At 70.8% G+C, this 115343-nt stretch carries 56 protein-coding genes (2 of these 56 running past the window's edge); 22 read left to right on the plus strand and 34 right to left on the minus strand.

Features of this window, described 5'->3' with window-relative positions:
• Positions 1 to 1059 carry the 3' portion of an acyltransferase gene (locus AB0J95_RS25760; RefSeq protein ID WP_364762681.1) on the plus strand. The gene continues 138 nt to the left of window position 1, outside the view, so 1059 of the gene's 1197 nt are visible here — the last part of the coding sequence; its start codon lies off the left edge, out of view; its stop codon occupies positions 1057 to 1059.
• Here AB0J95_RS25760 and AB0J95_RS25765 read toward each other — a convergent pair whose 3' ends face one another.
• From AB0J95_RS25765 to AB0J95_RS25775, 3 genes are read right to left on the minus strand one after another with little or no spacing between them, the layout of a single operon-like run.
• Positions 1060 to 1533, minus strand: a complete 474-nt coding sequence (locus tag AB0J95_RS25765; protein ID WP_364762683.1) for a hypothetical protein — start codon at positions 1531 to 1533, stop codon at positions 1060 to 1062.
• Positions 1530 to 2936, minus strand: coding sequence for a HAMP domain-containing sensor histidine kinase (locus AB0J95_RS25770; RefSeq protein ID WP_364762686.1), 1407 nt, complete (start codon positions 2934 to 2936; stop codon positions 1530 to 1532). The genes AB0J95_RS25765 and AB0J95_RS25770 overlap by 4 nt, the downstream gene beginning before the upstream one ends.
• Positions 2933 to 3607 (minus strand): response regulator transcription factor, encoded by a 675-nt coding sequence (locus AB0J95_RS25775; RefSeq protein WP_364762871.1) that lies wholly within the window; start codon positions 3605 to 3607, stop codon positions 2933 to 2935. The genes AB0J95_RS25770 and AB0J95_RS25775 overlap by 4 nt, the downstream gene beginning before the upstream one ends.
• Before the next feature lie 114 nt (positions 3608 to 3721).
• Between AB0J95_RS25775 and AB0J95_RS25780 the strand changes: the two genes are divergently transcribed.
• Positions 3722 to 4474 (plus strand): SGNH/GDSL hydrolase family protein, encoded by a 753-nt coding sequence (locus AB0J95_RS25780; RefSeq protein ID WP_364762689.1) that lies wholly within the window; start codon positions 3722 to 3724, stop codon positions 4472 to 4474.
• A gap of 469 nt (positions 4475 to 4943) precedes the next feature.
• Here the strand turns inward: AB0J95_RS25780 and AB0J95_RS25785 are convergent, their stop codons facing one another.
• Complete coding sequence (locus AB0J95_RS25785) at positions 4944 to 6398, minus strand: trypsin-like serine protease (RefSeq protein ID WP_364762692.1); 1455 nt, start codon at positions 6396 to 6398, stop codon at positions 4944 to 4946.
• A gap of 277 nt (positions 6399 to 6675) precedes the next feature.
• On the opposite strand from AB0J95_RS25785, the gene AB0J95_RS25790 reads away from it, so the two are divergent.
• A complete protein-coding gene (locus AB0J95_RS25790) occupies positions 6676 to 7575 on the plus strand; it encodes a nitroreductase/quinone reductase family protein (protein ID WP_364762695.1) in 900 nt (299 codons plus the stop codon).
• A 24-nt stretch (positions 7576 to 7599) separates the two neighbouring features.
• Here AB0J95_RS25790 and AB0J95_RS25795 read toward each other — a convergent pair whose 3' ends face one another.
• The gene (locus AB0J95_RS25795; protein ID WP_364762698.1) at positions 7600 to 8643 is read right to left on the minus strand and encodes a saccharopine dehydrogenase NADP-binding domain-containing protein; all 1044 of its coding nucleotides are present in this window, start codon (positions 8641 to 8643) and stop codon (positions 7600 to 7602) included.
• A gap of 101 nt (positions 8644 to 8744) precedes the next feature.
• On the opposite strand from AB0J95_RS25795, the gene AB0J95_RS25800 reads away from it, so the two are divergent.
• Entirely contained in the window at positions 8745 to 9692 is a 948-nt protein-coding gene (locus AB0J95_RS25800) for a helix-turn-helix domain-containing protein (RefSeq protein ID WP_364762701.1), read from the plus strand.
• A gap of 289 nt (positions 9693 to 9981) precedes the next feature.
• On the opposite strand, the gene AB0J95_RS25805 is transcribed toward AB0J95_RS25800, so the two are convergent.
• The gene (locus tag AB0J95_RS25805) at positions 9982 to 10587 is read right to left on the minus strand and encodes a hypothetical protein (RefSeq protein WP_364762704.1); all 606 of its coding nucleotides are present in this window, start codon (positions 10585 to 10587) and stop codon (positions 9982 to 9984) included.
• A gap of 263 nt (positions 10588 to 10850) precedes the next feature.
• Here AB0J95_RS25805 and AB0J95_RS25810 point away from each other — a divergent pair, with 263 nt between their 5' ends.
• The 4 genes from AB0J95_RS25810 to AB0J95_RS25825 all read left to right on the plus strand — a co-directional run bounded on the left by AB0J95_RS25810 (position 10851) and on the right by AB0J95_RS25825 (position 16316).
• Complete coding sequence (locus AB0J95_RS25810) at positions 10851 to 11900, plus strand: winged helix-turn-helix domain-containing protein (protein WP_364762707.1); 1050 nt, start codon at positions 10851 to 10853, stop codon at positions 11898 to 11900.
• 10 nt (positions 11901 to 11910) lie between these two features.
• The gene (locus AB0J95_RS25815; RefSeq protein WP_364762710.1) at positions 11911 to 13536 is read left to right on the plus strand and encodes an ABC transporter ATP-binding protein; all 1626 of its coding nucleotides are present in this window, start codon (positions 11911 to 11913) and stop codon (positions 13534 to 13536) included.
• Positions 13537 to 13625: 89 nt separating this feature from the next.
• Positions 13626 to 15275 (plus strand): ABC transporter ATP-binding protein, encoded by a 1650-nt coding sequence (locus AB0J95_RS25820; protein ID WP_364762873.1) that lies wholly within the window; start codon positions 13626 to 13628, stop codon positions 15273 to 15275.
• A gap of 225 nt (positions 15276 to 15500) precedes the next feature.
• Positions 15501 to 16316, plus strand: a complete 816-nt coding sequence (locus AB0J95_RS25825; protein WP_364762713.1) for a class I SAM-dependent methyltransferase — start codon at positions 15501 to 15503, stop codon at positions 16314 to 16316.
• A 415-nt stretch (positions 16317 to 16731) separates the two neighbouring features.
• Here the strand turns inward: AB0J95_RS25825 and AB0J95_RS25830 are convergent, their stop codons facing one another.
• Positions 16732 to 16887, minus strand: a complete 156-nt coding sequence (locus AB0J95_RS25830; RefSeq protein WP_364762876.1) for a DUF6653 family protein — start codon at positions 16885 to 16887, stop codon at positions 16732 to 16734.
• Between the two features lie 842 nt (positions 16888 to 17729).
• Positions 17730 to 18419 carry a class I SAM-dependent methyltransferase gene (locus tag AB0J95_RS25835; RefSeq protein WP_364762715.1) on the minus strand — a complete coding sequence of 230 codons (690 nt, stop codon included), beginning with the start codon at positions 18417 to 18419 and terminating at the stop codon, positions 17730 to 17732.
• 46 nt (positions 18420 to 18465) lie between these two features.
• On the opposite strand from AB0J95_RS25835, the gene AB0J95_RS25840 reads away from it, so the two are divergent.
• Positions 18466 to 18879 carry a MarR family transcriptional regulator gene (locus AB0J95_RS25840; protein ID WP_364762717.1) on the plus strand — a complete coding sequence of 138 codons (414 nt, stop codon included), beginning with the start codon at positions 18466 to 18468 and terminating at the stop codon, positions 18877 to 18879.
• 230 nt (positions 18880 to 19109) lie between these two features.
• On the opposite strand, the gene AB0J95_RS25845 is transcribed toward AB0J95_RS25840, so the two are convergent.
• Both AB0J95_RS25845 and AB0J95_RS25850 read right to left on the minus strand, forming a co-directional pair.
• Positions 19110 to 19256 carry a hypothetical protein gene (locus AB0J95_RS25845; protein WP_364762719.1) on the minus strand — a complete coding sequence of 49 codons (147 nt, stop codon included), beginning with the start codon at positions 19254 to 19256 and terminating at the stop codon, positions 19110 to 19112.
• A gap of 442 nt (positions 19257 to 19698) precedes the next feature.
• A complete protein-coding gene (locus AB0J95_RS25850) occupies positions 19699 to 20505 on the minus strand; it encodes a three-helix bundle dimerization domain-containing protein (RefSeq protein WP_364762721.1) in 807 nt (268 codons plus the stop codon).
• A gap of 472 nt (positions 20506 to 20977) precedes the next feature.
• Here AB0J95_RS25850 and AB0J95_RS25855 point away from each other — a divergent pair, with 472 nt between their 5' ends.
• The 3 genes from AB0J95_RS25855 (at position 20978) to AB0J95_RS25865 (ending at position 26035) form a co-directional block, all read left to right on the plus strand.
• Positions 20978 to 22483 (plus strand): MFS transporter, encoded by a 1506-nt coding sequence (locus AB0J95_RS25855; RefSeq protein WP_364762723.1) that lies wholly within the window; start codon positions 20978 to 20980, stop codon positions 22481 to 22483.
• Between the two features lie 225 nt (positions 22484 to 22708).
• Complete coding sequence (locus tag AB0J95_RS25860; protein WP_364762726.1) at positions 22709 to 22861, plus strand: hypothetical protein; 153 nt, start codon at positions 22709 to 22711, stop codon at positions 22859 to 22861.
• 96 nt (positions 22862 to 22957) lie between these two features.
• Positions 22958 to 26035 carry a hypothetical protein gene (locus tag AB0J95_RS25865; RefSeq protein WP_364762729.1) on the plus strand — a complete coding sequence of 1026 codons (3078 nt, stop codon included), beginning with the start codon at positions 22958 to 22960 and terminating at the stop codon, positions 26033 to 26035.
• A gap of 278 nt (positions 26036 to 26313) precedes the next feature.
• Here AB0J95_RS25865 and AB0J95_RS25870 read toward each other — a convergent pair whose 3' ends face one another.
• On the minus strand, positions 26314 to 26544 hold the full coding sequence (locus AB0J95_RS25870) for a hypothetical protein (protein WP_364762731.1): 231 nt from the start codon (positions 26542 to 26544) through the stop codon (positions 26314 to 26316).
• A 322-nt stretch (positions 26545 to 26866) separates the two neighbouring features.
• On the opposite strand from AB0J95_RS25870, the gene AB0J95_RS25875 reads away from it, so the two are divergent.
• Positions 26867 to 27649 carry a polysaccharide deacetylase family protein gene (locus AB0J95_RS25875; protein ID WP_364762734.1) on the plus strand — a complete coding sequence of 261 codons (783 nt, stop codon included), beginning with the start codon at positions 26867 to 26869 and terminating at the stop codon, positions 27647 to 27649.
• A 1-nt stretch (position 27650) separates the two neighbouring features.
• Positions 27651 to 28868: a beta-propeller fold lactonase family protein gene (locus tag AB0J95_RS25880; RefSeq protein WP_364762737.1), complete on the plus strand. Its 1218-nt coding sequence runs from the start codon at positions 27651 to 27653 to the stop codon at positions 28866 to 28868.
• A gap of 163 nt (positions 28869 to 29031) precedes the next feature.
• Here AB0J95_RS25880 and AB0J95_RS25885 read toward each other — a convergent pair whose 3' ends face one another.
• Positions 29032 to 29433: an Ig domain-containing protein gene (locus AB0J95_RS25885; protein WP_364762740.1), complete on the minus strand. Its 402-nt coding sequence runs from the start codon at positions 29431 to 29433 to the stop codon at positions 29032 to 29034.
• 352 nt (positions 29434 to 29785) lie between these two features.
• Here AB0J95_RS25885 and AB0J95_RS25890 point away from each other — a divergent pair, with 352 nt between their 5' ends.
• Entirely contained in the window at positions 29786 to 31036 is a 1251-nt protein-coding gene (locus AB0J95_RS25890; protein ID WP_364762743.1) for a PP2C family protein-serine/threonine phosphatase, read from the plus strand.
• 15 nt (positions 31037 to 31051) lie between these two features.
• On the opposite strand, the gene AB0J95_RS25895 is transcribed toward AB0J95_RS25890, so the two are convergent.
• Positions 31052 to 32008, minus strand: a complete 957-nt coding sequence (locus AB0J95_RS25895; RefSeq protein WP_364762746.1) for a PrsW family glutamic-type intramembrane protease — start codon at positions 32006 to 32008, stop codon at positions 31052 to 31054.
• A 147-nt stretch (positions 32009 to 32155) separates the two neighbouring features.
• Between AB0J95_RS25895 and ctaD the strand changes: the two genes are divergently transcribed.
• The gene (gene ctaD / locus AB0J95_RS25900) at positions 32156 to 33916 is read left to right on the plus strand and encodes a cytochrome c oxidase subunit I (RefSeq protein ID WP_364762749.1); all 1761 of its coding nucleotides are present in this window, start codon (positions 32156 to 32158) and stop codon (positions 33914 to 33916) included.
• A gap of 50 nt (positions 33917 to 33966) precedes the next feature.
• Here the strand turns inward: ctaD and AB0J95_RS25905 are convergent, their stop codons facing one another.
• The 5 genes from AB0J95_RS25905 to AB0J95_RS25925 all read right to left on the minus strand — a co-directional run bounded on the left by AB0J95_RS25905 (position 33967) and on the right by AB0J95_RS25925 (position 37880).
• Positions 33967 to 34221, minus strand: a complete 255-nt coding sequence (locus AB0J95_RS25905) for a hypothetical protein (RefSeq protein WP_364762752.1) — start codon at positions 34219 to 34221, stop codon at positions 33967 to 33969.
• 225 nt (positions 34222 to 34446) lie between these two features.
• Positions 34447 to 34926, minus strand: a complete 480-nt coding sequence (locus AB0J95_RS25910; RefSeq protein WP_364762755.1) for a hypothetical protein — start codon at positions 34924 to 34926, stop codon at positions 34447 to 34449.
• A gap of 625 nt (positions 34927 to 35551) precedes the next feature.
• A complete protein-coding gene (locus tag AB0J95_RS25915; protein WP_364762758.1) occupies positions 35552 to 35827 on the minus strand; it encodes a hypothetical protein in 276 nt (91 codons plus the stop codon).
• 115 nt (positions 35828 to 35942) lie between these two features.
• Complete coding sequence (locus AB0J95_RS25920; protein WP_364762761.1) at positions 35943 to 37160, minus strand: glycosyltransferase; 1218 nt, start codon at positions 37158 to 37160, stop codon at positions 35943 to 35945.
• Between the two features lie 288 nt (positions 37161 to 37448).
• Positions 37449 to 37880 (minus strand): helix-turn-helix domain-containing protein, encoded by a 432-nt coding sequence (locus AB0J95_RS25925; protein WP_364762764.1) that lies wholly within the window; start codon positions 37878 to 37880, stop codon positions 37449 to 37451.
• A gap of 178 nt (positions 37881 to 38058) precedes the next feature.
• Between AB0J95_RS25925 and AB0J95_RS25930 the strand changes: the two genes are divergently transcribed.
• On the plus strand, positions 38059 to 38343 hold the full coding sequence (locus AB0J95_RS25930) for a DUF3040 domain-containing protein (RefSeq protein WP_364762767.1): 285 nt from the start codon (positions 38059 to 38061) through the stop codon (positions 38341 to 38343).
• A gap of 354 nt (positions 38344 to 38697) precedes the next feature.
• On the plus strand, positions 38698 to 39003 hold the full coding sequence (locus AB0J95_RS25935; RefSeq protein ID WP_364762770.1) for a hypothetical protein: 306 nt from the start codon (positions 38698 to 38700) through the stop codon (positions 39001 to 39003).
• A gap of 114 nt (positions 39004 to 39117) precedes the next feature.
• Here AB0J95_RS25935 and AB0J95_RS25940 read toward each other — a convergent pair whose 3' ends face one another.
• Entirely contained in the window at positions 39118 to 39294 is a 177-nt protein-coding gene (locus AB0J95_RS25940) for a hypothetical protein (RefSeq protein WP_364762773.1), read from the minus strand.
• A gap of 127 nt (positions 39295 to 39421) precedes the next feature.
• On the opposite strand from AB0J95_RS25940, the gene AB0J95_RS25945 reads away from it, so the two are divergent.
• Both AB0J95_RS25945 and AB0J95_RS25950 read left to right on the plus strand, forming a co-directional pair.
• Positions 39422 to 39757: an STAS domain-containing protein gene (locus AB0J95_RS25945; protein WP_364762776.1), complete on the plus strand. Its 336-nt coding sequence runs from the start codon at positions 39422 to 39424 to the stop codon at positions 39755 to 39757.
• 255 nt (positions 39758 to 40012) lie between these two features.
• Positions 40013 to 40690: a hypothetical protein gene (locus AB0J95_RS25950; protein WP_364762779.1), complete on the plus strand. Its 678-nt coding sequence runs from the start codon at positions 40013 to 40015 to the stop codon at positions 40688 to 40690.
• 260 nt (positions 40691 to 40950) lie between these two features.
• Here the strand turns inward: AB0J95_RS25950 and AB0J95_RS25955 are convergent, their stop codons facing one another.
• Positions 40951 to 41517 carry a TetR/AcrR family transcriptional regulator gene (locus AB0J95_RS25955; RefSeq protein ID WP_364762782.1) on the minus strand — a complete coding sequence of 189 codons (567 nt, stop codon included), beginning with the start codon at positions 41515 to 41517 and terminating at the stop codon, positions 40951 to 40953.
• Positions 41518 to 41627: 110 nt separating this feature from the next.
• Between AB0J95_RS25955 and AB0J95_RS25960 the strand changes: the two genes are divergently transcribed.
• Positions 41628 to 42821 carry a cytochrome P450 gene (locus AB0J95_RS25960; protein ID WP_364762785.1) on the plus strand — a complete coding sequence of 398 codons (1194 nt, stop codon included), beginning with the start codon at positions 41628 to 41630 and terminating at the stop codon, positions 42819 to 42821.
• A 162-nt stretch (positions 42822 to 42983) separates the two neighbouring features.
• Positions 42984 to 46109 carry a S8 family serine peptidase gene (locus AB0J95_RS25965; RefSeq protein WP_364762788.1) on the plus strand — a complete coding sequence of 1042 codons (3126 nt, stop codon included), beginning with the start codon at positions 42984 to 42986 and terminating at the stop codon, positions 46107 to 46109.
• A gap of 62 nt (positions 46110 to 46171) precedes the next feature.
• On the opposite strand, the gene AB0J95_RS25970 is transcribed toward AB0J95_RS25965, so the two are convergent.
• The 14 genes in view from AB0J95_RS25970 to AB0J95_RS26035 are tightly spaced (at most 42 nt apart) and all read right to left on the minus strand, a layout consistent with a single transcriptional unit that may run on beyond the window.
• Positions 46172 to 46828, minus strand: coding sequence for a class I SAM-dependent methyltransferase (locus AB0J95_RS25970; RefSeq protein ID WP_364762791.1), 657 nt, complete (start codon positions 46826 to 46828; stop codon positions 46172 to 46174).
• 25 nt (positions 46829 to 46853) lie between these two features.
• The gene (locus tag AB0J95_RS25975) at positions 46854 to 47903 is read right to left on the minus strand and encodes an HAD-IIIC family phosphatase (RefSeq protein ID WP_364762879.1); all 1050 of its coding nucleotides are present in this window, start codon (positions 47901 to 47903) and stop codon (positions 46854 to 46856) included.
• 42 nt (positions 47904 to 47945) lie between these two features.
• Complete coding sequence (locus AB0J95_RS25980) at positions 47946 to 49064, minus strand: acyl-CoA dehydrogenase family protein (RefSeq protein ID WP_364762794.1); 1119 nt, start codon at positions 49062 to 49064, stop codon at positions 47946 to 47948.
• Positions 49061 to 49315, minus strand: a complete 255-nt coding sequence (locus tag AB0J95_RS25985) for an acyl carrier protein (protein ID WP_364762797.1) — start codon at positions 49313 to 49315, stop codon at positions 49061 to 49063. Before AB0J95_RS25985 ends, AB0J95_RS25980 begins: the two co-directional genes overlap by 4 nt.
• Entirely contained in the window at positions 49312 to 50175 is an 864-nt protein-coding gene (locus tag AB0J95_RS25990) for a 3-hydroxyacyl-CoA dehydrogenase family protein (protein WP_364762800.1), read from the minus strand. The genes AB0J95_RS25985 and AB0J95_RS25990 overlap by 4 nt, the downstream gene beginning before the upstream one ends.
• Positions 50176 to 50191: 16 nt before the next feature.
• A complete protein-coding gene (locus tag AB0J95_RS25995) occupies positions 50192 to 51904 on the minus strand; it encodes an acyltransferase domain-containing protein (RefSeq protein ID WP_364762803.1) in 1713 nt (570 codons plus the stop codon).
• Positions 51905 to 51918: 14 nt separating this feature from the next.
• Complete coding sequence (gene fabD, locus AB0J95_RS26000) at positions 51919 to 55110, minus strand: ACP S-malonyltransferase (protein WP_364762806.1); 3192 nt, start codon at positions 55108 to 55110, stop codon at positions 51919 to 51921.
• On the minus strand, positions 55107 to 61028 hold the full coding sequence (locus AB0J95_RS26005; RefSeq protein ID WP_364762808.1) for an amino acid adenylation domain-containing protein: 5922 nt from the start codon (positions 61026 to 61028) through the stop codon (positions 55107 to 55109). The genes fabD and AB0J95_RS26005 overlap by 4 nt, the downstream gene beginning before the upstream one ends.
• A gap of 26 nt (positions 61029 to 61054) precedes the next feature.
• A complete protein-coding gene (locus tag AB0J95_RS26010) occupies positions 61055 to 64588 on the minus strand; it encodes a beta-ketoacyl synthase N-terminal-like domain-containing protein (protein WP_364762811.1) in 3534 nt (1177 codons plus the stop codon).
• A 17-nt stretch (positions 64589 to 64605) separates the two neighbouring features.
• The gene (locus AB0J95_RS26015; RefSeq protein WP_364762814.1) at positions 64606 to 71802 is read right to left on the minus strand and encodes an SDR family NAD(P)-dependent oxidoreductase; all 7197 of its coding nucleotides are present in this window, start codon (positions 71800 to 71802) and stop codon (positions 64606 to 64608) included.
• Positions 71802 to 75704 (minus strand): beta-ketoacyl synthase N-terminal-like domain-containing protein, encoded by a 3903-nt coding sequence (locus AB0J95_RS26020; RefSeq protein ID WP_364762817.1) that lies wholly within the window; start codon positions 75702 to 75704, stop codon positions 71802 to 71804. Before AB0J95_RS26020 ends, AB0J95_RS26015 begins: the two co-directional genes overlap by 1 nt.
• Positions 75701 to 98992: an amino acid adenylation domain-containing protein gene (locus AB0J95_RS26025; RefSeq protein WP_364762819.1), complete on the minus strand. Its 23292-nt coding sequence runs from the start codon at positions 98990 to 98992 to the stop codon at positions 75701 to 75703. The genes AB0J95_RS26020 and AB0J95_RS26025 overlap by 4 nt, the downstream gene beginning before the upstream one ends.
• Entirely contained in the window at positions 98989 to 112959 is a 13971-nt protein-coding gene (locus AB0J95_RS26030) for an SDR family NAD(P)-dependent oxidoreductase (protein WP_364762822.1), read from the minus strand. Before AB0J95_RS26030 ends, AB0J95_RS26025 begins: the two co-directional genes overlap by 4 nt.
• Positions 112952 to 115343, minus strand: the final stretch of a protein-coding gene (locus AB0J95_RS26035; RefSeq protein ID WP_364762825.1) for an SDR family NAD(P)-dependent oxidoreductase. The gene runs 4664 nt beyond the window's last position; 2392 of the gene's 7056 nt are visible here — the last part of the coding sequence; its start codon lies off the right edge, out of view; it ends in the stop codon at positions 112952 to 112954. The genes AB0J95_RS26030 and AB0J95_RS26035 overlap by 8 nt, the downstream gene beginning before the upstream one ends.

The raw sequence follows: 115343 nt of genomic DNA on the forward strand, positions 1-115343 counted from the left end.
GGCGTGGACCTGTTCTTCGCCCTGTCCGGCTACCTGATCACCGAGCTGCTGCTGCGGGAGATCGCGGCGACCGGCGCGGTGTCGTTGACCGCGTTCTGGGGCAGGCGGATCCGCCGGCTGCTGCCCGCGCTGGCGACCACGCTCGCCGGTGTCAGTATCGCCGTCTGGGCCATCGGAACGCCGGATCTGGTCCGCACGACCCTCGCGGACGCCCCCTGGGTGCAGCTCAACGTCGTCAACTGGCACCTGCTCGCGGAGTCGGCCGGCTACTGGGACAGGTTCGGCTCGGCCAGGGTGTTCGAGCACCTGTGGAGCATCGCGGTGGAAGAGCAGTTCTACCTGGTGTGGCCGGTACTCCTCGCGGTCGTCGCCCGGTGCGGGCGGCGGGTGGACAGCCGCACCGGGGTGATCGCGGCCCTGGTCTCACTCGGCTCGCTGGTGCTGATGATCATGTTGGTGAGCCCGGCGGACCCGACCCGGGTGTACACCGGCACCGACACGCGGGCGTTCTCGTTGTTGCTGGGCGCCATGATCGCCACCCGCCCGGCGCGTGTCGCGTTGGCGCGCGTGGTCGGCCGACACGCGGGTGTCGTGGTGGCGTTGTTAGCGTTCGGACTCGGCATGGCGTGGTTGCTGGCCGACGGGGTGAACTCGGCGTGGCTGTTCACCGGCGGGCTCTTCGCGCACTCGCTGGCTTCGGCGTTGCTGATCGGGCTGTGTGTGCGGGCGCCGTCGACGGTGGTGGCGAAAGTCCTTGCCTGGCAGCCGATCCGGTGGGTGGGCCTGATCTCCTACAGTCTGTATTTGTGGCACTGGCCGGTGTTCGTGCTGCTTCCCCCGCGAGACGGCTGGCTCCAGGCCGCGGCCGCGTGGACCGTCTCGATCGGTGTGGCGGCTCTGTCGAAATACCTGATCGAGGACCCGATCCGGTTCCGCGCCCGGTGGGCCAGGGGCCGAAGCGGGCTGTTCGCGTTCGTGGCGCTGATGATCGGCCTCGCCCTGCTGTGGCTGGTGCTGCCCGCCCCGGCTCCGGCCACCATCGACATCACCAAGCTGTGATCACTTGATCAGCGGGCAGGACCGTTGCCTGTCCGACTCCGGGGTGGACTGGACGAAGCGGATCCGCACCTTCGTGCTCCTCGGCCCGCCGCCCTGCACATGGACGCCCAGAGCCGTGCACACGATCTGGTCGATGCCCAGCGGGGTCACGTCCTGGATCGTCAAGGGCACTATCAGCTCGATCAGCTCCGGGGCGGTGGTCACCACGACCCGCGCGGGCACGTTCGACGCGATCTGCGTGCGCAGGTTCGAGTCCTGCGGCCCGGTCAGCAGCAGCGACAGCGCCTCGGAGATGGTGCCCAGGCGGTCGGTTCGGCGCAGTTGCGGCCGCAGTTCGTTGTGTGCGCTGACGAAGTACAGCGTCACCCCGGGCGCCACGCCGGTGGGGGCGTCGCCGCCGTCGGTCACTCCGGAGGGCTCGACCCCACAGCCCGCGAGCAGGAAAACAGCCACCAGCAACCAGATCCGCTTCACACGACCTCCCTCGGCAGGCGCAGCACGAACCGTGCACCGCCGCCGTTGCCGTTGCCCGCGGTCAGGTCTCCACCGTGCAGGCGGGCGTTCTGCAGCGCGATCGCCAGCCCCAGCCCACTGCCGGGGCTGCGGGTGCGGGCGGCGTCGGCTTTGTAGAAGCGGTCGAACACATGGGGCAGCACGTGTTCCGGCAGACCAGGTCCGCTGTCGATGACCTCGATCCACGCCTGCTCGCGGGACACCGAGACGTGTACACCCACCGGCGGCCTGCCGTGCCGCAGTGCGTTGCCGACCAGGTTGGCCACGATGACGTCCAGCCGGCGCCGGTCCAGCCGCAGCACGATGTCGTCCGGTGCCACCAGGTCCACCCGGTCCAGCCAGCCCCGGGCGCGCAGGCAGTCCCGCACCGCGCCGGCCACGTCGACGTCCTCCACCCGGAGGTGGGCGGTGCCGGCGTCGAACCGGGACACCTCCATCAGGTCCTCGGCCAGCCGGACCAGCCGGTGGGTCTCGGTGATCGCCAGCTGCGCGGACTCCCGGGCGTCCGGTTGCATCCCGTCGGTCGTGGTCGCCAGCACCTCCATCACAGCCGTCAACGTGCTCAGCGGAGTCCGCAGCTCGTGGGACACATCGGCGGCGAACCTCCGGGCGTCGGCCTGCATCCGCTGCATCGCGGCCATCGAGGTCTGCACCGACTGGGCCATCTCGTTGATGGTGGCGGTCAGTTCGGCCAGCTCGTCGTTGCCCTGGGGTGCCGTCCGCGCATCGAGATCGCCTGCCGCCAACCGGCGTGCGGTGTCGCGAAGCTTGCGCACCGGGCGCAGCACGCTGCCCGCGGCCAACAGCGCCAGCAGCACAGCCAGCGGCAGCGCCACCGCGGCGGTGCCGAGCGCCGACCGGGTGAGGTCGTCGATCTGCCGCTCGACGCTGGTGAGGTCGTGCACGGAGTACACCTCGATGCCGGACTCGGTCCGTCCACCGTCCGGCGCTGTGATCATGATCGGCGTGCCTACCAGCAGCCAAGGTGTTCCGTTGGCGGTGATCCGTTGCGTCACCAACCGGTGTCGCCCACGGACCGCGGTGCGCAGCTCGTCAGTGACCAAATCCGTGCCGGTGCCGTCCGCGGACCGCAGGTCTTTGTACGTCACCAGCGTGTTCGGTCCGACGGCGGTCCGCAGCCGATCCAGCGCGTCCTGGTCCGGTGGATAGGTCAGCTGCGGGGCGATCGCGGCGATCTGACCGGTGACAGTCTGGGTGATGCGCTGCTGGGTCGAGGTGACCAGCGCGGTGCTCGCCGATCCGGCACTCGACCAGGCCGCGGCGGCGGCACCCAGCACCGTCACCGACGCGAAGGCGACCAGCAACCGGGCACGCAACCCGCGCGGCCGGAACCTTCTGGTCATACCGGCCCGAACCGGTAGCCGAAGCCACGTACCGTCTGCACGTACTCCGGCGTCGCCGGATCACCCTCGATCTTCGCCCGCAGCCGCTGCACGCAGTTGTCCACCAGCCGCGAGTCGCCGAGGTAGTCGTGTTCCCACACCTCCTCCAGCAGCTGCTGCCGGCTGAACACCCGGCCGGGAGCCCGCGACAAAGTGAGCAACAGCCGCAACTCGGTCGGCGTCAGCGGCACCGGCTTGCTGTGCAACGACACCGTCAACGCCGCAGTGTCGATCTCCAAGTCGCGGTGCACTCGCACACCGTCGGAGGTACTGGTGCTGCGACGCAGCACCGCACGAATACGCGCGTCGAGGACAGTGGGCTGCGCTGGCTTGACGACGTAGTCGTCCGCTCCGGCCGCCAGCCCGCCCACGACGTCGAAGTCGTCGCCGCGTGCGGTCAGCATGATCACGGGAACCTCGCCCGCCGCGCGGATGCGGCGGCACACCTCGAGTCCGTCGATACCCGGCAGCATCAGGTCGAGCACCACCAGGTCCGGTGTGGACGTGCGGAACTCACGCAACCCGTCCTCGCCGGTCTCGGCCGTGCGGATGTCGTGGCCGTGTCTGCCCAGCGCGAGCTGGAGTCCGCGCCGGACCAGGGGATCGTCCTCGATGAGCAGAATCGCCGCCACCCCGTCGAGTATGGACAAAACCCGCGCGGGGCCGCCGGTCGCGGCGTGGTCCTGCGACACAACCGCGACATGCCGGCGGAGGCGCCGCGACATGGCACCGGCACCGTCGAGGCCATGCTGAAGACACGAAGCCGAGCCATCTGCCTGACCGGGCTCACCCTGCTGGCGGCACTGGCCGGTGCCTGTTCCGGCGAGTCCACGGCCGTCGACGCGTCCGCCCGGCCGGGACTGGGCAAGGTCCTCTTCGTCGGCGACTCCATCGCGGTCGGCGAGGCGTTGCCGCTGGCCGCAGCGTTCCAGGCCAGCGGCGTGGGGTTCCAGTCGATCGCCGCCGAGGGCGGCGGGAACGTGGTCGGGCCGTTCTCCGACAAGAACTGGGAGACGCTGCCCGGGCAGATCACCTCCGCCAAACCGGCCGTGGTCGTGTACCAGATCACCACCTACGACTGGGGCAGCCAGCAAGAGCAGCAAGCCGCCTACAACAAGCTCCTGAGCACGGTGACCGGGGCGGGCGCGAAGCTGGTCTTCGTCACTGCGCCGCCGATCAAGGCCGATGACTTCTACCAGCCACACATGGCCGACCTGGACCGCTCCCCCAGCGTCGCGAAAGCCGTCGCCGCGAGTAACCCCAGCCAGGCCGGCGTGCTCGACGCCGGCGCCGTTTGGGGTACGACCTACCAGCAGGTCAAGGACGGCAAGCCCGACCGCAGCGCCGATGGCATCCACACCTGCCCACAAGGCGCCGCACGCTTCACCAACTGGCTGCTCACCGAACTCACGCGCCAGTACCCCGGCTTCACCCCAGCGGCCCCGCAGGCCTGGGCCAACGCGGGCTGGTCCGCCGACAACCACTTCAAGGGCTGCTGACTGGCCACAGCACTAGCCTGCTGGGGTGGGCGTGCGGGCGTTGATCTTCGGTTAAGGACTCGGACCGTGTCCGTCGGCTTCGCCAAGCCGCCACCGGTCCGGAACTACGGGGGCAAAAGAAAAAGCCGCCCTGATCGGTCACCCGATGGACGGCTTCCTGGCGTGACAGACCATGTCACGGTGGGAAGCCGCCAGCGATGTGCCGCCGCACAACAAGTTTCACGCCGACCATCACCGCTCCTCCACTCGATCCGACACCATCGACCATGCCCGCCGCCCCACCTACCGTCAACAGCTTTGGCCGCGGTGGTCAGTTTCGCGGTTCGCCGGTGTCCGTGCTCCGGCCCGGCAACGGCCGGAGCGGTCCACTGTCCTCAGTGGACTCCTGTCAGGACCAGGGCGCTCACCACCGCCGAACGGCGACGAGGTGCCGCCGCCGCGCTCCCGCATGGGCGGCGGCACCATGACGTCAGGGAGCCACGAGCTGGATCTCGCGGTGCAGTTGCCCGTCGACGTCCGGGTAGAGGCTGACCTCACCGTCGCTCCAGCGCACGATGATGGCGTTGCCGCGCCCGGCGGTGACGGTGGCGTGGGTCCAGAGGTCGTTCGGCGCCTGGACCTGGTGTTCCTGGCCGAGGCCGGCCGTGGCGACGTCGCCGTAGATGGTGAACTCGCCGTCGCTCCACCGCACCAGCAGGTCCCGGGTGCCGGAGCCCACCCAGTTGCCGCCGGAGATCGTCTGTGCGTGGGTCCATGTTCCGTTGGGTGCGGCCAGCTGACGTTCGGAGTGGATGCCGTTGGCGGCGATGCCTTGGTACAGGGTGGTTTCCCCGTCGCTCCACACCACGACAAGGTCGCCGCCGAGGCCGGCGATGAAGGACGCGTGGTCACGCCACAGGGCGTTGGGTGCGGCGAGCTGGACCTCACCGCCGAAGCCACTCCTGGTGACGGACCCGTAGTAGGTGACTTCCCCGTCGCTCCAGGTGACGACGACGCCGTTGTTGACGGTGGCGATGCCCTTGGCGTGGGTCCAGATGCTGCTGGGCGCGGCGAGCTGTGTTTCGCCGGCGAAGGGTTTCTGCGGGTCGGTGGTCGATCCGCCTTGGTAGAGGGTGACTTCGCCGTCGCTCCACTTGACGATCATGTCCGGCTGGGTACTGCCGGTGAAGGTGCCGTTGGTGATCAGATCCGCGTGTTTCCACAGCGGGCCGCTGCCGAGCGGGTAACCGAGGTTGCCGTCGCCGGGCGGGATGGGTGCGGCGACGGCCTTGTCGAACAACGCCTTGACGCGGCTGTCGAAGCGGACGCTGTAGTTGCGGGGGTCTGTGTCCGGCAGGTTCTGTCCCTTGCCGCCGATGACGCCGACCAGGTCCCTGCCGCCGCCCAGGATCCAGGGGCCGCCACTGAAGCCACCGGGAATCCCGGTGCACTGCAGGGTTTCCCAGTACTGGCCGTCCTTGGTGACAGTGCTGTCGCAAAGGTACGGCTTGTCCTTGTAGTTCGGGTTCCCGGACGACGGGTAACCGAAGACCTTCACGTCCGCGGGCAGAGTGGCGTCGGTCTTGAGGGTGAGCGAAGAACCCGTGACTTCGCCGACGTTCTTGCCGTTGCGGGGCTGCAGGACAACGAACGCGTAGTCGTAGGGCGAGCCGGCGCCGTTGATTTCGTGGCTGGTGGCCCAGCCGGGATCGATGTGGATCGCCGCGGACTGCCACGTGCCGTACGGCGCCTGACCGTCGTGGTAGCCGGGGGTGAAGAACACATTGCGTTTGCCCGCCACACAGTGCGCGGCGGTGACGATGACGTTGTTCTTGGGGCTCGCGACGATGCTCGCCGAGCAATGGTGGTCGGTGGGGCCGGAGCCGTCCGAGAGCGAGCCGATCTCCGGCCTCGGACTGGCGACGACGGTATGCGGGGTGCTCACAGCGGCGGCGGTACCTGGCAGCAATGCGACTACCAGAGCAACTGCCGCTCCCCAGCGGAGTCTCGACATGCATCGGAGACTACGTCTTGTCGATCATGGTCCGGCGCGGCTTCGCGGAAATCGGCGAACTCCCCACGAGCGGGCCGAATGAGGCCGCGATCCTGTTGTACCGCATGTGATCCGATCCATCTCGCCGACTCTTGACTCCCGGCGATTTGACGAGAGTTAGTTATGCGCATAACGTTATCCGCATAACTAATTCCGCCAGGGGGACACCGTGAACTCCGACCAAGCCGACGCCATCAACCAGGCCATCCGCCTGCTGAGCCTGCGCCACCGGGCCAGGGCCGCTGCCCTGCTGGCCCCGCTGGGCCTGCACCCCGGGCAGGAGGCGCTGCTGCTCGAACTCGCCAGGACCGGCCCGATGATCCAGGCCCAGCTCAGTGAGGCGCTGGGTTGCGAGCCGCCCAGCGTCACGCTGATGACCCGTAAACTCGACGCTTCCGGCCACATCAGCCGCTATCCCGACCCGACCGACAAGCGCGCCACCGTCGTCGAGCTCACTGACAGCGGGAAAGCACTGGCCGACCGGGTCAAGGACGTGTGGCGCGCGCTCGCGGAGGAGACCGTGACCGGCCTGCCCGCCAAAACGGTGGCGGAGCTCCCCGGCATCCTCAACACCCTGACCGCCAATGTGGACACCAGGCGCCCCGACAGCCGACGGCACGGCCTGAATGGTGAGTACAAACCGAGCGCGCTGGGGTTTGTGCGCGAGCATGTCGAGCAGATCATGCGCACTGGCACGACCGACGGCGTCACGATGAAGGGCCGGCCCCTGGTCCTGATGACCTACCGGGGTGCCAAGACCGGCGCGATACGCAAGACGCCGGTGATGCGCGTCGAACACGACGGCCACTACGCCGCAGTCGCATCCAACGGCGCCCAACCGGCCAATCCCCAGTGGTACCCGAGCCTGCTCGCCGAACCGGTTGTCGAACTTCAGGACCGCACCACGACTCGTCAATACCGCGCGCGGGAGGTGTTCGGGGACGAGAAGGCCCTTTGGTGGCGCCGGGCGGTCGACACGTTCCCGGACTACGCCGGCTACCAGCGCCAGATCGACCGCCAGATCCCGGTCTTCGTCCTCGAACCGATCAGTGACGCCAAAGGTCGCTAGTACTCCGCGCCCCGGGGTCGCCGGTCAGCCGCGTGTGTCCAGCGGGATATGCAGCGAGAGATGTGAGGACAGGGCGCGGAGGAAGTCCGGGGCGTCGAAAACCGCACCCGCGGAGACGACACCGGTGGCCCTGGTCCGGCCGGTGAGGATGCGGTCGACGGCTTCCACCGCGAGCGGCGCGCTGACGGCGTAGATGTCCTGACCGGCAACGACCACGTGGCGTTGCGTGCCGCCGGAGCGGACGAGGACGTCGACGAGGAAAGTCTGCGCTGAGCGGCCGCGATCATCGACGGCGGCCGGTGCCGGGGCGCCAGGAGCGGACAGGTCCGCAGCCGCCTTCGCGGTCATGTAGGTGCGCACCTCGGGGATGGCCAGGTGGCTGGGAACGGTGACGACGTCGGCCATCGTGAACTCCCCGATGACGCGCTGCGGGCCGAGCGGAGCCGGGAAGGGCCACTCCAGGGTCGACAGTGCGTCGTCGTGGTACTCCAGGTGTCCGCCGGTGTAGCGGACCCGGCGGCCACCTCGTCGCTGCCCCGAGATCGCGCCCGCGGCGAGCGTTCCGGCGGTCGGGTGCCAGCTGCTCAGGCCATAGGCGATGTGCGCCTCGTCCGCCGCCGTCCAGTCGCGCATCGCGGTGGTGACCAACAGGTCACCGAGGCCGCCGAAGAAAGCCATCGCCGGGACCACCACGGTGCCCGACGCGCGGGCGCGCTCCGCGAAGTGCGCGAACGTGTCCAGGTTCGCCTCGATCTCGGCCGCCACGTCGACATACGGGATGCCGGCGCGCAGTGCCGCATCGACCAGCGGGGCGGCGGTCGTGGCGAACGGCCCGGCGCAGTTGATCACGGCGGCCGCGCCGTTCAGCGCGCGGTCCAGCGAGGCCGGATCGTCCACCGATGCCTGCCGCGCCGCGAGCCCGGGCTGGGCCTGCGCCAGCGCCAGCAGCTTGTCCTGGTCGCGACCGAGGAGCAGCGGGACGTACCCGCGCTCGCGCAACTCCGCGACCACGAACCGCCCGGTGTGCCCGTAGGCGCCGAACACCGCCACGTTGGGACCCGATCCCATGCCTGCTCCCACCTGCCCGAAGTGATCCACTGCGGAGATCCTGTCCCGTTGGGCGCCCGGTGCCCAGTGTCCGGAACGACACGACCCATACAATTCCGGACATGAGCTCCGTCCCGCGTTCCGTCGCGGTCGCCGCCACCGACGGGATGCTGCACTTCGAACTGGCCCTGGCCTGCGAGGTCTTCGGCTCCGCCCCGGCCGGCCTGCCAGGGCCCTGGTACGACGTCAAGGTGTGCGGCACGCACGCGGTCCAGGCCGGCCGGTTCCAGGTGGAACCCGACTGCGGGCTCGACCGGCTGACGCACGCCGGCACCGTGATCGTGCCCGCCTTGGCGGACGTCGACGAGGACCCGCCGGCCGACCTCGTCGAGGCCGTGCGCGCGGCCCACGAGACCGGCGCGCGAGTGGTCTCCCTGTGCACGGGCGTGTTCGTGCTTGCCGCCGCTGGCGTGCTGGACGGGCTGTGCGCGACCACGCACTGGGCCCACACCGAGGCACTGGCCGTGCGCTATCCCCAGGTGAAGGTAGACCCGGACGTCCTCTACGTGGACAACGGCAGTGTGCTCACCTCCGCGGGCAAGGCCGCGGCGCTCGACCTGTGCCTGCATGTGGTCCGCCTGGACCACGGCTCGGCGGTCGCCAACCTGGTCGCCCGCCGGCTGGTCGTGCCGCCCCACCGGGCCGGGGGCCAAGCCCAGTTCGTCACCACACCGGTGCCCACCCAGGACGGCCATCCCCTGGCCGGACTGCTCCCCTGGGTGATGCGACGGCTGGACCAACCGCTCACCGTGGCGGACTTGGCCCGCCAGGCGAACATGAGCTCGCGCCACCTGACCCGCCACTTCCGCTCGGTAACCGGTACCACTCCCTTGCAGTGGCTGCTGACGCAGCGAATCCGCCGCGCGCAGGAGCTGCTGGAGACCACCGATGACAGCATCGACACCATCGCCTCGGCCGCGGGCATGGGCACCGCGACGACACTGCGCCGCCACCTCCACCGCACGATCGGCGTGTCGCCGGACGCCTACCGCCGCACGTTCCGGGCGTGAGGCCGCGGTCCTCGCCGTGACGGCTCTCGACCGTCGCAGCAGCCGAAGGGCCACCAGCTCTTCGCGGAGGCGGGAACCTGAGCGCTTGGCCTGCGGCAGGTGCCGATCAAAACCGATGACCGGCACCGAGACCGGTGCGCGACTGGGGACCTTCGGCCGTTCACTCCCAAGTTCCTTACCAGCCACCGATTCCGGCCGAGAAGAGGTGCGTCGCAGCCGGAGGCCGCAGCAAGCAGTGGCTGGCTGGGAACGTCGGCCAGAACACCCGGCCGGAGTTCAGCGCAAGCACTCAGTCCATGCAGTAGAGGGTTACCTTCGCCGTACCAACGACACCCGGCTGATATGCCGTGACGAACCGCTGCGCCTGCGACTGCTCGGTGAAGAAAATCCGCACCGCGGCGTAATTGCGCTGAGCATCAAGACGGAGCTGCTCACGCATGCCCTGCTCGCAGCCGACGTCGAAGGCACCGGCGTCCGGCTTGTATCCGATGTCGGCCAAGGATTTCGCGGCCGCGTCGAGTCGCTTTTGGTCGTCCGGCTTGATCTGCAGCTTGTCGTCCGTGCGCACGACCGAAACGTAGACACCCCAGTAGGTGCCGCCGTGCTGGAGCGCCGACGGGGCAACTGCCGCAGGGAAGTCCGGCTGCGCCGCAGCGGCCCGGGCGGAACTCGATGCGACCGATGTGGACGGTCCCGCCGATGCGGTGGATGCGTTGGTGGGATTGGCGTTACTGGTCTGCTGGTGGGTGGACGAGCTCGGTGTGGGTGCCGGTGACTGATCGGTCGAACCGGCACATCCCGACACGGCGAACAACGCACCGGTCACCATCGCGACGACGGTCCATGCGTTTCTTGACGTCCAATTGGGCTTCCTGACAACGGCTTTGTGGTACATGACTCCCCCCGGGTTTCATAAAAGGGTTTTCGTTCTGGCTGGTCGTGACCAGTTGCGGACACCGTGAAAGACGCGGACGCCCAGACGAGGTTGCGTCGATTTTGTGCGGGCGTGTCAGCAGGGCGTCGTGCCAATTGCCGCCACCGTACTGATAGCCCAAGGGCCGCAATGCCCTCGTCGCCGCTTCGACCTGGCACACGCCGGAACTCACTATCCGAGTGGGCGTCGGTCCGCTTGGTCCCCAGCGGTATTAGGCTCGTGTGGTGATCCGCATCCAGCTCGGTGAGTCGGCGGTCGACCGGACCCGGATCGCGATCAGCCCGCTCAGTGAGCTGGTGGCCGGGCTCGAACTCGTGCACCGGGAACGGGCGCGGCAGGCGCCCTGGCCATACACGGACTGGGCCGAGCACGCCCGTGAGGTGCTGCGCACGGTCCCGGAAACGGTGCCGTTGCGGGTATACGCCCACCTTTACGGCGCCGAGCATGCCCGTCCCACACCGGATCTGTTCACGCCGATCCCGCCCACGGCCCGGCCGTCGCTGGCCGAACAGGTGGAGCTGATGCGGCAGACCCCACACGCCGTGGTGGAGCAGCAGTTCGCCAAGCATTACCCCGACGGCCTGCCCGACTTCCTCGTGCCGTACCTGCACGACCGGGATCGCGCCTTCGGCAGGCTCGCCGACGCGCTGACAGCCTTCGGGGAGCTGGCGATCGCCCCGTACTGGCCGGTGATGCGGACCGTGCTGGACGAGGAGATGCTGCTGCGCGCCCGCACGCTGGCCGCCCACGGACCGGATGCCGTGCTGGCAAACCTGCGCGGGGATGCCGAGTGGGACCGGCCGGTGCTGTCCCTGCCGAAGCGGCGCGAGTCGGTCCTGGTCGCGCACGACCAGCGCCTGCTGCTGGTGCCGCTGATCCTCGCGCAGGACAAGCTGACCTGTTCCACGGATCACGCGGAGATCCAGATGGTGACCTACCAGGCGCGGGGTGCGGCGGTGCTCGCGCACAAGAAGACACCGTCGCGGCGCTCCCCCGACCGGCTGGCGCAGCTGATCGGGCCCGGTCGCGCGGCGGTCCTGAGGGCGTTGGGCGAACCGTCGACCACGACGGTGCTGGCCGCCTCATTGGGACTGTCGCCCAGCACGGTCTCCGAGCAGTTGACCTCCCTGCTGGAGACCGGCGCGGTGGATCGGTCCCGCACCGGCCGCCACGTCCTTTACGGACTCACACCGGCGGGTAGGGCGCTGATCACCCTCTTCCCCGAGGATTCGGTTTCGACCGAAACGGTGGAGCGCCAGGACCACGATTCCTAGCGTCCGGAGCATGCACTCCGTTCTCGCCGAGGTACTGCGCCGTCGCGCACGCCCGGTCACCGTGGCTTGCGTGTCGTCGGTCGGCCATCAGATCTGCGAAGCACTGGTACCGCTTGCCATCGGCCTGGCCGTCGACCACGCGGTGGACGGCGGCCCGCCCCTGGCGATCCTGGTGGCTGTCGGCGTCATCCTGGTGTTGTTCGTCGTGCTCGCGACCGGCGGCGGCACTACGTTCTGGACGTTGACCGCAGCCGCTGCCACCGAAGCCCACGACCTCCGGGTTCGCGCGGCACGCACGCTGCTTGCCGATGAGCGGGCCGGCACGTGCCGTCGTGCGGGCGAGCTGGCCAACGTCCTGGTCTCCGACGCCAAGGCCACCGCGGAAGTCATGCGGGCGATCGTCAACGTCGTCTCCGGCTGCGCGGGCATGCTCGTGACCGTGGTCGTGCTGGTGAGCATCGAGCCGTGGCTCGGCCTCGGTATCGCGATCGGCGTGCCGGCGCTCACCCTTGCCATCGACCGGGTCAGCCCCTGGCTGGAACACCGGATCACCGCGCGCCAGCAGACTTCTGGCCTGGCTGCAGCGCTCGCGGCCGAACTCGTCCACGCTTTGCGACGACTGCGGGGTTTCGGCGGTGTGCCGGAAGCCGCACGCCGTTACCGCCGGGCGAGCAGACAGTCGCTGACGGCGGCGCTGCGCGGCACGACTGCCTCGGCAGCGGTCGAAGGCGCCGGCCTTGTCGAGACCGGGCTGGCGTTGGTGGGCACCGCAGCAGCAGCGGGTGCCCTGACCACGTCAGGCGTCATCGGTGTGGGCGAGTTCCTCACCGTGGTAGCCACGGCATCCTTCGTCGGCGAGCCGGTCCAACGCATCACCGCGGGCATCAAGCAGGCAGCGATCTCCCGCGCGAGCGCCGCACGGATCGCGCCCTTGTTGGACTTCCAAGAGCCAAACCACACACCTTTCACACCACTCGGCCCGCTACGCCTTCGGGCAACTGGTGCCGACATCACCGTGCGTCCCGGCGAGATGCTCGGCATCGCCACGACCGATCCGGCCACCGCCGACGGGCTGATCAATCTGTTCACCGGGAACCCGGGCCGTTCCGGCCGCGCCCTCAGCGACTTTTCCGTTCTGCTGGGCGACGTCGCGTTGACAGCGCTCGACCGGCGCACGCTCTCCCGGCACGTGCTGACCGAGCCGCACGCGGTGCACCTGTTCGGACGGACGCTGCACGAAGCGCTCGATACCGGCCGGAGCGGTCCGACCGCCGCAGCCATCACCGCTGCCCATGCGGACGAGGTGAGTTCTTTGCTCATTGACGGAGGTCTGAACCTCTCCGGTGGTCAGCGGCAACGCGTGGCGCTTGCCCGCGCTTTGGCCGCTCGCCCGCCCGTGCTTGTACTGCACGACCCGCTCACCGCCGTCGACTCCGCCACCGAGGCCGCGGTCGCCGAAGGTTTGGCAGCTCTGCGCCGTGCGGAGGCGGGCACCACAGTGGTGGTCAGCACGTCGCCGGGGCTGCTGGCTCGCTGCGACCGCGTTGTGTTCCTTGCTCAGACGCAGCCTCCGACCGTGGCCACCCACGCGTTGCTCACCCAGGACGCGGAGTACGCCAAGGCGGTGCTGCGATGACGACCCTGCCGATCGCCACCGGCAAGCAGAGCCTCGCCGCACTGGCCAAGGCTTGCCGTGCCCACCGCGGCGCCGTCCTTGTCGCTCTGATGTGGACAGTGCTGGGCGCCGCCGCGACCGTCATCGCGCCGCTCCTGCTTGGGCGCCTGGTGGACGCGGTTCGCGTCAGTGGGCCGTACCCGACAGGCTTGATCGCGGGCACCGGCGGGACAGTCCTAATAGGAGCGTTCTGCACGGCATTGGCCTTGCGGGCGACCGAACACCTTGGCTGGCACGTCGTGGCTGACCTCCGCGAGCAGGTCGTGGACCGGACTCTCACACTGCGACCGGTGGTGCTGGAAGGCGCCGGGCGGGGCGAGGTGATGTCCCGGGTCACCGAGGATCTGGAGGATTTCATCACCGCGGTGCCGCTGGTAGTGGACGTCCTACGCGCGGGTGTCGTCATCGTCCTGTCGGCCGCGGGTTTCCTGGCGTTGGACTGGCGACTGGCCCTCGCCTTCCTGGTGGTATTCCCGATCTACGGCTTTAGCCTCCGGGTTTATCTGCCACGGTCGGCCCGGCTCTACGCCGAGGAACGGCGCCTGGCAGCCGAACGAGGAAGGGTGGTGCTCGAATCGCTGTACGGACGGTCCACTGTGCATGCCTACGACATGACAGATCTGCAAACCCGGCGACTGGCCCAGGCATCGCAAGACAATGTAACCGCAGGGCTACGGGCCGCGCGTACCTACCTCTGGTTCAGCAAGTCCATGAACGCCGCCGAGGCGGTCGGCCTGTCGGCGGTGCTGCTCACCGGGTACTGGCTGGTGCGGACCGACGCGGTCACCGTCGGCGCCGTGACCGCCGCCGCACTGCTGTTCCACCGTCTGTTCGCCCCGCTGGGCACGTTGCTGCTTTCATTCGACGACGTGCAACGCGCGCAAGCATCCTTGGCGCGAACGGTTGGCGTGCTTCTGGTGCCGCCACCGACCATCGGCATTCAACGCCGCCCCGCAGGATCGGTGACGATCACCGTCCACAATGTCCGGCATGCGTACCGCGACGGCCCGGAAGTGCTGAAGGGCATCGGTTTCATGGTTCCCGCGGGTACGTCGTTGGCCCTGGTCGGCGGCAGCGGAGCCGGAAAGACGACCCTGGCGAACATCGTGGCCGGTAGTTTTCCGGCGGTCAGCGGTCACGTCACCCTGGCCGATCCGCACGGTGCGGTGAACGTCGAGGACCTGGATCCCCAGGTGCTCCGTGACTGGGTCGGCGTTATCTCCCAGGAAACGCACGTCTTCACCGGATCACTGCGCGACGACCTCACCTACGCGGCACCCGGCAGCGACGACGAGCAGATCCTCACGGCACTGAAGGCCGTCAAAGCCGACCGGTGGGCGCAAACCCTGCCACACGGCTTGGACACCCAAGTTGGCCCTGGAGAACAACCCCTAACCGCCGCGCAGATCCAACAGCTGGCCCTGGCCCGCCTCATGTTGCGCGACCCCGCGGTGGTAGTGCTGGACGAAGCGACGGCGGAGGCGGGCAGCGTGGGGGCACGCGATCTCGAGGAAGCCGCAGCCGCCCTGATCGCCGGCCGCACGGCCATCGTGGTGGCACACCGGTTGACCCAGGCCCGCGCCTGCGACCGCATCGCAGTGCTGGACGACGGCCACATCGCCGAATCCGGCACCCACAACGAACTGCTCGCCCAAGGCGGCCGCTATGCCACGCTGTGGAAGGCTTGGCCACTGTCCTGATCGGACTCGAAAACGCGGGGTGAGGCGAACGGGGCGGGCAGGATGTGACCTCGGTGCCCAGCGAGATCGTGCCGTCGCGTGGCGAAGTTCCCATCGGGTTGGGTGTTGTTGTGAGCCATCGTCACACGCGAGATCCGGCCCGCTCGTCCCCGCGCAGAGGGGCCGAAAGTCCCTCCCCATTTCACAAGGTTCACGAAATCGTGAAATGAGTGTAGTGTCGCCGATGTGACTGATCCCGGACTTGTTGGTGTGCAGAAGACGCTCAGCCCGGTGCTCAGGGCCAAGGCGCTGGACAACCGCCTGCCGGACCCGATCCTCGGCGACAGGTACGCCGAGCAGGCGATGCGCCGCCTCGACCCCGGCTACGACACCCGCCGGTTCGGCACCAGCCAACTCGGCCTCGCCGCCGTCGTGCGCGCCAAAGCCCACGACGACTGGGCCAGGGAATTCCTGGCCGGGCACCCGGACGCGGTGGTGCTGCACCTGGGCTGCGGCCTCGACGCCCGGGTCTACCGGATCGACCCGCCCGCCACCGTCGACTGGTACGACCTGGACTACCCGGCCATCATCGAACTGCGCCAACAGTTCCTGCCGCCGCGCGAGCACTACACCCTGATCGGCTCCAGCGTCACCGACCTGGCCTGGCTGGACCGCATCCCCCGCGACCGGCCGGTGCTGATGATCGCCGAAGGACTGGTCCCCTACCTCACCGAGACCGACGTCCGCAAGCTGCTCACCAGCATCGTCGACGCCTTCCCCACCGGCCGGATCCAGCTCGACACGGTGTCGGTGTGGGCGTGGCGCACCTCGAAATGGGACCCCACACTGCGCAAGTACGGCACCCGGTTCCACTGCGGTTTCGACGATCCAGCCGCGCTGGCCGGGTGGCACCCGCGGCTCGAGTACGTCGACGAGGCGCCGATGAACGACTCTCCGGTGCTGATGGCCAAGGCGCCCGCGAACGTACGGCGCGTATATCGCCTGCTGAACCTGCTGCCGGGGATGAAACGGTCCACCCGCATCGTGCGGTTCCGGTTCTGACGCCTACTGGCACTGGAGGTGACCTCCTGACGGTCCCTACCGGGCAGGCAGCGTGGTGCAGCAGGGCGCGACTGGCCGACCCCAGCAGCAGCCCGGCCACTCCCCCGGCCACCCGAGCCTCGCGGGCCTGCTCGATCAGGCTGTGCGCGGGTGACCACAAGGCTCACCTCGATCGTCGGGTACTTCTCCTGCCAGGCGAGCCGAGAGTCTTGTCGGTGCAGATGACCGTTGTGCCGCCCAGGGTTTCGACCGCAGGCAAATCAGATGAGAGCGCGTCCACCGCGCCGGACTATAGCGAACTCCGGTGAAGTCGTCGAACGCGCAGCCATCCGAAGACAATGTCCCAGGGCCTGCACCCGTGGCGGCAGCAAGGCTCCATTGGGATCGGATACGGGTGACTCCACATTGGACTCAACTACTGCTGGACGGGGTTGACCATCATGAACACCAGGGACAGCACGATCGGCACCAGTGACCTCCAGCCGATCCAGTCCCGGCTCCAGATGGACACCGCCAGCAGCGGCAGGACGGCGAACCGGGTCCAGACACTGATGGGGTTGGCGTGCCGCAGCTCGACACCGACAAGGGAAGTCCTATGTAGAGGCTGCCACCAGCCGCAACCTCACCCCAACTCGGCACCCCGGAGTCTGGCCGCACTCGCCACGAGGTGGTACCCAATCACCCCCTCCACGCACCAGCCAGTCGCCGCAAGTACGTCTGTTTGGGCGATGGTTCACCGGCCACATCCCACCCACAATGAGTACCCAGTTGGTCCAGACCACCCCTAAGGATGGATATGCGTACTGCCCGTGTAGCCGGTCTGGCCATAGCCACCGTGTTGACGACTGTCGGAGTAACCGCGCCCGCCCACGCGTCCTCCTGGAGTTTTCACTCGACCTATGCGCACCACGAGCAGTGCCTGATCCCGGGCGCAGCCGGCGTCCCGAACCACTCGTGGTTGGATTACCGGTGCGTCACCGTAATACCGGACGTCACCGGACCTGGCAAATTCGATCTGTACGTGCTGCTTCCCTAACCGGCAAAGCAGATCGCCTGATCCGTTGCGGGCAACAGATCAAGCGATCTGTCCGGACCGGCCCAAGACATCCGGCTGTGAGCGAGCCGAGTGACGGTGGTGGTCAGTGCGTGTAGCGCACCGAGCAGTGTTTCACAGCCACGGGCGTAGCACTCGAAGCCCTTCGGCCGATCCAGCTGAGCCGATCACCAGTCAGGGGACCAACTTGTCCACTCAGGACTCTCAATGACCTGCATCGCACCTCCTTCGGGACTCTCAATAGGCCGCGTTGCGGAAGGCGAGCACCGGTGCTCGACGAGTTCCTCATGACGTCCACAATGGACAAGGTATGGACTCTTCCCCAACCGATCCGCTAACCGCCGGAGGATGTAGCGGCCTCACGCCAGATGCGCCGACAGCAGCCAAGCAGGTGCCGACTTGCGACCGTTGCCCTCGTCGCGAACGTCGCTGCCGGCGAAGTCCCGGAAGCCGGGGAAGTTCGCCGGGACGTTGGCGTGGATGCGGGCCGGCTGGATCTCGTCGATGGTCCAGTACGCGCCCACAACCTCCCGCAGCTCCTCGGCGCTGACCGGGTTGACGTTGCCCCCGGGCACGGTCGCACTGTCGAACACCAGCACGAAATACGAGGCGCCGGGTGCCGCGGCGCGCACGATCGACTCCTGGTAACCCCGGCGCAGTTCAACCGGCATTGAGTGAAACAGGGTGCTGTCCACAATGGTGCCAAAACGGCCGTCATAGCCAGTGAAACAGCTGATATCGGCGACAGCGAAGGTCGCGTTGCTGCTCAGGCCGCGGCGGGCGGCTTGCGTGCGCGCGAGTTCGATCGCGGTAGGCGACAGGTCCAGGCCGACGGTCGTGAACCCCTGTTCGGCGAGGTAGAGCGATGTCGCGCCCTCGCCACAGCCGGCGTCCAGGATCTCGCCGTGGAACCTGCCCGCGTCGATGAGCGCGGCAATCGCAGGCTGCGGTTCGCCCAGGCTCCACGGCGGCCGGTTGCCCTGCCCCATCTCGGGAGCCTGGCCACGATAAGCGGACTCGAACAACGCGTCGCTGGAGGAACTCGTCATACACCCAGATATATCAACCAGGTTTATATGTGTCAACATGGTTGATATGGAAGGTCCTCGGGATGAGCCACTCGGCTACCTCTTGCATCGCGTCACCGCGGCCCTGCGTGCCGAGGTGACCACCACCGTGCTGGAACCATTGGAACTGGCGGTTCCCGAGTACTTCTGCATGCGCATGCTCTGGCAGTCACCGAAATCCAACGCCCAACTGGCCCGCGAGGCCAATGTGTCGCCACAGGCGATGAACAAGGTGATCCGCGAACTGCAGGACCGCGGCCTGGTGACGCGGCCCGCCACGGTGTCATCCGGCAGGTCGCTGCCCGCCACGTTGACCCGAGAAGGTGTGGCCCTGCTCAAGAGCCTCGACCCCCAAGTGGCTGAGGCCGAGGACCGGGTCCTCGCCAAACTCAGCGAACAAGATCGGCGCGAGTTCCGGCGCCTGCTCCTCGCAGTCGGCTAGAACATGCCCCGGCGATGATCCCTCCGGACAACGGGCGCCAGATCACCCGGGGTTCCTTCTGCGCGACCGCGCCTTGATCGAAGGCGACGGTCTGTCCACCTGCGACCAGTCCCAGCATCCCCTAAGCCCCGGTCGGCGAGCGGCGATCGACGCGGCAGCACGAGTCCCTGTGGCAGCGACAGCACCGGCCCCAGATCAGGCCGTTGGCATCTGGGGCGTGTAGTCGTTCGTCACCGTTTCAGGTATTCCACCGGCTCGCCGTCCGGGGTCCAGAAGACCCAGAGCCGCTCACACACGGAACACCGCCAGACCTCAGCGGCCCGCGCGAACAGAATGGCCGGGTCGATGTCCACATCGAACTCAACGTTGCGGAGCATCTTCGCCAAGCTTCACCCGCCTACGAACTTGATGTCGACCATGGGGGTACCGGGCGGATCATAGTTCTTGATGAACGAGTTCACCTTCGCCAGCGCGTCTCCGAACTCGACTTGTGTGCGACCGCTCCGGCTCAGGTCGATCACCACGCCCCCGCCTCGCACCTGCGTCCACTTGCTCGCAGTGCGGTTCAGGATGTTCTAAAAAAACGGCGTGCACCAGGGCGTCGAAGGGAAGAACTCACTTGCCGGAGGTCTGGTCAGTCGCATGGCGCCGATCCGACCGCAGCGCTGAGCTGGTGGTTCGAACAGGACAGGCGTGATCCCCGCACGAGGATCTGAACGCGCTCGCCGCCATCGACCAACCGGCCGATATGGACATGACCGAGATCGTCGTCCGGCCGAGCGCCCAGCGCTGAAGCCGTTTTTCTGCCGACGTGATCAGCTACCAGGGGGTGACGCCCCTGGAGTGTCCTTCGCGGCGAAGGCGCTCTTGGGTGCGGCGGACTGCCGCTGCGCGCTCGGTTCCGTTCACCGCGAGCGCTCGCACTACGGGATCGTCAGCGGAGCGTCGCTGGCGCAGTTCGGCCATCCGCTCGTCGAAGGTCATTCGCCGCCCGTCGGGGCCGGTGGTCATGTCGCAGTACCACAACGCGTCCCGGACTGGGCCTCGCTCGTCCTCGAACACCGACAGCTCGTCCGCCAGACCGACCAGCTCGGCCACCGCCGCCGCGCCCGCGTGGTGGGCGACCAGCGCGCACACCCGGAACGGGACACCACACGCCACCAGGAACCGGGCCCCGTCCAGCTGATGCAGTCCCGTGCCAGCCAAGGTGGACGCATACCCGATGTCGTGCAACCAGGCGGACGCCACCAGCACCTCCGCCTCTCGCGGCGGGAACGCCGACGCGATCTGCTCAGCCCGCCGCGCCACACCGCGCACATGCGCCCACCGGCGCGGCAGCTCGCCGGCCAGCAGTCGTCTGGCTGTCAGCCATGACCACGTTCGCAGCGACACCTCGTCCAACGGCACGGCACTCGCGTCCGCCAGGCGGCCGATCCGGCCCCGGACCGCGCGCTCGACCAGGACGGGGACAAATGCCTGCACGCGGGCGTGCTCGAAACGCGACCACGCCTCCTGCACGCATTCGTCCAGCACGCTCCCCGGCACTTCGGGCCGCTCCCGTACCAGGCGATTCCTGACCTGACGGATGAGCGGACCCGGTTCACACAAAGTGTCCATTGTCGGCATCGTGTCACCTCCGGACTCGCCGGCGGACCTCAGCTTGCCTCACCGTCGAGTACCCGAACAGCCAGCGTCGCCAAACGGTCCCCGGACAACTCGACGAAAGCACAGCAACTCGCCGCCGTGTGCATCTCCAGCCGCGTGGCGATCTCACCCACGGGGGTCATGCCTGGTCTTACCCACGAGGGAGGTCGAGGCGCTCAACGCGGATCCGCCGCCGATCCCGCATCCGGGCCGATCGTGTGGGAAGGCGTGCTCGCGAACTTCGGGAATACGAAGGGATGGCGCACGCGAGCGCGGCGAAGTCGCGCGGGCGTCCTGATAGCTGGTGGAACGACACATTCCCACTGGTTGATCTCTCGCCGGAGTGCGGTCGGGGTGCTGGCAGCCGGAGCTGACGACGACCGGGTTTCGACAGGTGAGCCGGGGGCATCCGAGGGGCGTGCGTCCCTAGTGAGTGGTGGACCGGGAGGTTGTCATGGCGGCGACGCCCAATCCGGCTGTGGCTGGCACCCGCACTCTGATTCCCGCGCGGATCGACCGCCTGCCATGGTCCAGGTTCCACACCCGGATGGTGGTGGCGCTGGGGGTCGCGTGGATTCTCGATGGGCTCGAGATCACGGTGGCCAGCGCGGTCGCCGACACGCTGACCAAGCCCGAGACGCTGAACATGTCCTCGACGGCGGTCGGGTTGCTGGCGACGGTGTACCTCGCCGGTGAGGTGGTCGGGGCCCTGTTCTTCGGCAGCCTTTCCGACAAGCTGGGGCGCCGGAACCTGTTCATGCTGACGCTCGGCGTGTACTTGGTCGGCAGCGGACTGACCGCGCTGACCCTGGGCAACGGCGTCGGATGGGTCATTTTCCTGTACCTGACCCGGTTCATCGCCGGGATGGGTATCGGCGGGGAATACGCCGCGATCAACTCCGCGATCGACGAGCTGATCCCGGCGCGCTACCGCGGCCGGATCGACATCGCGGTCAACGGAACCTACTGGGCGGGCGCGGTGCTCGGCACGATCGGCACGTACGTGCTGCTCAACCGGATGGACCTGTCGCTCGGGTGGCGGCTGGGCTTCCTGATCGGCCCGGTGCTCGGCGTGGTGATCCTGCTGGTGCGGCGCCACCTGCCGGAAAGCCCGCGCTGGCAGATCATGCACGGCAGGCAGGAGGCCGCCGAGCAGTCGATCGCCGAGATCGAACGCGAGGTGCAGCTCGCCGGTCGCGACCTGCCCCCGGTAGACGAGGGCAAGGCGATCGAGGTGACACCGGCCGAACGGATCGGCTATGTCGCGCTGGCCCGCGTGCTGTTCCGGGAGTACCCGTCGCGGGCGGTGCTCGGCGCATCGCTGATGATCAGCCAGTCGTTCCTGTACAACGCCATCTTCTTCACCTACACCCTGGTGCTCGGCAAGTTCTACGGAGTGCCCTCAGCGGCCACGCCGATCTACTTGATCGCGTTCGCGGTCGGCAACCTGGTCGGCCCGTTCACCATCGGGCACCTGTTCGACACCATCGGCCGCAGAGCCATGCTCTCAGGCACCTACATCCTGTCCGGGGTCCTGCTGGCGATCACCGCCGTGCTGTTCGACACCGGGTCGCTCAACGCGGTCACCCAGACCATCGCGTGGTGCGTGATCTTCTTCTTCGCCTCCGCCGGGGCCAGCGCCGGGTACCTGACCGTGAGCGAGATCTTCCCGCTGGAGGTGCGCGCCAAGGCGATCGCCGTGTTCTTCGCCATCGCTCAGTGCTTCGGCGCGCTCGGCCCGGTGATCTACGGCGGACTGATCGGCGAGGGCGACCACCCCGTCCGGCTGTTCATCGGCTACCTCCTCGGCGCGGTCGTGATGATCGCCGGCGGCCTGGTCGCGCGGTTCCTCGCCGTGGACGCGGAAGGCAAGTCCCTGGAGGACGTGGCCATGCCCCTTTCGGCCACCCGCCGCGGCGGCACCCGCGCGGAAGGCGCTTCGTCCCCGTTCTCGACGTGAGCCGGCACCGGCGATCTCAGAGGAGAAGGACGTTCCCGCTGTCGAGCACCCGGACGACACGATCGTCCGCGTCACGCTGGGTGCGGCCACAACGTCAATCCCAACGCGACCGCTGTCGGCGGTATCTACGGCTACTCACACACCTGCGGCGGGTACGACGGCGGCCAGGCCGAGTACGTCCGGGTGCCCTTCGCCGACGTGGGACCCACCGTCATCCCGGACTGGATGGACGACGAGGACGCCGTCCTGCTCACCGACGCGCTCGCCACCTGGTGGCATGGCGTGCTCGGTTGTCAGAAAGGTGCTGCGGCGCCTTCGCCGCTGACGGGCGCGCACAGTCAACGGCGAGGTGAGGCGCACACCGCCGGAAAGTGTTGACCACGCTGGGATTGGCGCTGTTGAGCACAGGTGGTGGGGCCGCCGTACCCTGCTCACGATGACCACCGTGACACCCTCGCCGGAGCCGGGCCGCCCATGAGCATGATTCAGTGGGAGCGGCTGGACCCGGCCACGATCGAGTCGGCGGTCAAGGCACTGCTCGTGGAGTTGTATCCGGATGCTCGCCCGATCGACGGGCGTGGCGGTGATGGTGGCCGGGATGTGCGCTGGGACAGTCCGGCGGGCCTGGTCATCTTCGAGATCAAGTCGTTCGCCGGGGAACGCCTCAAACCGCAGCAGCGCCGGGAGATCGAGAAATCCCTGGCCCGCGCGGCCGGGCATCGGCCCAGTCGCTGGGTGCTGATCGTGCCGACTGATCATTCGCCGAGCGAGGAGGCGTGGTTCGACCGCCTGATCGCCGCCCATCCGGACATCGCGCTGGAGTGGCGGGGTGTGTCGTGGCTGAACAACCAGTTCGGCAAGCGCGAGTACCTGCGCCGGCTGGTCGAGGCCGAAAGCTATGAACTGCTGCGACTGGCCCAGCAGTTCGGCCACGAGGCTGTGGTGTCGACGAGCGTCGCCGCGGTCCCGGTCAGGGAGCTGACCGACCCGTTCGTCCTGGAGGTGCATCGGCCGGTCGTGCTGGACGGCCAGCAGCCGGATCTGCCGCTGCTGCCGGTGTATGTGCCGCGTGCGCACGACATCGAGCTGCGCAGAGCGGTCGAGGGCGCGGCGCGGGGGCACAGTGCGATGGTGGTGCTGGTGGGTGGATCGTCGACGGGGAAGACCCGGGCGTGCTGGGAGGCGATCCAGACGTTGCCGGATGACTGGCGGTTGTGGCATCCGTTCGACCCGACCCGCATCGAGGCGGCTCTGGCAGGGTTGCCCCGGGTCGGGCCGCGCACCGTGGTGTGGTTGAACGAGCTGCAGTTCTACTTGCACAGCCCCGGCAGCGATGCCGGCGAGCGGGTGGCCACCGCGTTGCGCACCCTGCTCACCGATCCAGCGCGGGGCCCGGTGCTGGTGCTGGGCACCCTGTGGCCGCAACACTGGGACACCTTCACGCGTGGCGGGCCGGCGGATGAGGCCGACCGGCACGCTCACGTCCGTGCCGTGCTGGCCGGGACGGACATCGCGGTACCCGGTTGCTTCACCGGTGCGGCGCTACCGGGGTTGCGGCGTGCGGCGGCAACGGATTCGCGCCTGGCCCGTGCCGCGGCCGAGGCTGACAGCGGGCAGATCACCCAGTACCTGGCCGGCGTCCCGGAACTGCTGTCCCGGTACCACAACGCTCCCGCACCGGCCCGGGCACTGATCTGCGCCGCGATCGACGCCTACCGCCTGGGTGCCGGCCCGGCTCTGTCGCCCGCGCTGCTGGCGGCCGCGGCACCCGGCTATCTCACCGACGTGGAATGGGACCAGACCGGTGAGGCCTGGCTGGACCAGGCCCTGGCCTACGTCACGGCGCCGTGCAAAGGCGTGCGCGGCCCCCTGACCCGCGTCCGTCGCGATCGCGAGCAGGTGCGGTACCAACTTTCGGACTACCTGGAACAAACCGGCCGCCGAGACCGCGCCGACGTCCTGCCGCCGGACACGTTCTGGGAAGCCGTCGCCGCGTGGGCCGACCCCAGCACCCTGGGTACCTTGGCGCTCGAGGCGCAGGCGCGGGGCCTGTGGCGGCACGCCGCGTTGTTGTACCAACGCGCCCCCACAGGGGCCGTACCCCTGATCGCGCTGCTGCACTCCATCGACCCGGCGGAGGCCGCCGCTGTCGCACGGCAGGCAGCGGGAAACGTCGATCTCACCGACACCCGCGCGGTCACCCACCTGCTCGATGCCCTGCGCCACGCCGATGCGAACGACGCCGTCGAAATGCTGCTCGCCCGCGATCCTGGTGCCCACGCCGACATCACCGACCCGGTCGCCGTCGCCGTGTTGCTGGAGGTGCTGCGGGACCTCGACGCCCAGGACGCGATCGAGGTGGTGCTCACGCGAGATCTCGGCGCCTGTGTGGATCTCACGTTCCCCGACGATGTTGTCCTGTTGGTGGAAGTTCTGCGGCGCGTCGGCGCCGATGCGGTCATGATCGCGCCGCTGGCTGATGTGTGCGCACCCGTCAGCCCAGCCTCCGATGACCCGTGGATGAGACCAGACGTGGATTGGGACTTGGCGATGTTACGGGGTCGAGCCGACCACGGGCTGATGTCCGCGTCGCACGCCCGCGATATCGAAGCCGGTGTCATACGGCCTATCACGGCAGACCTGCAGGCGCTGATGAGGGAGCTGCGGAAAGCCGGTGAGCGGGACGCCATCGCCGCATTGCGGCCACGTGACCGGTACGCGTCCTTCTCCCGTTCCGAACCCCATCACGACCCCGTTGAACCGCCCTGGGGGTGGACCACTACGGCAGACGAGGCGGTGCTGGGGCTGCTGGCTTCCAATTCCAAGGCCTACCCCGGCCTGTATCCACCCGACGTCGTCTTCGACCTGCTGGAGATGCTGGAAGCGGATGCCGGCGGGCAGGCGCTCACCGCACTGCGGGAGCTCGATCTTGCCGATCCTCTCGTCCCGGCGAACCTCCTGTACCTGATGGTCCTCGAGGCGGAACACCCGGAACGGGGTGCCGGCCGGCAGGCGGCGATGACCGTGTTGCTGGCCCGCGATCCCGGTGCGCACGCCGACCTGACCCATCTCCCCGCCGCCGGGTACCTGCTCGGAATGTTGCACTTCGCCGGTGCGCACGAGGCAGCCGACGCGCTACAGCACCGCATCGGGCAGGTCGACCTCACCAACCCGCTTCGCCTCGCCTTGCTCCTGCGGGCACTGCGAGACGGCTTCGCCGAGCATGTCGCCGCCACGTTCCTGGACCGCGTCGGCGAAGTGGAGCTCACCGACTCGCTCGGCGTCTGCTGGCTGATCCGGGCCTTGCGGGAAACCGGCACGCCAGACGCGATGACCCAACTGCTCGCCCGCGATCCCGCCGCCCAGGCCGACCCCGCCAACTTGCCCGCGGTCGCCTACCTCCTCGGCGCACTCCACGGTGCGGGTCAACAGCAAGCAGTGACCCGCCTGCTGGACCGCCTCGCTCACGCCGACCTGACCACCCCACGCCCTTCAGCTGCCTCCTGGAAGCAGTGCAATATCTCGGCACAGAGGACCAGATCACGCCGATGATCGTCCGGATCGCCAACGCGGGCATGTTCGACACGGCGGTTCGGTTGAGACCCGAGTGGGCAGAACGGTTCGTGTACGGACGTGAGCACGATGGCTGCCCATCACCGCCATGGACACTGAGTCCCCCATCACACCGCGAACCAACACATTCATCGCCGAAACCCGCGCGGCCGCCTGCCTAGGTGGGCTCGGGACGACGCGATACCGGACTGGGCCCATCGAGTGTTGACCGGGATAGGAGAAGCCGTGGCCACGCAAGGGCCACGGCTTCTCGTGGTTCACGCCGCGCAGGCCGGGCAGACCTTTTGCAGCTGGGTCAGGTAGTCGATCGCGTCCTGCACGGACACGACGGCCTTCGCCACGAGGAGGGCCGCGCCACCGCCTTTCCGGGCGCCGGCGTCGTCACTGGTGTTGGTGAACCAGTTGTACAGGTGGGTGAGGGCCGGTTTGTTGGCCAGGGCCAGTGCGGCGCTGATGGCCCGCTCGTTGGCCAGCATGAAGCGGAACACCTGGGTGAACTTGCTCGATGCCCTCGAGGATGCCGCCTGAATGCCGCACTGCGGGCACTGCGACGAACGCTGTCCGGGAACTCGTGAGCGTCCGCATCGTCGACGCAACGGTGGCCACGACTGCGGCAACAGTCCCAGTGACCGAGTCTGAACAGCGGACTCCGCGCGACAGGGGTGATTCCACTGGAGCTGCCCCACTGAATCGGCGCGGCCGCTTTCCCGATACGGTCCGGTGAACCGCGTGCGACACACCGCGCCTACGAAGGTTTGTTTTGCGACACAAGGGATATCTCATCCCTGTATGACCGGTTTGTGGAGGATGATGTCTGGCGCACGAGATCCCTTGGCCCGGCGACGGTTTCTCGGCCTGGGGCTGGGCGCAGTCGCACTCGCCGCGTGTTCCGGACCCGAGGTGGCGCGACAGCCCGTCGCGACGCCGCCGCCACCGCCGCTTCAGACACCGGCGGTCACCCAGCCGTCAACTCCTCCAGCCACACCGGCCGGCGGGCCGGCCAACGAGATTGTCCGGGGCAGCAGCGGACGTCCTGAGGTCGCGCTGACCTTTCACGGCGCGGGAGACATCGGCATCACCCGGCAGGTCCTGGCGGCGCTGGCCCAGCACGGTGCGCACGTGACCGTGCTCGCTGTCGGCACCTGGCTGGCGGCCACCCCGGACGCGGCCAGGATGATCCGCGACGGCGGCCACGAGCTGGGCAACCACACCTGGAGCCACCCGGACCTGGCGAAGTACCAACCGGAGCCGATGTACGTGGAGATCCAGCGCTGCCGCGACAAGATCGCCGAGCTGACCGGCTCGCCAGGGGCGTTCTTCCGGCAGTCACAAGGACAGCATGCGACCAAACAGGAGCTGGCCGAGGCGGGCCGGGCGGGCTACGCGCGGGTGCTGTCCTACGACATCGACTCGCTGGACTGGCGCGATCCCGGCCCGGCGGCCATCCGCCACGCCGTGACCGCCGCCACCGCGGGCAGCGTGGTCAGCATGCACCTCGGCCACCCGGGGACGGTCACAGCCCTTCCCGGCATCCTGACCGACCTCGCCGATCGTGGCCTCACCGCCGTCACCGCCACCACACTGATGAGTTGAGATGATCAAGACCCGGTTGTTGCCGCTTTTCTTGTCCGTTGCCTTGCTGTCCGCCGGGTGTTCCTCGGGACCGGACCACGACGCCATGCCAGGGATGTCCGGGATGTCAGGGATGTCGGAGCCCGGTCAGCCGATGACCAATGTGCCCAGCGAGCCGAACCCACCGGCTCCGGCGATCGGCGACCCGCTGCCCGGCATGCCTCCGGTGCCCGACGCGAAGAACGTCGACGCCGCGGCCGGCGCCGGGATGCTGGCCCCGGCCGTGGCCGGCGACAAGCCGCTGGTTTACGTGCCGCACAACAAACCTGCCGATGTGTGGGTGATCGACCCGGCGACCTTCCAGGTGGTCGGCAAGTACAAGGTCGGCGGCGAGCTGCAGCACGTCGTGCCGTCGTGGGACATGCGCACGCTTTACGCCACCGACGACCGCACCGACCAGGTGATGCCGTTCGACCCCCGCACCGGCCTGCCCGGCAAGGCGTTCCCGGTCGTCGACCCGTACAACATGTACTTCACACCGGACGGCAAGTACGCCATCTCGGTCGCGGAGAGAATGCGCAAGCTCGTCTGGTACGACCCGCACACCTGGCAGGTGCACGACGAGACGCCGACCCCGGAGTGCGCGGGAATCGACCACGCCGACTTCTCCCCCGACGGCCGCACCGCGGTGTTCACCTGTGAGTTCGGCGGCCGCGTCACGGTCATCGACGTGGCCTCGCACAAGGTCCTCCGCATGATCGACATGCCACACCGCAACACCCACATGGGTCCGCAGGACATCAAGCTCGCGCCGGACGGCTCGGTCTACTACATCGCCGACTCGGACGCCAACGGTCTCTGGGTCCTCGACGGCGCCGCGACCCGGGTGCTGCGCTTCATCCCCACCGGCAAGGGCGCCCACGGTCTCTACCTGTCCCGCGACGCCAAACAGCTCTACGTCACCAACCGCCACGAAGGCAGCGTCACGGTGCTGGACTCCTACACCGGCGCACCCATCGCGGTGTGGCGGATCCCCGGCGGCACACCAGATATGGGCAACGTCACCGCGGACGGATCACAACTGTGGTTGTCCGGCCGCTACAGCGACGCCGTGTACGTTTTGTCCACAAAGGATGGATCGCTGCTCAGGACCATCCCGGTCGGCCACGGCCCGCACGGCCTGTGCGTCTGGCCGCAACCAGGGCGCTATTCCCTGGGCCACACCGGAATCACCCGTTAGGCAGTGCGCTTGCCGGACATGTCACCCGCGCAGGCGCACGACTGACCGGACCCGCAGGGGTCGGCCTGTTCACAGGTCGACCCCGTCGAACACCGTTACCCGCCTGGCCGGTCAGTCTTCCGGCAACCGGACTCGGCGGTACTCCGCCGGACTTGTCCTGGGTTCAGCAGGTGCGGCACTCCCTGGGAACCCAGACAGTGAAGGTGGCGCTGCTCGACGAACCGGCTGTGTCCCTCGCGGTGACCGTCACGGTATAGAGACCAGCCGACGCGATCCCGGAGATCAAGCCCGTTGACGCGTTGATGCTCAGCCACCGGCTCAGCCCGGTCGCCGACCACGTATACGGCGAGGCACCGCCGGTCGCGGTCATCTGCAGCTGCACCGGGTCGAACTCGACGAACCTCTGATTGCCCGGATTGACAACAGTCAGCGCGCTGGCTGTGGTGAACCGCGGTGTCGTCGTCTGGGCGCCTGCTGGTGTCGTGGTGACCACGGCCAAGGCGAGTGCCGCGATGGTGGCCACGCAGATCCCGGCCAATCGCCGGATCAGGGGAGGTTTGTTCATGGCGGCTATCTTGGGCCGCCGGCCCCGCCACCAAAACCGTCCACGCCATGGTTGCGCAGCACGGCCCACCCAGGATGAGCCGGAAGAGCCACGGCGGGTCCGCCCCAGGAACGAACCCACCCGGAAACCGAGCCAGGTGCACGTCCATCGTCAAAGGAAGTCAACAACGTCGCCCGACACAGCGGCACCCACCAGGCGTGGATCACCACGGCCGGACTCCCACGCGCCGATGGCGATCGGCGGGGTGGCGGTACCGACGGTGCACGACGTAGCAGGCGGTAGCGGGGCCGGTTACCTCGGGTAGGAATTTTCTGGCCGCCAGATGGGTAGTCGGCGGGCGGAGGTGGTGACGGTGGCCTCGGACTGTGGAGGTTTCACGATGCTGGCCGGCCTGCTGGAGGCGGGGCACCTCGCGACGATGGAACAGATCCATGGGCTGACTGTGCGTTACGCGGCGGCCGTCGGGCTGAGCGATGTCACGATCCTGGTTCCGGACCTCCGCCAGGAGCTGCTGATGCCCCTGACCGCCATGGGACAGGCCGGCGGCGCGTTGTCCGTGGACGCGGGCCTGGCCGGCCGAGCCTTCCGGCACCTGGAGCTCATCACGTCGGGTCGTCCTCCGGCCGGCCCTCACTTCTGGATTCCCCTGCTCGACGGCACCGAACGCGTCGGTGTTCTCGGCGTCCGGGCCGCTGGGAACGACGCGGACACCATCAGCCGGGTTCGGGCACTGGCATCACTGCTCGCCCTGCTCATCGTCAGCAAACGACCGCACAGCGACTCCTACGCCCGACTCGTGCGAACGAAGCCCATGACGGTGTCCTCCGAGGTCGTGTGGCCGTTGATGCCTCCCCTGTCGTTCGCCACCGAGGGTCTCGTCGTCACCGGGATCCTGGAGCCTGCTTACGAGATCGGCGGCGACGCCGTGGACTACGCCATCGCCGGCGACGTCCTGCATCTGTCGATCTTCGACGCCATGGGCCATGACCAAGCCGCCGGTCTGACCGTCGCCCTCGCCACCGGCACCTGCCGCAACTCGCGCCGCGAGAACCGCAGTCTGGTCGAGACCAGTGCCGCCATCGACACCGCCGTCGGTGACCATTTCGGCCGGACCCGCTTCGCCACGGGTGTTCTCGCCGACCTCGACACCACAACCGGCTTGTTGAGCTGGGTCAACCGCGGCCACCCGCCACCGCTGCTGATCCGGGAAGGTCGCTGGCTCAGGCAACTGCAGTGCACGCCCATCCCGCCGATGGGATTCCAGCTGCCCGTCTCACTGGTGGGGTGCCAGCAGCAGTTGCAACCCGGCGACCGCCTGCTGCTCTACACCGACGGTATCGTCGAGGCTCGCGACCCAGCCGGCCGGCAGTTCGGGCTGCGGCGGTTCACCGACTTCATCATCCGCCGCGAGGCCGACGGGCTGTCCGCCCCCGAAACGTTGCGCAGGCTGATGCAGACCGTCCTCACCTACCAGAACGGACGTCTTCAGGACGACGCCAGCGTTCTGCTGGTCGAATGGCGCAGCAGCCGGGAGAACCGCATGATCATCGCCGACCACACACGCGGAGCCAGGGGGACCGACGGGGCGGTACCGCCGGCGTAGCGGACATGACGCCGGTCATCTTCGCCGGCGATCACCCGTACCGGGCCACCAGCTCGTCTGCGTGGACACCCGGTAACCACGCGCCGCACTTGGCACTGTCCGAGAGGCCCGGACCAGCACCACCAACCACACGACGCCGACCAGCGCGACCAGGGCCAGACCGGCCCACGTGAACACAGTGAACAGCTCCACCTGGGTGTCGGTGGGCTGGACCAGGTAGCCCTGCGCCAGCAGTCGCCGCTGCCACGGCTGATCCGTCAGGACGAGCGTGACCAGCACGGCGATGCTGTTCATCGAGTCCCACAGCGCGTGCAGCAACGACACACCCGCGAACGCGGCCAGCAGCCGGCCGGTGAGCACGAAATGTTCCCGGGTGCTGCGGGAGAACAGCACGCCGCCGAGGATCGCCGTCCACAGCCCGTGGCCGAAGGGCGCCAGCAGGCCGCGGGTCAGTTCGGTGCTGACCAGGCTCATCAACGACACGCCGTTCTCGGTGATCGCCGCGGTCAGCGCGTACCCGGCGGACTCGAACGCGGCGAACCCGAACCCGACGCTCGCGCCCAGCACCAGGCCGTCCCGCGCGGACTTGACCACCAGGTGCCGGGCCAGCAACGCCAGCGCACCGAGCTTGACCGCCTCCTCGACCAAACCGACACCCACGAACAGCCACGGCGAGGGATGCAGCAGGTACGTCTCCAACACCGAGGCGGCCAGCACACCGAGCACACCGCCCACCGCGAAGGTCCGGAACACCAGCTCCGCGGTCACCTCACCGGAATGGCGATGGCTGAACGCCCACGAGACGAACGTCGCCGGCACCAGGAAACTGCCCAGCAGCACCAGTGTCGGGATCAGGTTGGCGTTCCTGGTGGCGTAGGTGATCACCACGGCAGCCACCCAGAGACCGAGCCCGAGCAGGAACATCCGCAACCACGGCCGCCGCCTCGCACCGTGCCCCACCGGTGTGGTCACACCCCATCACCGTCCCTTCCCGCCGAGACTTCCCAGCAGCACGCCGCCCAACCCACATGTTCGGCGCCCAGGTGACCCGCGGCCCGCGGGGTTTGTCCCGCAGGCGGTTGGGTAGCCCGCGCGAGGCTCCCGGCCTAGGAGGTCACCATGGCGATCGCCCCTCAGCCCGTCATCGTGCAGGACGTCGCGCCACCGAAAGGCAGTGCGTTTCTGCGGTTGTTCCGCACGACCGATCACAAGCAGATCGGGGTGATGTACCTGGTCACCTCGTTCGGGTTCTTCATGGTCGGTGGGGTGATGGCGTTGCTGATGCGCGCCGAGCTGGGCTGGCCGGGGCTGCAGTTCCTCTCGTCGGAGCAGTACAACCAGCTGTTCACCATGCACGGCACGATCATGCTGCTGCTGTATGCGACGCCGAACGTGTTCGGGTTCGCGAACTTCGTGCTGCCGCTGCAGATCGGCTCGCCGGACGTGGCGTTCCCGCGGCTGAACGCGATGTCCTACTGGCTCTACCTGTTCGGTGGATTGATTGTGCTGTCCGGGTTCCTCACGCCCGGCGGGGCGGCGGACTTCGGCTGGACCGCGTACACGCCACTGGCGACCGACACGTTCTCGCCGGGTGTCGGCGGCGACCTGTGGAACGCCGGGCTGATCATCAGCGGCCTGTCCACCATCCTGGGCGCGGTCAACATGCTCACCACCGTCGTGTGCCTGCGGGCGCCGGGGATGACGATGTTCCGGATGCCGATCTTCACCTGGAACATCTTCTTCACCAGCATCCTCGTGCTGCTCGCCTTCCCGGTACTGACAGCGGCGCTGTTCGGGCTGATGGCCGACCGGCACCTGGGCTCACACGTGTTCGACCCGGCCAACGGCGGATCCATCCTGTGGCAGCACATGTTCTGGTTCTTCGGCCATCCCGAGGTCTACATCGTCGCCTTGCCCTACTTCGGGATCGTCAGCGAGGTCATCCCGGTGTTCAGCCAGAAACCGTTGTTCGGCTACAAAGCCCTGGTCTGGGCCACCGTGTCCATCACGGCACTCTCCGCGGTGGTGTGGGCCCACCACATGTTCGCCACCGGTGCTGTCCTGCTGCCGTTCTTCTCGCTGATGACCTTCCTGATCGCGGTGCCCACCGGGGTCAAGTTCTTCAACTGGATCCTGACCATGTGGCGCGGCAAGCTGATGATGCACACCCCGATGCTGTTCAGCGTCGGGTTCATGGTCACCTTCCTGCTCGGCGGCCTGACCGGCATCCTGCTGGCCTCGCCACCGATCGACTTCCACGTCCACGACACGTACTTCGTCGTGGCGCACTTCCACTACGTGCTGTTCGGCACCATCGTGTTCGCCACCTTCGCCGGGATCTACTTCTGGTTCCCCAAGATCACCGGCCGGTTCCTCGACGAACCCTTGGGCAAGCTGCACTTCTGGACCACATTCCTCGGCTTCCACATCACGTTCCTGATCCAGCACTGGCTCGGCAACGCCGGCATGCCCCGCCGCTACGCCGACTACCAGGCCGCCGACGGGTTCACCACCATGCACGCCATCTCCACCATCGGCTCGTTCCTGCTCGGCGCCTCAGTACTGCCGTTCATCTGGAACGTGCTCAAGAGCTACCGCTACGGCCAGCGCGCCGAAGCCGACGACCCCTGGGGCTTCGGCAACTCCCTGGAATGGGCCACCACCAGCCCACCACCGCGGCACAACTTCCTGGAACTGCCCAGGATCCGCTCGGAACGACCCGCGTTCGAACTGCACTACCCGCACCTGGTCGACCGCTACCGCGCCGAAGCCCACGCCGCCGAAGGACAAAGCCGTTCCGGCACGACACCATCGGAAGCCGGCGCCGCGGCGATCCAAGGCGGCCAGGGCAGCGACGACAGCGACCCGCGCGACAAGTGACCGGCAGAACGCAATGCGAGTGAGGTGTCAGTCCACAGTGGATAACCGGTCTATCCGCACGTCCTGGACCGTCCACCGGGAGGCAGGGTGGCCAGCTCCTCGCGGACATGCCACGGCAGCGCCGAAAGCCGTTCGATGGGAGTGGTCAGCCGGGCGGTTCGCACATCCACGGCCTGTGCCATCAGCCCGTCGCGGACGGCACGGAAACACGCCATGTTCGACAGCTGGTGAGCCACCAACGGCCCGGGATCACCCGCGCGGACGGCGCGAACACCGGTCGCCACCAGCCCCCTGGCCAAAACCACACGGACACCACCGGTCTCACCAGAGCACTCCAAGCCCGATACCGCGGTGCGGAACGTTCGAACAGGCGGTTCGGCTCGCGTTCGGCGAGTAGATCCCCGGCAGGTCCGGCGTGTCCCGCCGGACCGACGACCCGTCGCCCACCGGCACCGTCGGCCAGAGTGACTACCCCCTGCGACACGGAGTCCGGCTGACTCTGCGGCTCGTGCTTCAGCCCGCCCCGCTCCTCATCGCACTCGCTGGGAGCCTGCGTAGGCCAGTTTCCGCAGATGTGACAAGGCGCGGGGTACCGGCACCAGGTGAGGGTGAGCATTCCCGATGGGATCGAAGCGGACTCGCATGCCCGGAACGTGTTCGGAGATGACCAGCCGGCCCCACGCGCGCCATGGACTCGTCGGCGTGGCCAGCATGAGATCGACCACGAACGGCAGGGCGTCCAGCAAAGCGGGCAGCGGTGTCGAGCGCGGCTCCGGGACCGCTGCGATCCACAGCAGTCCGCTGTCCGATCGGAACGGCATGATGCTGCCGTAAACCGCATGGCGCGACCAGTCCCGGCGAGGTACCGGCAGCCACCGGGTCAGCCGGCCGGAGCCGGCCGTCGAGAGCAGCAGGTCGACAGGACGTCCCGGACCGGCCGATTGCGGGACACGCACGGCCAGCCCGAGCACATCTGGAAAAGCGCCTGGCAGACCAAGCCCCTTGGACATCCGCACTGTCACCTGGCGGACAACGCTTCCCGGCTGACCCGGCCAGCCCGCTGGGAGGGACAGCTCGCCGGTGAAGACCCACCCCGCCGGATGCAAAGCCCTCGCTCGCCGGAGCCGGGCCACCGCGGAGAAAAAGCGAACCACGAAACCGGCAGGCGATGAGTCCGCCTCATCGATTCGGGTCGATTCCGCTGATGTCACATGCGACGTGGGAGGCTCAGCAGGCGCGTGGTTGGTCATGTCGTCGTGTTCCCGGTGGATCGCCCGCTGAACACCGAGTCCGGACAAGACTGCGAGCAGGCCGGCAGAACCGCTGCCCGCGTTCCCATCCGGCCGGCCGGAACTCCGAACCCGTCCGCCACAGCGACCGGCAGCGCGTCGAGAGCCGGGTGATCCGGGGGTGCGCGGTAGCCCAGTCTGCTCCCACAGTTCACTCTTCGCGGCCCGCACGTGTCATGGTGGCTGTAAATCAGCACCGTCGGTGCGCCGGGCCGGGCACACCACTCGGCGTGGACAACCGGACCGCCAGCCGTCCCGCACACTTTCGCGACCGGGAACCCCAGGTCGCACAAGGCCGCCACGAGCCAGCTCGCCCACCGCAGCGGCACCCGTTCGGCCCCGGGTGTCAAGGGCGCGGGTGCAGCCGCTTCCAGCGACGGCGGTCTCCCGCGGGATTCGCCGCGGCAGCGCACCTCGGACACAACCACATCCGGTCGCCCACCGTGTCCGCCAGCCACAACGCATCCGCCCACGGCACGTGCTCGAAGCGCGACAGCGCACTGCGATACAGCGATAGCCCGCACAGAGTCTGGTTGGTCCGCGGCATCCACGCATGTACCTCGCCCTCAGGCTGCCGCACCCCGTCCTCGTCGATCCGCTGGCTGGACGCAGCGACCTTCACGGCGTCCCTCCGGCAGGTCGGCCGTGGTGGTCCGGACGATCGCTTCCGGCCTGCCGATCCGCGGTGCGGCACCTCCTCGACCGTGACCGCACGCGAGCCTTGGTGCACAACAACCTCATGAACCTCCCCTTACCAGTCGTGGTCTGTGTTGACCGTTCACCGCTCGTTTGTGCACGCCGGCGATCTGCTGGGCCACGCGGTCCCAGCTGTAACGCGCGACCGCGCGATCCCGGCCCGCCATTCCGTACGCCGTCCTGGTCACCACGTCGTCCAGCAACCGCCGCAGCGCATCGACCAGCGCCCTTGGTGAACGCGGCGGGACATGCAAACCCGTGACACCGTCCACCACCGTGTCGACCTGGCCACCCACCGCCGACGCCACCACCGGACGACCACAGGCCATCGCCTCCAGCGGCACGATCCCGAACGGCTCGTACCACGGCATGCACGCCACGACGTCCGCCGACCGCAACAACCGCGGCATGTCCGCACGCGACACCGACCCACGCAATCGGACCCGGTCGGCCACGCCAAGGTCCTCGGCCAGCCGCAGCAGCGCCCTGGCTTGCGGATCAAGCTTCAGCCTGTTCGCCGCGGGACCGCCCGCGATCACCAGTTCGGTCTCCGGGAGCGCCGGCAGTGCGGCGACGATCGTGTCGAACCCCTTGCGCGGCGCCAGCTTGCCGACGGCGACGATCCGGCGTGCCCGCCCGCGCCTGCACACCGGTCCGTCCACAGTGAACAGATCGACGTCAACGCCAGAGGGCACCACGGAGATCCGCTGCCGCGGCACCCCCAGCTGGACCAGCTCGAACGCCTCGTCGGTGCAACTGGCCACGACCCGGTCCGCCCGCCGGCCGATCACCCGCTCCAGCATGATCCGCTCATCGGGACCCGCGTCCGCCGCTTTCAAGTGTCTTTTGCTGATCGTGGCCAGCTCGTGGAACGTCTGCACCAAGGGAATGCTCAGGTGATGCGCCGCGGACGTCGCCACCAGGCCGGACATCCAGTGGTGAGCGTGCACCACGTCCGGCCGCCAGTCCCGCCACAGCCGCCTCAGCACCACGGCGAAGTCACCCATGTACGGCGGCAGCTCGTCCTCGCCCACCGCCCTCGCCGGGCCCGCATCCACGTGCACGACCCGGTATCCGCCCGGCGCGGCGACCTCCCCGGGCAGGCCGCCGGCGTCCCGCCGGGTGTACACCACCACCTCGTGACCGAGGCTGGACAACGCCGCGGACAGCCCCGCCACATGCACATTCCGGCCACCAGCGTCGACCTTGCCGAACGCCGCCAACGGGCTGGCTTGTCCGGACACCATCGCGACCCTCATCTGTTCACCTCTCGGCGGTTCGCCGGATCAGACGCTGACGGACATTGCCGCGGCCAGGGGAGGCAAACCGGAGACTTCTTCCCGTGACTATCAGTAATCACCATGGGGGTAAAGGCAACAGAGCGTCATGGATGCGGCTTCGATCCAAGGCGATGGTTTGGCCGAGTCAACCCCGGGTACCGGCCCACCCATTTGTTCACGACGGTGTGGCTGCGGATCTGCGACTGGCCCTCGGTTCCCATCCCGCCGGTGGCCGACGCCGAACAGACGCCGCAGCAGGTGATGACGTCAGGTTTGGCCGGCGGCGAAGGTGTCGAACTCGTTCTTGATGATCATGTAGCGCTCGCACGCGACGCTGGTGAGCCGTTGCCGATCGAGGATCGTGAGGTTGCCGCGGGTACAGGTGATCAGTCCGGCCGACTGCAGCCTGCCCGCGATCGCGGAAACGGTGGACCGGCGCACGCCGAGCATCTGGGCGAGGAAGTTGTGGGTGAGCGGGAAATGATCGCTTCGGGTGCGATCGCCGGTGGTCAGGGTCCAGCGGGCGGCACGCTGCTCGGTGAGGTGGGCCCCTCGAGCGAATTCCCGATGCCCTGGTCGCTTTGACCATGGCTCCCGGCGGCGCCGACCTGTTGCGTGTCCCGGCCGCCCCGTGGGCCCGGATGCAAGCCTGACCGCAACCACCTCATGTGAGCCGGTCCCGTTGCGGCACAACGACATATTCCGCTTCCGTCGTGGTTTGGCCCACGCCGGTGCGGGGACCCCTGTCGGCACACCTACCCGGTGGTGGACGTGAATCGTCGGTCCGCGAGGAAAACGAAGGTGGCGATCTGCTCGATGAACTACTGCGGCGCTTAGGCGGAACGGAATGCACGGCTACACCGGGCGGGGAGTACGGATGGATGCTCGGCGGGAACGACGGCAGTTGAGGAACATCGAGCGAGCACTTGGCGTGGCCGACCCGGAGTGGTTGAGGAGCGTGGGTGGACGCCCGGGCGTGACAGTACGGGCCAACTGCATGCCGGTCCGCGTTTTCGTCGACACGATGGCTGTCCTCAGTGTGGCGCTGGGTGCGGCGACCGCACTGTTCCCGCTGATCTTCCTGGGATGTCTTCTCCTTGTCACGGGCGCATGCATGCACACCACACACGCGACCCGCGCCGGAACCGAAGACCACGCTTGAAGGAGAAGGTTGTGACCGAACAAAATCAGCCGTTGACCCCACCGCAGTCCAGCCCGAAACCGGCGCACTGGCCCCCGGCACCGCCGAACCGGCCGGTGACACCGCCGAACCGGCAGGGGTCTCCAACGATCCGGCCGGGGACGAGTACACGGCGCTCGACCCGCACTCCAGCCTCGACGAGCGGGTGTTGCGAGAAGCCATCGGCCGCGGCCAGGCCGCCGACGAAGCAGGAGGCTCCATGGCCAGCATGGAGCGAACACCCCGCCCTCCCGGCTGATCACTGCCCGGCCTGGTGGACCGCAACGGCTTCGCTGGTGACTGTTTGATCAGAACATCAAGGCGCTCGCCGCACCCTTGCCGACGGACGTCCCCGCGGTCTCGCTGTACTCCCGCTCCGGCTCACAAGGCGACGAACGCCTGATCGCAGCCGGGCCGTCCAGGTCCGGCTGCGACATGGTGCACGCCGAGCACCACGTGGTCGGCCAAGCTCCCACGAGGGTGAACCAGTCCGATCCGGCGGGCATCCAGCCGAAGGTTCGGCGCCCGCAGTTCGGCGGCGCCCGCGGCATGGCCCGGCTCCCTGGGTCCACGCCGGTGATACGGCTCGGTTATCGCGTCATCCGGGACCGCCCGCGGGCGGTCCCGGAGCCCAACCGGTGATCCGAGTGCGGACGACGCTCGATCGGCGCGGCGGGAAGCTCGCGGTTCGACGTTCACATCCGCGCTAATGTCTACTATGGACACATCGTCCTTGTCCCGCAAAATCGCCCGAGGTCACGTCGGATAGTGGCGGTGGGGGTCCATCCCGCCGTCGCCCGCCGTTCCCTTCGGGGACGACTCGTCGGTGTCGCGGTTCTCGTCGGCGAAGGACGGCTTCGTGTGCTCCTCAGCGAAGTCAGCGTCCTCCTCCATGCTTTCCGCGGTCTGCGGGTCGATCTCAGGTGTGCTCATGGCCGGGGGCTACCCGCGCCGGTGTCGCCACAACCATTCGCGTAGCAACTGAGCTGCTCATGGCAACCGGCCTCATCCTCGCGGGGGCAAGCTGCTGACCGCGCTCACCACCGCTTCTGCGGAATTTGTGTGGACGGGTCGGGTACGCCCCAACATCGTCGTCGTGCAGGTCGCCGGGGAACTGGACATGTCCTCGGTCAAGCCATTGGAAACAGCCGTGGGACACCAGCTGACCACCCGCCCCAAGGGCCTGGTGATCGATATGCGAAACGTGACCTTCTGCAGGTCGTCCGGACTGCGCGTACTGCTGAAGGCACGGGAAAGCGCCGAGGACGCGCACATCGGGCTGCGCCTGGTGGCCGTACGCCCGGCGGTACTGCGTGTCTTGGAGATCAGCGGTCTGGGTTCGGTGTTCGATGTGCGTGAATCGGTCCCCGAGGCCATGAAAGAACTGGTGACTTGACCTTTCACCTGGTCAGCACCCCGCAGCGGGCGGACTTGATCGGGGAAACCGGGGGCACGGAACCGACGAGGACGGGAACCACGTCGTTCGGAGCTGCCCGCACAGCAGTGTGACAGTGTCACGGCACTGGGACGACAGCCCGGCCATTGCCCTGCCGGGGCTGTCAGTAAGCTGCGCTCCTCGTCGAGGCGGCTCCGCTCGATTCACCGGGAGTTTCGCTCGCGAGTGGTGCCGGTTCGAGAGAGTGGGGACGCGATGATTGTTCAACCGCTGGAAGCTGTTGTCGCGGCGGCGTTCGGTGGACCGGAGCCGGGCGCGTTCGGGGTGGGTGGGATCCGGCCGGATGTCACCGCGGCCGAGATCGCCGCGGCGGAGTCCCGGGTGGGTGGGGCGTTGCCGGAGGCGTTGAAGGACTACTACGCCGTGGCTGGGCGGTACGACGGGATGATGGCGGCGCACTCCCGTTTCCTGGCACCGGACCAACTGCAGGCCACTGACGGGCATGTGGTCTTCTGCCACGAGAACCAGCACGTCATGGAGTGGGGTATCCGGGTCGATGAGCTCGGCCTGCCCAACCCGGCGGTGTACGGGCAGATGGTCAACGGGCCCGACGCCGGCCGGTGGTTTGCCGAATCGGCGACGCTCTCGGCGTTCCTGCTCGGCTTCGGCAGCTGGCAGGCCGTGCTGTCCAGCGAGGAGTCGGCCGAATGCGAACTGCCCGAAGACATCCAGCCCAAGCTGACGAAGTGGTTCGACCCCGTCGGCGAGGCCGAGGTGCGTCAGGGCGGCCCGCTGATCGGGTACGTGAACCGCAAACGGCACCTCGTCGCCGCACACGACGTCAAGCACAGCATGTTGTACGTGGGCACCTCGGCCGAGGACGGACTGGAGAAGTTCGAGAAGCGCAGCCACCTGGACCTGAACTGGTACTGACGCGGGCCTGGCCGGTCCTGCTCGAACGTCACGGGCACATCGATTGACAGGGCGTGGCCGGGATCCGGGTGCCCGCGCACCAAGAAGGACCTGCGTGGTCTGCCGTCCGGCGAGGACATCTTTTGTTCACGGCCGACGAGCAGCGATCCCGTCCGGCAAACAGTCCACCCAGGACACCCGGGAAGGCGAAGCCCAGCTTGGCCGGACCCTGAAGCGTTCACGGCCCGGGTTGTTCCGTAGCCGCGCACCGGAGCCGGCGCTTAGCTGTGCCAGGAACCGATGCTGTCGACGAGCCGGGCGACGAGGTCATCGGAGACCTTGTCCCGCTGCATGGTGGTGCGGTAGACGATCGGCCCGACCAGCATCACCGCCAGGTCCGACGGTCCGGCGTCGGTCTCCAGCTCGCCACTCGCGACAGCCGACTGGATGGCGGCGTGGATCCGTTCGACGATCGTCCTGACCGACTCGTCCTGCCGGTGCGCGAGCTCCGGGTCCCACATCGCCGACTGCGCGAGGGTGAGCGACATGGCCGCGACGGCCGGTATCGCGAGCTCATCGGCCATCTGCCTCAACTGCCGGCGCAGCCACGCGCGGATGGGCACCTCCGGGTCCTTGAACAGCGGGAGGTCCGCGCCACCCATGGCGTCGAGCATCAATTGCTCGGACCGTGGCCAGTGCCGGTAGACGGTGGCCCGGCCCACGCCGGCCTGCTGAGCGACGCGCTGGTGAGTGACCGAGCCGGGACCTTCGCGCGCCAGCAGCTGCCGGGCCGCGGCGAGCATCGCCTCGCGGCTGCGCGCCGCTCGGGGGTCCGTCGAGTAACTCACCGTCGCATGATACGAGCCACCACGATCCGGTCTCGTGAGTCCGTTGTGGACACCACGAGATTCTGTGAGACAGGTTGACTCATAGATCGGATCGTGACACAGTGCTCACTGTGAGACATTCTGTATCAGAGTTGCTGACCGGCCGCCGTGCGCAACACTGTCCTTTCGAACCGGCAACCGAGCTGACCGCGCTACGCGAGCAGACCGGCCTGCCCACCATCCCCCGCTACCACCCGTTCTTCGGGCAGTTCGACGCCCGCGCTGTCACTCGCTACGACGATGTCCACGCGGTGTTCGCACACGAACGTGTCGCCGCCGACATGAACGCCGATCCCGACGCGCCACGGACCCTGTTCAACCAGCCCGGATTCCTGCTCGGTTACGACGGACCGGAACACGCGCGGCTGCGGCGGATGCTGGCCGGAGCGTTCACCGTCCGCCGGCTGCAGGGCATGCGGCCCTCGATCGAGCGGATCGTGGCCGACCGGCTGGACGCGATGCATGCGTCCGGTCCGGTGGTCGATCTCGTTGAGGCGTACGCCCTGCCCATCCCCTCACTCGTGATCTGCGAACTGCTCGGCGTCCCCTACACCGACCGCGCCGACTTCCAGCACCGCAGCGCGATCCTGCTCGACGCCACCCGCACAGAGCAGGAACAGTTCGCCAACTACGCCGCGATGCACACCTACATGGCCGAGCTCGTCGCCCGTTTACGCGCCGAACCCGGCGACGGCGTACTCGGCGAGGTGATCACCAAGCACGGCGACGAGATCACCGACGAGGAACTGATCGGCTTCGGCACCCTGCTGCTCATCGCCGGGCACGAAACCACGTCGAACATGATCGCCCTGGGCACCCTGGCGTTGCTGCGAAACCCCGAACAACTCGCCGCCGTCCGCGACGACCCCGAACTGACGACTCCCGCGATCGAGGAACTGCTGCGCTACCTCTCCATCGTCAGCTATCTCGACCGGCGAGCCACGACCGACCTCGACGTCAACGGTCACCGGATCACGGCCGGTGAATGGCTGTCGCTGTCAGTCCTGGCCGCCAACCACGACCCCGCCATCGCCGGCGCGAACGCCGGACTCGACGTGCACCGCAAACCGGTGCCACACCTCGCCTTCGGCTTCGGCGTCCATCAGTGCCTCGGCCGGCAGCTGGCCCGTATCGAGCTGAAAGCCGCGCTGCCCGCCCTGCTGCGCCGCTTCCCGGCACTGCGTCTGGCCGTGCCGTTCGAGCAGATCGAGTTCCGGGCCTTCTCCCCGATCCAAGGCGTTACGTCCCTGCCCGTGACCTGGTGACGCCCGCACGACGCGCCGATCGCGGTGGGGATTCACAGTTTGTGGCACAGCTGGGAACGAAAGCCCGCGCGCAGGCCTCAACGGTCGCCGTGAGCCACGGGTCTTGCCGGTATGAGCCCAAGAAGAACAGTTGCATGGCTACTCGCCGGCGTGCTGGCGGGTGTGACGGTAGTGCCACCTGGCGCCGGGGTCGCGGCCCCGGCGGCTTCCGCGGGTGTGGGGGCTGGTCCGGCCGCCACGATCACATTGCTCACCGGCGACAAGGTGACGCTGACCGGCCCGCACGGCGCGGTGGTCGAACCCGCCAAGGGCCGGGAGCGGATCCGGTTCGTCCAGCAGCGCGACGAGTCCGGCGACCTGCACGTGATCCCCGAGGACGCCCTCCGCATGCTGCGCGCCCACCGGATCGACCCCAGGCTGTTCAACGTCGGCAAACTCGCCCAGAACAACTACGACGACAAGTCCCGCAACGACATCCCGCTCATCGTCAGCGGCACCGCGCTGGCCCGCACCAAGAACAAGGTCCGTGACCTGCCCAGCATCGGCGGCGCGGCGATCCGCGTGGACAAGACCGCCGGGTTCGGTCCCCTCGAGTCGGCGCAACACATCTGGCTCGACGGCCCGGTACAGGCCATGCTCGACCACAGCGTGCCGCAGATCGGCGCGCCACAGGCCTGGCAGTCCGGCTACACCGGCAAGGGCACGACTGTGGCCGTGCTGGACACCGGCATCGACGCCACGCACCCGGATCTGGCCGACGCCGTCGTGCAGGCACAGAACTTCACCCCCAGCCAGTACGGCGCGGACGACCACTTCGGGCACGGCACGCACGTCGCGTCGATCATCACCGGGCGGCACGAGAAATACACCGGCGTCGCCCCGGACACCAAGCTGCTCAACGGGAAAGTCCTCAGTGACGGCGGCGGCGGCCAGGACTCGTGGATCATCGCGGGCATGGAGTGGGCCGCCGCGCAGCACGCGAACGTCATCAACATGAGCCTCGGCAGCCGTTTTCCCAGCGACGGCAACGACGCGCTGTCGTTGGCGGCCAACCGGCTCACGGCCGAGAGCGGGTCGCTGTTCGTGGTCGCGTCGGGCAACTCCGGTGGCACACCTGGGAGTCCCGCCGCCGCCGATGCCGCGCTCACCGTCGGCGCGGTCGACCGCAACGACCAGCTGGCGCCGTTCTCCAGCCGTGGCCCCAGGTTCGGCGACGATGCCATCAAACCCGACATCACCGCACCGGGCGTGGACATCGCCGCCGCCAAGGCCACCCACGGACTGGTCGGCACACCCGTGGACGAGACCCACGTCCGCCTGTCCGGCACGTCGATGGCGGCCCCGCACGTCGCGGGCGCCGCGGCGATCCTGGCCGGCGAACACCCGGGCTGGCAGGCCGGTGAGCTCAAGGCCGCGCTGATGAACAGCGCCAAGCCCGACCCGGCCCGGACCGTTTTCGACCAGGGCGCCGGACGCGTCGATGTCGCCAAGGCCGTCGCGCAGAACGTGTACTCCTCCCCCGCGACGATCAGCGAAGGCATCGCGCGCTGGCCGCACAACGACGACACCCCGATCACCACAACCGTCACCTACCACAACTCCGGGACCTCAGCCGTCGTACTGGACTTGCGTACGGATATCCGCGGCCCAGACGGAAACCCAGCGCCCGCCGGCATGTTCACGCTGTCCCCATCGACCGTGTCTGTTCCCGCGGGCGGCCAAGCGCAAGTCACGCTGACCACCGATACCAGGGTGACCGCGCCGGACGGCCTGTACAGCGGTGTGCTGCTCGCCGGTGAGACCCGGATCCCGGTCGCGGTGAACCGCGAAGTCGAGAGCTACGACGTGAAACTCGAGTTCCTCGGCTTCGACGGCACACCGACCCCCGACTACACCGCGCGCCTGATCAACATCGACACCCCGAAGACCTACCAGCCCTACGACGCCTCAGGCACGGTCACCACGCGCCTGCCCAAGGGGCGCTACTACATCGACGTCGTCACCCAGGGAACAGGCAAACTCGCCCTGGCGGCCGAGCCGGAGTATGTCGTCGACAAGCCCGGCACGCTGACCATCGACGCCCGCGACGGCAAGCCTGCGGGTTTCGTCGTCGACCAACCGAACGCCCAGTGCGGCGAAGGGAACATCGGCTTCGCGCGGGTCACGAAGACACCGGGCGGCGCGAGCACCGACATCTACACGCGAGACTTCACCGACGTGGTCGTCCGGCCATCGACGAGCGTCGCCACCGCGGCCGGGCAGTTCCGGTACTACACCGAGGCACGGATGGCCGAGCCGGACGGCAAGGGCACCTTCAACGACAGCCCCTACCTGTACAGCGTGCACCACGAAACCGACGGCCGCGTCCCGGCTGATCTGGTCGACCGTATCCACGACAACGAACTGACCAAGGTCCGCTCGGAACACGCGGCGACCGGCGCGGGCAAGTACGGCATGCGGGAACGAATGGTCCTCCGGCAACTGCCGTTCACGCTCCAGGAGTTCTACACCCCCAACGTGCCCTGGCTGGGCCGGTTCTCGCAGACCTCCGACCCGATCCTCGCGCCGGCCGAGTCCGGCTTGTCCAGCGTGGGAGTGCGAACGTTCGCGCCGGGACACGCGACGGAACGGTGGAACAACGGCGTTTTCGGCCCGGCCTTCCCGGCCGATCCCGAGCAGCCCTGGGCGTGGGCATCGCGGTACGGCGACCAGGTCACCTTCCAGCTGCCCCTCTACGCCGACCGGGCACCGCACCGCTACGGCTTCTCCGACAGCAGCGGCACGACCACACTTTCCCTCGACGGCAAGCAGATCGGCACCACGCCCTACCCCGGCTTCGCCGACTTCACCGTCCCCGCCGGACCGGCCAGCTACCAGCTCCACACCGACTCGGCCCGCGACACCCCGATGTCCAGTAAGGTCACCGCGGACTGGACCTTCAAGTCCACCACCGTGACCGGCGACAACCCAGAAGCCCTTCCCCTGCTGGCGGTCCGCTTCGCCCCGCTGCTCGACGACCACAACCAGGCACCGCGACTACTGCCCACGCTGGTCCCGGTCACCGTCGACCACAATGCCGGTGGCACAGCGGGCAAACCCGTCGTCCAAGTGTCCTATGACGACGGTGCCACGTGGAAACCCGTTGTGGTGCTCACCATCGCGGGAAGGTGGTTCACCCTGATCGCCCATCCACCACGAGCCGGCTCCGTGTCACTCAAGGCAAAGGCAAGCGACACCAACGGCAACGCCGTCGAACAGACGATCATCGGCGCGTTCTTCCTGAAGTAGAGCCACATCAACGGCAGGTGGCGCCTCGGCGCCGAGGCGCCACCTGCCGTCCGGCGCTTGGGCTATGCGGGTTTCTTGCGTGCCAGGGTGAGGCCGTCGGCGAAGGGCAGGACACAGGTCTCGACGCGGGTGTCGGACTGCACGAGTTCGTTGACGGTGCGGATGCCGGCGGTGCCGGGGTCGTCGGCGGCGGGGTCGAGCACACGCCCGAAGAACAGCGTGTTGTCGATGACGATGAGGCCGCCGGGACGCACCAGCTCCACCGATCTGGTGTAGTAGGCCGGGTAGCTCTGTTTGTCGGCGTCGATGAAGACCAGGTCGACAGTGCCCGCGGACAGGCCCGCCATCGTCTCCTGGGCATCGCCCAGGCGCAGGTCGATCCGGTCGGCGACGCCGGCGCGGTCCCAGAACGACTGCGCGATGGCGGTCATCTTCTTGTTGATATCGCACGTGATCACCCGGCCGCCGGGCGGCAACGCCCGGGCCATGCAGAGGGTGCTGTAGCCGGTGTAGGTCCCGATCTCCAGCACGGTGGCCGCACCGGTCAACGCGACGAGCAGGCTCAGCAACCGGCCTTCGGACGGTGGCACCTGCATCGCGCTGCCGCCGGGCAGTTCGGCGGTCAGGGTCCGCAACTCGGCCAGCACCGGGTCCTCGGGCGGGGAGATGTCCTCGACGTAGGCGAGCACCTCGTCGGTGGCGGCGATCTGAGTGGCCATGGCTCCAACGGCTCCAACCGGTTGGTCAGCGGGTCAGGGTGGGTGTGCTCAGGCGCATGGTGTTCGGCGGGTCGCGGTGCTCACCGGCGAGGTGCAGGCGCTGCACGTCAGGCGAGGCCGCCACCGAGTCCAGGCACGGGCACGAGGAGTCCTCGAAACCGGCGAACCGGTAGGCGATCTCCATCATCCGGTTGCGGTCGGTCCGCCGGAAGTCCGCGGCGAGGTGCACCCCGGCCTGGAACGCCTGAGCGCACAGCCAGTTCAGGATCGCGGTGCCCACCCCGAAGGACACCACGCGGCAGGATGTCGCGAGCAGCTTCAGGTGCCACACGGCGGCGTGGTACTCCACCAGCAGCACGCCGATCGCGCCGTGGGTGCCGAACCGGTCGGTGAGCGTCGCCACCAGAACCTCGTGGGCCGGGTCGGCGACCAGATCGCGCAACACCGAGTCGCTGTAGTGCACACCCGTGGCGTTCATCTGGCTCGTGCGCAGGGTCAGCTCCTCGACCCGGCTCAGCTCCGCCTCGGTCGCGCGCACGATCGTCAGCTCCAGCTGCAGGGAACGCAGGAAGTCCTCGTCCGGCCCGGTGTACTGCGAGCGTTCGGCGTCCCGGCGGAAGTTGGCCTGGTACATGGCTCGGCGCTTGCCGGAGTCGATGGTCCGCGTCGTGGGCGTGAACTCGGGCAACGAGGTCAGCTCGAGTGCCTGCGACGCCGGGTAGCACCGCACCTCCGGCAGGTGGTACTGCACCTCCGCGCGTTCCGCCGGCTGGTCGTCGATGAACGCGATCGTCTTCGGCGCGAAGTTCAGCCGTTGCGCGATCGCGGCCACCGACCCGGACTTGGGTCCCCAGCCGATCTCGGCGAGCACGAAGTACTCCGCGATCCCCAGCTCGGTCAGCCGCGCCCAGGTGGGCTCGTGGTCGTTCCTGCTGGCGACGGCCTGCAGGATGCCTCGCGCGTCCAACTCCTTGACCACCTGGCGGATCTCCTCGGCGAGCCGCACCTCGCCGTCCTCCAGCAGGGTGCCCTGCCACAGGGTGTTGTCCAGGTCCCATACCAGGCACTTCACCATGGTCGTGCCGTTGTCGCTCACCGGAGTCCCTCTCGTGAGTCGTCAGGCGAAGGCGCCGAGTGCGTGCTCGGCCAGCATCAGCTCGCAGATCTCGGTGCTGCCTTCGATGATCTCCATCAACTTGGCGTCCCGGTACGCCCGTGCCACCGGGTGGCTGTTGCGGGCACCCGCCGAGGCGAGCACCTGCACAGCGGCCGCGGCGCCGGCCACCGCGTGCCGGGAGCTGACGTACTTCGCCAGCACGGTCGCCGACACCATCTCCGGCGACCGCATATCCCAGCACTGACTGGCATGTGCGCACATCCGGGTCGCGATCCGCTCCGCTGCCAACAGCTCCGCGACATGCCGGGCGACAAGCTGGTGCTCCGCCAACGGTTTCCCGAACTGTTCGCGGCGGCGTGCGTGCCCGCTCACCGAAGCAAGGCAGGAACGCAGGATGCCGGCGCACCCCCACGCGACCGAGATCCGGCCGTACGCCAAGGCAGCCGTGACCAGCAACGCGGTCGACTGGCCCCCGCCGAGGACGTCGGCAGCAGGCACACGGACCCCGTCGAGACGCACGAAGGCATGACCGGCGGCCCGGCACCCCAGCGGCTCCGGCACGCGCTCCACGGTCACGCCCGGCGCCGAGGCCGGGACGACGACCGCCGCGGCCTGCGAGCCGTAACGCCCGAAGACCACCAGCAGGTCGGCATAGCAGGCGGCGGTGATCCAGACCTTCTCGCCGGTCACCACAACGGAATCGCCGTCGGGTTCGATCGTCGTGGCCATCGCGGACAGGTCACTGCCCGCGCCCGGCTCGCTGAACGCGACGGCGGCCACCTCACCACCGGCCAGCCGGGGCAGGTGAGCCGTGCGCTGCGGCTTGTCCCCCAGCCGTTGGATGGTCCAGGCCGCCATGCCCTGTGACGTCATCAGGCTGCGCAGCGAGCTGCACCGGCTGCCGACGAACGCCGTGAGCTCACCGTTGTCCGCGCTGGTCAGCCCGAGGCCGCCGTAGCGGGCCGGGACCTGTGCGCACAACACCCCCTGGGCCGCGAACTTGCGCACGACGTCGTCGGGAATCGTGCCGGCGCGGTCCCAGGCGTCGGCCTCGTCACCGATCATGTCGCCGGCGAAGGCGATGAGCTCGTCCAGCCCGGTGGGTCCAGTCGCAGTCATTCGTCGCCGGCCTCACGCAGCCGCTGCACCAGCCCCGTCATCAGCGTGACCGTGCGGAAGTTGTCCAGCCGCAGGTCACGGCCGCCGATCTCGATGTCGAACGCCTCCTCGAGGAACACGACCAGCTCGGTGGCGAACAGCGACGACACCACGCCGCTGTCGAAGATGTCGGCATCCGGCTCCCAGCTGATCCTGGTGCGCTCCTTGAGGAACTGGGCGATCCGGTCGGCGATCACCTCGGTCGTCGTCATGAACTGATCCCTCCGTACTCGTAGAAGCCACGGCCGGTCTTCCGGCCGAAGTCACCTGCCTGGACCTTCTCCAGCAGGAGCTGGTCGGGTTCACACCCGGCGTCGCCGGTGCGCTGGTGCAGGACCCGCAGCGAGTCCGCCAGGTTGTCCAGCCCGATCAGGTCCGCGGTGCGCAGCGGCCCGGTGCGGTGGCCGAGACACCCCTCGAACAGCGCGTCGACCGTCTCCGCGGGCGCCGTGCCCTCCCGCACCACCCGGATCGCGTCGTTGATCATCGGGTGCAGCACGCGGCTGGTCACGAACCCCGGATTGTCAGCCACCACAAGGGATTTGCGACCCAGTGCGGCGAGAACGGCGGTGAGCCTCTCCTCGGCGGTGGCTGCGGTCCGCCGGCCGCGGATCACCTCCACCATGGGGATCAGGTAGGGCGGGTTCATGAAGTGCGTGCCGATGAAGTCCTCCGGCCTGGCCACGGCGTCCGCCAGCTCGTCGACCGGGATCGACGAGGTGTTGGTCACCACCGGGGTCCCGGGCTTGACCAACGCGGAAACCCGCGCCAGCGCGGCGGTTTTCACCTCGGCCAGCTCGGTGACCGCCTCGATCACCGCGGTCGCCTCCGCGCCGTCCTCCGGCGACACCGTGGTGACCAGCTCACCCCGGGCGCGGTCCTCCGGCAGCGCGCCCATCAGCTGCGCCAGCTTCAGCTCCTGCCGGACCCGGCGGCGCGCGTCGGCGAGCTTGCCGTCATCGACGTCGACCAGCGTGACCCGCAGGCCGAACCCGATGCCCAGCGTGGCGATCCCGACGCCCATGACCCCGGCTCCCAGGATCATCAGACTGTGTGTTTCCTGTTCTGACACCACACCTCCATGGCTGTCATCCGTGCGAAACGTCACCCGGCACCCGGCTCATCGCGGGTCGGTAGACCGCGGACCAGTCGACCGGGACGCCGTTGACATGGGCCGTGGCAAGGGATGTGAGCATGCGTTGCGCGTCGCTCTCGCCCATCCGCAGCGAGCCGACGACGGTGACCCGGGCCCCGGCGTCCCGTGCGATCTCCTCGACCGGCGCGGTCAGCAGTGGGTGCGAGGACGGTTCGATGAACGTGCGGAACCCGCGGCCGAGCAAGCTGCGCACGGCGCTGTCGAACTCCACCGGCATGCGCAGGTTCCGGTACCAGTACTCGGTGTCCAGCTGGGTGGCGTCCAGGACATCGCCGGTGACAGCGGAACAGAAAGCGATGTCGGTGGCCTGGTGGCGGATCTCGCCCATCCCCTCCAGAAGCGCGCTGCGGATTTCGCCGACCTGCGCTGAGTGGGAGGCGAAGTCGGCGACGATCCGCGCCACCCGGACGCCCTCGTCCACCAGCTGCGCGAAGAACTCCTCGATCGCGTCCGGCGCACCGGCCACGCTCGTGGTCGCCGGTCCGTTGACCGCCGCGACCGCGACCCGGTCGTCCCACCGGGCCACCCGCCTGCGGACCTCCGCCGCGGGCAACGGCACGGACAACATGGCGCCCTTGCCCGCCAGGGTCTCGGCGATGATGCGGCTGCGCACCGCCACCACGCGCGCGGCGTCCACTAAGGACAGTGCACCCGCGACACAGGCGGCGGCGATCTCACCCTGTGAGTGCCCTACCACGGCCGCCGGGTGCACCCCGAACGCCCGCCACACGGCCGCCAGCGACACCGCGACCGTGAACAGCGCGGGCTGCACAACGTCCACCCGGTTCATCGATGCCGCACCGCGACGGCCGCGAACCACGTCCACCAGCGACCAGTCCACGTACGGCTCGAAAGCGTCCGCGCAGGCGAGCACGCTCTCGCGGAACACCGGCGAGTCGTCCCACAGCCCGCCGCCCATCCCGCGCCATTGCCCGCCCGCACCGGCGAACACCATTACCACGCCACCGCGCGCGTCCGAGGTGCCGTGCACCACGCCCTCATGGTCACAGCCACCGGCCAGTGCCTGGAATCCGGCCCGCAACCCGGCCCGGTCGGCCCCTACGACAGCCGCCCGGCACCCGGCAGTGGCCTCAGCAGCGAGGGAGGCCCCGAAATCCGCGATGTACAGGTCCGCCAGCAGCTGTTCGGCGACCTGCCCGGCACGGGCCCGCAGCTGGGCGTCCGACCGGGCCGAGAGCAGCAACGGCCAGGCACCGGTGATGGCAGGTTCGGCACCGAAAGCCCGCACGGCGTCGAACAACGCCCTTGACCCGTGCGGAGCGAGGTCGACGACGCAGTAGCCGCGCCCACCCGCCAGATCCGCCCACCGTTTCAACACCACGAACCCGCCCGCGGCACCCGCCAGCGCCACCCGGTCGGCACCGGCACGCAGCCAGGAAAGCGCGGCCGCGACGGCGTTGCGTGCGGGCGGATCACCGGTCGGCAGGTCGTCCACCACCGGCCCGGGCATCGGGCCGTCCGCGCGTCCTTCCAGGAACACGGCGGTGGCATCGGGATCCAACCGGTCGGCCCCGATCCCGGCGTCCGCCAATGCCGCCCAGGCCGTGGCGGACACCCCGAGGACCACGACCGCGGCCCCGTCCGGCCCGCGGTCCTGGGATACAGGTGACAGCACGAAACTCACTCGGTTGCCCTCCGTCAGCGGACGAACCCGCGGGCCCGCTCGGCGAGCAGCGTCGCCGTGGCGGTCAGCAGGTGCTCGGTGATCGTGTCGACGTGGCGGCGTTGCCACTGCTCCAGTTCCGTGCCGCGGACCCAGTCGTTGAACGCGCCCATGGCGGGGCCGCACGGGATGTGGAAGTCGACCTTGCGGGCGGGGTCGCCGTCGCGGGCCAGTTCCAGGCCCTGGCTGATGTAGGTCCGGAACACGGCGGCCATGTCCCGCTTGGCGTCGCCGGTCGCGCCGATCTCGCCGAGGATCTCGGCGAACGGCCTGCGCAGGTACCGCTGCTCGATCTGCTCCCGGGTGGCCGCGTCGATGTCGGTGTACCGGTCGTGCGCCCGCCACAGCTCGTGCAGCTTCATCGCCCTGGCCGGGTAGAACAGTCCCTTGCGCGCCACCGTGTTCTTCGCGCCGAGCTCGAACATCTCGGTCCACGGCGCGATGTCCACGTCGTGCACGGACATGCTCTGCAGGATGTCCTTGGCCAGCGGGCTGGTCGCGGCCTCCACCGTGCACTGGTTGATCGACCCGGTGACCAGGAACTCCGCGCCCATCAGCAGCGCGGCCGCGGCCGACTCGGGCGTGCCGATCCCGCCGGCCGCCCCGACGTGCACCCGCTCGGGCCCGGCCGCCAGCCGGTCCCGCAGCCGCAGCACCGACGGCAGCAACGTGGCCAGCGTCGCCGGCCCGCTGAGCCAGCCGGACCCGGCCTCCGCCACGATGTCGGTGGCCACCGGCATCGTGTGCGCCCGGGCGGCCTCGTCGGCGGTGATGTGCTCGTGCTCGCGCAGGTGCCGGACCAGCTCGGCGGGCGCGGGTGACAGGAACTGCCCGGCCAGGTCGGTGCGGGCGGCCTTGGCCAGCACGTTGCCGCCCTTGAGCCGGAACTTCACCAGCGCGGGGGTGATCTCCAGGTGCCCGGAGGCCTCGACGGTGGTCACCCCCAGCTCGAGGTACAGGTCGGCCAGGGCCAGCTCCCGGTCCGGATCGGCCTGGTGGTAGGGCAGGTTCGCGCCGAACGGGCGGTCGCGGCCCAGCTCGGCCAGCACCTTGCCGATCCCGTCGCGCACCTCGGCCAGGGTCAGACCGCCCGCGCCGTAGCAGCCCATGCCGCCGGACCTGGCCAGGCGGGCGAGCAGATCCGGGCCGGAGATCCCGCCGTACATCGATCCGGCGACGCAGCCGTGCCGCACCCCGTACCGCTCCCGGAACGAGGCGGCGCCCAGGTCGATCCGGTCCGTCCGGTGATCGACGGCCACCACGGGCTGCACGGCGGACTGCACGGCGGGCTGTGCGGCGGGCTGCGGCTGCGCCTCGGCCGTCTGCTTCCTGATCTTGGCGACCAGGTTGCGCAGCACCTTTCCCGGCCCCAGCTCGACGAACTCGAACTCGCCCCGGTCGATCAGGTACCGGACGATGTCCAGCCACCGCACCGGGCTGTCGATCTGCCGGGTCAGCCGGTGCCGGATGCCCTCGGCGTCGTGCGGCTGGGCGTCGAGGTTGGCGATCACCGGTATCCGCGGCGGGGCGAACGTCACCGTCCGGAGGAACTCGCCGAACTGCTCGGCCGCGCCGGAGACGAACGGCGAGTGCAGGGCGCCGCCCACCCGCAACCGGCCGTACCTGCCACCCGCGGCCTCGACCAACGGGGCCACGGCGTCGATCGCCTCGTCCGAACCGGACAGCACCACCTGGTCGGCGGCGTTGATGTTGGCCACGTGCACGCCGTCGATCCCGGCGACCATTGAGTCCACAGTGGACAGATCGCAGCCCACCACGGCGGCCATCGCCCCGGTCGCGACCTGTCCCATCAGCTCACCGCGGCGGGCCACGAGCCGCAGGCCGGTCTCGAAGTCGAACACCCCGGCGGCGAACAGCGCGGCGTACTCGCCCAGGCTGTGCCCGACGAGGTAGTCCGGCGGGACCGGATCCTCCTGCTGACGCGCCAGGTAGGACAGCGCGCAGACCGTGTACAGCGCGGGCTGGGTGAACTGGGTCTGCCGCAGCCTGCCCTCCGGATTGCGCTCGCACAGCTCCCGCAGCGAGTAACCGAGCACGGCATCGGCCGTGGCGACGTGCTCGGGGAAGCGGTCGAACAGGCCGGCCCCCATCCCCTGGGACTGCGATCCCTGACCGGGAAACCCGTAGACCTTCATCGGAAGTCCTTCCACAGTGGTGCCGCCGGTGACGTCGGCGGGCACGGGAGCACGGGCGGCCGGCCGCGGGGCGAACGCCGAGCGAACGTCGGCGAGCAGCCGGCTGTCGCGGCCGAACATGCTGAGCAACGGATAGGAGCGGCCTCGCGAAGCTCCCAGGATCGCCGCCGTCAGGTTGTGCAGGGTGCCCGACGGCCCCAGATCGATGTAGCGGTGCGGCCCCTGCGCCTCCAGCCCGCGAATCGCCCGCTCGAACTCGATCGGCCCGGACACCACCCGCCAGTAGTGCTCGGGCGTCGGCTCGTCGACCCGGCCGGCGCTGGCACAGGAGATGACCGGGATCTGTGGTGGCCGCAGCCGCAGCCCGCGCAGGAGATCACCGCAGGCCGCCCGGCGGGAGTCGAGCAGCCGCGAGTGGAAGGCGTGCTCGACCGGCACCCGCTGGCAGGGCACGCCCGCCTCGCGCAGTGCCGCCTCCGCCCGCACCAGCGCGTCCTGCGCGCCCGAGATCACGAAGTGCTCGGGGCCGTTGCGGGCCGCGAGGTCGGTGCCATCCCGCAACTCGGGCATCCGGTTGTGCAGGGCGGGATCCCCGAGCACGGCAAGCATCCCGCCGGGCGGAAGTCCTTGCAGGGCACGGGCTTGGGACACCACGAGGCCCAGGCACTCCGGGACGGTGAGCACCCCGGCCACCGCGGCCGCGGTGAACTCGCCCAGGCTCGACCCGAGCAGCAGGTCCGGCACGATGCCGTCGGCCCGCAGCAGCTCGGCCACGGCCAGCTCGATCATCACGATCGCCGGATGGGTGACCAGGGTGTCGGTGAACGCGTCGCCGACCCGTCCGCTGCCGTACAGCCGGGCCACCACGGACTGTCCGGCCAGCTCGCCGACCATGGCGTCGAGCCGGTCCAGCTCGGCCCGGAAGACCGGTTCGCTCTGGTAGAGCTCGGCCGCCATCCGGTAGTGCTGGGATCCCTGCCCGGAGAACATGAAGACCGTCGGGGTGCTCATCGCGACGCACTCCCGGCGAGGGCCACGATGTCCTTCACGACGAACCCGCCCTCGCGGAACCCGGACAGCTCGCCGACCGGGGCACTCGCACCCCGGGCAGCGTCCAGCAACCGCTGCACGGTGCCGTCCCCCGCGTCCGCCAGCGCCCGCATCACGGCGGTGTAGGCGCCGATCAGCAGCCCGATGGACTCGTCGGTGAACAGCTCCCGGTAGTAGGACATGTGCAGGGTCATCGTGCTGGTCGGGAACACGTCCAGCCGCAACGGGAATCCCATCCGGGAGACGTAGTAGCCGGGCGGGAACCGTTCGGACGTGTCCACGCCGACGTTCTGGAACACCAGGTAGCTCTCGCACGGCAGCTGACCGGCCGGCAGCTCGCTGTACCCGAGCACCTCGTCCAGGGCCGAGTGTTCGTGGGCCCCGACCTCGGCGGTCTCGACCATCACCCGCCGCAGGAACTGGGGCACGGGCTCGGCCGCGTCCACCTTTGTCCGCAACGGCAGGATGTTCAGGGTCGGCCCGACCATCGCGTCGACACCGTCCAGGCCCGACGACCGCCCGGTCATCAGCATCCCGTGGGTGACGTCGTCGCCCGCGAAGGCGGCGACGGTGGCCGCCCAGCCCGCCTGGAACAGCACGTTCAACGTGACCTTCCGCTCCTGCACCAGGCCACGCAGGGCGGCAGACAGGTCGTCGGGCAGGTTCACCCACTGCCGCCCGAACCCTTCGCCCGCGCCGGAACGGTTGCCCGGCACAGCGGCGGCCAGCCGGGTCGGTTCGCGCAGGCCGGCCAGGGCCCTGCGCCAGTAGCCGGCCTCGGCGGCCCGGTCCCGGCGGCCGGCCTCGGCGACGAAGTCCCGGAAGCGCATCCCCTGCTCCGGTGCGGCGGGCCGGCCGGCGACCAGGTCGGCGATCACCCGGTCGAACTGGTTGGCGATGATGTTGAAGGACCACCCGTCCAGGCACAGGTAGCTCAGGCTCACGACCATCAGGCAGTGCCCGTCGTCCACATCGGCCACGAAGTACCGCAACCCGGCCGGGACACCCGGGTCGACCCCGCGCTCCCGGTCGGCGGCGAGATGGCGCTCCAGCGCGGCGTCCTGCTCGCTGGGTGCCATCCGGCGCCAGTCGGCGAACTCGAACTCGACCACCGGCTCCCGGTGCACGACCTGCACCGGCTCGGCCAGGCCCGTCCACACGAAGGAGGTCCGCAGCACTTCGTAGGCCCGGGCCAGCTCCACCGCGGCGGCCCGGAAGACCTCGGGATCCACCAGCCCGCGGGGCATCGCGGTCAACCGGTGGACCTGGAAGGCGCCCTTGGCCGGGTTGGCCAGCATGCTCCGCAACGCCCAGGACTGGAACGGCGCCAACGGGTAGACGTGCTCGACCCCGGGCTCGGCCCGCAGCCGGGCGATCACGTCACCGTCCGGTCCGGCCCCCGGGCCGGCAGCCTCCGTATCGCCGACAGTGTCCACAGTAGACACAGCAGCGGCGAGCGACCCCAGCGTCTCGTGCAGGAAGATCATCTGCGGGGTGATCCGCACACCGCGTTTGCGGGCCGCCGACACCACGTGGATGGTGTGGATCGAGTCGCCGCCGAGCTCGAAGAAGTTGGCTCCGGTGCCGACTCGCGCGACGCCGAGCACCTCCGCCCACACCTCGGCGAGGACACGCTCGGCACGCGTGGCGGGCTCGGCGGACTCGTCGGCGGCGTCGGTCAGGTCGGGCACCGCGGCCGGCAGGGCGCCCCGGTCGAGCTTCCCGTTGGCGTTGATCGGGAACCGGGTCAGCGGCACGAACGCCGATGGCACCATGTAGTCCGGCAACCGGTCCTTCAGGTGCGCGCGCAACCGCGGTACCAAGGCAGCGGCGGCTGTGGCGAACGACGGATCGGTCGCGGTGTCCTCGATCCGCTCGACCTCGGGTGGCACGTCGGCGATCCACCGATCCCGCGTCTCCGCGGTCGTCAGCACCACGTCGTACCGGCCGTCCACCGCACCCCGCGACCACGACACGACCGCGGTCCGGCCAAGCCGGCGCGCCAACTGCCACCACACTTCGGGATGGACCGCACCCTCCCGTCGCGTTGTGGGTCGGGCCGCCAGCACCGGTGCGAGGTCCTCGGCCCCGGCCTGGTCGAGTTCGGCCAGCGCACCGGCCACATCGACGAGCCGGGCGTTGGGCACACCGCGGACCACCAGTGCCTCCGGCGCTGTCTCCCGGACCGCGTTCTCCACCGCTGCCAGCGCGGTGCCGGACCACTCGATCACCGTTTCCGGTACCCGCTGCTCGACCTTGGGGCCGACGTGCAGCACGACGTCGTACCGGTACCGGGTCATCTCGTTGTCCCGCTCGCCGCGCCGCAGCTGCGTCTCCACCCGGCCGATCCGTGGGTTGTCCCGGCGCACCAGCTCGAAGAACGCCGGATCCAGCACCAGCTCACGGTCCCGCGCGGCCGCGTGCCGAATCTTCGTCCGAACTTGAGCGGCGCTCCGGCCCGCCGAACGACGCAACTCGACGTCCGCATGGAACGTGTCGAACAGGTGCAGCGCCCGCACATCGCCGACGAACACCGTGCCGCCGTCGGCGACCACGCGCAGCGCGCCGGCGATGACCTCGCGCAGATATCCGGGATCCGGGAAGTACTGCACCACGGAGTTGATCACCACCGTGTCGAACTGCCCCGGCTCGAACCCGTCCAGCTCGTGCGCGGCCAGCACGTGCAGCCGGACCGCGGCCAGGTCGGCCCGCGGCGCCACGACGGTCTCCCGGACCTTCCGGATGGCGGTCGCCGACATGTCGATGCCGTGGTACTCAACGCAATGCGGGGCGATCCGGGCCAGCAGCAGACCGGTACCGCAACCGATCTCCAGCACCCGTCGCGGGCCCGTCTCAAGCACCCGGTCGACGGTGGTGCCGACCCATTCCCACATGTCCATGGGGGACAGGGGTTCGCCGGTGTAACTGCTGTCCCAGCCGCTGATGTCGAACTCGGGTTCGCTGACGTCCTCGTCGTAGACGCGGTCGAAGACGTCCCGCCACTCCTCGCCACGCTCGTCGGCGGCCTGGTCCGGTTCCGGCTCCGGCACGACGTAGGCGACGAGCCTGCTGCCGTCGGCGTCCGGCAGCACGATCGCCTCGCGCACCCCTGGGTGATCGGTCAGCGCGGTGGCGACCTCGCCCGGTTCGATCCGGTGTCCCCGCACCTTGACCTGCTGGTCGGCCCGGCCGAGGTACTCCAGCTCGCCGCCCGGCAGCCAGCGCACGAGGTCGCCGGACCGGTACTCGCGCCCGCCGGGACCGTCGGCGAACCGTTGCGCGGTCAGCTCCGGCCGGTCCAGGTAGCCCTTCGCCACCCCGTCACCGCCGACGAACAGCTCGCCCCGCACGCCGATCGGGCTGGGTTCGCCGTAGCCGTCGACGACCCGCACGGACAGGTCCGGGATCGGCCGGCCGATCGGCGATCCCGGCGACTTGCGGTCCAGGTCAGCCCTGGTGATCTCGCGGTAGGTCACGTGCACCGTGGTCTCGGTGATGCCGTACATGTTGATCAGGCGGGGCCGCTGGTCGCCGTGCCGGTCGAACCACGGCCGCAGGCCGGCCACGTCCAGCGCCTCACCACCGAAGATCACCAGCCGCAGCGCCAGGTCCCCGGGCGGCGCGGACTGCTCGGCGGCCATCAGGTGCCGGAACGCCAACGGGGTCTGGTTGAGCACGGTCACCCGCTCGGTGCGCAGCAACCGCAGGAAGTCCTCCGGCGAGCGGGAGACCGCGTGCGGGACCACGACCAGCGTTCCGCCGTGCGCGAGCGCTCCCCACAGCTCCCACACCGAGAAGTCGAAGCTGAAGGAGTGGAACAGGGTCCAGGTGTCCCGCGGTCCGAAGTGGAACCACTCCTCGGTCGCGGTGAACAGCCGGGTGACGTTGGCGTGGCTGACGATCGCGCCCTTGGGCGTCCCGGTGGAGCCCGACGTGTAGATCACGTACGCCGGATCCCGCGGGTCGGCGTCCGGCAGGCGCCCCGGGTCCGCGGCGGGCGGATGGCCGTCGGTGCTCAGCACGGTCGCCTCGCCGGTGGGCAGCCGGCCGGCCAGGTGCCGCTGGGTGACGACGATCCGCACCTTGCTGTCGCCGATCAGGTACTGGATCCGCTCGGCCGGGTACGCCGGGTCCACCGGGACGTAGGCCCCACCGGCCTTGAGGATGCCGAGCACGCCCACGACCAGCTCGGCCGACCGCTCGGTGGCCAGCGCGACGAGAGTGCCGCGCCCCACGCCCTGGGCCCGCAGGGCGGCGGCGAGCGCGTTGGCGCGGTCGTCGAGTTCGCGGTACGTGAGACTCACCCCGTCGCACCGCACCGCGACCGCGTCCGGGGTTGTCCTGGCGTGCCGGGAGAACAGCTCGTGGACGAGCTCGTCCGGCACCGGGGCGGTGTGCGAGCGGGGTCCCCACTCGGTCTCGATCCGGGCGCGCTCCTCGGCGGTCATCACCGGCAGCCGGTCGATCGTCGTGCTCGCGTCGCGCGCCACCGCGTCCAGCAGCGTCCGGTAGGCCGCGAGCATCCGGTCGATGGTGGCCTGGTCGAAGACCTCGGAGTTGTACTCGACCTCGACCAGCAGGTCGTCGTTGCGGTCGACGACGCTGATCCACAGGTCGAACTTGGCCGTGGCGTTGCGGACCCCGGAGATGCGTTCCACGGTCAGCCCGGCCGGCGAGCGCAACGGCCGCGCGGGCAGGAAGCTGAAGCACACCTGGAACAGCGGGTTCTGGCTGAGGTACCGGTCGGGACGCAGCGCGTCGACGATCGCCTCGAACGGCACCTCCTGGTGGCGCTGCGCGCCCGCGGCCGTCTGCTGCACCCGTGTGACCAGCTCGGCGAAGGTCTGCTCGCCGTCGACCTGCGTGCGGTGCACCAGCGTGTTGACGAAGAACCCGATCAGCGGCTCGATGTCCACGTGTGTCCGGTTGGTGACCGGGGACCCCACGGCGATGTCGCCCTGCCCGGTGTAGCGGTGCAGCAACGCCTTCAGCGCCGCGAGCAGCACCGTGAACAGGCCAACGCCCTGGCCGCGGGCCAGGTCCTGCAAGCGGTCGCGCAGCGCACCGGGGAACACCAGCTCGGCGTCGCCGCCGTCGAAGGACTGCACGGCCGGCCGGGGCCGGTCGAACGGCAGCTCCAGGTGCTCGGTGCCGCCGGCCAGCCGCTCACGCCAGTACGACAGCTGGTTGTCCAGCCGGTCGCCGCTGAGGTACTCCCGTTGCCAGATCGAGAAGTCCGGGTACTGGACGGGCAGCTCGGCGAACGGCGACGGCCGGCCCGCGGCGAAGGCGTCGTAGAGCGTGAGCAGTTCCTCCCAGAACAGGCCGAGCGACCAGCCGTCGACCACGACGTGGTGGGCGTTGAGGAACACCACCCACTCCTCGTCGGCCCGGCGCAGCAGCACGACCCGCAGCAGCGGCCCCTCGGCCAGGTCGAACGGCTGCCGGGACAGCTCGGCGATCCGCGCGTCCACCTCGTCCGGCGCGTGCCGCAGGTCGTGCGTGACGACCGGGATGCTGAGCTGCTCGGCGACGCGCTGCCACGGCTCGCCGTCCTCGTCGGGCAGCGTGGTACGCAGCGCCTCGTGCCTGCGGACGATCTCGTCGACCGCCTGCCCCATGATCTCCGGACGCAGCGGGCCACGGATGGCGAACGTCATCACGACGTTGTAGGCCGGGCTGCCGGGCACCATCCGGTCGAGGAACCACAACCGGTGCTGCGCGAAGGACAACGGCGCACGGGTGCCGGGGGCACGGCGCGGGATGCCGCCCTTCCTCGGTCCTTCCTCCCGCCGGCCGCCGGTCAGCTTGGCCAGCAGCGCCTGCTTCTGCGGCGACAACCGGGTGCGGCCCGCGCTGACTTGCTCGTCCAGCGACATGCGAAAGCTCCTCTCGTTGGCGGGGGTCAGGCGAGCATCTCGGCGACGACGCTGTCGGGCAGCTCGTCGATCCGGTCGACCAGCTCGGACTCCACGACCTGGGCCATGCCGGTGATGGTCCGGGCGTCGAACAGGCCGCCGAGGTCCAGCTCGATCGGGAACCGGCCGCGCAGCCGGGAGATGACCTGGGTCGCGAGGATCGAGTCACCGCCCAGCTCGTGGAAGTCGTCACCGGCCTTGACCTCGCCCAGGCCAAGCACTTCAGCCACGGCCTCGGCCACCATGGTCACCAGCGCGTCGCTCTCCAGGCTTGGCACCGGCGCCCCGTCCGCAGGTGCGGCCGGTTGCCGCGCGGCCTCGGGCAGCGACGTCTCCGCGGCCGTCGCGGTCTCGGTGGCGCCCGGGTTCTCCGCCAGGACAACGGATTCCATGGCCCGGTCCTCGCGGGTGGCGAGCATGGAGAACGACCGCACCGAGCCCAGACCGGCGTGTTCGAGCGCACGCCGCCACATCGGCGCGCTCAGCAGCGGGCCGTCCGGCAGCCGCTCGTCCTGGAACGACCACCAGCCGGACATGAGCCCGAACGTCAGCGTCGGGAACCGCTGCACGCGGGTGACCTCGAGCAGGATGAGCACGCCGCCCGGCCGCAGCAGCGACCGCGCGTTCGCGAGGGTCCGGTCGATGCGGGCGGTGGCGTGCAGCACGTTCGTGGCCAGCACGATGTCGTAGCCGCCCTCGGCAACACCCTGTGCGGCCGGGGAACGCTCGATGTCGAGCACCGCCGTGTCGAGGAACTCGTACTCCCGGCCGTACCGGTCGGCGCCGTAGCGGGTGAAGCCGCGGGAGATGTCGGTGTAGGTGTACCGCACCTTGCCGGCGTGGCCGGCCAAGGCCGGCAACACCTTCGCGGCCGTGCCGCCGGTGCCCGCGCCGATCTCCACCACCGCGACCGGGACCTCCGGGTCACGCGCCAGCCGGGCCGCCACGTACTCGCGGACCATCCGGGCGACGAGGGCGTTGGCGTCCTGATCGCTGTGGTAGATGTCGCCCACGGCGTCGAACTTGCCGTCCGGGAACAGCACCTCGTGCGCCTTTCGCTTCCCCGTCAGCACATCCGGGTAGGCGTCCAGGCAGGACGTCAGCAGCCGGGCGAAGCCGCCCATCGCCGGCCTGCTCGCGACCAGGCCGCTGGTCACCCGCTCCACTTCGGACAGATCCCAGCGCAGGGTCATCGCCGCACAGGCATCGGTCGTGGTGAACCGGCCGTCCTGCTGGGTGAGGTAACCGGAGTCGGCCAGGAAGTTCAGCAGCGCCGTGATCAGGCGGCGGTGCTCGGCGACGATGCCGAGCCTGCCGACCAGATCATCCACTGTGTACTGCTCGCCCGCGCCGGTGAACACGCCCATGCGGCGCAGGGATGCCAGCAGCAGCCGGTCGCACAGCCCGCCCAGCTCGCTGACCAGTTCCTCCTCCGCCATCGCGGCCTGCAGGCTGGTCCGGTCGGGATGTTCGTCGAAGTGCGCGGCGGCCGCGGCGTCCAGTTCGGACAGCATGGACGGCACACCAGGCGTCGTGGACACAGTGGACTCTGCGTCCATAGTGGACTCTATGGACGCGTGCCCGTTCGTGGCGGACGGCGGCAGCATCGGCGCTTGGCCGTTGGTGGGCCGTTCGATCGGCGTGCCGTCGGCCCAGGCGTGGCCGTAACGGTTGCGTTCGAAGGGATATCCGGGCAGGCCGATCCGCCGCGGTGCGGTGCCCAGGTGCAGGCGTGCCCACGACACCGGCTCCCCCGCCATCCACTGCCGGGCCTGCTCGGCCAGCTCGGCGGGGATGGCATCAACCTCCCCGCGTTCTCCGACCGCGACTCGGTCCAACTCTGCGGCCAGTTCGCCGGTCGAGCCCGCGACCACGAAAGCCCGTTCGGGCATCGCCTCGCGGCCGACCTGCAGGGTGTAGGCGACATCGGCGAGATCGGCCCCGGCGAGCGGTCCACGCAGGGCCTGAGCGAGTTCGGCCGCCTTGGCCTGCAGGCGTTCCGCGGAACGCGCCGACAACGGCACCAGCTGCAGACGAGGTGAGGCAGGCTGCCGGTCGGGCACCGGGTAGTCGGACAGCACAAGGTGCGCGTTCGTCCCGCTGTAACCAAAGGAGCTGACCGCCGCGTACCGGTAGCCGTCCGGCCCAGGGGTCCATGGGCTCTCCTGCGTGACCACACGCACGGGCGCTGAGTCGAAGTCGATGTGCGGGTTGGGGCTGCTGAAGTTCGCCGCCGGTGGCACCACACCGGCCCGCATGCCCAGCAGCACCTTGATCACGCCGAGCACGCCCGCGGCGCCCATGGTGTGGCCGATGTTGGCCTTCACCGACCCGATCGGGCAGTACCCCTTCCTGTCGGTGAGCCCGGCGTAGGCGGAGGTGATGCCCGCGATCTCGATCGGGTCGCCGAGCGTGGTGCCGGTGCCGTGGGCCTCGAAGTAGCCGAGACGGTCCGCCTGGACCCCGCTGCGGCGCAGGACATCGCGCAGCAGCGTCGACTGCGCGTGCACGCTGGGTGCGGTGATGCCGGAGGTGCGGCCGTCCTGGTTGGTGCCACTGGCCCGGATCACGCCGTGCACGCGGTCGTTGTCGCGGATGGCGTCGGACAGCCGCTTGAGGACGAGCATGCCCACGCCTTCGCCGACGAGCATGCCGTCGGCCTGCGCGTCGAACGGCGTGCACCTGCGGGTGGCCGAGACGGTTCCCAGGTTCTGCATGGTGAGGAACACGCCGGGGTGGTTGATGACGTACACGCCGCCCGCGAGCACCATGTCGGCCTGGTCGGACAGCAGCAACCGGATGGCCACGTCGATGGCCACCAGCGACGACGAGCAGGCGGTGTCCACCGCGAGCGCGGGCCCGGCCAGGTCGAGGTGGTACGCCAGCCGCGCGACCATGACGCTGGTGTCCGATCCCAGCAGCGAGTGCGCGGTGTACTCCGCCTGCGGCGCAAGGCCGGTCGTGCCCACGACGGTGCCGACCCGTTGCCCGCGCAGGGAAGCGGCGTCGATCGCGGCGTCTTCCAGTGCGTGGTAGCTGGATTCCAGCAGCACGCGCTGAGCGGCGTCCATCGCGGCCGCCTCGGTCGGTGAGATCCGGAAGAACGCCGGGTCGAAGGCGTCGGTGTCGGGCATGGCGCCGTACCGCGGCAGCGCGACACCGCTGAACGCCTCACCGAACATGCGCAGCGCCACCGGGTCGGAGATCTCCCGCGTGACGTCCCGGCCCGCGCGCACCAGGTCCCAGAACCGGTCCGGGTCCGGCGCGTCCGCGGTGCGGCAGTGCAGCCCGACCACCGCGACGGCCTCCGGCGGGGCGTGCGCGGCCAGCACCGACTCGACGTGCGCGGCGAGCCTGCCGATGTCCGGGTGGTCGGCGACCACCCCGCTGGACAGGTTCGTGCCCAGCGCCGCGTTGATCGCCTCCACCAGCGACACCGACCTGGCCAGGTCCAGTCCGGCGATGGTGGTCAGGTTCAGTTTGGCCGCGGCCTCCTGGACCACCCGCTCGACCTCGGACATGTCTCTCCTTCCCGGTTTCAGGCGCTCGCCCGGTCGGCCGGCACCCAGTCGGTCAGCGCGCGCCGGTTGGCCCGGTCGCGGTCCTCCGCTGCCGTCGTGGCGGACTTGCGCAGCCGCAGCAGCGCCGGACGGGCCCACCCGCGCCTGCGCGGCTCGGCGAGCCCGGCATGGTGTTCAAGCACCGCGGGCGGTTCGGTGATCTGGTCGATGACGAGGCGCGCCGAGCCGAGCAGCGCCACCCATGAGTCCACACTGGACACGAGCACGCCCGCGCCGCGGTCGTCGAGGTCGCCGCGCAGCGTGCTGACGTGGTCGGCGAGCAGCACCCGGCCGCCGTCGATCAGCGCGGCGTCGATCCTGGCGAACAGCTCCCGTTTGCGCCGGACACCGGCCAGGCCGCCCAGCGCGACCACCAGGTCGTAGCTGCCGGGCAGGGTCTTGTCCGGATCGGCGGGCACCGAGTGCACGACCGCGCGGCCCTGCTGGGCGGCCAGTTTGGTCAGCCGTTGCCCGCCGGCACCACCCACGTCGGCGATCGCGCCGACGCCCGCCAGGTTCTCCGGTGCAAACAGCGCCGCCCACGGATCGCCGGACGGACCTCCGGTGGCGGCGGGTACCGCCTGGGCCGCGGGGATCCGGTCGGCGAGCAACCCGAGCAGGTGCCCGGCCAGCGCGCCCGCGGTGGCCTGGTCGAACACCAGGGTCACCGGCAGCCGCAGCCCAGTCGCCTCGTCGAGCCGGTTGCGCAGCTCCACCGCGGTCAGCGAGTCGAAGCCCAGCTCGGCGAACCCGGTGTCGGCGTCGATGTGGCCGGCCTCGAACCCCGGCAGGATCGCCGCGATCTGCTCGCCGACCAACGACAGCAGCACGTCCCGCCGTCCGCTCGGTCCGGCCGCCGCGAGCCGGTCCAGCAGCGTGCCACCAGCCGGTGCTTGGGTGGGCTGCGGCGCGGGCGCCGGGGCTGCCTTCGCCGTGCCCACCAGGCCGCGCAGGATCGGGTGCACGGGCGCCGCGGCCAGCGCGGCGAGGTCCAGCCGCATCGGCACGGCGAGCTCCGCGCTGCCCGCCAGTGCGGCGTCGAACAGCAGCATGCCGTCCTCGTCGGACAGCATCCGGAACCCGCCGCGGGCCATCCGGGCCGCGGCCTGCTCGTCGAGGTCCCGCGTCAGGTCGCTGACCGTGGCCCACAAGCCGAACGCGATGGACAGCCCGGGCAGGCCGTCGGTGCGGCGGCGCCGGGCCAGTGCGTCGAGGAACGCGTTGGCCGCGGCGTAGTTCGACTGGCCCGGGTTGCCGAGCACCCCGGCGGCGCCGGAGAACAGCACGAACACGTCCGGGTCGGCGGCCCGGGTCAGCTCGTCCAGGATCACCGCCGCGTCGAGCTTCGCCTTGAGCACCGGCGCGAGCCGGGCCCGGGTCTGGCCGCGCAGCATGCCGTCGTCGAGGGCACCGCTGACCTGCACCACGCCGGTGAGCGGGTGCTCGGCGGGAATCCCGGCCAGCAGCCCGGCCACCTGGTCGCGGTCGGTCACGTCGCAGCGCACCACCCGGACCTGCGCGCCGCGGGACCGCAGATCCGACACCAGCCGCGCCGCGCCCGGCGCGGACTCACCGCGGCGGGAGACCAGCACGATGTGCCGGACACCGTGTGCGGCAACGAGATTACGCGCGACCGTGGACCCGATCGTGCCGGTGCCGCCGGTGACGACGACGGTGCCGCCAGGCCGCAACGACCGGGGCATGGTGAGCACGATCCGGCCGACGTGCCTGCCCTGGCTCATGGTCCGCATCGCGTCCCTGGCCCGCCGCACGTCCAGCACGGTGCGGGCGGGCGGGGGCAGCTCGCCGCTCTCCCACAGCGGCATCAGCTTGTCGAAGATCTCGCTGATCCGTTGTGGGCCGGCCTCGACGAGATCAAAGGCCTGGTAGCGAACGCCGGGGTGGTCGCGTTCGACGTCCGCCGCCGGCCGGATGCCGGTCTTGCCCATCTCCACGAACCGGCCGCCCCGCGGCAGCAGCCGCAGCGACGCGTCGACGTGTTCGCCGGTCAGCGAGTTGAGCACGACGTCGACACCGCGGTTGCTGGTCTCGGCCGCGAACGCCTCGGCATAGCCGGTGTCGCGTGAGGACCGGATCAACGTGGCGGGCACGCCCATCGCCTGAACGTCCGCGTGTTTGGCCGGGCTCGCCGTGGCGAACACGTCCGCCCCGAGGTGGTCGGCCAGGCGCACCGCCGCGCTGCCGACACCGCCCGCCGCGGCGTGGATGAGCACCGACTCCCCGGCCCGCAGGCCGCCGACCTCGACCAGGCCGTAGTACGCGGTCAGGTACGCCACGGGGACCGAAGCGGCCTCGGCATAGGACCAGCCCGCCGGAATGCGCCGGACCGTCCGCGCGTCGGTCACGCAGACCGGTCCGATCCCACCGGGCATCAGGCCGAACACGCGGTCGCCCACGGTCAGCCCGGTGACACCCGGCCCGACCTCGGTGACCACGCCCGCGCCCTCGGCACCGAGCACCAGGTCGCCGGGGTACATGCCCAGCGCGCCCAGCACGTCCCGGAAGTTCAGGGTCGCCGCCCGTACCTCGACCCGGACCTGCCCCTCGGTGAGCGGGCGGGCGGCATCGGGCGCGGGCACGAGGGCGAGGCTGTCCAGCGTGCCCGGGGCGGTGCTGTCCAGCCGCCAGGCCTGGGTCTTCGGAACCGCCAGACCCGGGTCTTTCGCAGTCTGCACAAGCCTGGGCACGAGCACACGGTCGCCGCGCAGGGCGATGTGGAACTCGTCGGCCGCCACCGCCGCCGTGACCGCGTCCGGCACGGCCGCGACCGGGCCGTGGCGGTCCAAGTCGACCAGCACGAGCCTGCGCTGGTGCTCGGACTGGGCCGCGCGCAGCAGGCCCCAGGCCGGTGCGGTGGCCAGGTCGGGCACTGCCTCGCCGGGTTCGACCGCGACCGCCCCTCTGGTCAGCACGACCAGGCGGCGGCCCCGGTTGGCCGGGTCGGCCAGCCAGTCGCGCACGGTGTCCAGCAAAGCGCCGGTGGCTTCGTGCGCGGCGGGCACGAGCTGGGCCGTGGACACCGGCACATCGGCCGGTCCACGCAGAGACAGAATGTCGTACTCGCCGCGCTCGGCCGCAGTGATCACCGAGCGGATGCCGTAGCTGTCCGGTCCCAGCACCGACCAGGTCGCTGCCGCCGGAGTGCCGGTTTCGGGCAGTGGCACCCATTCCACGGTGAACAACGCCTCACCGGCCAGGTCCGGCCGCTCGCCGGTGGCCGAACGCAGGACCAGGGAGTCCAGCTGCGCCACCGGTTTCCCGTCGCCGTCGGCGAGTTGCATGGCGACGCCGGAGCTGCCTGCGGCGGTCAGCCGGACGCGCGCCCGGCCACCCGCGCCGGGCGTGTGCACGGACATCCCGGTCCACGCGAACGGCAGCAGTCCCCCGCCGCCTTCGAACCAGGTACCGAACCCCATGGCGTGCAAGGCGGAGTCGAGCAGGGCGGGCTGAACGCCGTAACGGTTCGCGTCGGCCATGCAGTGCGCGGGCAGTTCGACCTCGCCGAAGACCTCGTCGCCCCGGGCCCACACCGCGCGCAGGCTCTGGAAGGCCGGGCCGTAGGTGTAGCCGGCCGCGTCCATCGCCGAGTAGTAGTCCTCCGACGGAAGTCGTTGCGCCCCAGGCGGTGGCCACTCGCTCAGGTCGAACGTCAGCTCGCCGCGCAGCGGGGTGCATGTACCGGTGGCGTGCCTCGACCACGGGCGGGTCTCAGCGGCGTCGGCCGGCCGCGAGGTCACTTCGACCGTGCGCGTGCCGTCTGGCGCCGGTGGGCCGAGCACGACCCGCACGGTGACGACGGCCGAGGCGTTGGTCAGGTCGAGTGGGGCGTGCAGCGTGAGCTCTTCGATCCGCCCGGCGTTCGCGACCGAGCCCGCGCGGCCGACCATGTCGATGAACGCGGTGCCCGCCAACAGGACCCGGCCGTTGACGACGTGATCACCGAGCCACGGTTGGGCCGCCAGGGACACGCTGCCGATGACGGTCACCGTCCCGTCCTCGCCGGTGACCGCACCGGCGAGGTCGAGCATCGGGTGCTCTTGTTGCCGCACAACCGGTTCCGGTGCAGTCGTGGGCGGGTCGGTCCAGTAGCTGGTGGTGGCGAAGGGATACGTGGGCAGGCCACCGAGCCGCGTCGGCGTTCCGTGCTGGTACACCGACGGCCACGCGATCATGCCGCCCGCGGCCCACACCCTCGCCAGTTCGGACAATGCCCGGCCTTTGGCCCGTTCGGCCCGGACCGCGGACGCGGGACGTTGTGCCACACCAGTTTCCACCGCCGAGGTGTCACCGGCGCGCCAGCGGCCGAGCCGGTCGACGAGCTCGGCCACGCTGTCCACGACCACAGCCAGCCGGTACTTCATCGGCTCGCGGCCGACCTGGGTGGTGAACGCGACCCGGGCCAGGTCCACCTGCGGTTCGGCGCGCAGACAGCCGAGCCAGTTGTCCACCGACGCGGCGAGCTGGTCTTCGGTCCGCGCGGACAGCACGAACAGGGCGGGCCCGGTGCCCGGCCGGATCTCGGTCTCGGGGGCTTCCTCGACGACCACGTGCGCGTTGGCGCCGCCCGCACCGATCCCGGTCACACCGGCCCGCCGAGGCTGCCGCTGCCCGCGCACAATCGGCTGTTCCCAAGGCACGGGCGTGTCCGACAGTTCGAACGGCAGCTTGTCGCGGTCGATCGCCGGGTTGATGGTGGCGGGCAACCGGGTCGGTGGCATGGTCCGGTGACCGAGCGCCATGACCACTTTGGACAGTTGCGCGATGCCCGAGGACGCCTCGCCGTGGCCGATGTTGGGTTTGACCGAGCCGAGCCGGAAGCGCCCGGTGGCCTCGGCGCGGCCGCCGAAGACCTGGGTCACAGCGGTCATCTCCACGGCGTCGCCGATCTCGGTGCCGTTGACCGTGGTCTCCAGGTAGCTCACGGTGCTTGCGTCGACGCCCGCCCGGCTCAGCGCCGCCCTGATCACGTCCGCCTGACGCTGGGGGCTCGGGCTGGTGAAGCCGACCGTCCGGCCGTTGTGGTTCACCGCCGTGCCGCGGATGACCGCGCGGATGTCGTCGTTGTCGCGCAGGGCGTCCGCGAGCCGCTTGAGCACCACGACACCGACGCCCTCACCGGGCACGATGCCGTTGCCGCCGATACCGAACGCCGGGCACTCCGGCAGGTTCGACAGCATCTTCACCGCGCCCAGCTCGGCATAGCAGGACGGGTGCAGATACAGGTTCACGCCGCCGACCAGCGCCATCGCGCACTCGCCGGACCGCAGGCTCTCGACCGCCTCGTGCAACGCGACCAGCGCGGACGAGCACGCGGTGTCGACGGGCTTGCTGGGACCGCCGAAGTCGAAGTGGTAGGAGACGCGGTTGACCATGTCGCCGAACGAGGTGCGCGGCAGGTCGACGCCGCGGTCCGGGCCGAGCCGGTCGAAGCCGAGCTTCGAAGCGCCGGCGAAGACACCGGTGGCCCGGCGGACCTTGGGATCCAGCGCGTGCGGGCTGTATCCCGCGTCCTCCAACGCCTTCCAGCACTCCTGCAGGAAGATCCGTTGCTGCGGGTCGGTGTTGCGGACCTCCTGCTCGGTCATCCCGAAGAACTCGGCGTCGAACTGGTCGAAGCCGTCCAGGAAGCCGCCCCACTTCGAATGGCTCTTGGTGATGACCTCCATGCCCTGCGGCTCGGGGACGTAGTGCTCCCGCCAGTCCCAGCGGCGGGCCGGGATCTCGCCGATGGCGCGGCGGCCGGCCATGATCAGGTCCCAGTACCGGCGCGCGTCCGGCGCGCCGGGCAGCCGGACGCTGAGGCCGACGATCGCGATCGGCCCGCCCGTGCTCCCGGTCGCATCTCTGGTGGTGCTCACGGGTGTGTCAGCCTGCGGTGCCACAGCCGGTTTCGGTTCCGCGGTCACACGGGCCGCAGTGGGTGCTGTGCCGACCTGCGGCGCCGCAACGGGTTTCGGTTCCGTTGTCGTGCGGGCCGTGCTGGTCCCCGGTTCGGCCGCAGCCGGCCGGAGGGCGACGATCACCGCTTCGGGGGCGTCGTCCTCGTCCACGCCCGGCGGCAGCGGGTGCACCTGGATCTCCTGGAACCCCGCCTTGCCCAGAGCTTCCCGCCACTGGTCGCACGACAGCAGCGGCGAACCCGCGATCCCCGGCCGTTCCCGCTCCGGCCACCACTCCGGGGTCAGCCCGAACACCATCGTCGAGGGTTCCGGAGCCGACACGGCTTCCGTGAGCACCAACGCACCGCCTGGCTTGAGCATGGCGGTGGCGTTGGCCAGGGCGGCGTCGATGTCCTGGCTGCAGTGCAGGACGTTCGCGGCGAGCAGGACGTCGGTCTGCCCGGCCGCGAATCCCTGGGTTTCGGGGGCCTCGCCGATGTCGAGCACCGCGAAGTCGACGAACGGCTGGGTGAACCGCTGCTTGCCGTGCTGGGTGAACCGGGTTGAGACGTCGGTGCAGGTGTAGCGCAGGTTGTTCGCGTAGGGCGTCAGCGCGGGCAGGATCCGCGCGGTCGTCCCGCCGGTCCCCGCGCCCAGTTCGACCACCGACACAGCCGGTGCGGTCTCCAGCCGTGTGCGCGTGAACTCGGCTGCCACCGCCGCGACGACCGCGCCGCTGTCCGGTTGCTCTTCGGCGATGCCGTCCTCGAACAGGACATCCGAGGCGGGCCGCCGGCCGGTCAGGATGTCCGGATAGGCGTCCAGGCACCGGCGCAGCAGCCGTACGGTCGCAGCGGTGGCCGGGAACTCGGCGGTCAGCCCGTCGGCCATTCTGTCCACATCGGACGCGGGAAGCTCCTTGAACGGATACACCGCAACGACTTCCGTGCCCTCACGGTGCAATGCGCCCGCGGTGACGAGGATGCCGAGCAGGGCGTCGAAGAGCCGCCGGTGCCCCGGCACCACGCCGAGCCGCGCCGCCAGTTCGTCCGGACGGACACGCTCGCCCGCCGCTGTGAACGCGCCCATCCGCCGCAGAACACTTGCCAGGATCCGCCGGGACAGCACAGTCAGCGCGTCCATCCCGCGCTGCACAGCCAGTCCCCGGCCGGGATCGGCGTTCGCCAGCGCGCCCTGCGCCGCTTCGGCGAGCCGCGCCGCCAGCTGCTGCGCACCCCTGGGCGGCCCCGTGGTCGGCTCAATGGTCAAGGTCATCAGCGCGTCACCGCCTGGGAGTAGGGCGTCGCCGTGGCCAGGCGGGCGTGGTTGCCCGCGCGGCGGGTGGCGAGGCCGGTCCTGGTGTCCTTGCGCAGCCGCAGCAACAGGTAGGCGGCGGTGCCGCGCTCCAGGGGCACGGCCAGGTCGGTGTGGAACCGCCACCGGCCCTTGGCCACGGCGTCCAGCGCCGCGGTGTTCTGGTCGACGTCGAAGTCGGCGAGGAAGTGACCGGCCTCGGCGCTCGCGTCCACCGCGTCGTCGAGCACGAAGCCCGCGTCGGCGAGCAGTTCGGCCCACTGCTGCGTGGCCGGCATGACCACGCCGATCCGGTGGTCGGTCACCTCGGCGCCGACGGCCAGGAACTCGGCCAGCAGCAGCCTGCCGCCCTCGGGCAGCGCGGTCGCGATCCCGGTGAGGTACCCGGCCTTGTCCGCGACGAGGTGGCTGCCTTCGATGCCCAGGGCCACCTCGTACGGCGACTCGACGGGCACGGCGTCGCTGTGCGCGACCGTGACCCGTGGGTCGAGGCCGTGCTCCTTGGCGGCCCGCAGGGCCACGTCGGCCTGTGCGGCGTCCTCCGCCCGGACGTGCACACGCAGGGCTCGGTGGCGGGCCGCCAGCCGCAGCCCGGCAGCGCCCTGCACACCGTGCAGGTCGATCAGCCCGCCCACCCGGTCGAGATCCTCGCCGCGCAGCAGGACGTCGAGCAGCTTGGCCTGGTGGTCCCGGACCAGCTCGGTGTCGTCCGGGTCCGACTCCGGGTCGAGCAGCACCCGGCTGGCCGAGAACCCGGTCTCCCTGGCCGGGAACGGCGCCACCCACGTCGGCGCGACCGGCCACTCCGGCACCGGCCCGGCGGCCGCCGGCAACGGGACCGGCGCGGCCGCCCGCGACTCGCCGGGGAAGTCCGCGGCCAGGCTCGCGGCCACCTCGGCGATCGTGCCGAACTCGAACAACAGGGTCCTCGACGCGTCCGGGTACGCCTCGGCGATCCGGTGGTTCACCCGGGTCCGGACCACCGAGTCGATGCCGAACGCATCCCACGGCCGCCACGGATCGACCCCGCCAGGGTCGATCCCGGCCTCCTCGGCGACCACCCGGGACAGCCACCCGGCCACATCTTCCCCGGATACATCTCCCCCGGCGGCAGCCGGTTCCTGGACGACCGCGGCGCTGCCGGTGAGCGTTCCCGACTCGGCTGGGAAGTCCGCCGCGAGGCTCTCGGCGACCTCGGCGATGGTGCCGAACTCGAACAGCAGCGTCCGGGAGGCGTCCGGGAAGGCTTCGGCGATCCGGTGGTTGACGCGGGTCCGGACCACCGAGTCGATGCCGAACGCGTCCCACGGCCGCCACGGATCGATCCCGTCGCGGTCGATCGAGGCCTCCTCGGCGACCACATCGGACAGCCACCCCGCCACATCTCCGCCACCCGCGGGCGAAACAGACGGCTCCGGAGCCGCAGCGGGCACAGCCACGGAAGCGACCGGTGCCACAGGTGCCGCACCCGACGGGTCGGGCGCCCGTAGCGCGCTGCGGCACTCCGCGGGGAAGTCCGTGCTCAGCAGGTCCGCGACCTCGTCAATGGTGGCGAACTCGAACAACAGGGTGCGCGAGGCCGACGGGAACCGGTCGGCCAGGTGGTGGTTGACCCGGGTGCGCATCACGGAGTCCACCCCGAAGGCGTCGAACCGCTCCCACCGGTCGATGGCGGCCGCGTCGATGCCCACCTCGGCGGCGATCACGCCGGCCAGCCACCCGGCGACCTCATCGCGCAGGCCGCCCGGCCCGGCGGTGTCGTAGGTGTCGGGGACGGCGAGCTCGGTGTAGGCCGGTTCCAGGTAAGGCGGCTCGGGGACCGGCGGCACCACCTCAGCGGGGGCAACGGGTCGTGGTGCCTGCCGTTGCCTGCCATGGTGGTTGCGCGCGAACGGGTACCCGGGCAGCGAGACTCGGTGCCCGCCGCACGGCGGCCAGCTGACCTCGGCGCCCTGGCACCAGGCCCGGGCGATGTCCATCGGCGACCCGCTGACAGCGCGCGGGACGTCCGGACGGGCCCGGCCGGTGACGGTGTCCGAGCCGGGACGACCGGCGGCGAGCGCACGCAGGGCGGCCACCAGCGCGGTCACCGATTCGGCCACCACGACCGCGCGCTCGTCCAGCGCGGCCCGGCCACGCTGCATCGTGACCGCGATGTCGGCCAGGCTCGGCGGTTCCCGGCGCGGCCCGCCCACAGGCCCGGCCGGAGCGAGCGAGGAGACCAGGCTGTCCACCGACGGCGCGTCGTACAGCGTGTCCACGGTGACCTGACGGCCGGTCTGGTTGGTGAGCAGGATGGCCAGCCGAGCGAGCTGGTGCGGTTCGGCGCCCTGGCTTTCCAGGTTCTGCTGCCCCTGCACGGCCGAGGGCGCGATCCCGAGCAGGTCGGCGATGAGCCTGCGGATCACGTCCTGGCCGTCGTCGGTCCGCGCGGAGCACACGGTGTCGAGGTGGTCGGCCAGCTGACTTGCTAGCACGCCGAGTCGTTCTTTGTTGCGCGCGGACAACGGGATCGCGACCGGGCCGGGGAAGTGGGACGACGACGTGCGCGGCCGCGGCGGGTACTCCTCCACCACGAGGTGGGCGTTGGTGCCGCTGTGCCCCATCGAGTTCACGGCGGCCAGCCGCGGCGCACCCGGCGTGGCCGGCCACGGGCGGCCGACGGCGTCGATGGTCAGGCCCGACCCGTCGAGCTTGATCATCGGGTTCAGCGTCCGGAACGTCGGCATGCCGGTGAGCCGCTCGTTGCGCATGCTGAGCAGCACTTTGACCAGGCCGATCACGCCCGCGGCGGCGCCGGTGTGGCCGATGCCGGCCTTGGCGCTGCCCAGCACGCAGCCGGCCGGGTTCGGCCGGTGCTTGGCGAAGGCGCGGACCAGCGCGCCCGCCTCGACCGGGTCGCCGAGCGTCGTACCGGTGCCGTGCGCCTCCACGTACCCGATGCGGGACGCGTCGATGCCGTACCGCCGGTACACCGAGTCGATCAGCTTCTCCTGCGCGAGCCCGTTCGGCGCGGTGATGCCGTTGCTGGCGCCGTCGTGGTTGACGCCGGTCGCCCGGATGACGCCCCGGATGTCGTCACCCGCGGCCTCGGCGTCGGCGAGGCGCTTGAGCACGACGACCGCGACCCCTTCGGCGAACACCGTGCCGTTGGCGGAGTTGTCGAACGTGCGGCACTCACCCGACGGCGACAGCACGCCCATGTCGCCCAACAGGTTCAGTGGGTCCTGGCTCAGCCCGACGTTGGCGCCCGCGGCGATCGCGACCCCGCACTCCCCGCTCAGCAGGCTCTGGCAGGCCAGGTGAATGGCCACAATGGACGATGAGCACGCGGTGTTCACCACCATGGCCGGGCCGTGCCAGTCGAGCATGTACGACAGCCGCGCCGCCACCAGGGCGTCGGAGGCACCGGTGAACGACTCGTGCAGGTAGCCGGCCGGCTCCGCGCCCACGAACATGCCGGTGTCCGAGCCGGTCAGCGAGACCGGGTCGATGCCCGCGTCCTCCAGCGCGTGCCAGGCCTCCTGCAGCAGCAGCCGCTGGTGCAGGTTCATCGAGTCGGCCTCGCGGGCGTCGATGCCGAAGAACTCCGGGTCGAAGCAGTCCCGGTCGGTGATCACGCCGCCCCACCGGTAGCCGCGGGCGTTCTCGCCGAGGATCTCGGCGGGCAGCTCGCCAACGCACTTGCGCCCGGCGACCAGGTTGTCCCAGAACTCGCGCACGTCACCGGCGCCGGGGAACCGGCCGGCCATGCCGACGACCGCGATGTCCAATGTGGACGTGCGGGCCGGTGGCGGCGCGGCGGCGCCCTCGTCGCCGGTGAGGTAGCGGTCCACGACGGATCGGAACTCGGTACTCGTCATCGCTGCCCTCCGGTGGTGGTGGTGCCGACCAGGCCGGCCAGGTGGTCGGTCAGCCGGTCGATGGTGGTGTGGTCGTAGAGGAGCGCGGCGTCCAGCTCCAGGCCCAGGTCCTCACCGAGCTCGGCGACGAACGACATCCCGGTGATCGAGTCCACGCCGAGCTCCGCGAACGCCTGGCGCGGCGACAGCTTCTCGGCGGGCACCCGCAGCGCCCGGGCCAGCCGCCGCGTGGTGAGCGCCTTGATCCGGTCGCGGTCCGGTGTGGTGATCCCGGTCCCGGGCTGGTCCGCCGCGGGTCCGGCGGCGGGTTCGGCCGCCGATCCGGCCACGGGTCCGGCAGTGGGTCCGGCGGCAGGTTCGGCCGCGGGCGCCGGTGGCCTGGTGGGTGCCGCTGAGGCGGGACGCAGGCCGATGGTCTGCGCGGGACCGCCGGACATCAGCAGCCGGACAGCGGCGTCGAAGCAGGCGGCGCCCTGTTCGTCAGTGAGGAAGCCGACCCCGGGGTGGTCCGCGGCCGACTCGCCGAACGACGCGGCCCACGCGCCCCAGTTGAGCACGCCGACGGGGAACGGTGCGGTGCCCGCGATGGTCCTGGCGAACGCGTCGGCGAAGGTGATGCCCGCCGCGTAGGCGGGATGCGTTCCCGCACCGCCGAAGGAGAAGGCCTGCGCCGAGGAGAAGAAGCACAGGAAGTCCAGCGGCTCGTCGGCCACCGCGACCGCGACGTGCACCGCGCCGCTGGCCTTCACCTGGTAGTGGTGGCGGAACTCGGCGTCGTCCAGTTCGGTCACGGCACGCGCCTGCTCGGTGATCGTGGTGGCGCCCGCGAACACGACCCCGTTCAGGCCGCCGAGCGCGGCCTTGGCCTCGGCGACCGCGGCCCGGAACCGTTCCGCGTCGGTCACATCCGCGCTGACGTAGAACGGAACGCGATCACCGGAGGTCGCGGCCACCATCGCGGCCTGGACCGCCGGGTGACTCTGCGGCCTGCGGCCCATCCAGGCCACGCGGGCGCCGTAGTGCCGGTGCAGGTGGCGGGTGACCGCCTGGCCGACCACGCCGGCACCGCCGATCACCAGGTACGCGCCGCCGGTTCGCAACCCCGTTCCCGCGGTGGGCGGCTCGGCCTCGTCGAACCGCTGGCGGTACCGCACGCCGTCGCGGAGCAACGTCAGTTCCGCCACCGGGCTGGCCGGTTCGGCGGCGATGGCCGCGGCCAGCCGGGTGAGGTCGGTGTCGCGTGTGGACACGTCCACATTGCGCACCGCGAACTGCCGCTGCCGGCCGGCCAGGAAGTACGCCAGACCGGTCAGGCCCGCTCCCCTGGCGTTGGCGGCACGGCCATCGAGGCCATGGGTGTCGTGGGTGGTCAGGTGCAGGTCGATCCGCTGACCGAGTCCGGCCAGGGCGCGGATCAGGTGCAGGGCAAGCAGTTGCACGTCGGCGTCCACCCGGGCGTGCGGGTCCTCGGGGCCGGCGACCAGGTGTACCCGGCCGACCGCACCGACGTCGGCCAGAACGGCGCGGAAGGCGTCGGGATCGGCGGCCGAGACGACCTTGGCCGAGCCGGTGGCGACGGTGCTCGGGCCGGTGGTCACCGGTACGACGGTGGCTCCCGCCTGGCGATAGTGCGCCGCGATGGCCTCGGCCAGCGTTGCCGCACCGGACTCGACGATCAGCACGCGGCCGCCAGAGGTCCCGGTACCGGTCGCGGGCGAACGGGCCGCCCAGCCCGGCACGCGAAGCATGCCCCGCGCGGGCTCGGTCAACGCCGACTCGGTCAACGCGGGCTGCGCCTTGCCGTTCGCGCCATGACCGTTCACGCCATGGCCATTCGTGCTGTGGCCGTTGGTGCCGTGATCGTTGGTGCTGTGACCGTTGACAGCCTGCGTATGTCCATTGTGGATAGCAGAGTGGCCGTTGGTGACAGCGGTCCGGTCGGCGAACCAGTAGCGCTCCCGCTCGAACGGGTACGTCGGCAGGCTGACCCGCCGGGCCCCGGCGACCGCGGCAGGCCAGTCCACAGCCGCACCAGCGACCCACCGCTCGGCGAGCGCCCGCAGCGCCCCATCGGTGCCGTGCACCCGGATCCTGTCGTCCGCCAGGAACTCGCCGAGCACCCTGGCCAGTTCGGCCACGTCGGCGACGACGAACGCTGCCCGCTCGGCCAGTTCCACGCGGCCGGTCTGGAGCGTGTACGCGATATCGCCGAGCGAGGGCCCGCCTGCCCGGTACGGCACGATTGCCGCGACCTCGGCGGTGCTGTGCGCGGCGGTCAACCGAGGCGGCTGCCCCGACGGCATGAGCGAAGCCAGGTCGTTGGCCAGCTCCGCGACCTCGGTAGGCGTGATGCCGAACTCGTGCCACGGCAGCACCGGGTCGATGTCGGCCGGGTCGGTGCCGAGGACCTGAGCGAGCCGGGTTGTCACTTCGGCGACGGGATCGGCCGCGCCGCCGTGCACGCGGTCCCGCAGCCGGGACGCCATGGTCCGCAGCGCGGGAACCGTGCGCGCCGAAAGGGGAACCACGACCGGCCCGGCCGCCGCAACGGTCCGGGTAGCGCCCGTGTACTCCTCGAGGATCACGTGGGCGTTGGCGCCCGTGGCACCGAAGGAGCTCACGCCGGCACGCCGTGGGCCGCCGTTCGCGGGCCAGGCCGAGGCGGTCCGCTGCAGCCGGAACGGCGTGTTGTCCAGATCCAGCAACGGGTTGACATCGTCCGCGTGCAGCGTCGGGACAAGCGTGCGGTGGTGCAGTTGCAGTACCGCCTTGGTCAGGCCCGAAATGCCCGCGGCGCCTTCCGCGTGGCCGATGTTGGACTTCACCGACCCCAGCGAGACCGAGCCGGGCCTGGCAGCGTCACCGAACGCCGTGACCAACGCGCGCAGTTCGATCGGGTCGCCGAGCGAAGTGCCGGTGCCGTGCGCCTCCAGCACGCCGATGGTCGCCGGTTCGGTGCCCGCGTCCTCGAACGCGGCCTGGACGACCGCGGCCTGGGCCACCGGGTTGGGCACACTGAACCCACCGGCCGCACCGCCATGGTTGACCGCACTGCCGCGGATGACCGCGTAGATGTGGTCGCCATCGCGCTCCGCCGCGGCGAGCGGCTTGAGCACGACCGCGCCCACCCCGTCAGCCGAGACATAGCCGTCGCCACCGGCACCGAACGAGCGGCAGCGCCCGTCGGTCGAGTGCATGTTGACCAGGCCGTAGCCGATGTACTTGGCCGGGTGCAGCGACAGGTTGACACCACCCGCGATCGCGACCGTGCACTCCCCGGCCCGCAGGCTGCGCACCGCGAGGTGCACCGCCGTCAGCGAGGACGAGCACAACGTGTCCACCGCGACGCTCGGCCCGTGGAAGTCGCAGCAGAACGACACCCGGTTGGCGATCTGGCCCTGGCTGAGCCCCAACGGCACCGGGTCACCGCCGCGCGCCAGGTGCTCCACGCCCAGCAGCGGGTAGTCCTTGTGCATCACGCCCGCGAACACACCCCCCAGCCGCCTGCCCGACGGACCTGACGGCGGGCACAGTGACTCCGGGGTGTGCCCGGCGTCCTCGATCGCCGCCCAGCACGCCTGCAGGAACAGCCGTTCCTGCGGGTCGAGGACATTGGCCTCACCGGCCGAGATCCGGAAGAACGACGCGTCGAAGGCGGCCACGTCGTCGAGGAACCCGCCCCAGGACGACAGCGGCCGGCCGGAAGCGCTGCGGATGTGGCCGAACCGCTCGTGGTCCCAGCGATCCCGCGGGATCTCGACGATGCTGTCCACACCACCGAGCAGGTTCGTCCACAACTCAGCCAGGTCCTCGGCGCCGGGGTACCGGCCCGCCATGCCGATCACCGCGATGGGCTGGTCACCGGCCGGGGCCGGGGCGGGTCCGATCGGGACACCTGTGAACTCGATCCGCTCCCGCCTCAGCACGGGCCTCGGCAGCGCCTTGCGGGTCCCCTGCTCGCCGGTCCACGCGGACATGACCACGTGCGCGTTGGTGCCGCCGTCACCGAAGCTGTTGATCGCGGCGACGCGAGGCCCGTCCCACGCGGTCTCCGCCCGGTCGAACCGGAACGGCGAGGCGGCCAGGTCGAAGTGCTCCGGCGGCTGCTGGCCGCTCAGGTACGGCACGCGGCGCCCGCGCTGGAGCATCAGCGCGACCTTGATCAGCCCGGCGATGCCCTCGGCGCACTGCGGGTGGCCGATGTTGGGCTTGACCGAGCCGAGCGCGCACTCCGTGGCGGAGTCCGCCCGGTAGACCGACTGGACGGCTTTCAGCTCGATCAGGTCGGTGACCGGCGAGCCGGACGCGTTGGCTTCCAGGTAGCCGATCTCGTCCGGCCGGTGACCGCTCGCGGCCAGGGCACGGGCGAGCACGGCCTGCTGGGTGACGAGGTTGGGGGTGGCCGGCCCGGCCGTGCGGCCGTCGTTGTTGACCGCGATCCCCTTGACCACGGCGATGATCCGGTCGCCATCGGCGCGTGCCGCGGCCAGCGGCTTCACCACGACGACACCCGCGCCTTCGGCCGGCACGAACCCACCGGCGCGACGGTCGAAGGCGTGGAACTCGGGCGCCGCGGCCAGCAGCCCGCGCAGGTCGAACACCTGGTGCGCGGCCGCCCCCTCGATCAGGGTGACGCCGCCGACCACCGCGGCCTCGACCTCGCCAGCGCGGACCGCCTGCGCGGCGAGGTTCAACGCCACCAGGGCCGACGAGCACGCGGTGTCCACGACCACGCTCGGCCCGCGCAGGTCGAAGTGCCGGGAGATGTTGGCGGCCAGGTAGTTCTGGCCGAGGACCACCGGGTTGCGGCTGGCCAGCACGCTGTCGCGGGCGGGCAGCCGGGCGGTGCGGCCACCGATGTAGACACCGATCTCGCGGCCCTTGACCTCATCCGGGCGGTACCCGGCGTCGTGCCAGGCGAACAGGGTCTCTTCCAGCAGCAGCAACGCCTGCGGGTCCATCGCGGCGGCGTCGGCGGCGTTGATGTGGAAGTGCCCCGGGTCGAACCGCCGGTCGGTCTCGGTGAGCAGACCGGCGTTGAAGCCGCCGCCTTCACCGGGCCAGCGCCCGGCGGGCACCGGCGCGATCGCCGACCGGCCACCGGCCAGCAGCCGCCAGTACGCCTCCGGGTCCGGTGCCCCCGGGAACCGACAGGACAGGCCAATCACAGCAAGGTCGCCGTCACGCCCATCCGCAGCCGCCGGTATCCCGGCGGCCCGAGTCGCGGCGGCAACCGGCTCGACAGCGAGATCCCCGTCACGCCCGTCCACGGCAGCCGGTATCCCGGCGGCCGGTGTCGCTGCGACGACCGGCTCGACAGCAAGGTCGTGGTCGCGTCCGTCCACAGTGGCCGGTGTCGCGGCGGCCGGGGTGGGTGCTCCGGCGGCGGTCTGCCCGGTGGGGGCGCCGAACTTCGACCGCTGCACGTCCGGATGCGTTGCCGCGAGCCATTCCGCGAACCCGGCCGCGGTCGGGTGCTCGATCAGCACGGACGGATCCAGCTCCACGCCAAGCCGTTCACCGGCCGTACGGGTCAGCTCGACGAGCGTGATCGAGTCCGTGCCGTAGTCGTGGATCGGGGTCTGGGCGTCGAGCCGGTCCCGGTCGAACTCCAGGCGTTCGGCGATCAGGTCGAGCAACCAGTCCGCGGCGGCGGACGGGCCCGCGGCGGCAACGGCGGGAGCGACTGGCTTGTTTTCCTTGCGCGGCACGCCGATCTGGTCGAGCGGCCGGTCGTCGGCGGGCACCACGGGCAACACGACCGGCCCGGCCGCACCGGACACGGCGAGATCGAGCACCCGCAGCCCGTCCTCTTCGCGCAGGGCGGCCAGCCCCGCGGCCCGGTAGGCGGGCCCGGTTCCGGCCGCGCCCATGCCGATGCCCGCCCAGCTCGGCCACTGCACGCTGACCACCCGCGGCGACTTCACCGCGAGGTGGTCGAGGTGGGTGTTGGCCATGGCGTAGTCGCTCTGTCCCACGGCAAGCGCGGGCAACGCGGAGGCCACGGATGAGAACAGCACGACGAACCGCACCGGATGCCCGGCGACGGCACGCAACAACGCCTCGGCACCGTCCACTTTGGGCGCGAGCACCCGGCGGACGCTCGCCGGAGTCTTGCGGCTGAAGGAAAGCGTCTGCTCATCGACCACTCCAGCGGCGTGCAGCACGCCACCGACCGGGCCGCTGTCCCGCAACAGCGCCGTCAACGCGTCCGCAGTGCCCGGACCGTCCAACGGCACGGACGCGACCTGGATCCGGGCACCGGTGGTGGCGAGGTCAAGCAGGCCACGGAGTTTGCGGCCCAGTGCGTCATCGTGCCGAGCACGTTCGGCCCACACTGCCCGCTCTGGCAACGTCTCGCGGCCGATCAGCAACAGCTTCCGCACGCCCCATGCCGTGACGGCGTGCCGCGCGGCGGCCAGTCCGACACCGCGGGTGCCACCGGTCACCACCAGCACCTCGTCCGGTCCGAACACCGGAACCGGTGCATCGCCCGGAGTCTGCTCGGACAGCACGGGCCGCAGCCGGTCGCCACCGCGGATGCGCACGCGGTTCAGCGCGTCGGCCGACCGGAGTTCCGCCGCCAGCCGTTGCGCGGCCGTGGTGTCCGGCTCACTCGGGTCGAGGTCGATGTGCGTGGTGTGCACCCGGCTCAGTTCGTTGCCGAGCATCGCGTACAGGCCCGCCACACGAGAGGCGTGCGGACCATCGAGACCACGGGTCACGCCCAGCACACGCGTCGCCTTCGTGCAGGCCTTCTGCAGCCACGGCAACCAGGTGTCGAGGTTGTCGGCCGCGGCATCGCACCCGGTCAGATCGACGATCGTGTCCACAGTGGACTGCTCCGTGAGGACAGTCGCACCCGGGATCAGGCGCGTAAGCTGGTCTGCCAAGGCAGCCGTCGCCGGTGTCGCCAGCACACCGACGCGACCGGCTTCCCCGCCCTCCGGTATCGGTGCGGGCCGCCATTCCTCGGTCAGCAGCCGGACCGGGTTCACGTCGGGAGTACCCGCAGCGCCGACAATCACCTCAGCGAACGCGCCCTCCGCGGCCGTCGGGCGGGTGATGGCGCCGAACCCGTGCTCGCGCAGGAGCCGTTGCCAGCCCGCCGCGGTGAGCAGCGGGGCGCCGGGGATCCGCAGGTGCTCGTCGGTGTAGAGCCACCAGCCGTCGAGCAGGCCGAACGTGAGGGTGAGCAGCGCCGACTTGCGGGTCACCTCGTTGATCACCAGCAGTCCGCCCGGCCGCAACGCATCGGCCAGGTTGGCCATGACCCGGTGCAGATCGCGGGTGGCGTGCAGGACGTTCGACGCGATCAGCACGTCGAACCGCCCGCCGGCCAGCTCCTCGGCCACGCCGGGCCGCTCCACGTCCCACCGGCCGTAGCGCAGGTAGTCGCGGCCCGGGCCGAACCGGTCCTCGGCCTTGGCCAGGAACGCGGGCGAAAGGTCGGTGAACCAGTACTCGGCCGGGCCGCCGACGGCGTCCAGCGCGGGCAGCACGACCGCTGTCGTGCCACCGGTTCCGGCGCCGATCTCGCCGATCCGGACCGGGCCCTGGCTGGTTCGGACGAAGTCGGCCACGGTCTCGGCGACGGTCTGGTTGAGCCCGTCGGCGATGGCGTTGCCTTGGTAGGCGGCCATCATCCGGTCCAGCGACCCGCCGGGGAACAGGATCTCGGTCACCGGCCGCGAGCCGGTGAGGACCTCGGGCAGCGCTGCCACGCAGTCCTCGACGAGCGACAACTGGGCGTGCCAGTACGGGTTGGCGGCCAACCGCGCACGCAGGTCCGCCCAGGCCGGGTCATCGGCCGGGTCGGCGGCCCGCTGCCCGGCCGGCAGCAGGGTCACCGGGTCGGCATCGTCGGTGAACCCGGCGGCGGCGAGCAGGCGCAGGGCCTCATCGACCCAGCGGCGGTACTTCTCGGCCACGCCGTAGCGAGCCGCCAGCCCCGCCCTGGCCTCCGGTCCGTTCGCGAACATGCCGAGCCGGCGCAGCCGCACCAGCGTCTCGCGGGCGACCCACCGGTCGGCGTCCTCGGGCGTCAGTCCCTCGGCCCAGCCTGATGCCGCCTCGAACGCCTGCGGGTACTGCGGGACCAGGTACGCGGCCAGATCGCGGATGGTGGTGCGCTCGAACAGCAGTGTCGGCGGCTGTTTCTCGCCGACCAGCTCCTCGACCGCCTGCACCAGCTCAAGCACCTGTGCGGACTCGATGCCCAGCTCGAAGTAGCCCGCCCGGACGTCCAGCTCCGCGGGGTCGCGGCCCAGTCGTCGCGCGATCACCTCACGCAGCAACGCCTCCTGCACGCTCACCCCTGTGGGCGTGGTGCGGACTTCCTGCCGCGCAGGAGCCGGGCTGTCGACGCGCTTGCTGGACAGGCCTGCCACCGTGGCGATCAGGCCGCCGCTTTCGTTGTAGAACTCCACATCCAGCGTGACCAGGCCCGGGCCGCGGCGGATCGCCGTGGTGTCAACACGGACGAAGCACCGGCTCGTCACCGGCCCAGCGGCCCGGAACGAAGCCACATGCACCGGCAGGAACGGCTCGGGACCTTCGGTCATCAGCAGGCCGGGCGCCACCGCACCGGCCATCAGCAACGCCGGGTCGAACCTGGTGCCGCGGTTGGCGTTGGGTGCGATCAGCTCCGCCACGACCGTGCCGGGGCACTCCCAGACCACGCCGTCCGCCCGCGCCGCTCCGGTGTAGGTCTGCCCGGCGTTCTCGTCGGCGGCGTAGATGTCGGCCAGCGCCACTCGACGCGTGGCCGCGGCGCGAGCCGTCGCGACGTCGAGCACACCCGAGAGCCGCACCTGCTCGGTCGCGACTTCGGCGGTGGCGTAGGGACCCGCGTCATCCGAGACGGTGACCGCCCAGCCGGATTCCGTTGGCGTGGCCCGGATGGACAGCCGGACCGGACTGTCGTCGGTGACCTGGAGCGGGCGGACCGCCGTCAGATCCGTCATCCGCAGGGTGTCGGCGGCATGACCGTGCTCGGCGAAGACGTCGTAGACGAGGTCGATGTAGGCCAGCGCGGGCATCAACGCCCGGCCGTCCACCCGGTGTCCCGCAACGTGGGGCGTGTCCATGGACAGGATGGTCTCGCCCCGGATCACGCTGTCGGCCTGCCCCGAAACGGTTGGCGGCGTGTGCCTGGTGCCCGCCAGGTCCTCGGCGGCTTCGGGCAGCCAGCAGTGGTCCCGCTCGAACGGATACCCAGGCAGCGAAACGGGAACAGGCGGGGTGTCACCCCATGCGGCTCGCCAGTCGACGGTCGCGCCATGCACCCACGCGGCCGGATCGGTCTCGCCGGACCGCTTGCGGTCGGCGACACCAGTGACTCCGGCGCCGTCCCGAAGCGCCCGGACCAGCCCGGCGATGTCGGTGAACTCGACGGCGAGCCGGTGCGGCATGTGCTCCCGGCCGGCCTGCAACGTGTAGGCCAACGCCGCTGGGTCGGTGTCGCGGCCGGGGCCGTCCAGGAAGTCCGCCAGCCGTTGCGTGACGGCTGCGAGCCGCGACGCGCTCTTGCCCGACAGCACGGCCAAGTAGGACTGGCGAGGGGCGGGCACGGGCCGTTCGGCCGGCACGTACTCCTGCAGGATCAGGTGCGCATTGCTGCCACCGGCACCGAAAGCGCTGATCCCGGCCAGCCGGGGCGCGGGCCGGCCATCCGGCCCGGTCCGGGCCGTCCACTCGGTCAGCGAGCGCTGAACCTGGAACGGGCTCGACGAGAAGTCGATGTTGCTGTTGAGCTCCTCGGCGTGCAGCGAGGGCACGAGTTCCTGGTGCCGCAGCTGAAGCAGCACCTTGGTGACCCCGGCGATGCCCGCCGCCGACTCGGCGTGCCCGATGTTGGACTTGACCGAGCCGATCGGGACCGTCCGCCCGGCCAGGTCACCGAAGGCACGGGTCAGCCCGCTGATCTCCACGGGGTCGCCGAGTGCCGTCCCGGTGCCGTGGGCCTCGATGTAGCCGATCTCCGAAGGCTGGACACCGGCCCGGGCGAGGGCGTCGGCGACGAGCACACCCTGAGCGCGCGGGTTGGGCACGCTGTAGCCCTTGCTGGCACCGCCGTGGTTCACCGCCGAACCACGCACTACAGCCAGAATCCGGTCGCCGTCGGCCTCAGCCTGCGACAGGCGCTTCAACAGCACCGCACCCGATCCGTCGGCGGGCACGAACCCGTCACCCGCCGCGCCGAAGCTGCGGCAGGCACCGGACGGAGCGAGGAAACCACTGCGGGACAACTGAAGGTACTTCACCGGATGGCTGGTGACGTTCACGCCACCGGCGATCGCCACCTCGCAGTCACCGGTGCGGATCGCCTGGCATGCAAGGTGGATCGCGGCCAGCGACGACGAGCACATGGTGTCCAGCGCGATGCTCGGCCCGGTGAGCCCGTAGAAGTACGAGACCCGGTTGGCCACGGCCGCGTACGACGACGAGGTCGCCGCACCACCGCGATGCAGGGCCGCGTCCACGCCGTACAGCTGGTAGTGCCCATACATCATCCCGACGAACACACCGGTCCGCACCGCGGCGAGGTCCGCCCGGGTGCGGCCCGCGTCCTCCAGCAGGTGCCACACGGTCTCCAGGAAGATCCGTTCCTGCGGGTCCAGGTGCCGGGCCTCGACCGGCGACATCCGGAAGAACATCGGGTCGAACTTGTCGACGTCCCGCATGAACCCGCCGGTGCGGGTCGCGGTCCGGCCGGGTACGCCGGGTTCCGGGTCGTACCAGCGGTCGTGGTCCCAGCGGTCGGCGGGCACGTCCTGCACACAGTCCCGTCCGGCGCGCAGGTTCTCCCAGAACTCCCACAGGTCGTCGGCCTGGGGGTAGCGACCGGCCACACCGATGATCGCGATGTCCTCCTCTGCCTGCGTCGGCTCAGGTTCCCGGACGGTGACGACCGCAGGGGCCGACTCCGCCGCATTGTCCTCTTTGGACACTATCGGCACTGTCGGCACAGTCGGCTCGAAGACGCCGGGATGCTCCGCGGCGAGGTGCTCGGCCAGCTGGCGCAAAGTCAGGTACTCGAAGAAAAGCGTCTTCGACAACGGGCCGAAGTGCTGCTCCAGCGCCGAGGTCGCGCTCATCACGATCAGTGAGTCGACGCCGTAGCTGTCGAACTCCTCATCGGGGTCGATCTCCGCGGCCGGCAGCTTGAGCTGCTCGGACAGAACCCCGGCCAGGAACTCCACGGCTCGCTCCCGCACGGCGTCCTCGTCCGGCGCGAGGCGGGCTTCGCTTCGGCCGGGGGCGTCGTGCCGGAGGCGCTGATCCGGGCGCACGTCACCCACCGGCTCGGCCCCGGGCACTTCCGGCTGTGCGGCCTGGTGCGTGACCGGCTGCGTGACGTCGGTGCCGCCCAGGGCCGCCGCGATCCGGCCGGCATCGCCCGGAGCCAGCAACACCGACGGCGCATCCCCGGCGAGGGCACGGGCCAGCGCGGCCATGGCCGGCTGGGTCCGGACCGGCCGCATGCCGAACAGCTCGGCCATCTTGGCGACCACGGAGGGATCGGCCGCCACGCCACCGTCCGTCCACAGTGGCCACTGCACGGACAGGCTCACCCCGGACCGTTCACCCGACGCCGCCTGCTCGGCGCGGCGGGTCATCAGCCGGTCCAGGTAGCCGCTGGCGGTCGCGTGGTCGGCCTGGCCGACGTTGCCGAACGCGGCCGCGGTCGAGGAGTACGCCACGAAGTACCGCAGCGGATCGTGCCGCGTGGCCTGATCCAGCCAGGCCGCGCCGAGGACCTTGGGCCGCAGCACGGCATCGGCGTCCGCGCGGCTCTTGCGCAGCAGGAACGAGTCACGCAGCGTCCCGGCCAGGTGCGCGACGCCCACCAGCGGACCGGCCTGCCTGGCCTGCTCGACGGCGAGGCGGACACCGTCGCGGGTGCCGAGATCGGCGCGGACGAACCGGACGTCGCCCCGGTGGCGCACCAGGTCGAGCACTGCGGGCTCGGGCTCGGTGCGCCCGGCCAGCACAACAGTGGCGTCCGGATTGCGGTCCAGCAGCCAGGACGCGAAGGCCAGACCGAGGGCACCCGCACCGCCGGTCACCAGGTGCACGCCCGGGCCGCCGGTGACGGTCTCAGGGCCGGTGGGCAACTCGGTGCGGTCCCACGCCCGGGCCAGCCGTCCCCCGGCCGTCACCAGGACCTCCGCGGTGCCGCCGGTCACCAGCTCACCGGCCAGGACCTTCGCCGGATCCAGGCCCGCGTGACCGGTGACGCGCATCGCGAGGCCGGGGTACTCCCAGCTCAGTGACCGCGCGAACCCGGCCATGGCGCCGTGCAGCTCGGGGTGGTCGCCGGTCGTGTCGTACAGGTACAGCCAGCGCGCGCTCCCCCGGCTCGCGGCCACCCAGGCGGCGGCGAGTTCCCGGGCGAGGTGGAAGCCGTCGTCCAGCGCGCCTTCCAGGTCGGACCGGGCCGGCGGGGTCTGCACGAACACGATCGGCGCCGGTGCGTCAGCCAGGCGTGCGACCAGATCGGCGATGGGTTCGCCCGGTCCACGGGTGACCGCCGCGGCAGGAGCCGCTGCCGCGACGAGTTCGGGGGCGGCGTCGCCGAGGAACACGACCGTCGCCGGTGCCGGTGCGGGCTCATCGGTCGCCGCACGCCAGGTGGGCACGAACGCCACCGGCTCGCCGGTATCGGCGGATGCCGTGGCGCGCAAGGCGAACCCATCGATCCGGCACACCACGGAGCCGTCCTGGCCGGTCATGGTCAGGTCGAACACCTGCAGGCCCGCGGCCGCGCGGACCCGGACGGCGTGCACCAGGCAGGTCTCCGGCAGGTCGGCGAGCAGGCGGATCTCGTCGATCGAGAACGGCAGGTACGGCACCGGCCGACCATCGGCGTCCTTGGCCGCGGCCGTGTCGGCGATCCAGCCGACGACCTGAAGCGCGCCGTCCAGCAGCGACGGCTCGAACCGGTAGCCGGCGGTGTCCGCACGCCGGGTCTCAGGCAGCACCAACGTTGCCAGGGCCTCGTCGGACGAGTGCCGGACCTCCTCGACCGCGCGCAGGCTCGGGCCGTAGTCGAAGCCGAGCGCGGTCATCCGCTCGTAGCACTCTTCGCGGGTCCGCACGGTTTCGCACCGCGCCCGCACCGCGTCGATGTCAAGGCGGGCAACCGGTGCGGGGTCAGCGAAGCGCAGCACCCCGCTCGCGTGGCTGACGGCATCGGACACGACCTCGAAGCGGGCGCCATCGTCTTGCGGGGTCAGCCGCACACGCAGCCGCAGGCCGTCTCCAGGACGTACGGGCAGGCCCCAGACCAGGCCGGTGACCACGCGCACCGGCCGTTGACCGGCGAGCTCACCCGCCAGCCTGGCCAGTTCGAGGTGCACGACACCCGGCAGCACCGGTTCGCCGCCGACAACGTGGTCGGCGAGGTAGAACTCCGCCGGGGTGAGGTTCTTCTCGAACGCCACACCGTCCAATGTGGACACATTGGCGTCGAGCAGGGTCGGGTGCAGCCGCGCCCGACCCGGTGCGGCCACCTTAGGACCGACCCAGTACCTGGTGCGCTCGAAGGGATAGGTCGGCAGCGACACCCGCCGGCCGGCCACACAACGCAGATCCGCGGCCTCGCCGGTCACCCAGCGCCGGGCGCGGTCGAGCAGAGTGCCCGCGCCGGCGTCGGTCTGGGCCGGGACGTCAGCGGAACGCTTGCCGCGCTTACGAGCCCGGCCACGCACCAGGCCATCGGTCTCGCCGCCCGCGGCGAGCACGCGCAGGATCCTGAGCAGCTCCGCGCGATCCTCGGCGATGACGACCGCGCGCTCGGCCAGCTCCGCACGTCCGGTGATCAGGGTGTGTGCGACATCGGCAAGCTGCGCGTCGGACTGCGCCAGATGGGCGGCGAGCGCCTTCGCCCGCTCGGCCAGCGTGCCCGCATTCCTTGCGGACAGCGGGAATGCCAGCGGTCCCGGCGCGGTGGCCGGCTGTTCGGCCCGCTCGGCCGGTTCCTCGATGACCAGGTGCGCGTTGGCCCCGCCGACCCCGAACGAGCTGAGCCCGGCGATCCGCGGCCGGCCGGACCGGCGGGGCCACGCGGTCGCCTCGCCGAGCACCCGGAACGGCCCGCCGTCCAGCTCCAGGTACGGGTTCTGGTCGTGGTAGTGCAGGTTCGCCGGCAGCAGGCCGTGCCGCATCGCCAGCAGGATCTTGAACAGCCCGGCGACGCCGGCCGCGGTCTCCAGGTGGCCGATGTTCGACTTCACCGACCCGATCCCGCAGAACGGCTCCGCGGGCAGCGGCACGCCACGGCGCCTGGCCAGTTCCTCGAACGCCGCCCGCATCCCGGAGACCTCGACCGGGTCGCCCAGCTCGGTCCCGGTGCCGTGCGCCTCCAGGTAGTCCACATCGGACGGATCGACACCCGCGGCGGTGAACGCCTCGACCATCAGCTCGGCCTGGGCGTCCGGGTTCGGCGCGGTCAGCGACGAGCTGAGGCCGCCGTGGTTGATCGCGACGCCCCTGATGACCCCGTGGATCACGTCCCCGGCCCGCTCGGCCTCGGCCCGGTCACGCAGCACGACCACACCGACGCCCTCACCGCGGACGTAGCCGTCGGCCGAGCTGTCGAAGGTCTTGCACCGCCCCTGCTCGCTGAGCACGTGCCCGTCGGCCATCGCGAGGTACACATCCGGCGACAGCAACAGGTTCACGCCGCCCGCGATCGCCAGGTCGCACGCCCCGGTGCGCAGTGCCGCGATGGCCTGCGCGACCGCGGTCAGGGAGCTCGAGCACGCGGTGTCCATGGCCACGCTCGGGCCGCGGAAGTCGAAGAAGTAGGACACGCGGTTGGGCACGATGGACTGCGCCGCACCGGTCCCGGCGTGCCCCTCGCGGTGGCGGCCGCTGTCCTTCTGCAGCTGCGCGTACTCCACATTGGACACACCGAGGAACACGCCGACGCGCGAGCCGGCCAGGTCCGACGGCCGCAGCCCGGCGTCCTCCAGCGCGGTCCAGACCGCTTCCAGGACCAGCCGTTGCTGCGGGTCCATCAGCTCGGCCTCGCGTGGCGAGATGCCGAAGAACGCCGCGTCGAAGGCGTCCACGTCCTCGAGGTAGCCACCCCAGCGCGCGACCCGGCCGGCCCGTTCGCCGTGCTCACGGCCCAGGGCGCGCCAGTCCCACCGCTCCGCCGGGGTCTCGGTGACCAGGTCGTCCCCGGCCACCAGGTGCCGCCAGAACGCGTCCAGGCCGGGCGAGCCGGGCAGCCGGCCCGCCATCCCGATCACGGCCGTGTCGCCCGTCCTGGGCGCGGCCGCGACCGGTTCGGCAGGCCGGGCGGCGGGCTCGCTCGCGAAGAGCGCGGGATGGGTGTCGAGCAGGTGCCCGGCGACGGCCCGCGCGGTCGGATGCTTGAAGAAGACCGGCGGCGCGACTTGCACGCCCCACCTCCGCCGGATGCGCACGCTGAGTTCGGTGAGGCGGACGGAGTCGACGCCGAGCGCGCCGAACCGGTCGGTCTCGTCGACCTCGCCGGGGTCCACGCCGAGCAGCTCGGCGACCATGCCCACCAGCTCGTCCGCCACCCGGTCCGCGGAGTCGGCGATCCTGGTGCCCGGCGGGCGTTTTCCACGCTGCGGGCGGAGGGTGGCGAGACGGCCGCGGTCGATCTTGTCGTTGGGGGTCTTGGGCAGCTCGGCCAGTTCGACCAGCTCGTCCGGGATCATGTAGTCCGGCAGCAGACGGCCGAAGCCGGCCCGGTCGGGCCGGGGGCCGCCCGGGACCGCGGTGTAGAAACACCGCAGTACCGCGGCGCCGGAACCGGTCTGTGCCAGCACGACCGCGGCATCGGCCACACCCGGCAGCTCACGGGCGGCCTGCTCGATCTCGCCGGGTTCGACGCGATGGCCCCGGATCTTGACCTGGGCGTCGATCCGGCCGAGGTACTCCAGCGCACCGGAAGCGGTGCGGCGCACCAGGTCGCCGGTGCGGTAGAGCAACGGCGAGACGTCCGGGTCGACCGGGTTCGGGACGAACCGGGAGGCGGTCAGCTCGGGCTGGCCGTGGTAGCCGTTGGCGAGCCCGTCGCCGCCGATGTGCAGTTCGGCGGGCACACCGGCAGGTACCGGCCGGCCGTCGCTGTCGAGCAGGTGGAAGACGGTGTTGGCGATCGGCCGGCCGAGGGTGACCGGTTCGCCGTCGCGGACCCGTGCCACCGACGACCAGATGGTGGTCTCCGTTGGCCCGTAAAGGTTCCAGACCTCACCGGCGCGGGAAAGCAAGGCACGAGCGGTGTCCCGGTCGAGCGCCTCACCGCCGCAGAACACCCGCAGCCCGCGGCCGCCGGACCAGCCCGCGGCCACCAGCATCCGCCAGGTCGCCGGGGTCGCCTGCATGATGGTGGCCGCGCTGGCCTCCAGGATCCGGCGCAGCGCGATGCCGTCCCGTGTGGCCGCCGACGGCACGACCTCGACACTGCCACCGGTGACCAATGGCAGGAACAGTTCGAGACCGGCGATGTCGAACGACACCGTGGTGACCGCGAGAACGCGGTCCCGTTCGGTGCAGCCAGGTTCCCGGGCCATCGACCACAGCAGGTTGACCAGCGCGCGATGACCGACACGCACGCCCTTGGGACGCCCGGTCGATCCGGAGGTGTAGATCACGTAGGCGTCATCGGCGGGCGCCGGACCGGCGCCGGGTGTCGTGGTGACCTCATCAGCCCAGCCGGGGTCCAGCCACAGCGCGGGTGCGTCGACCGCGCTCGCCGCCTCGCTCAGCTCCCGATGGGTGACGGCCAGCGCGACGCCCGCGTCGGCGGTCATGTACCGGATGCGCTCGGCTGGGTACGTCGGATCCAGCGGCACATACGCGGCACCGGAGGCGAGCACGCCGAGCAGCGCGACGACCAGATCGGCCGACCGGTCGACGAGTACGGCGACGCTCCCGCCACGGCCAACGCCACGGGCACGCAGCAACGAGGCCAGCGCGTTCACCCGTGCGGTCAGCTGCCCATAGGTGAGTTCCTCGCCCTGGCAGACCACGGCGACTCGCTGCGGATCCTGTGCCGCGACCAGATCGACCACAGTGGACTCGCGCGGGTAGTCACGCCGGGACGCCGCCTGCTCGTCGGCCAGCAGCCGCCGTTCGGCCGCGGTACGGGGGTCCAGCTCGGCGAGCGGGCGATCCGGTTCGGCCAGCGCCTGCCCGAGCAGCAGCCGGAACCGCTCGGCGAAACCGTCCACTGTGGACTTGTCGAACAGCTGCGGGTCGTACTTCATGGTCAGCTTGCAGCCCTCGGCCAGCTCGACCAGATCGGCGGTCAGCTCGAACTCGCCCTCCTGGTGCACGCCGTCGACCAGGCCGAGCACCGGGGTCGGCCCGGATCGCCGGGCGACCCAGTTCTGGAAGTAGAAAGCGGTGCCGGTCAGCGGCCGGCCCAGCTCCTGGGCGGAGCGGATGTACGGGTAGTCACCGTGCTCGACCGCGTCCAGGACCTCGGCCCGGACCTGGCCGAGCAGCGTGCCGAACGTGTCCCCGGGGTGTGGCTCGACGGTGACCGGCACGAGGTTGACGAAGTAGCCCACGGTGCCGGCGAACCGGCTCTCGGGCCGCCCGGCGACGGGGGTGCCGACGGTGATCGGCCGCTGGTCACAGTGCCGGTCCAGCATCGCGATGTACGCGGTGACCATGACCGTGAACAGCGAGACCCCGGCGTTGGTGGCGTACTGCTTGGCCGCCGCGACCAGCTCGGCGTCCAGGAGGTGTTCGGTGCTGGCGCCGTCGAGGGACCGGACCTCCGGGCGCGGGCGGTCGGTGGGCAGCCGGACCGGCTCGACGTCCGCGAGCCGCTCGAGCCAGAACTCCCGCAGCCGGGCGCCGCGCGGACCGTCCAGCATGGCCCGCTGCCAGTCGGCGAAGTCCGCGAAACCGGCCGCGGGCGGCGGTTGCGGGACCGGGCGACCGTCCCGCACGGCCAGGTAGGCATCGGCGAGCTCGTCGAGGAAGACCGCGATGGACGTGCCGTCGAAGATCGCGTGGTGGAGGGTGACCAGCAGCGCGTGCCGGCCGTCCGGCACGGTGTGCACCTCGGCCCGCACCAGGGGCCCGGCCGTCAGGTCGAACGGCAGGCGGACGCGGGTCCGCAGGCGTTCGGCCAGTTCGCCGGCCTCGGTGGCGGGCACGTGTTCGTGGCGGAACTCGAGGTCCAGCTGGGCGTGCACGACCTGCACGAGGGTGCCGTCCTCGTCGGCGAAAGTCGTGCGCAGCGCCGGATGCCGGGCCACCAGTGCTTCCAACGCCGTCCGCAGCGCGGTGATGTCGGTGTCCGCGGCCAGCCACACGGCCACCGGGAGGTTGTAGGCGGGGTTGCCCGGCGCGGTCTGCTCGATCACCCACAGCGCCCGCTGGCCTTCGGACGCCGGGCGGCGCTCGACCGGCGCGATCGGCGCGGCCGGGGCTTCCCGCAGCACGCCCGCCGTGGCGAGATGCGCGGCCAGGCCGCGCAGGGTGGCGTGTTCGAGGATGTCCACCAGCCGCACGTCCGCGCCGAAGGTCTCGGCGATGCCGGTCACGACCTGCATCCCGGTCAGCGAGTCGAAGCCGTACTCGGCCAGCGGCCGGTCCGGGTTGATCGGCTCGTCCAGTTTGAGTGTGCGCTCGAGAAGTTCCCGCAGCTCGCCGTGCACGTCATCGGTGCGAGCGGAAACGGTGGCCCGGGCCTGCCGGACCGGTACGGCCGCACGGACCTGTTCGGTGCCCGCCTCGGCGACCAGGACGGTCTGCCCGAGGTCGGCGCCGCCGGACAGCACGGCCACTTCGCCGAACCCGGCCGCCCGCAGCAGCCGCGTCCAGGTGCCCGGCTCGGCCAGCGGCGAGTCCGGGATCCTCAGGTGGGCATCGCGCAAGGACCACCAGCCGTCGAGCACGCCGCCCGCGACCGTGACCGAGGCACGCACGGTGGTCAGCTCGTTGAGCACGAACCACCCGCCCGGCCGCAGCAGCGACCGGATGGACCGCAGCGTCTCGGCCAGGTCCGGGGTCGCGTGCACGACGTTGGTCGCGATCACCACGTCGTGCCCGCCGGGTGGGAAGCCCTGGGCGGCGGGGTCGGACCGCAGGTCGAGCAGCTGGAACCGGACGTACGGGTGGGTCGCGCCGAACCGGGACCGGCCGTGGTCCAGGAACCGTGGGGACACGTCGGTGTACGCGTAGTCGATCATGGCCGCGTCGGCGTCGAGGGCGGGCAGCACACGCTCGGTGGTCGCCCCGGTCCCCGCACCCAGTTCGATGATGGCGACCCGGTCCCCCGCCGCCAGGCGCACCCGTTCGGTGATCGCGGCGCGGACCAGGTCGTTGTAGTGGTCGGTGACCGGGTTGCCCTGGTAGAAACCGGCCGCCAGGTCCAGCGAGGCGTTCGGGAACAGGATCTCGGTGGCGTTCACCTTGCCGCGCAACACTTCCGGATAAGCGGCCAGGAACCGCTGGACCGGCAGGATGGTGGACGCGACCTCGGGGTAGCCGGCGCGCAGCCGGTCGAGTTCCGTGTCGATCCGGGCGTGGTCCCAGTCCCGGGCCGTGGTCGTGAAGGCGGGCGTCGCCCGCAGCGATCCATCGTCCTCGGCCAGGTACCCGGCCTGCACCAGGATGGCGACCAGCGCGGCGAACTGCCTGGTGTGGGCCGCGACAACACCTAGTTCGCCGGCGATGTGCGCCCGGTCGATCCGCTCGGCACTGGCGAACGCGCCCATCCGGTGCAGCGCAACGACGAGGCCACGGGCCACCAGCGGCTCCAGTTTGCCGTACGCGGCAAGCACGCGGTCGGTGCCCACGCGGTCGCGCGGCGTCGTGTCGAGCCGGTCCCGTACCGCGGCAAGGCTTTTGCCGACAGGCTCGTTGTCGTCCTTGTCGCCGGGTGTGTCGGCCAGTGCCGCCAGCGCCGCCCGTTCCGCGCGGATCACCATCACCTGCGGCTCGTCCCCGGCGAGCACACCGGGCAGTTCGGCGAGTGCTTCCGCCGGAGTCAGTTCACCGATGCCCAGTGCGCGGAAAATGGCGGGCAGGCCGGGTCGCGCGCCGGACCCCACCGCGCCCCAGTAGCCCCAGTTGACGACTCGCACGGGGTACGGGCGCACCGAGTCGAGGTGCCGGCCCAGCGCGTCCTGGCACGCCGAAGCCGCGGTGTAGGCGCTGTTGCCGGAGCTGGACCCGAACGAGCCCGCCGAGGAGAACAGCGCGACGAAGTCCGGGCGGTGTTCGCTGACCGCCGCGTCGAGCGCGAGGGTGCCGTCCACCTTGGCGGCCAGGGCGGACCGGAACTCGGCGGTGCTCAGCCGGCCGATCGGCCGGTCGTCGAAGGTCATCGCGGAGTGGAAGACGCCGTGCACCGCACCGAATCGCCGCACGGACCGGGTGATCACCGCACGGACCGCGGCCGCGTCGGCGACGTCGGCCCGCTCGTGCACCACTTCACCGCCGGCGTTGTGCGCGCGCTCGATCTCGGCCCGGTGGGTGGCGTCCGGTTCGTTGCGGCTGAGCCAGATCACCTTGGCCTGGTACCGCTCGGTGAGGTGGCGGGTGAGGGCGAGCCCGACACCGCCGGTGCCACCGACGATCACGTAGACGCCGCCTTGGCGGTAAGGGACCGCGGCCGCAGCGCGTACCGGCGCAAGGGTGCGCACATATCGCTGGCCGCCCCGCACGACCACCACGCGACCCTTGGGGTGCGCGGGTTCGCCAAGGATCGCGGCCACGCGGTCGGCCCGCGGATCCTGCCTGCTGATGTCCACACAGGACACTTGCGTGCCGGTGAACTCGGCGGACGCCACCTGGGCCAGTCCGTGCAACGCGGCGGCAACCGGGTTGTCACCAGGGCTGCCCGCGACGGCATGCACGTCGGAGGTGACGACGCGCAGTGCGCGGATCCGGACGCGGGTGAGGACGTCGAACAGCGAGGCGGCACCGGTGGCCAGGTCCGTGCCGCCGAGGTGGATCAGGGTGTCCACCTCACCGGGCAGCTCAGGCGAGGCTTCATCCAGCGAGACCACCCGGGCGTCGCCGACGGCTGCGGCGATGGCGTCGGCCAGGTCGCGCGCGACCGCACTGGCCAAGATGAGTACTGAGCCCGCCGGCCGGGCCGCTGCACGCACCGCGCCCGCGGGTTGCCAGCGCGGCGCGAAACGGCCTGCCTCGTCGCGTTTCTCCGGCTCGGGAACCCAGAACCGCCTGCGCGCGAACGGGTACGTGGGCAACGCGATCCTGCGCGGCGCACGGCAGCCCGCGGGCGGCTCGGACAGAGGTGACCAGTCCACAGTGCCGCCATGGACCCAGAGTTCGCCCAAAGCGTGCAGGTCGCCGCCCGGCAGAGCCGCGCCGGGGCGCCGTTCGGTGGCATCCCCGATCCAATGTGGACAACCGGGCTGGCGGTTGCCGGCGATCGCGCGCAGTGCCTGGTGCAGCTCGGTGACGTCGGCGACGACAAGGGCGAGCCGGAAGTCCATGGGAGAACGGCCGACGCGCAGGGTGTGCGCGATGTCGGCGAGTTCGAGGCCGGTGCGCGGCACGGCGTTCCCGTTGCGGGCGGCGTGCCCGGCCAGCGTCGCGGCGGTCGTGCCGGCGGGCAGTGTCGCGGGCAGGGACAGGTGTTCGGCCAGCAGGTGACGTAGTCGCGGCCACTCCGCGGCACCCAGGCCGTAGTCACGCAGTTCGACGTCCGGGTCGACGTCGTCGGGGTCGACGCCGAGCACTTCGGCGACCGCGTCGACACAGTGGCTTTCCGCGGTGGCGGCGACCGCCGGGGTGTGCGGCTCGGTCAGGAACGCTGCGAGTTCGCCCGCGGCGACCCGGAGGCGTTCCTCGGTCCGCGCCGACAACACCACGAGCTGCGGGGTGCGGGCCGGACTGGCGGCGGCATGCTGGTCGACGTACTCGGCCACGACGAGATGCGCGTTGGCACCGCCGCCGCCGAACGAACTGATCCCCGCCACGCGCGGCTGGGGGACGCCGCCGATCACGCGTGCGGGCCACGGTTGCGCGTCCTTCGGGATCCGGAACGGCGTGTCGCTCAAGGTGATCTCGGGGTTGAGCGGCTCCGCGTGCGGAGAGGGCGCGATCATGCCGTGCTGGAACTGCAGCAGCACCTTGGTGAGCGCCGCGATGCCCGCAGCCGACTCCAGGTGACCGATCGTCGACTTCACCGAGCCCAGCGCGCAGCTGCCCGCGGGCAGTCCGCCGAAGACCCGGCGCAGTCCGGCGATCTCGAGCGGGTCGCCGAGCGGCGTGCCGGTGCCGTGCGCCTCCAGGTAGCTGACCTCCGCCGGATCGACCCCCGCACGGCGCAGCGCCCCGGCGATCACGTCAGCCTGGCTGCCTGGGTTCGGCACGGTGTAGCCGCTGGTGCGGCCGCCCGCGTTCAGCGCGGAGCCGCGGATCACGCCGAGCACGCGGTCCCCGTCGGCGACCGCGGCGGCGAGCGGCTTGAGCACGACCGCGCCCACGCCCTCACCGTCGACGAACCCGTCCGCGCCCGCGCCGAACGCCTTGTTCTGCCGTCCCGGCGAGATCATCTGGCGGTCGGACAGGTGCCACAGGTGGGCCGGGTGCAGGATCAGGTTCACGCCGCCCGCGATGGCCATCGCCGACTCGCCGCTCGCCAGGCTCCGCACCGCGAGATGGATCGCGGTCAGCGACGACGAACAGGCCGTGTCGACGGTCAGGCTGGGGCCGTGCAGATCCAGCGTGTACGACACGCGGTTGGCCACCGACCAGTGGTTGGACCGGGCGTGGTTGGCCACCCCACGTGCCTCGGCGGCGCCGCCGATCCACTCGTAGTCGTTGTTCATGACACCGGCGAACACGCCGACCGGGTCGTTGCCGCCGAGGGACCGGGGCGCGTAGCCCGCGTCCTCGACCGCCGCCCACGCGATCTCCAGGAACAGCCGCTCCTGCGGGTCCATGTCCTCGGCGTCGCTCGGCGAGATCTGGAACAGCAGGGGGTCGAACTTGTCGACGTCGTCGAGGAAACCGGCCCACTTGCTGTAACTGCGCCCGGACCGGCCCGCGGGGTCGTAGTGGTCGGCCGCCGGCCACCGCTCGGTCGGCACCTCGCGCACGCAGTCCCGGCCCGTGCGCAGGTTGTCCCAGAACTGGCCCACGGTCCCGGCCAGCGGGTACCGGCCGGCGACGCCGATGATCGCGATCTCGGTGTCCCGCGCGGCGGCCACACCCAGGTCGGCGAGGATCCGCGCGAGCAGCTCGCGGCGATCGGCCGGGGTCTGCCCGGGCTCGGCCGGCCCAGGCGTGGACGGCACAGTCATGCGGTATCGCCCTTCGCGTCGGTCATGTCGGTTGCGGCGGCGGTGCTTTTCGCGGAGGTGAGCCCGGCCAGGAGGCCGAGCACCCGGTCGACCTCGGAGTCGGACAGCCGGTCCACCACCGCCCGGATCGGGTCCCTGGCCGCAGGGGGAGCCGGAATAGCAGGCTCAGTCGTTGGCTCGATCGGAGACGGCACCGGTGGGGGCGGCTGCTCGGCCGGGCGCAGCCTGTGCAGGTGGACGGCCAGCTGCGCGATGGTGGCGTGTTCGAACAGCAGCGTCGCGGGCAGCGGGCCGTACTCGGCCTCCAGTGCCCGGGTCAGTTCCAGGGCCACCAAGGAGTCCACGCCGTAGTCGCCGAAGGTGGTGTCCGGGGCGAGGCGGTCGGCGGGCAGCTCCAGAACTTCGGCGAACACCCGCGTCACGTACTGCTCGGTCGCGTGCTGTCCGGTCGTGTGCTGCCCGGTCACGGCGGGCGGCTTCGCCGGGACCGGTGCGGCGAGTTCGGCGCGGCGGACGCGCAGGCCGTCCGCCCGGCCCAGGATGAGGCGCTGGTCGGCCGGTTCGTCCGGCAGCGCCAGCTCGGTCGCCGAGGTGAACCCGGCCGCGGTCAGCGCGTCCAGCCACCGGGGTGCGCTCAGCACCGGTGCGGTGGGCAGCCGCAGCGCGGTGTCCTCGGCGATCCACCAGCCGCGGGCCAGGCCGAACACGAAGGTCAGGTAGGCCGCGGGCCGGATGCCCTCGTTCACGATGAGCAGGCCGCCGGGCACCAGCAGGTCCTTGATGTGGCCGAGGGTCGTCTCGATCCGGCGGGTCGCGTGCAGCACGTTCGTGGCCAGCACGACGTCGAACGGCTCGGTGAACCCCTGCCCGGCGGGCGGGCGTTCGATGTCCAGGACCCGGAAGCCGGTGTCCGGCCGCGAGCCGAACTCCCGGCGGCCGTGCCGGACGAACGTCGACGACAGGTCCGTGTACGTGTAGTGCACCCCATCGCCCAGCGCGGCGAGCGCAACGCGACTGGTCGCACCGGTGCCAGCACCCACTTCCAGCACACGCGCGGGCCTGGCCGTCCGCAACACCTCGCCGAGCAGGGCGTTGTACTGTTCCATCACCGGATCCGACTGGTAGAACCTGGAAACCAGGTCCGCGGAGCCTTCCGGGAACAGCACGTCGACCCCGTCCCGCCGCCCGGTGAGCACGTCCGGCAGCGCTCGCACGCACCGCACCAGCAGTTCGGCCGCGGCGGCGGCGCCCGGGTGTTCGGCGACGAGCGCTGCCATGGCACGGCCAGGGTCGGCCACCTCGGTGCCACGGGCCGCCAAGGCGAGCGCGGCCTCGTACAGCGCGTGATGCTCTGGAATGACCTGGCTGGCCTCGACATCGCGCAGCACACCGGCCAGCAGCCCGGCGGCGAGCGCGTCGAGGGCCTGGTTCGCCCGCAGCTGCGCCGCGGCCGTGGCAGCCCGCTCGGTATCGGGCGCAACGTACGGTACCGGCAGCGAAGCGGTGTCAGCGGGACCGCGACAGTCCACTGTAGACGATGGGTCGACGCCGATGCCGGCCAGCACCCGCTGGTCCGCCTTGGTCGCGATCACCTGGCCGACCGGTTGCGCGGCAACGAGTTCCATCGCCCGCATGCCCTCGGCGGCACCGATCGGCGTGACGCCGGACGCGGACAGCCGCTGGAGCACCCGCTCCCGGTCCCGGTCGCCGCCGGAGTGCCAGAAGCCCCAGTTGACCACCCGTACCGGGAACCGCGCCGTGCGGCCGAGGGACAACGCGTACGCGTCCTGGTAGACGCTGCCCGCCGCGTAACCGGCCTGTCCCTGGTTGCCGCCGAAGGAGATCCCGGACGAGTAGAACATCAGCAGGTCGAGCGGTTCCCCCGCGACGGCCGCGCACAACGCGCGGGTGCCGGCGGCCTTGACCCGCAGCGCGGCGGCGAAGCCTTCGGCGGACAGCTCGGCGAACGGCGTGGTGACCAGGACCATGGCGGCGTCGATCACGCCGTGCAGCACCCCGAACCGGCGCTTGGCCTCCCGCACCGCGCCCGCGATCTGGCCGGGATCGGTGACGTCGGCGGCCAGGTACACCGCCTGCCCACCCGCGGCTTCGATCCGGTCCAGCTGAGCACGCCTGCGGCCGTCGAGCGCACCGCGGCCGACCAGGACCAGCCGGGCCGAGTAGCGCCCGGCGAGGTGCATGGCGGTGTCGAAGCCGATCGTGCCAAGCCCGCCGACCAGCAGGTACACCCCGTTCTCGCGGAACGCGGACGGCTGCGGCCGGACCGGCGAGAGCCGCCGCAACCGACGTGTGTAGCGAACCCCGGCGCGCAGCAACACCTGCCGGACCCGCGGTGCGCACGGCTCGGCGACGATCGCGGCGGCGACCGCGGCCGGGTCTGCGGCGACGTCCGCCCCACGCACGTCCAGCAACGCGGTACCCAGCTCGCCGAGTTCGCTGTCGACCGTCATGGCCAGCCCGGCCAGCCCGGCGGCACCAGGGCGGGCCGCGTCGCGGTCGCCAAGCGGGCACGCGTCGCCGGTGATCACCTTGAGCCGCAACGGTCCCGGCAGCACGCCGCGGTCCCGCAGGTCGGCGAGCAACCGGTAGAGCGCCAGCACCGACTCGTCCTGCTCGTCGTCGGCGCCGGTCACGGACCCGAGGAAGTAGACCAGGCCCTGCCGCGCCCCGGGCAGCGCGGCGAATCGCGCGGCGGACTCACCCGGCGCGATCCGGACCACCTCAGGGTGCGCGGCGGCGATCCGGTCGGCGAGCGCCGACTCGGCGGGCCGGGCGACCAGCAACACGGGACCGGCGTCGGGCGTGGTGTGCGGTGGCGTGGGTGCGACCGTCCACGATGGAACGTAAAGGAAGTCCGGTTCGGCGGACGGGCGGGAGCGCAGCACCAGGCCGGCCACGGTCAGGCACACGTTCCCGGAGTCGTCGAACACGGTCACGTCACAACGGCCATCACGCTCCACGGCATGCGCGTAGCAAGCCTGCGGCAGAGGCCTGTGCTGAGTGATCCGGTCCGCCGCGAACGGCAGCACCGGCTCGCCGTCGTCGAGCACGGCGGCCAGGATGTGCAGCGCCGCATCGGCAAGGCCGGGGTGCAGTGCGTATCCGGGCGGGGTGGGACGGTCCGTGCGCAGCCGGGCAAGCACCTCCCGGTCGCCTGTCCACACCGATTCGGCAACCTGGAACAGCGGCCCATAGCGCAATCCACGCTGCCGTAGCCGCGCGTACATCGCCGCCGCGTCGACTTCGGTACGGCACCGCTGCGCGATGGACGCCCGGTCGACCGGCGCCGCCTCGGACACGGTTCCCGTGCGCAGGATTCCGCGCGACCGCTCGCCATCCTTGGCGCGCAACTGATAGCCGATGCCGTCCGGCGCGGGCTCGGTCACCACGTCGAGGCCAACAGGTTGCGTGCCAACGACAACAGGCGCGAGCCAGCGCACATCGTGCACCGCGAAAACCGTCTGACCGGGTGCGAGTGTGCCTACTGCCAGGGCGAGGTGGGCGACACCGGGCAGCACTCGCTCCCCCGCGACCTCGTGGTCGGTGACCACCTGGTCGGTCGGCTGGACGACCAGGGCCGCCGTCGTGGCAGGCGCTTCCCGTGCGGTGGTCGTCAGCCAGTGCCGCTCGGGCTCGAAGGGATACGTCGGCAGCGAAACCACTTGTGGCGGCACCGGACCGGTGGGCAGGACGGACCAGTCCAGGTCCACTCCGGCCACCCACAGCCGCGCCAACCGGTCGGCGTGCCCTTCGCGCAACAGACCGCGAACGAACTCGGCGCCCGGCTCAGTCCCGGTGAACAAGTCGCCCAGGGCGTTGGATGCGTTCGCATCACCGACGAAAACCCCTTCGGGCTGTTCTCCGGCCGCGAACCGGCGCAACAGCTCCGCGGCTTCATCAGTGTCCTGAGTGGACAGAGCGAGCCGGTGGCGCATCGGCATCCGCCCCACGCGCAGTGTGTGTGCGACGTCGGCGAGTGGAGTCCCGGGCAGCGCACCGGCCAGCCGCCTGGCCTGCTCCCGCAACCTGTCCTCGGTGAGCGCGGACAGCACGAGCAGTTCGGGGTGGGCGGGTTGGGGCGCGATCCGGTGCTGGACGTACTCCTCGACGACGAGGTGGGCATTGGTGCCGCCCGCACCGAACGAACTGATGCCGGCCCGCCTGGGCTGCCCCGGTTGTGGCTCCGGCCAAGGGGAGACATCCTGCTGGACGGCGAAGACCGAGCGGGTGAAGTCGATGTTCGGGTTGGTCTCGGCGGAGTGCAGGGACGGCACCAATGTGCGGTGACGCAGCTGCAGGACCACCTTGGTGAGCGCGGCGATGCCCGCGGCGCCTTCGAGGTGACCGATGTTCGACTTGACCGACCCGAGGGCGCGGCTGCCAATCTCCAGCCCGCGTCCGCCGAAGGCGCGCTCCAGAGCCGTGTGCTCGATCGGGTCACCCAGCGCGGTGCCGGTGCCGTGCGCCTCGACGTAGCCGATGCTCGCAGGGTCGAGACCCGCCATCGCCCGCTCGATCAACGCCTGCTGAGCGGCCGGGTTGGGGACTGTGTAGCCGTTGGTGCGGCCGCCGTGGTTGACCGCGGTGGCTTTGATGACCGCGTGGATGCGGTCGCCGTCGGCCTGCGCGGCCGCCAACGGTTTGAGCAGGACGGCGCCCACGCCCTCGCCGGGCACGTATCCGGTGCCGCCCGCGCCGAACGACCGGCAGCGGCCGTCGGCGGCGAGCATGTTCATCCGGCTCAGGTTCACGTACTTCAACGGATGCGCCATGACGTTCACGCCACCGGCGATCGCGTAGGAGCACTCGCCGCGGCGCAGGCTCTCGACCGCGAGGTGGACGGCGACCAGCGACGACGAGCAAGCAGTGTCCACAGTGACACTCGGGCCGCGGAAGTCGCCGAAGTAGGACACCTGGTTGGCGATCGAGGCCCGGTTGGCCGGAACCGACGCCGGGTTGCCCCGGAACGACTCCTCGGCGGCCAGAGTGGCGTAGTCGCCCCACATCACACCGGCGAACACCCCGACATCCAGACCCGAGTCGGCGTGGTGCGCGGCGGGCAGCCGGCCCGGCGGGTACCCGGCGTCCTCGAGCGCGGCCCACGCCGTCTCCAGGAACAGCCGTTCCTGCGGGTCCATCGCCCGCGCCTGGGGCGGGGACAGCCGGAAGAACCGCGAGTCGAACGTGTCCACAGCGGACAGGAAGCCGCCCCACCGGCCGGTGGTGGAGTCCGGTGCCCGGCCGTGCGGATCGTAGGTGGCTTGGGCGTCCCAGCGGTCGGCGGGCACCTCGGTGATCAGGTCGGCCCCGGCCCGCAGCCGTTCCCAGAACTCGTCGAGGGTGTCGGCTCCCGGGTACCGGCCGCTGATCCCGATGATCGCGATGTCGCCCCCGGCAGGCAACGGCTCCGGCCGGACAGTGTCCACAGTGGATGGCTTCCGGGCCGGGACGGCAGCCGGAGCGAGCCGGGCCAGGGCGTCGGCGTGGTTGGCGGTGACGTAGTCGGCGAGCGCGCCGAGGGTCCGGTGGTCGAAGAAGAGCGTCTGCGGCAGGTCCGCCAGTGGCCCGGCGAGGTCCGCGTTCAGCTCCATGATCATCACCGAGTCGATGCCGAACCGGTCGAGGGTGTCCGTCTCGCCGATGCGCCCGGCCGGGACCTTCAGCACCTTCGACAGGTGGGTCCGCAGCAAGGAGACCGCGACCGAACGCAGGTCGGTGCCGGTCGCCGCGGGCGGCTCGGTCGTGGACGGTTCGGCCGGGGAAGGCTCGGGTTCGAAGGACCGCCAGGCCGCGGCGATCCGGGCCTGGTCGCCCACTGCCGGGATCAGCCACGGTTCGGCCGAGGTGAGCGCCTGTTCGAACGCGGCCCAGCCGGTCTCGGCGTCGAACGGGGTGAACCCGAGCGACCGGTAGGCGGCCCACTGCCCTTCGTCCAGCCGCTCGTCGAGACCACCGATCGTCCACAGTGGCCACACCAGGGTTCGTGCCCCGGGCCGGCGCAGCGCGTGGGCGTCGGCGAACCGGTTGGCCGTGCCGTAGCTCGCGCCACCGAAGTCGCCGAGCAGCGAGGCCAGCGAGGAGAACACCACGAACAGCGGCGCCTCGGCCGCGTCGAGGTGAACGGTCCCCTGGGCCTTCGCCGCCATTGCGGCCAGGAAACGCCCGTGATCCACCTGCGTGGGCGGGACGTCGTCGGAAACGGCCGCGAGGTGGAAGACCCCGTCCAGCCGACCGAAGTGGACTGTGCCCTCGTCGATGGCGCGGCGGGTCTCGGTGGCCTCGCCGACGTCCGCCGAGACCAGCAGTGCGTCGCCGCCGAGCGTGCGCACCTCGTCGGCCAGGTCCGTGTGGCGGCTTGCGTTGCGGGACACCAGCACGAGCCGGGCCGCGTACCGGCGGGCGAGCTCACGGGTCAGCCAACGGCCGAGCCCGCCGGTGGCGCCGGTGATCAGGTAGACGCCGCCACGCCGCAGCGGCATGGGCTGGGTGGCGGGCACCTGTGCCAGGCGCTCGACCCGTCGGACGAACCGGCCGTCCGCCCGGCGCAGCACCTCAAGCCCGCGCTGCGCACCAAGTTCCTCGACGACCGCCTGCGCCAGGTCGACGCCGGGGCCGACGCGCAAGGTGGCGAGGTGGAACGACGGGAAGTGCCGGGCCGTCGACCGGGCGAAGCCGGCGATCGCCTCGTGCGCGGGTTCACCCGTGTCCGGCCACACGGCCAGGCATCGCACGTGGCGGCCGGCACTGGCCTGGGCCAGGGTCAGCGCGGCAAGGACACCATGCTGGGCATCGGGGACGTCGAAGGCGAGCACGACGTCCAGGTCGCCTTCGGTCTGCCGCACCGCGTCCGCGATCCCCGAGGGTTCCGTCACCCGGAGCACGTTCGGCCGGTTGACCGTGAAGCCAGGATCGTTGGTGCACAACAACAAAGTCGGGGCAGGCGGTGCCGCGGGCGCGGTCCGGGCGGGCTGCCACGCAGGCCGGTACCAGGCGACGCCGGACCGTGCCGGGGCACGCAACGCGAAGTCCTCAACCCGGAGAACCCCGTTGCCGTCGGCGTCCGTCAGCGTGACGTCGTAGCGCAACCGCGCCGGATCGGTCCCGGGGCGCACAACCGCATGTGCCCAGCAGACCTCGGGCAGCGGACCGCCGAACCGCACGGCACCGAGGCTGAACGGAATGGCGGGCTCACCCGCCGGTCGGCCGCCGACCCAGTGACACACCCGCAGGGCGCCGTCCAGCCTCGTCGGGTGCAGCAGGCCATCGATGGCGGCCGCGGGAACGCCGACGCGCAGCAGCGCCTCGATTGGTCCACTGTAGACATCCTCGATCACGTCGAACGCCGGCCCGTAAGCAAATCCGGCCTCGTGGTACCAGGCGTGCACCTCAGCGCCGTTGCGGTGCTCGGTGCATCGGCGGCGCACCGCGTCCAGGTCCACTCGGGTGATTGGCGACGGGGCACCGAAGTCGACGGTGCCGCGGACATGGCTCGTACCGTCCGCGCCGACGACCTCGAACGCCGCCCGCGCACCGGAATCGATGACCACACGCACGCGCCTGGGCCCGTCATCGGCCGTGATCGGGCTGCCCCACGTCACTCCGGACAACCCGCGCGCGGCCGGTCCGGCGGCTGCGCGCACAAGCTCGATGCACGCGGTGGCAGGCAGCAGCCTCGTGCCGTGGATGACGTGATCACGCAGGACAGGGTCGTCCGGGCGAATGACAATGTCCTCTTCGGGCAGGTCGACCCAGTAGCGCTCCTGCGCGAACGGGTACACCGGCAGCGAGATCCGGCGTCCGCCCACAGCGGGCAGCTCGGCGCCACGGACCCACGATCGCGCCAGGGCGTCGAGGCTGGTCTCGTCCGCTCGTTCCCCAGCGCGGGCAACGCCGTTGACCAGGCCGTCGGCCACGCGGCCCGCGGCGAACTCGGACAGGGCCCGCACCAGATCCGCACCGCTCCCGGTGACCACCGCCAGGCGGTGTTCCATCGGCTCCCGGCCGGTGCGCAGGGTGTGGGCGACGTCGGCGAGATCGACCCGGGCCGTCCGCAGGAACTCGGCCAGCCGGGCCGCATAAGCACGCAACCGGTCGTCTTCACGGGCCGACAGCACGAAAAACGTGGGCTCCATGCGCTGTTCGGCGGCGGTCGTCGCGGTGACGGGAGCCGGTTCGGCCTCCTCGACGAGGAGGTGCCCGTTGACGCCGCCGGCACCGAAGCTGCTCAGTCCCACCCGCCGGAGTCCGGCCGCGGGCCACGCGCTTTCGTTGCGCTGCAATACGAACGGCGTGCGGCTGAGGTCGATGTCGGGGTTGACCGTGTCCGCGTGCAGCGATGGCACCAGGCGGCGGTGCCGCAACTGGAGCAGTACCTTGGTCAGGCCCGCGATCCCCGCAGCCGACTCCAGGTGTCCGATGTTGGACTTCACCGACCCGATGGCGATCGTGCCGGCGCCCGCGTAGGCCTTGGCCAGCCCGGAGATCTCGATCGGGTCGCCCAGCCCGGTTCCGGTCCCGTGAGCCTCCACATAGGACACATCGGCCGGCTCGACACCTGCGGCCTCGAGGGCGGCGGCGATGACCCGCCGTTGGGCCTCCGGATTGGGCACGGTGTAGCCGTTGGTGCGGCCGCCGTGCGCGGCGGCGTGGCCGGTGATCACGCCGTGGATGTGGTCCCCGTCGGCGAGCGCACGGTCCAAGGGCTTCAGCACGACCGCGCCGACCCCTTCGCCGGGCACGTAGCCGTCGCCGCCCGCGCCGAACGCCCGGCACCGGCCGTCGGTCGACAGGAACCGGCCCTGGCTGAGGAAGACGTACTTGTACGGGTGCGGCGAGAGGTTCACGCCACCGGCGATGACCAGCTCGGCCTCGCCCGACCGCAATGCCTGGCAGGCCAGGTGAATCGCGGTCAGCGACGACGAGCACATGGTGTCGACGGCGATACTGGGACCGCGCAGGTCCAGCGTGTACGATACGCGGTTGGCGATCGCCGCGTGCGAGGACCCCGGCACCGGCTTGCCCGCGCGCATCGCGTCCACGCCGTACAGCTGGTAGTGGCTGTGCATCACGCCGACGTAGACCCCGACCGGCTTGCCCGCCAGGTCGCCCGCGCGATAGCCCGCTTCCTCGATGGCGTGCCAGGACGTCTGCAGGAACAGCCGCTCTTGCGGGTCCATCAGCTCGGCTTCGCGCGGCGAGATCCCGAAGAACAGCGGGTCGAACTGGTCGGCACCGGCCATGAACGCGCCCCACCGCGAGTAGCTCGCCCCCGGACGGCCCGGCACCGGGTCGAAGTCGCGGTCGGCGTCCCACCGCTCGGCCGGGATCTCGGTGACGCAGTCCCGGCCGGACACCAGGTTGTCCCAGAACTCATCGAGATCCTCGGCCATCGGGTAACGACCGGCCAGACCGATGATCGCGATCGGTCCGGTCACCCGCCGGTCCGGCTCGACCTCCGCCACGGAGTCGGCAGGCTGAGTGGCCGCCAGGGCATCCGCGTGCTCGGCGGCGAGGTGGCCGGCCAGCTCGGCGATGGTGGGGAACTCGTAGAACAGCGTCTTGTCGATGCCGGTCGCGAACCGGGTCTCCAGCTCGCCGGTGAGCCGGGTGATCATCAGCGAGTCGAGGCCGTAACGCTCCAGCGGGACGGTGTCCTCGACGCTCTCGGGGGCGAGCCGCGTCTGTTCGGCCACCAGGTCGCGGAGCAGCTGCCGGACCCGCGTCGCCGGGTCCGGTCCGGAAACCGCGACCGCGGCCGGCTGGTCCACCGCGACGGAAGCGGCGTCGAGCGCGGCGATGGTCACCCGTGAGTCACCCGGGACGACAAGCAGGGCGCCCTGCGCGCGGCCAAGCGCGGCCGCGAACGCGGCGGTCGCGTCGCGAGTGGACAGATCGGTGAGACCGAACCGGGCCAGCAGATCGGCGGCTGACCGGTCACCCTGCTGCATGCCGCCTTCACGCCAGCGCGGCCACGCGAGGGCGACAGTGTGCCCCGGCGCGTCCGACTCGGCGCGCCGCTCCGCCATGGCGTCGAGCACAGCGTTGGCGTACGCGTAGCCAGCCTGCCCGGCATTCCCGACGACGCCCGCGATCGAGGTGAACAACGCGAAGAACTCAAGCGGCTCACCAAGAGTGGCCGCGTGCAGGGCGGCCGCCCCCTGGATCTTGGGGGCCAGAACGGTATCGAGGTCGGCGTCGGTGATGTCGGTCAGCAGCGCGTCGCGCAGCACCCCGGCGGCGTGCACAACGCCGTTGAGCCCGCCATGCGTGGTACGCACCTCGGCGACCAGAGCCTCGACCTGCGTCTGGTCGGCGACGTCGACCGAACGATAGGTCACCGACAATGCGTTGGCGGCCAACGAGTCCAGCGTCACCGGCGGCGCGGCGGACCGGCCGGCCAGAACCAGGTGCACCTGGGCCTGCTCGGCAAGACCGGCCGCGATCCGAAGCCCGACACCGCCCGCACCGCCGGTGATCAGGTACACCCCGCCGTCCCGCGGCGCCCACGCGGTGCCGTCCGGGACGTCTTGGTACCGGCGGACTTCACGGACACCGTCCCGGTAGCGCACCACCGGGTCGGTCGCGGTGAACTCGGCCGGCAGGACCTCGTCCGGTCCGTCGACCAGGCTGATCCGTATCCGGGGATCCTCCGCGGCCACGGCACGGGCGAACCCGTCGAGCCCGAGCGCGGCGGGCGCCCCGTCGTACGCGACCAGGATCCGGACCGGCTTGGGCAACGCGCGGCACAGGTGCACCAGCGACCGCACACCCCGGTCGATGTCGTGGCCGGTGACCGTTTCCGGGTCGGCGCCGCGCAGCCAGGCGTGCACAACGTGACCGGGTCGAAGCCCGTCCTCGGCGAGCGCGGCCAGCAGCCGGGGGTAGTCCTCGGCCCGGCCGGGCGAGATCTCGTACCGCAGCCGGTCCACCCGGCGGAACCCCGCACCCGCGACAACAGTGACCTGATCGCGGGAGACCACAGCATCACCGAGGACAAGGCACGTGCCGGTGAATGTCCCGGAAAGGGCGGCGCTGGGGACCCAGTGCCGGGAGACCAGCGCGGCACCTCGATCCGCAACGGTCCGCAGGGCGACTCCGTCGAGACGAGCCACGACCGTCCCCCGTGCGTCGAGAACACGGATGTCCGCCCGGATCACCCCGGCAGCAGCCGTTGTGCGCAGCACCGCACCGGCAGCGGTCTCAAGTGGACCGTCGACCACCAGCGTCTCGATCGAGACGGGCAGCAGCAATGTGCCAGCATCAAGGGTGTTCAGCACGGAGACGGCAGCGGCCTGGATGGCCACATCGATTGCGGCGGCCGCACGTTCGAACTCACTGCCGGCGGGCAGGGCGAGTTCGGCCGAGGCCACCTGGTCGCCCACGATGACGGCACGCAGGCCGCGCAGCCCAGGGCCGTAGTCCAAGCCGCCCGCGCCGAGCAACGCGTAGCAGCGGTCCCGGTCGATCGTGGTCCCGCCGCTGACGCTGATCGAGTCCGTGCTGACCGGACCGCTGAGGGCGAGCCCGGAGCAGTACGCGGCACCGTCTTCGTCGGCGATCTCGAACCGGCCGTCCGAAGCCTGGGCGGACACGGACAGCGTTCGCGGACCGGGTACCTCGCACGGCCGGTCGAACGCGACCCGCCGCAGCCCGGTGACGCCAGACTTCAAGGCCCGCAAGGCCGACAGTCCCAGCAGCACACCCGCCGCGGCCGACAACGTCGGCACGCCCCGGACCACGTGGTCGGCGAGGAACGGCTCGGTGCCGGTCAGCGACAGCGAACGAGTCTGCGCGGCCACCTCGCCCAGCACGGCGGACGGCTTCGCGGCGGGCTCGAGCCGGTAGGAGGCGGTCTCGAAGGGATAGGTGGGCAGCAGCACGCGACGGGCAGGCTTGCCCGCGTACACCGCAGCCCAGTCCGGGCGGGCGCCCGCGTTCCACGCGCGGCACAACGACTCCGCCATGGACTCGTCCGCCAGCGCGACCGGCGAGTCCGGCAGCTCGGGCAACGGCCGCACCGGGAACGTCAGTCCCGCGGGTTCGACCGCGGATCCGGTCCAGGTACGCCGAGCGTCGGCGACATCGCATCCCCCGGCGATGGCGTAGGCGATCCCGAGCGACTTGGGGCAGGCGTACACCGCCTGCGGCACAAGGCCCCAGCTCAGCCGGAGCCGGGCCATCGTGTACAGCAGCGTGAACTCCGGCGCGGCGTCGCCGCATTCGTCCGCGAACACCGCCGCGGCCGGTTCCGCCGCAAGCAGTTCCGCCAGACGCTGTGCGGCATCGGCAATCCCGGCATCCAGAGCGAACACCACCGGTCCCGCCTCGGCGGGTCGCACCGACGCCAGTCGCGCCAGGAGGTCTTCGCAGTCGGCGACGACGAACGCCCGGCGGTAGCGGTGCGCGGCCCGGCCGACGGCCAGGGTGAAGGCCACATCGCCCAGTCCGATCTCCGGATGGGCCCGCAGGTGCGCAGCCAAGTCCGCGGCGGTCCGCTGCAGCGCGCCGGGGCTCGCCGCGGACAACACCACGACCGCCGGACCATCCACAGTGGACACTGCGGCGGTGTCCGGAACCTGTTCGAGGATCAGGTGGGCGTTGGTGCCGCTGATGCCGAACGCCGACACCGCGGCCCGCCGGGGCGCGCCGGTGTCCGGCCATGGCCTGGCCTCGGTGAGCAGGCTCACCGGGCCGTCCCAGTCCGCCTCCGGCGTGGGCCGGTCGACGTGCAACGTGCGCGGCAGAACGCCGTGCCGCAACGCCAGCACAGCCTTGATCACACCGCCGACACCGGCCGCCGCCTGGGCGTGGCCGAGGTTGGACTTCACCGATCCGAGCCACAGTGGACGGTCCGCGGGGCGGTCGGCATAGCCCACGCGCAGGGCTTCCACCTCGATCGGGTCGCCGAGGGTGGTGCCGGTGCCGTGGCCTTCGACCAGGTCCACATCGGCGGCGGTCAGGCGGGCGTCGGCCAGTGCGGCGGCGATGAGCCGCTGCTGGGCCGGGCCACTCGGCGCGGTGAGCCCGTTGCTCGCGCCATCGGAGTTGACCGCGCCGCCGCGCACGACTGCCAGCACAGGGTGTCCGTTGCGCTGCGCGTCCGACAGCCGTTCGAGCAACAGCAGGCCGGCGCCCTCCGCCCACCCCGTGCCGTCCGCGGCCGCCGCGTAGGACTTGCACCGGCCGTCCCGGGACAACCCACGTTGCTGGGCGAACTCGACGAACACACCGGGCGACGTCATCACTGTCGCACCGCCCGCCATGGCGAGGTCGCATTCCCGCTGCCGCAACGAACGCACCGCCTGGAGGATGGCGACCAGCGAGGACGAACACGCGGTGTCCACAGTGACCGCCGGACCGTGCAGGCCGTACCGGAACGCCAGCCGGCCGGACGCGACGCTCAGCGAGGTACCGGTCAGCAGATACCCGGCGGCCTCCTCGTCCGCGTCGGCCAGCCGCGGCCCGTACTCGCCGCCCATCGCCCCGACGAACACCGCGGTGGCGCTGCCCCGCAACGAGTCCGGGTCGATCCCGGCGCGTTCGAACACCTCCCACGACACTTCCAGCAGCAGCCGCTGCTGCGGGTCCATCGCCGCCGCCTCACGCGGGCTGATCCCGAAGAACACCGGGTCGAACTGGTACGGGTCGTCGAGGAACCCGCCCGCGGCGGCGTAGGTGCGGCCCGGCACGCCCGGTTCCGGGTCGACGAGTGCCGCCAGGTCCCAGCCGCGGTCGCCGGGCAGGTCGCCGACGGCGTCGGTCTCGTCGGTCACGAGCCGCCAGAGGTCTTCCGGAGTGCGCACACCGCCGGGGAACCGGCAGCCCATGGCCACGATGGCGATGGGTTCCGGTGCCGCCTCGGTGACCTCACGAAGCTGCTGGCGCGCGAGCTGCAGCTTGGCCGTCGCCTTGCGGAGGTACGTGACCAGCTCGTCGTGCTCAGGCATCGGCCGCACCTCGTCCCCCGGCGACCGTCGGATCGAGGTCGGCGTCGATCAGGTCGAACAGCTCGGAGACGTCCGCGTCGGTCAGGATGTGCTCGATCTCCTCGGCGTCGGAGCGGCCCGGCTGCTCCGGCAACGCAGGCTCGGGCCGGGGCTGCGCGGACAGGCCGAGCCGGTCGAGCAGCCAGGCCGCGAGCTGGGTCGGCGTGGGATGGCTGAAGACCACGGTGGCGGGCAGCTTCAGCCCGGTCAGCGCGGCCATCCGGTTGCGGATCTCGACGGCGATCAGCGAGTCGCAGCCCAGGGCCTTGAACGACGTGGACACGTCGACCGCGTCCGGTGTGCTGTATCCGAGCGCCGCCGCGGTGTGCTCGCGGACGAGCTCCGTCATCCGCACCCGCTGCTGCCCGGTGGCCAACCCGGACAGCTCCTCGAGCACCGAATGCCCGGTCTCCTGCCGGGCCGCCGCACGGGCCCGGGCGGGTGCCGCGATTCCGCGCAACAAACCGGAAGTACCGTGCAGGCGGGCAGCGACGACGACCGGCGCCGAGGCGCGCAGGGCGGCGCCGAACAGGCGGAGCCCGGTGCCGGTGTCCAGTTCGCCGATACCGGCGGCGGCCAGCCTGCGAATCGCGGTCTCGTCCAGCCCGCCGGTCATTCCGCTGCGCTGCGCCCACAGGCCCCAGTCGATGGAGATGGCCGGCAGGCCCGCGGCGCGCCTGCGGCGGGCCAGTGCGTCGAGCACGCCGTTGGCCGCGGCGTAGTTCGCCTGTCCCGCGGTGCCCAGAAGTCCGGCGACCGAGGAGAACAACACGAAAACGGCCACTGAGGGGATCTCGGCGGTCAGCTCGTGCAGTACGAGTGCGGCGTCAGCCTTGGGCCGCATGACTTTCCCGAGCGACTGTTCGTCCATTGCAGACACAAGGCCGTCGTCGAGGACACCGGCCGCGTGCACCACCGTCGTCAACGGCTGCGCCGCCGGGATGTCGGCCAGCACCTTGCCCAGCGCGGTGCGATCGGCGGCGTCGCAGGCGATCGCCTCCGCATCGGCGCCGAGTGCGGTCAACGAAGCGAGCAGTTCGTCCGCGCCGGGCGCGGCCGGGCCACGCCTGCTGAGCAGCAGCACTCGCCGCACACCGTGGTCCGTGACCAGCGTCCGGGCGATCAACGCACCCAGCTCGCCGGTCCCACCGGTGATCAGCGCTGTTCCACCGAACTGCGGGGACGGTCCCGCGACCTGGGACATCCGCCGCACCATCGGCGTGGCGAACCGGCCGTCCCGGTCCCGGACCTGTGTTTCGCCGGTCGCCAGAGCTTCCCGGACTCGCCCGGTGTCCTCGGCGCCGTCCAGCAGGAGAAACCGGCCGGGATTCTCGGTCTGCGCCGAGCGGACGAGACCCCACACGGCCGCGTGCCCAGGGTCGGACAGTTCGCCGTCACCACCGGTGGTCCGGACCACCAGCCGGGACTCGGCGAACCGTTCCGCACGGACCCACTCACGGAGCACGGCCAGCACCCGCGCTGCCGCGGCAGTGGGCTCTTGCCCTGCCGGGCAAGCAAGAACAGCGACGGCGGGCGCATCGCTGGGCAGGTGCTCGCCGAGCAGCACCGGCTCCGGAATCTGCTCAGCAGTCCCGGCCGTGACCTCCTGCCACGTCAAGGAGAACAGTCCGGCCGGGCCGGTCAGCGCGTCTGGTGACACCGGACGCAACGCGAGGTGGTCCACCGAGATCACCGGCGTGCCCTGCTCGTCCCACGCGCACAACGCCACGCCGTCCCCAGCCGGGGAAAGCCGGACCCGCAATGCGCTCGCAGACGTGCCCGACAGCCGGACGCCCGCCCAGGAGAACGGCAGCCGGCACGAGCCGTCGTCCTGCGAGCGCAACCAGATCCCGTGCAGCGCCGCGTCCAGCAACGCCGGGTGCACGCCGAACCCGCCCGGCTCGCCTTCGGGCATGACGACGTCGAGCCACAGCTCCTCGCCGAGCGACCAGGCGGCCCGCAGACCACGGAACACCGGGCCGTAGTCCAAACCGATCGAACGCAGCCGCTCGTAGTGCCCGGTCACGGAGACCGGCCGGGCGCCCGGCGGCGGCCACTCGCCCAGCGAGCCGGGGTCACGGCCGGAGTCCGGTTCGAGGACGGCCGTGGCGTGCTGGGTCCACGCGCCGTCCAGCTGGGAGTGCAGGGTGACCGTGCCGTCGTCCACCACCAGCTGGATCCGCAGTGCACCGTCCGCGGGCAGCACGATCGGGGCATCGAGGATCAGCTCGGTGACCACCGGGCGGCCTACCGAACGCCCCGCCCACAACACCATGTCCAGGCACGCGGTCCCAGGCAGGACCACGGTGTCGAGCACGGCGTGGTCAGCCAGCCAAGGCGTGCCC

Source organism: Actinocrispum sp. NPDC049592 (assembly GCF_040675465.1).
In the GTDB taxonomy this organism is placed as follows: Bacteria; Actinomycetota; Actinomycetes; order Mycobacteriales; family Pseudonocardiaceae; genus Kibdelosporangium.

Coding starts and splice junctions, on each gene's coding strand:
- AB0J95_RS25770 (WP_364762686.1), bottom strand. CDS start 2,936: ATGACCAGAAGGTTCCGGCCGCGCGGGTTGCGTGCCCGGTTGCTGGTC.
- AB0J95_RS25780 (WP_364762689.1), top strand. CDS start 3,722: ATGCTGAAGACACGAAGCCGAGCCATCTGCCTGACCGGGCTCACCCTG.
- AB0J95_RS25795 (WP_364762698.1), bottom strand. CDS start 8,643: ATGGGATCGGGTCCCAACGTGGCGGTGTTCGGCGCCTACGGGCACACC.
- AB0J95_RS25800 (WP_364762701.1), top strand. CDS start 8,745: ATGAGCTCCGTCCCGCGTTCCGTCGCGGTCGCCGCCACCGACGGGATG.
- AB0J95_RS25805 (WP_364762704.1), bottom strand. CDS start 10,587: ATGTACCACAAAGCCGTTGTCAGGAAGCCCAATTGGACGTCAAGAAAC.
- AB0J95_RS25815 (WP_364762710.1), top strand. CDS start 11,911: ATGCACTCCGTTCTCGCCGAGGTACTGCGCCGTCGCGCACGCCCGGTC.
- AB0J95_RS25820 (WP_364762873.1), top strand. CDS start 13,626: ATGTGGACAGTGCTGGGCGCCGCCGCGACCGTCATCGCGCCGCTCCTG.
- AB0J95_RS25835 (WP_364762715.1), bottom strand. CDS start 18,419: ATGACGAGTTCCTCCAGCGACGCGTTGTTCGAGTCCGCTTATCGTGGC.
- AB0J95_RS25840 (WP_364762717.1), top strand. CDS start 18,466: ATGGAAGGTCCTCGGGATGAGCCACTCGGCTACCTCTTGCATCGCGTC.
- AB0J95_RS25845 (WP_364762719.1), bottom strand. CDS start 19,256: ATGCTCCGCAACGTTGAGTTCGATGTGGACATCGACCCGGCCATTCTG.
- AB0J95_RS25850 (WP_364762721.1), bottom strand. CDS start 20,505: ATGCCGACAATGGACACTTTGTGTGAACCGGGTCCGCTCATCCGTCAG.
- AB0J95_RS25855 (WP_364762723.1), top strand. CDS start 20,978: ATGGCGGCGACGCCCAATCCGGCTGTGGCTGGCACCCGCACTCTGATT.
- AB0J95_RS25860 (WP_364762726.1), top strand. CDS start 22,709: ATGGACGACGAGGACGCCGTCCTGCTCACCGACGCGCTCGCCACCTGG.
- AB0J95_RS25865 (WP_364762729.1), top strand. CDS start 22,958: ATGAGCATGATTCAGTGGGAGCGGCTGGACCCGGCCACGATCGAGTCG.
- AB0J95_RS25875 (WP_364762734.1), top strand. CDS start 26,867: ATGTCTGGCGCACGAGATCCCTTGGCCCGGCGACGGTTTCTCGGCCTG.
- AB0J95_RS25880 (WP_364762737.1), top strand. CDS start 27,651: ATGATCAAGACCCGGTTGTTGCCGCTTTTCTTGTCCGTTGCCTTGCTG.
- AB0J95_RS25885 (WP_364762740.1), bottom strand. CDS start 29,433: ATGAACAAACCTCCCCTGATCCGGCGATTGGCCGGGATCTGCGTGGCC.
- ctaD (WP_364762749.1), top strand. CDS start 32,156: ATGGCGATCGCCCCTCAGCCCGTCATCGTGCAGGACGTCGCGCCACCG.
- AB0J95_RS25910 (WP_364762755.1), bottom strand. CDS start 34,926: ATGTCCAAGGGGCTTGGTCTGCCAGGCGCTTTTCCAGATGTGCTCGGG.
- AB0J95_RS25920 (WP_364762761.1), bottom strand. CDS start 37,160: ATGAGGGTCGCGATGGTGTCCGGACAAGCCAGCCCGTTGGCGGCGTTC.
- AB0J95_RS25925 (WP_364762764.1), bottom strand. CDS start 37,880: ATGTCGTTGTGCCGCAACGGGACCGGCTCACATGAGGTGGTTGCGGTC.
- AB0J95_RS25930 (WP_364762767.1), top strand. CDS start 38,059: ATGGATGCTCGGCGGGAACGACGGCAGTTGAGGAACATCGAGCGAGCA.
- AB0J95_RS25940 (WP_364762773.1), bottom strand. CDS start 39,294: ATGAGCACACCTGAGATCGACCCGCAGACCGCGGAAAGCATGGAGGAG.
- AB0J95_RS25950 (WP_364762779.1), top strand. CDS start 40,013: ATGATTGTTCAACCGCTGGAAGCTGTTGTCGCGGCGGCGTTCGGTGGA.
- AB0J95_RS25970 (WP_364762791.1), bottom strand. CDS start 46,828: ATGGCCACTCAGATCGCCGCCACCGACGAGGTGCTCGCCTACGTCGAG.
- AB0J95_RS25975 (WP_364762879.1), bottom strand. CDS start 47,903: ATGGTGAAGTGCCTGGTATGGGACCTGGACAACACCCTGTGGCAGGGC.
- AB0J95_RS25980 (WP_364762794.1), bottom strand. CDS start 49,064: ATGACTGCGACTGGACCCACCGGGCTGGACGAGCTCATCGCCTTCGCC.
- AB0J95_RS25985 (WP_364762797.1), bottom strand. CDS start 49,315: ATGACGACGACCGAGGTGATCGCCGACCGGATCGCCCAGTTCCTCAAG.
- fabD (WP_364762806.1), bottom strand. CDS start 55,110: ATGAGCACCCCGACGGTCTTCATGTTCTCCGGGCAGGGATCCCAGCAC.
- AB0J95_RS26005 (WP_364762808.1), bottom strand. CDS start 61,028: ATGTCGCTGGACGAGCAAGTCAGCGCGGGCCGCACCCGGTTGTCGCCG.
- AB0J95_RS26010 (WP_364762811.1), bottom strand. CDS start 64,588: ATGTCCGAGGTCGAGCGGGTGGTCCAGGAGGCCGCGGCCAAACTGAAC.
- AB0J95_RS26015 (WP_364762814.1), bottom strand. CDS start 71,802: ATGACCTTGACCATTGAGCCGACCACGGGGCCGCCCAGGGGTGCGCAG.
- AB0J95_RS26020 (WP_364762817.1), bottom strand. CDS start 75,704: ATGACGAGTACCGAGTTCCGATCCGTCGTGGACCGCTACCTCACCGGC.
- AB0J95_RS26025 (WP_364762819.1), bottom strand. CDS start 98,992: ATGACTGTGCCGTCCACGCCTGGGCCGGCCGAGCCCGGGCAGACCCCG.
- AB0J95_RS26030 (WP_364762822.1), bottom strand. CDS start 112,959: ATGCCTGAGCACGACGAGCTGGTCACGTACCTCCGCAAGGCGACGGCC.